The sequence below is a fragment of the Vibrio splendidus genome (assembly GCF_024347615.1).
GTDB classification, from domain to species: Bacteria; Pseudomonadota; Gammaproteobacteria; order Enterobacterales; family Vibrionaceae; genus Vibrio; species Vibrio splendidus.
In genome coordinates, this window is the sequence record NZ_AP025508.1 from 1,210,232 (window position 1) to 1,325,574 (window position 115,343).

The window sequence follows — 115,343 nt, forward strand, 5'->3', positions numbered from 1 at the left end:
TTTGTTCGTAAAGGACGTGGCGTTGTGCCTACATCGTATGCTCAAAGCTTGTATGAACAAATCAAAGCGCCGATCAATGAACTTAACGGTGTCTTTCAATCGATGGCTAGCTTTGATGAGCAAAGCTCTGAACGTAAGTTTGTTATCTCTTGTCCCGAACATCTTCAGTGGGTACTGCTCGATAGCTTTGCGGCGCTTCCTAATCAAAATTTGTCGCTAGAAGTGTTTGATCAACCAGACAGCGATGATCGCATCTATGAAGATCTTTTAACTCAAGAGTTCGATGCCATGATTGAGATAGTCGTTCCTGAACATCCAAGTATTGCGAGTGAAACCTTGTATCAGGGAGACTTTGCCATTGTGTGTCGTTCGGGGCATCCTCGTATTCAAGGAGAGATCAGTGAAGCACAGTTTATGAGTGAAAAGCATGCTGTATTAGACCGAACGCGACGTAAAGTACGCAGCTTGAGTCATTATACTTCTTTGGATTTAACTAAACGTAAAATCGCATTTCACGGACGATCGTTGTTTAGCAATATCTTGCTGTGTAGTCAGTCGGATTATATCACGGTAGTCCCACTCTCTATGGCTCTGCAGTTCCAAGAGAGGCTCGGTTTACAACTCTTTAAGCCTCCGTTTGATTATGAACAGATGTCTCACTACCTGATTTGGTTGAAGAAGCAGAACAGCGACCCCGCTCATAAATGGTTTCGAGAGCAAGTGATTAATACGTCTGATGCGATGTCTAAAACACTTAAAGATAGGCGTTTGCGGTTTTAATTGAGAGTTTAATTCTAGGGAAGCATTGGCTTCCCTTTTTTGTGTCGTTGAGTTCGTGCTAGTCATAAACTTCATAACAAAAAATTATCACATTGAGAATTTTTGATAATTTCCTTAATTCCTCGATGAATCGTATTATTTCACTCAGAGATTAGTGGATAACCTCCACTCAAAATAATAACGGCGCCATGCTTGTGGTGCTAATAAGGGTGAAATATGAAATTCCTACACACAATGATCCGAGTTACTGATTTAGACAAGTCCATCGAGTTCTACACCAAGGTATTGGGAATGAAGGAACTTGAACGCTACGAGAACAAAGACTACCGCTACACATTAGTTTTTGTTGGCTACGAACAAGGCGGCACGACTATCGAGCTAACGTACAACTGGGATACGAATGAGTACGAGATGGGCAGCGCGTTTGGTCATCTGGCATTGGGTGTAGAAGATATTTACGCAGCATGCGACAAGATCAAATCGCTAGGTGGCAACGTCACTCGCGAAGCGGGCCCAGTGAAAGGTGGATCAACACATATCGCTTTCATCACTGACCCAGACGGCTACCAAATCGAACTGATTCAACTAGGTTAATCGAGGATATAACAATGACAAACGCATTATTTCAACCAATTCAACTTGGTAATATCGAGCTTAAAAACCGTATTGTTATGCCACCGATGACGCGTTCTCGTGCAACGCAACCTGGTAATTCAGCAAACGACATGATGGCGGCTTACTACGCTCAACGCGCTTCTGCGGGTTTGATTATTGCGGAAGGCACACAAATTTCACCTATGGGCCAAGGTTACGCTTGGACTCCGGGTATCTATTCTGATGAGCAGATTGCGGGTTGGAAAAAAGTGACTGATGCAGTACATGAAAAAGAGGGTGTTATCTTCGCTCAACTTTGGCATGTAGGCCGTGTAACACACCCAGATAACATCGGCGGTGAACAGCCAATCTCGTCTTCTGCACTTAAAGCAGAAAACGTAAAAGTATTCATCGATAACGGCACTGATGAGCCGGGCTTTGTAGATGTGGTTGAACCTCGTGAGATGACGAAACAAGACATCAAACAAGTGGTTGAACAGTATCGCCAAGCGGCTTTGAACGCGATTGAAGCGGGCTTTGATGGTATCGAACTTCACGCCGCGAATGGTTACTTAATCAACCAATTCATCGATTCTGAAGCAAACAACCGCACCGACGAATACGGTGGTTCAATCGAAAACCGTTTACGTTTCCTAGGTGAAGTGGTTGAGGCTATGGTTGAAGCGATTGGTGCTGACCGTGTTGGTGTGCGTCTTGCTCCGTTCACATCGTTGAATGGTACCGTTGATGCTACGCCAGTCGAGACTTACACAGCGGCGGCAGCACTACTTAATCTATACAAAATTGTTTACCTACACATTGCAGAAGTTGATTGGGACGATGCACCTGAAACACCGAAAACCTTTAAATCAGCAGTACGTAATGCTTACCAAGGTGTCCTGATTTATGCGGGTAAATACGATAGCGAGCGTGGCGAAAAAGCGGTTGCTGAAGGCGTAACTGACATGGTTGGTTTTGGTCGTCCATTCGTTGCTAACCCAGATTTACCAGCTCGTATTCAAAATGGTTACCCACTTGCGGCGCACGATCCAAACACGTTGTTCGGCGGTGCTGAAAAAGGTTTAACGGATTACCCAGAATACGCAGGCTAAAAACAGCTGCCTGAAGCCGAGTATTGAGATAGTATCTTGATCCTGTTGAATGTTTATAAAAAGCAACCTTGCAGAGTCGGGTTGCTTTTTTTGTTATTGGACCAAGTAAAATGATGAAAGCGATGCGCGGAGAGCTTTACCTCCTATTTGCTACCCTGTTAGCTGGGATTGGATGGATTGCATCTAAGCTGGTGGTATTAGAAATGCCGGGGCCAGTGTTCATTGGTGTGCGATTCCTCGTCGCGAGTTTGATTCTTCTGCCGTTTTGTATTCATCACATTCGTAAGCTTTCGCTTAAGCAGGTTCTTTCTCTTTGCGGAGTGGGTTTGCTGCTGTCTGCCTCATTGCAGGTATGGGTATTTGCAGTTTCGGTGACTGAAAGCTTGTCGGAAGGGGCATTCATCATGAGCTTAGCCATGATCATTGCACCGTTTGTGTCTTGGATTTTTTTTCGAGTTAAGCCTAATCGTGCGTTTTGGATGTCTTTCCCTATCGCGATTATCGGCATGCTACTGCTGACTTTGGGCAACGGCTGGCATGTTGAGCAGAGTCTGGTTTACTTCTTGTTAGCATCGATGTTGTTGTCTGTTCACTTTGTGATGAACAAGCGTGTGATTACCAATATCAAGCCTATCGCATCAATTTGTATGCAGCTGTTTGTAGTGGGTGTGAGTGGTTTAGCCTTTGCTTCTATGACAGCTCAGCCGGAGTTCGAAATCACCAAAACCTTAGTCTTCTGGTTTATTGTCTCTGCGGTGATCGCAACATCTATTCGTTACTTGCTGCAAACGGTCGGTCAGCACTCCGTGAATATGGAAGTGGCGGCATTGATCATGATTCTTGAGCCTGTGTGGACGCTGCTGTTAAGTGTGAGTGTGCTTGGCGAAAGTGTAGAGATGCAGAAGCTGCTCGGTGGAGCGGTGATCATTGCTTCACTGTTTTGCTATATCAAATGGTCGAGACGAAAATAAAACACTCGGCGCAAGGCCGAGTGTTGGTTGTTTTTTAATACACGTTCAGAGTGTAACAAGCTTTGCTAAGCAGTGAGATTGGTAAGCAGCGAGCGCGGTAAGATCAGATTGCCGCGACTACTTTCTGAAGTAGCTTGAGCATTTGCTGCTGTTCTTCAGCATCTAACTCGTTCATCAACGCTTTGTTTAAACGAACTGGGATAGGAACGAGTTGTTCTTCAAGTGCTTTGCCTTTTTCCGTTAAGTAAATTCGGAAAGAACGGCGACTGTTTGGATCGGCTCTGCGTTCCACCAGTTCAAGTTTTTCTAACTTGTCTAATGTACGTGTCGTTGTTGAATTCTCGACTTTGGATTTCGCAGCAATATCACGCTGAGTCACACCTTCTTCTTCCCAAAGACACATCATGGTTGGCCATAGTGCAATGCTTAAGCCATGTTCCTTCAATTCCGTGTCGAAATCTTTGGTCGCTTTATTGGCGATCACATTGATCATCCAACCAAAGCTTTTTTGTCTATCAAACTCTTCTGGCATCTTTCGCTACCTAATTTTACTGTGATATTGCAACTATTGTCATCGTAACTAATACCGATGCAATTAGCACCAACAACGCTTTCCTATTTGATGAAAAAGCCAATTGACTGCCATTTCTGAAATAATCCGTTGACGCTGAATGGTTTTGTTTGCCTGTGATCATGGCAAGAACCAGCGGTTTTGAACGCAGTTTGTAGATGATAATAGCCACCAAGTGCAGTACCACAAATGCCACTAACATGCGTGCGGCAATGCCATGTACCGTACATAACACATCGAATACTGCATCAGTAATCACGCGTTCCGAGCCTGGTATAGCATCAAAGAATCCGGCAATAACAAGCCCAGTAATACATTGGATAAACAGAGTCGTGATCATTCCTATCACCATCCACGCACCTAACGGATTATGTCCCGGTTTTGGTCGTGCTTTTCCGCGGAAGTAATTCCAAGCCGATTTTGGGGAGCTAATAAATTGAGAAAAGCGACTGGTATCGCTGCCGACGATTCCCCAAACCAAGCGCCATAAAATCAGACAGAACAGTGCGAGGCCTAAGTAAACATGAGGGCCTTGTCCGTTAAACCCTGACGCAGCAAGACCAATAAAGAGTACGGCTTGAAGCCAGTGATAAAGTCGAGTTGGTAGATCCCAGATTTTCATAATGCTTTTCCTGTTTGCGAATTTGCTTGGTGGGAATAATTTACACAACAACAGTTGCATGCGCAACTATTGTTGTGTAAATTAAATGAATCTCATCGATTACGGCTGAACTATCAAGCCGTAATTTACTAAGAAACCAATCAGTAATTAACGAACAAATCACTCAGTCAATTAGCCACTCAGTCAATTAAGCACTCAATCAATTAATCACTAGGAATGACACTATGAAAAAATTCACTATCGCTTTAATCATCGCACTGCCTACGATTGCTCTACCTATGATCTCTATCGCTGCAGCGGATGTTGTAAATAATCGCCAGCACGCTTTTAGCTCTATTGAAGAGGTCAGCAAACAAGTTGATTCAGAATTGAACAACAGTGATGTGGATTGGCTGAAGGTGGGCGAGTTAAGTGAAATTTTGGTGGAACATGGTGATGTCTTGAATGCGAGTTTTGCTGAAGGTGATACTGGAGGTAAGGCAAAAAAGGAGATTTGGAGCAAGCCTGAGAAATTTAACCAACTGATGTTACAGATGAACCAAGGTTTTGCAGAGCTTTATCAAGCGAGTGTTGAGCAAGACTTGTCGAGCGCAGAACAAGGGTTAGATTCTGCGAACAATACTTGTAAAGGATGTCACCGTACTTACCGTTCTCGTTGGTAACGATTCTAATAACGAGCTTTGAATACAGGTGGTAAAGTCGAATCCTTACCACCATAATCCTAGCGCGCTGCCTTCTTTTCTTTGTGCAATCAATTCGAATGCACTAGGGGCAGGAAAGCACGTGGGTGAATTAGTCGCGAACAGTGACTTTAGTAATCACGATGTCTTCACACGGCACATCTTCATGTCCCCAGCGAGTGGTGGTTGGTGCAAGCGCAATCTTGTTTACCACATCCATACCTGCTGATACCTTGCCAAACACAGCGTAGCCCCAACCTGAGTTGCTGGTTGCTGTATGATCAAGGAAATCATTGTCGTCAAGGTTGATAAAGAACTGCGCCGTTGCTGAATGGGGTGCGTCAGTGCGAGCCATTGCGAGAGATCCAATCACGTTCTTTAAGCCGCGGTTAGCTTCATTCACAATAGGTGCACGAGTTGGCTTTTCTGTCATGTCGATAGTGTGTCCACCACCTTGAATCATGAAACCTTCAATAACACGGTGAAATGTTGTGCCTTCGTAGAAGCCATCTTGGCAGTATTTAAGGAAGTTTTTCGACGTTACCGGCGCTTTTTCAAGGTTCAGTTCAATTTCAATGTCGCCAAAGTTTGTGGTCAGAATGATCATAAAGGTCCCAATATTTGAGTGCTAATATTTTGAATGCTACAGCACAGTGGTTAGCTTATTTGAGTGCAGTATATGAAAAATTGTGGAGGATGCCAGTTAACAATGCTTCCCAAGCGGATTTATGGGAATGGTGAGTGGCTAGGGAGACTTCATATATAAGAAAGCCAGCGATGAAATCACTGGCTTTGAGATGAAAAACGGACTTAGAGCGTTAGCAGGTAGTTAACTAGTTGGTTGTACTCTTCGTAGCTCTTGATTTGATCCGGTTTCACGATGTATTTGTTGTTAACCAGAACTCCAGGAACACCTGTTAGTGTGCTTTGATCAAACTCTTTATCGAAACGTTTTTGCATCGAGTTCACTGCAAAGCCGTTGTATGCCGCATCAAACTTCTTCGCATCGATACCGTTATAAATGAAAAATTCACGCAGTTCTGCTTCATTTTTTGGTGTTTGTTGCTTCTCATGGATCTGAGCAAACATGGCAGGAACCATGCTTTCTTCAGCGTCTAGAGCAATCATGGTCGCGTAAGCCTTCGCCATTGGTACTGCCATGTTGTTACCCATAAAAGCGACGTGCACTTTTTGGAAGCTTGCTGACTTTGGCAAGTCTGCTTTTAGGTACTTAATGACCCCTTCAAACTTGTAACAATGTGGGCAGTAGAAAGAGAAAAATTCGGTAACGACAGGCTTGTCGGCCTTTGCTACATCAAGGATTTTGTAGTGCGTGCCTTCTTCAAATTGTGCGGCGTTTACTGAAGCGCTCAAGAGTAGAGCGGCAAAGAGGCTAAATAGTTTTTTCATGTGTTCATTTCCTAAATTCGGATGTCATTTGATACAGCAAAAATGCTGTTATAACTTGGTGGCAGATATTGCCAAACAGGGACAAACGATTAGGAAATAGGGGGGCGGTATGGCGCTTGTGGTGCAACAATCGCTTTGTGCGAAGGCTCTTTTTCTATCAGTGCCAGTGATTCAATCTGCGGTTCGAAAGATTCAGAAACGATCAGTGGTGGCATTTTCAGTAGACAGACCGATCCACAACAGTGGTGCTCAACGGTGGGTTGTGCGCTGGAAAAAGGTGTTGGGGTGCTCTCTACAGAACTGATGTTAGCAGCAGAGAAAGAGAAGCTATTGGCAGAAGTTGATTGAGCTTGGGGGGCTTGCAGAGCATTGCTGCTCGCGATGCTGTCCACACTAATGGTGGCCATTAGCATAGCGAAGAGCATGAAAGCGTGTACCCAAATTTTGTTAATCAACTTTGGCATGAATTCTTAGTCTTGGTAAACGAGTAAAGCAGGCGAATCATACCTCACTCGTTTGTGCATCTCTAATTAAACCCAATAAAACTTAGCCGAGCTCAACTTTTATTACGCTTGATACTGTTTCAGGAACATCTCGACACTGGATTGGATGATTACCTGTTTTTGTGCAGCATCCGGTGACGGCGTATGACCAATGATTTGTGGCCAAAATGCAAAAGACTTTAACAGTGCAATAAACTGGGTAGATGCAAATAGAGGGTCTAGTTCAATCAAGCGGTCATCTGCCTGTGCTGCTTTAATCCAGGTTGTGAGTCCACTTTCTGCTTGGGAATACTTTTCCATCGCTTGATGCGCCAGTTCGGCATTGTGGAAATACTCTGAGAACAGCACGCGAGATAAGTCGATAAAGCCTTCTGATTCTAAAAGCTCTAGTTCTTGATTAGCAATCGAAGTGAGTTGCTCATCAAGAGGCAGTTCTGCTTGATAAGGGAAATGCGTCGCGGCCAGAGTTTTGCTCCAAATGCTGTCTAGAATCTCATCTAAAAGCAGTTCTTTGCTGGCAAAGTGGTTGTATACCGTGCGCTTTGATACTTCCGCGCGGCTCGATATTTTATCCATGCTGGTGGCCTTGTAACCGTGCTCAGTAAACTCTGCGATAGCAGCGGCAACGATCGATTCACGTTTTCTTTGGCTCAGCGTTTTTTTTACAGTCATAGGGATACTACTCAATAGGTCGCGGTTAGCATTGCATACGCTAATTTTACACCAGTAAGTTTACTTTTAGAACACCAATCCGCGTATTGGTAATTCGATCGATAGCAACTGAATCGCTTTGCAATGCACTGTGGGTATCATAGAATCGAAAGCGTATTCGAATTTTATTGATATCAACGGAAGAGAATAAACAATCAATGAGTAGTATTTTAGAGTGTATTCGTACAGTTGGACGAGGAGAAAGAGGGCGTAAGCCTTTATCGTTCGAACAAGCCTACCGCATCATGGATGAGTATTTAAGCGGAGAGGTCGGTGACGACCAAATGGCTATGCTACTGATGTTGATTCGTGTGCAGAATGAAACCAATGAAGAGATCGCAGGCTTTGTAAAAGCGTTTCAATCTCGAGTACCAGACTTAGGCGCCGATATTGACTGGCCGTGCTACGCAGGTAAGCGTAACGATACCGCCAGTGGTAAGCCTTGGAATTTGTTGGCGGCAAAGATCTTAGCTGATAATGGCTATAAAGTCTTAATGCACGGCTACATGGACAAACCAAGTGGCCGCACGCACGTTGAGACCCATCTAGAGTGTGTTGGTGTTCGCCGAGCTCAAGACCCACAAGACGCCAAGCAGATCCTTGAAGCGGATGGTATCGCCTATTTGCCTTTGGCGAACTTCGCACCTGAAGCTCAAACTATGATTGGTTGGAAACACCGTTACGGGCTGAGAACGCCGATTAATACTGTAGTTCGAGCATTGAACCCAGGTGGTGGTCGTTTGGGCTTGCGTGGTAGTTTTCACCCGGGCTTTCCTCAGTTACACGCTGAAGTTGAGCATGTCATTGGTAATAAATCCCACTCGGTGATTTCATTTAAAGGCATGAATGGCGAATCAGAATACAACCCTAAAGTGAGTCAAACGGTCTGGATGAGTTCTCCTGAGAAGGTGGAATCTTTCTACTGGGAAGGCTCGATGAATGTTGAACTGCCTATGCCTTCTGAATGTGTACTGGGTACACCGGGAGATGAGATGGAGCTGATGGCGAACAGTGTTGTGGACAGTATGACTGCGATTTTATTCGCAGAAACGCACGATAAAACTGAGGCATACCAGAAAGCGGTGCGTCTGTGGCATGAGTATTGTGCGCGTTAGATGATGGTTTAACCAATGAGAGAAGGTCAGTGAGCGCTGGCCTTTTTTATGCTTAATTTTTAGCAAGGGCCTTTCGTGAATGCCTAAACAATAGAGCTACTTCACTCGCATCAATCGATGCATCTTGTCTTCGAATTGAATCTCAATCACTTGTGAAATTTTCATCTTCTCAACTCGTTCAAGCATTGCTGATTGATAGGCTCGTTTCTTCATCCACTCTAACGGCTCTTTAAAGCCATCTTCATTTATCACAAAGGACTGATCGGTGATGGAGTCTTCAAAGATATGAACCACCCAAATCCGCGATTGGAAATCTAACAATTCGCTAAAGTAGCTTTTTAGCTTAGGGATAAAGTGAGATAGAGCGGTTTGAGGTGAACGAAGCGAAGTCATAGTGAACCGTTTGGACAATGAAAAGCGGTGCGATGGATGTCTCCAATTCGAGCGCTTATCGGTTAAAGCAGGTAATCATCGTCAATGTGATTACCTACTCAAGAACTTGCCACAAAATACGGTATTCAGGTGCCGTTGACAATGCTTGTTGAGCTTGTCGGTCAAGACATGTGTGATGAGTCTGCTATTTAACGAACAAGCCGAAGTCGATCTCTTGTGCTCTTTGGTATTTGACCAACTTTACTTTCAAATTGTGTTTTGCCGCCAGATCAATCGCTAAGCTAGACATGTGTTTTATCTCATCGACGCAGCTAGAGATAAGGGGCTTTTCTTGGTTGTCGACAGTGGCGATGAGGGTGTTTTCTGTACCATCGACACCGGAATAAATGTACGCGTACATACTGTTGTTGTGTTGCATAAACGGCCTAATTGTAACGATATAATTATTTATGGCGTGAAGAGTACAAGGTTTATTCATTCAAGCCAGTGTCATAAAGTAAGGCTTTGTAAGGACTCTATTTTTTATTTTTTTGCTTGCGTAAAAATGCTCACAAGCCTTTTGTGACCTTGTTTTCTCGCCTTGGTAGGTTTTACCTATCAATAAAATTGTTGAAATCCATTTAGTAAAATCAAGATTTTAGACAACAATTAGGTTAACAAGATAGAAAAAGACATGACGAAAAGTATTTAGGGAGAACGCAATGCATTCAATAAAAGTGAAAGATTACATGACGCCGCAGGTTGTGACATTCACTCCTGACATGCCGTTAAGTCTCGCGTTAGATCGAGTAATGAGCAGCCATCACATGGGCGGTCCAGTAATTGATGATAATGAGCAGGTTATTGGTTTCCTTTCTGAGCAAGATTTATTAGAAAAATTGGTGAAGGTAAGCTATTTCTGCCAAGACACACACATTGTGGGTGATTGTATGTACCAAGAGGTGCTATCGGTATCACCAGACTTATCCATCATTGAATTGGCAGATATGATGCAAGTGGGTAAACCCAAAGCTTATCCAGTGCTCGATAACAAAAAGCTAGTGGGTATTATCACCAGAACCGATGTTTTGAGAGCAATCGGCAAGAACTTGGAAGAATGCTTCAAACATCAGGTATAGTAGCGTGTTAAGAACGATTATTTTTCTCAATACCCTCAATTGAAAAAAGGCGCACTAGCGCCTTTTTTCTGTATAGAGCCTTTCTTTGTCGATCCTTTCTTTGTCGCTCCCTAGCTTGTGGAACGCTTGCTTTGGATCACTAGTTTAGGGAGCTTGCTTGTGGGTGTCCCAGCTTTTGGAGGTTTCATGTCAAATCAAACGGCAAAGTTTGTAGAAGGTTCAACGATGCGCCACATCTTGGTGATGTCGGGGGCTGGCTCAGTCGGTTTGATGGCGTTATTCGTGGTCGATTTACTCGATATGTTGTTCATCAGTATGTTGGGACAAGTCGAATTGGCCGCTGCGGTGGGCTTTGCAGGCACGCTGACTTTTTTCTCTACCTCCGTTTCGATCGGTACTTCCATTGCTATGGGCGCGTTAGTTTCCAAAGCGATCGGTTCAAAGAATCAGGAACACGCTCGAAACCTCGCCACCAGTATTATGCTGACTGCTTTTGTCATCAGTTTGACGATTACCGCGGTGATGTTTGCTTATATCCCAGAACTGTTAGCCGCTATAGGGGCAAAAGGGGTTGCCGCGGAGCGTGCCCAAGCTTACCTACAGATTTTATTGCCAAGTGGTCCATTTTTGGCGTTGGCGATGGCGGCTGGTGCGGGTTTGAGGGCGGCAGGAGATGCCAAACGTTCGATGTGGGCGACTTTGTCGGGCGGTATCGTTAATGCGATTTTGGATCCTCTGTTTATTTTTGGTTTTGGTTGGAATATAGAAGGGGCGGCTATTGCTTCTGTTTTTGCCCGTTTTTCGGTGCTTCTTTTCTCGCTGTATCCTCTGATTCGTAGTCATCACTTGGTTGCACCTCCTTCACTGGTGCAGTGGCGCATTAATATTCGCCCTATATTGGCCATAGCGCTTCCCGCAATTATCACCAATACCGCAACACCTATCGGTAATGCGATTGTGACAACGGGTATCGCACAATACGGTGAGGATTTTGTCGCGGGCTTTGCCGTGATTGGTCGTCTAACGCCGGTTTGTTTTGCGGTTATTTTTGCCTTGTCCGGCGCTGTAGGCCCAATCATTGGGCAAAACTTTGGTGCAGAACGAATGGACAGAGTAAAAGAAACGCTCAACAACTCCTTGTTGGTTACTACGGCATACACCATCGCTGTCTGTATTCTGTTGTACTTTGTCCAAGACTATGTGATCCAAGGCTTTAGCCTGCAAGGTGATGCAGCAATTATTGTTGCGGCATTTTGTACTTATGTCGCCTTAACCTTTACTTTTAATGGCGCGCTGTTTGTTGCCAATACGTCTTTCAATAACCTAGGTAAACCGCTTTACTCGACCGCACTGAATCTGGGTAAAGCCACTCTTGGTACGTTGCCGTTCGTCTACTTAGGCTCGCAATGGTATGGCGCATTGGGTGTGTTGTATGGGCAAGCCTTGGGTAATGTTTTGTTCGGAATACTTGGTACCTTGGTGCTTCGCTATCATATTGCCGAGCTTATGCAAGGTTCCCAAGTTGATCCTGTAGAAGACGATGTATCGATAGTGAGCTTGAATACACAACCGTTTTGTTCACACGATGCGGTTCTTATTGATGATGTATCTGCGAACAGAGAAGAGTGTAAAGAGTTCAAGTCGCAATAACACCGGCATTCCAATACGAGATTGGTCGGTTTGCAAATTTCTTCTTGGCCTTGGACAATTTCTTCTTGACCTTGGAGTAGCCTCCAAGGTTTATACTTTTGATGAACTTAAGGTTTGGTTGCTGTGATTAGCCAGCAACAACCTCAAGGCTTTTGAGTATTAAGGAGATACATTATGTGCGCAAAACATGCAGCGTGCCGCTCAACAAAAGTGGACGTTCAACCTCAAACGGCAGGAGCAAGCTGTTCCAGTCCTAAAATTTCCAGCATCACGGCAGCGGGTACTTCATCATGCTGTAGTTCTACGACGGCTTCTGCAGCAGCAGATGATTGTTGTGGTTCAGACAGTGGAGAAGAAGACCGGCTGCCCTTAACTGAGTCTCTTAACGCCCAATTTTCCAAAAGTTGGCTGGTTGCCGGAATGGACTGCCCAGCTTGTGCAAGAAAAATAGAAAACGCGATCAGTAATATTGACGGTGTTATTCAAGCGAAGGTTCTCTTTGCTACCGAAAAACTGGTTGTTAAATTCGATAATGAAAGTCTTGCCGACACCATTGAACAGGTCTCTATCAAAACGGGCTTCCCTCTTTCGGAAGTCGGTTCTAAGAAAGAAAAACAACAACCTGAGACTTTTTGGCAAGCGTACATCCAACCTAATTTTCAGATTATCGCGATTGCAGCGGCAATGCTGTTCGCTGCGCTTCTGAAAAGTACATATCCTCTATTAAGTGAAGGCTTATTCACCGCAACCTGCCTACTCGGATTATATCCGGTGGCTAAGAAAGCGGTTCAGCTGGCACGTTCAGGAACACCTTTCGCAATAGAAACTCTAATGAGTGTTGCCGCGCTGGGTGCCTTGTATCTGGGCGAAACCGCGGAAGCGGCGATGGTTTTACTGTTGTTTTTGATTGGTGAGCGCTTAGAAGCGTTTGCTTCATCAAGAGCAAGAAGTGGCGTTCAAGCGCTAATGGCATTGGTGCCAGAAAATGCCACCAAGATTATTAACGGCGAACGTGTTGAAGTTGCAGTCAGTGAACTGGTTCCTGGTGATGTGATTGAAGTAGCGGCGGGCTCTCGTTTACCTGCTGATGGAAAACTGATTACCGACGCTGCAAGCTTCGATGAAAGTGCGTTAACCGGTGAATCTGTTCCTGTCGAACACATCGAAGGCAACAGCATCATGGCTGGCGCTGTGGTCGTGGATAAAGTGGTGCGTATTACCATCACTTCAAAACAGGGTGAGAACGCGATCGACCGAATTCTTCACCTGATTGAAGAAGCCGAATCTCGTAAAGCGCCGCTCGAGCGATTCCTCGATAAGTTCAGTCGCTGGTATACACCGTTAATGATGTTGGTGGCTCTTTTAGTCATCATCACACCACCATTGTTGTTCGCACAGCCTTGGGAAACGTGGGTCTATCGTGGTTTAGCGCTATTGTTGATTGCTTGTCCGTGTGCGTTGGTTATCTCAACTCCAGCCGCGATTACGTCTGGTTTAGCAGCAGCCGCGAAACGTGGTGCGCTAATTAAAGGCGGCGCAGCACTGGAGCAGCTTGGTAAAATTCAAACTATTGCCTTCGATAAGACGGGCACACTGACTGAAGGTAAACCTCAGGTTACGGACATTCAGCCTCTATCGGGTTGGCAACAAGATGCGATGCTTCGTGTGGTTGGAGCAATTGAAGTGGGTTCTACTCACCCATTGGCGCAGTCGCTAGTTGCTAAAGTGAAAGAACTGAATGTCGAAATTCCAGAGTCACACAACAAGACCGCGCTTATCGGTAGTGGTGTTGAAGGCGATGTCGAAGGAATTAAGTATCAGGTTCTATCGCCTTCTAAGGTGACGTTCGATCTTGGTGCCGATGTTGTTTCTCAGGTTGAGGCATTAGAAGGCGAGGGCAAGACGGTTGTGGTTGCTCTTGAGCTTAAAGATCAAGAAGAATCAACAGAGCAAGCTGCGACTGTGATTGGTCTGATTGCTTGGCAAGACACGTTACGTAGTGACGCTAAGCTTGCAATTGAACGACTCAATGACTTGGGTATTCAATCTATCATGCTGACTGGGGATAACCCGCGAAGCGCGGCAGCGATCAGCAGCAAGATTGGTATGCAGTATAAAGCAAGCCTATTGCCAAGCGACAAGGTGTCTTACGTTGAACAGTTATCTCAGCAGTCACACGTGGCCATGGTGGGCGATGGCATCAACGATGCGCCGGCTATGAAAACAGCAAATGTAGGTATCGCAATGGGCGGTGGTACGGATGTTGCCCTTGAAACTGCGGATTCAGCACTGACTCATAACCGTTTAACTGAGTTGCCAGCGATGATTGAACTGTCGCAAGCGACTATGAATAACATTCGCCAAAACGTAGCTCTTGCACTTGGTTTGAAGGGCGTATTCTTGGTCACAAGCTTGTTAGGTATTACTGGTTTGTGGGTGGCAGTTTTAGCGGATAGTGGTGCGACAGCTTTGGTGACACTCAACGCTCTTCGTTTACTTCGATTCAAATCAAAAGCGGATTAGTTTCAGGTTCCTGATGTAGGACGCTCTCAATTTAAAAGCACCTAATATAAAAAGCGCCTTTAGCGGTAATACGTTAAAGGCGTTTTTTGTCTCATTCGTATGCAACACATGTGTGTAGATTGCTTATTTTTGTGATGCCAATCGGTTTTTCGTGAAACTTGAAATCTTGTTGCGATCATTGGTGTGACACTCGTCACTTCATTTTGTAATGAGCTTGGTTAGAGTGTGTTCGTACCCCACGAATTTACTATGAGCTTAAATAAGGGTAAAAAGCCCAATAAGCCAAAAGGAGCGAACTATGTCTCAAGCTGTTTTCCATTTAGGTGTTACTGAAGCAGATCTTAACGGTGCTACTCTTGCGATCATTCCTGGTGATCCTGCTCGTGTGCAAAAAATTGCCGAAGAGATGGAGAATCCTGTATTTCTTGCTAGTCACCGTGAATACACGCTTTACCGCGCAGAGCTAGACGGCAAGCCAGTTGTTGTATGTTCAACAGGTATCGGTGGTCCATCTACTTCTATCGCAGTTGAAGAGCTTGCTCAACTTGGTGTTCGCACTTTCCTACGTGTTGGTACTACTGGTGCTATCCAACCACACGTAAACGTGGGTGACATGATTGTTTCTACAGGTTCTGTTCGTCTAGACGGTGCTAGCCTGCACTTTGCTCCTATGGAGTTCCCAGCAGTGGCTGACTTTGAAGTTGCAACAGCAATGAAAGCGGCAGTTGATGAATCAGGTGCAACAGTTCACATGGGCGTAACGGCATCAAGCGATACGTTCTACCCAGGTCAAGAGCGTTACGACACGTTCTCTGGTCGCGTTGTTAAGCGTTTCCAAGGCTCTATGCAAGAATGGCAAGACATGGGCGTTCTAAACTTCGAAATGGAATCTGCAACGCTTCTAACTATGTGTGCAAGTTCTGGTCTTAAAGCGGGTTGTGTTGCTGGTGTAATCATCAACCGTACTCAAAAAGAGACGCCTGATCACGAAACACTAAAAGTAACAGAAGCGCGTTCAATCAAAGTGGTTGTAGAAGCTGCTCGTAAAATGCTTTAAGTCTGTTTCCAAGATTTAAAAATGGCCGCATCGAATGATGCGGCCATTTTTTATGGGGCAAATAAATTAAAGATATAGAGAGTTGAAAGGTGGAAATAGAGCGGAACAGATAAATGGCTGGAGAACAAAAAAGGCGAGTGACCTAATCGTCATTCGCCTTTTTAGCTTTACTTAAGAGCGTTGAGCTCTCAAGAGTCTATTGGCTTTTAGCATTCTAAATCTTCATCACCACCGGCAGCGGTGAACCATGCCGCTAGGTGTGTTTTAAGATCTTTTAATTCGTCAGGGCCAATCAATGCAAGGCCAAGATCTTCTGCTCGTGTGATGTCGTTATGACGAAGAGGGCGGAAACTCACTAACATTGCACGTGCTTGTAGGCCACCCAGAAGGTCTCTGAGCGATTCCAGCTTGTACAAGGTATCATCGCCATCATCACGCATGCCTTTGGTCTTACACTCAATGATGTGCAGCTTATTGTTCACTACAGAAGCAACATCAAGCTCATTACGCACCTCGCGCTCACCGAGTTGACGATAAACCTGAACATTCAAAGAGCGATCTTGAATGGTCGGCATGTCATCTTGGATCTGCTTAACTGTGCTATGAACCAATGTTTCAAGCCATTCGCCGTTTGAGAAGCGTCGTGCGTCTTCATTGGCAAACGTCAAAATACCATTGTCATAAGTGGCGATCTTAGCTTCAACCAAATCGCTCAACAGCATGTTTAGCTCGCGATAACCTTGTTGTTTCTCTGACAAGCCCACATCAAGTCTCTGTTCTTTGCGGCAGGTCGTTGCAAGATAGTTCAATGTAGCAAGGCCTGGGCCGAGTTCTAGTGCATTACTTGCCCAGCGTTCACCCAGCTCATAAAGCTTTTGATCAAGTTGCGGAGAAAGCTGTACATCGCTGAATTCACCACGAGCGCCGAACACAGTCAGGTAGTCGTCGATAGTGATGCGGTCTTGAACTTGTGCGTCTTCTTTGCCATTCGGGTAAAGCCAGCACAGCTTGTCACTGTTTGGTTCAACAACAAAGATTGGCCAGTGGTAAGTACGAAATACTTCGTAGACAGAAAGTAGGCGGTGACGAAGGCCACAACTTGCGTTGAGTTTCACTTCTTCACCACGCGCTTTGAGGTCTTCGGCAAGGTTTTGGATAGACTCTTTAATCGCGGATGTATTTACGAGGGTTGGAATTTCGAAAAATTCACTCGTAATGTCGCGCTTCTGCAAAACGCTGTCTAAGCGTTGGTAAATACTGACTTGATTCTTGTCACCGATGAACACGATGTGAGTGCTGATCGTTCGGTTATCGAGTAGTGGGGTGATCAAGCGAATGGGATCTTGATCGATAATGCCAACATGAACAGCCATATAAATTCCTTAATAGCGGCTCGCTCATAAAGGTGAAAGAAAAAACGGGAAGCAGCAAGCCTTAATAATCATATAATGACAAAGATCATAAAAAACAAGGGCAACCCTTGATAAAAGTTGCCCTTGTTCAAATAGTTATCACTATTGGGTAAGAAGTCCCAATATTCTCACTAAATATCTATCAATTTCTCAGCTACCTATAGCTTGAACTGATGAACCAAATCACCTTGCTGGTTTGCGAGAATTGTTAGGTTTTGGCTCGCCTCAGCAATTGAAGACATCGCTTGGTAACTCTTATCTGCGATATGGTTGATGTCTTCTATATTCCGCGCAATATCACCAGAAGTTTCACTCTGCTCTGCGGCTGCTTGAGAGATGTGTGTACTCATGTGGCTGATCTCTAGAATCAAGGCTTGGATCTCTTCCATCGCACTGTTTGCACTTGAAGCTTGTTGAACCGACATGTCCATATCGCTCATGCAACTTTCAATCACGTTGCTTGCTGTTTTCGAGCTTGATTGCAGGTTGCTGATCATGGTCTCGATTTCAGACGTTGATTGAGTGGTCTTCTGTGCTAGCACGCGTACTTCATCGGCAACCACTGCAAAACCACGGCCTTGCTCACCGGCACGCGCCGCTTCGATTGCCGCGTTGAGTGCAAGTAGGTTGGTTTGTTCAGCAATACCACGGATAACATCGAGGATTGAGCCAATTTGGCTACTCATCTGTTGTAACTCACCTACAGCACCAACAGATTCAGTAAGGCGAACCTCGAGCTGGTTAATGGTACTGATGTTGGTGTTCATTATCTGACGACCAGACTCAGAAGCCGATTCTACTTGTTGAACCATGGTAAGTGAGCTTTGCGCGCTGTTCGCCACTTCTTGTACAGAATGAGACATTTCTGTCATTGCGGTCGCGACAGTTGCCGTTTGCTCACGTTGGCTGTTCAGTTGAGCTTGCGTCTCTGTAGAGGTTTTCTGGTTTACGCTTGCGGTCTTCGTTAAGTCGTCTGAAGCGTCATTCAGTTTCACCAGAATATTGCGTAGGTTGTCGGCTAAGGTGTTGATGTGACGACTCACACGGCTGAATTCGTTGTCATAACGAATATCGATACGCTGAGTCATATCGCCTTCAGTTAGGCCTTCTAATGTACCTAGAATGCGAGTTAATGGCTCTCTTACGCTATGTGCAATATGGTAACCAATTGCTGCAGCGAATACGGTGACAACAATACCAATTGCAATCGCATTGAACAGGCCTTTGTCGTAGATGCTGCTTGCGTCTTCAAGTGAAGCGTTCAGTTGCTCTTCCGCAGTCACGTTGAATGAGTCTAAAACAGCCATGGCTTGGTCTATTTCTACGGCTAAGTTAGCAATGTTGATGTACAGAGCTTGTTTCGCTTTCAAGTAGTTGTTGTGCTTGTCCAACACACCGCCTTTTTGACCAACGTCTTTGGTGAACTTCTGAACCGATTCATCAAAGACATTTTTAAGTGCTGGCAGTTGTGTGGATAGGCCGCGATAAGCGTAGTTAAGGTGAGTAACGGCCTTTTTGTTTTGGTTAACGGCTTTCTGAACGAAGGCAACATCAGAACTCGCGAGCGCATCAGAGGTAATCACTTCAGCATCTTGAAGTTTAATGAAGTAGCTTTTTGCCATCACTTTTACAGAGATGCTTTTTTGGTCGGCAACGTACTCTTTCATGCCGACAGTTAACTCTGAATGTAAGCGTTGGAAATCGCGAGATGCTTTCTGTACTTGCTCTTGAGCTTCAAACATCGCGACGTAGTTGTTCATCGCTTCGTCAGCTTCGGTGAAGTAGCGTTCTTCCATTGCTCTTAATTGGGCAATGCGTTCAGTGAGCGAAACATTGTTTTGGCTTGCCGCTTCTAAACTTCCGAGAACTTCTGAGAACGAGTTTTGTGACGCAGCAAACTCAGTACGCATTGCAGACATGCGTTCAGCGTTTTGTGTGGTTAAGTAATCTTTGAATGATTTATCAGCAGAAAGCAATTGAACACTTGTTTGATTTGAAAGCGCGACAAGTGGTAGTGAGGTTTCTGAGACACTCTCAAAATTGCTGTGTATCTGATTCATGCTGTTCATCATGATGGTTATCGTGACTGCGAACATGATGATGATCAGTGCGAAACCAGCGTACATACGCTTGATCACAGATCCCTTCATGGCTTTCTCCCTAAATAAAAATGCAGACCTAATGTCAGGTCAAAGTAAAACTAACAAAATTATCAGCATTCTATTGAGCTCCGTTTACGCATTTTATGACGCACACGTCAAAAATAGCCCTCAGTTATAACCAACATGCCATTCTTGAGAGCTAAGGCTCGTTTTCTTTGATTTGAACGGTGTTTTTTATTATGCTTTAAAGCAGATTTATTGTGGTTTGATGCGGCATAGCGCATACTCAAAGCATTAAAAAATAAATGTTTTATCGGAGAGAAACATGGCTGAAGAAACCATTTTTAGTAAGATCATCAATAAAGAAATCCCAGCAGATCTACTATACCAAGACGATTTAGTAACGGCATTTCGCGATATCAACCCTCGCGCGCCAAGCCATATCTTAATCATCCCAAACAAGCTGATTCCAACAACGAATGATGTTGAAGTCGAAGATGAAGCCATGATGGGGCGCATGTTTACCGTGGCTCGCAAGTTAGCAAAAGAAGAAGGCATCGCAGAAGATGGCTATCGTCTTATCGTGAACTGTAACTCTCACGGTGGCCAAGAGGTTTATCATATTCACATGCACTTGGTTGGTGGCCGTCCACTTGGTCCCCTCTTAATGAGCTAATAAAAAGTTAATGAGCTAATGCAAAGCTAACAAGTTAATGAAAGCTAATGAGCTAGTTTAAACGAACTCATTAGTGGGTTAACACAAGTAGTTAGTTGGAAAATTTGTAGTTTGTATGCCAACTTTAAGTTCTATCTGTTGTCTGAATGTCGGCATCGCCTAGGCAGAAGCTAAATCAGCAGGGTTTCAACTGGCTTGAGATCCTTTTTACAACACGTTTCGTTTTGATAATGAGACTAGGGTCTGTTGATCTTTCGAGCTGATTTTTGCAGCACTTTGTGGGAAATTTCTACAAGGCAGAGGCTTTGAAGTGTAGCTAGCCTACATGAGAAGCTGATAACGCAGTAGAAATGAACCACAAAGACTGCCCGAAGGGTTCGGCTAGAATCGTTTTATGCTTTGTTAAGAAGTATTAACTTAGAATGACTAGGCTACATATTCCTTGCCGCGCCTAAAACGATTCTATCTCGAACGAAATTTAACCACGAAAGGTCAGCAGACCCTAACAAAGTTGGCATTTTAAACATGCACGGAGACGATAAGTGAAGCAACAGTTTAGATTCGCTTCCATTGCCCTGTTATCGGCGTTGACTGTGGGCTGTGCAAGTATGTCTGCAGGAAACCTGTTCAGTCATTACAGCGCGCAAAACAAAGAGATCTACCAAGCCGTTAAATCTGGAGATTATTCAGAGGCTCAACAAGAGCTACCAGATTACGCTGCGGGTGACATCCTTGATAACTTTGAAAGAGGCAGAATTAACCTTTTGGATCAGCAATACCCAGAGAGTAAGTCTTCGTTTGAAGTGGCGGATCAGGCGGTAACTGAGCAGCAAAGAAAAGCCGTTATCTCGATTTCAGACAGTGCAACCAGCGTGGGTGCGTTGGCGGTGAATGATAATATTACTGAGTATGTGCCAGCCGATTATGAGCTGGGGTTTCTTCATCTGTATCTCGGTTTAAATTATCTCAAGAAAAACGATTTAGAAGGTGCGGTGATTGAAATGCGTCGCGCCAACCAAGTTCAAGAACAGGCAAAGAAGCAACGTGAAGCTGAGTTAGACCGTGCAGCCAGCGATGCGAAGAAGCAGGGGTTGTCTGCCAATGTGGGGAGCATTCTTGCTAATTACCCTGATGCGGGTAAAAAGCTGCAGTCAGTACAGAATGCGTATCTGATGTTCTTGTCTGGTCTGCTTTATGAAGCTTCAAATGATTTAAACAGTGCCTATGTTGACTATCGTCGTGCTTTGGCTGTGATGCCAGATAACCAAGAAATCATCGACAGAACGATGGCAACAGCTGCTCGTTTAGGGATGCGACAAGATTTAGCAACATTAGAAAAACGCTATAAGCAATCTTCTAAACTTAGTACAGGTGAAGGGCGAGTGATTGTGCTTCAAGAGCAAAGCGCTGTACAAGCAATGGACAGTTGGCGATTAGATTTACCTGTTTATGACAGTCGCGATCAGGGCGCAATATACTCTCTGGCACTGCCCTATTATCCGAGCCAAAACGTAGAGCGTTTTTCTGCTTTGCGAATCAGCGGGCAACCGTTACAAGAACACTTGATCACTGACGTAAACGCGATGGCTCAAAACGATTTATCTGAACGTATGACGAGCATTGTTATTCGTCAAGCGCTACGTGTAGTAGCTAAAGACCGTATCCGTAAAGAAGCGACCAAAGGCAACGATGTCGGCAATATCTTGTTCAATGTGTGGAATACATTCACCGAACAACCAGACACTCGCAGTTGGCAATCTCTACCTGCTGAAATTAAGAGCAGCACGTTCGTAGCAAACAGCGGTCAATATACGCTAGAAGCGGGCACTAAAACGTACGACTTTGATATCCGAGAAGGGCAGACCACTTTGGTGTGGATTTCTCGACAAGGTAACAATGCAACAATGTGGCATAAACAGCTAGGGAGGCTGTAATGAAAAAGTGGTTAGTGAGTTTAGCAGCGGTTATGGCTCTGGCTGGTTGTGCTGATAATACAGCTGGCGTAAGAGTTGATAGTCTGACTCAAAACGTTTTCTTTGGTGACAAGGTATTGGGCAGCCGTTTGTTGGTTGAAGATATCCGTACCGACCAAGTTGACGGTCACACTCGAGGAATTGTTCGTTTAAACAGTAACTATAAAGGCGATCAACATATCCTTTATCGTTTTTACTGGTACGACGATGCCGGGCTTGAGGTGAACCTAAAGCAAGGCCCTTGGAAGCAAGCGATTGTTCGTGGTTTTGAAAGTATTTCGTTGTCGGAAGTGTCGGTAAACCCGAAAGCGACTCAGTTCAGAGTCCAGTTCCGAGAGCAGTAAGTCTGATACAACGGGTCTAATGATTCGTAAATACAAGAATTTAAGAGTGTGGGTAACCCCGCTCAGTGATAAGTTGAGGAAACAAAATGAAAAAGAGTGTCGTTGCGCTACTAGGTTTAGCGGTTATTTTAGGCGGTTGTTCAAACAAGGTAAGCTACGGTGATGCACAAGCAGTAGAAACCACGACAATCGATTTCGGTTCAACTGACCTTCAAACGATTGCGGGTGAAATGGTCGATAGCATGATGGCGTCTGGTTCAGTGTCTTACATTACTCGTGAGCAACGTCCAATCGTGTTCGTAGAGCGAATCAAGAACAAGACAAGTGAGCACATCGATACTGAGTCAATCACTGACACTATCAGTACTAAAATGCTGAACTCTGGTAAGTTCCGTTTCGTTGATATGGACCGTGTAGAGTCTGTTCGTGACCAATTGAACTTCCAAAACAATGATGAGCTTGTAAATCAAAGCTCAGCAATTCAATTCGGTAAAATGGTCGGTGCTCAATACATGCTGTACGGCAACCTATCAAGCATCGTTAAGAAAGACGGTAGCGACGAAGACGTTTACTACAAAATGACTATGCGTCTAATGGATCTTGAGTCTGGCTTGATTGAATGGGCTGACGAGACTGAAATCCGTAAGCAACAATCTAAGAGCCTACTAGGCCTTTAATTTCGCTTACTTGCCAACTAAACGCAGCCAGTTTTGACAGCGTCTAGTCTTGGCAGCGCATAGCTTGGCCACACATAGCTTGGTCACACGCCAATGCAGTGCATGATGTGCTGTTTATGAAGAGACACTGGCTTTTGGTCAGTGTCTTTTTTGTGGGGAAATGAAGACGTTTATAGGGCAGTTAAGACGTTTATAGGGAGTAAATATGGCAATTTTTTCTTGGTCTGAGGCTAAGCTTCTTGATACCAGTTTGAGTTCGCTTGATGGTTACTTTTCTGAGCCACCTGTTAGAGCTCAAACGCTGACCGGCGGGTTGACCAATCGATGTTGGAAACTGGTTGATGCCGATGGTACTGCGTATGTTTGGCGGCCCACCACTCCCATCACCAAAGCGTTCTTCATCTCTCGTCATGAAGAGTACCAAGTGCTGTCTACGATTGAACGCCTTGGGCTAGGGCCAAGTCCAATAGTGGTCAATGAGCAAGGCTTATTGGTTGAATGGATTGCGGGTGAGACGCTTTACGAAGGCTTAGAGCTTGATGATTTGTTGAAGACTCTGATCTCAGTGCATTTGGTTAACACCGCGCGATTGCCGCTCCAACCGTTCAGTTTCACAGCGCGAGTCGATCATTACTGGCTCCAACTTGATTCGATTCATAAGACTGAAACCTGCACCAAGATTTATCAAGAGTGGCGCGTGGCTCCAAGTATCCCAAATGTTGACCTGTCTTTGTGCCATTTTGATTTAGGTGGTTATAACTTAGTGAGAAATAGCGATGGGATTAAGATTATTGATTGGGAATATGCAGCATTAGCAGACCCTAGACTTGATCTTACGTTGACCATTGCTGTTGCAGGATTACCAGTTGCTGAAGCCGTTAACAAGTACTGTCAGTTAAGAGGTATTCATGATGTTCAGCCTTGGCTTGATGGCGTAGAGGCTTGGTTGCCACGAAGTCGAATGATGGCCATGTTGTGGTATTTACTGGCACATCAGCTCTGGGGCGATGAAAGCTATCTGCGTGAAGCTGAGTTATTGAGTCACACTTTCTGTAGCTAGGATCACGTTTAGGAAGTGAAAAATATAATTTCGTTGGTGTTCCCTTTAAAACCTTATTTTTCATGTTAGATTAATTAAAACGTACCAATATTCAACAGGGAGGTACTAATGATTATTTATCTACACGGCTTCGACTCAACTAGCCCGGGCAATCACGAAAAAATACTGCAGTTGCAATTCATTGATGATGACGTTCGTTTCATCAACTACAGTACTTTGCATCCAAAGCACGATATGCAGCACCTTCTTAAAGAAGTGCATAAAGTGATAGAACAATCTGATGATCCGCACCCTATTATCTGTGGGGTAGGCTTAGGGGGTTTTTGGTCAGAGCGTATTGGTTTCTTATGCGGGATTAAGCAAGTGGTTTTCAACCCTAACCTGCAACCTGAGAACAATATGGTGGGTCGAATTGACCGTCCTGAAGAGTATGAAGATATTGCGACTAAGTGTGTCGCTCAGTATCGTATGAAAAACAAGGGACGCTGTTTGGTTGTGTTGTCTCGTGAAGATGAAATTCATGACAATACGCGAACAGAAGCTGAACTTGGGGATTACTACGAGGTAGTCTGGGATGAAAAAGAGAGTCATAAATTTAAAAAGATCTCTCAACACCTTCAAGCAATGAAAGCGTTTAAAAACGCCTAATTTACCCCTCTATTTTATAAAAGCAGCACTCATTTGAGTGCTGCTTTTTTACATCTGAATCCTAGAGACGGGCATTGATAAAACGCTTGTATATGTTTTATCAATGAGTTTGCGCATTTGTAGATAAGCTTGCGCAAACGTTAACTAATTCGCCCCGAATCCTCATTGTGGGTAAGGATTTTTGTTGCGGTCATCTTTTTGCTATATATAATGTTCCCAAGCAAAATATTTTGATAAATATCAAAAAAAAGTGAGAGCGAGTGATAAAACTTGCCCATTATTTGTGCTCTACCTCTCAGGTAGTCACCTTTTTTATCCACGTGAGCAAAGCGACAAGCCAATGTTTGTTGTTTGTAATCCCTCTAACTACTCGGTGAGCTGTCGTTATTCTTTTTCGCAGTTATCCAATTTGTAACAGCCTTCGCATTCAAGGCCGAGTAGATACATAGAATTTATCGGTTGGAGTAATCGAGCCGAACCCCATTTATTCATTTTGTAGAGGATTGTCATTGTGACAAAAATTATCGTAGTAGGCGGTGGAGCTGGTGGTTTAGAACTAGCAACTAAGCTAGGCCGCACTTTAGGTCGTAAAAAGCGTGCCCAGATTACTCTGGTAGATCGTAAAGCAAGCCACCTATGGAAACCATTACTTCATGAAGTAGCAACGGGTTCATTGGACGAGGGTGTTGATGCGTTAAGCTACCGCGCACACGCAAAAAACCATTACTTCGATTTCCAAATGGGCAGCCTGAACGACATCGATCGTAAACGTAAAGTGATCGCTCTGAGTGAACTGAAAGATGACCACGGTGAACTGCTTATGCCAAGCCGTGAACTTGAATACGATATTCTTGTGATGGCGCTAGGTTCAACGTCAAACGACTTCAACACACCAGGTGTTCGCGACAACTGTATTTTCCTTGATAGTCCAGAGCAAGCGCACCGTTTCCGTACAGAAATGAACAACCAGTTCTTAAAGCTTCACGCTAAGAACGGCCAAGGCACAGTAGATATTGCTATTGTTGGTGCTGGCGCGACAGGTGTTGAGCTTTCTGCGGAACTGCACAACGCGGTTAAAGAGCTTCGTACTTATGGCTTTGGCGATCTAGATTCAAGCAAGCTGAACGTTAACCTTGTTGAAGCAGGTGAGCGTATTCTTCCAGCCCTACCTCCTCGTATTTCGAGTGCAGCACACTCTGAGCTTACGAAGCTTGGTGTAACTGTGCGTACGACTACAATGGTTACACAAGCTGATGCTGACGGCCTAACGACTAAAGATGGTGAGAAGATCCCAGCACAAATCATGGTTTGGGCTGCAGGCATTAAAGCGCCAGATTTCATGAAAGATATCGGTGGTCTTGAGACGAACCGTATCAACCAGTTGGTTGTGAAAAATACGCTACAAACTACGCTTGATGACAATATCTTTGCTATTGGTGACTTAGCGCAATGTACGCAAGCAGATGGTTCATTCGTTCCACCACGTGCACAAGCGGCTCACCAGATGGCAAGTTGTGCGTTTAGCAATATCATTGCTAAGTTAAACGGCCGCGACCTGAAAGATTACATCTATAAAGATAAAGGCTCACTTGTTTCGCTAAGCCGATTTTCTACGGTAGGTAGCTTGATGGGTAACCTAACTAAAGGTTCGATGATGGTTGAGGGTCGTATTGCTCGTATCGTTTACATCTCTTTGTACCGTATGCATCAGATGGCGCTTCACGGACTAATTAAAACATCGCTGATGATGTTAGTTGGTCGTATTAACCGTGTACTTCGTCCAAACCTAAAGCTTCACTAATCAGGCAAGTCTGCTAAAGGCGTTACGCTGATAATAAAAAAGAGCTCTTCGGAGCTCTTTTTTTGATCGTGTCGACTGCGTGTTGTGACGGATTGTTACTCTATTAAGCTGTTAAGAGGTTGGAGGTAGCACGGAATAAACCACGCCGTCTTTCGGCTTGCCGTTAAAGATAAAGCGGTTCTTGGCAATGGTTTCACGCTCTGCGCCACACTTCTCAATCAGCCTTTGGCTTGGTAGGTTTTCTGTATCGCAAACAATCTCTAGGCGCGTTAGTTTGAGTTGAGCAAAGCAGAATTCAAATAAGGTCAGCATCGCTTCTTTGGCAATCCCTTTCCGTTGAAACTCGTCGCCAACCCAATAACCTAAACTTGCCATATTGAAGGTATGGTAAAGCTCATTAATTGCCACCATTCCAACCAGTTGATTGCTGTGGCGTTCAAAAATACCAAATCCAAATGCGTCTGCTTTTACCCAATTTAAGCGGGTAGCCAGAATGAATTTCTCGGCTTCTACAATAGAGAACGCATCGTGGCACCAGTCTACCCATGGAAATAGGCTAGGGGATGTTTGGATCAACCGAGAGAACTCAGGAGCGTCTGTAGCTTCAATAATTTTGAGGCTGAGGTGTTGAGTATTTATCTGAAAGTCAGGGCTCATAAGAAATACCGAATTACATGTAAGTACTGAACAAAGTGAGTCAATACAGAATAAAGATAGATAGCACTTAATAAAACGCCCTCACTAGGAGGGCGGATTGAATTATTTATACAATTATAGCCGAATCGGCAAGTAACTTACTGCGCTACACGTCGAACTTGAATCACCATGCCTAGAAGCGGGTGGTCAAGGTAGTGAGTTTCTGTACTACGCATACGACGCTTTTGATCCATGCGGTAGCTTTTAAGGAACTCTTCTACCTGCACTGTCGGTGAGATCTCAGTTAAGTTGCCCACTTGAACATTGCTGTCTGCACCGCTTACTGGTGTGTCTAACTCAATAGGCTGTTCTTTCAGAGTCACTTCACGAACGCTTGGTGCTTTTAAATCGAGCGTGGTTTCAGCGTATAGGTAATGCTGCACGTAGATCTGTAGCTTGCCGTCTAGTTCGTACAGTGGCTTATCAATGGTCTCTTCTTTGAATCCATCGGCACTGCCTGTGGTGATAGCACCTTTTTCAGAACCATCTGCATTGAAATCTTTAGAGAAGTCTTTACCTGCTTGAATATGGAAAACAGGTGCAGAGCTCTTTCCTTGGTCACCTTGACGCCAAGCAGTATGCATCAGAACTTCAAAGCCTGCATGTTTGCGCAGTTTGTCTTTCTGAGGCGTTAGCTTGTACTCTGAGTAAGGCAACATTTGTACGCCTTTCTTAGAGCGGTATTGGGTATCTTGAAATGAACCAACGCGCTCAAGTGAAATCTTCGGCTGAGTGTTCGGCCAAGATTCGTTGACTTTCTCTGCATCAACTGCGCGCTTGAAAATGATCACTTCTATATCAAATTGTCTCTGAGCCAAACTTGGCAGTGAGACGAACAATAGTAGCAGTGGGATCAGTCTTTTCATTTTTACTCCGTCTTCCAGCCGATCTATCGGCTGGATAATTTATATGTGCAAGTGGATTGGGTCTTATGCTGAAGGCAGCAAGTTCTGTCTGAATTCGCCCAATAAATCACTAACAAATTGAATTCGTTTCCGTCTGTCGACCAATGGTATCGTAAACTTGAACTTTGTTGGTCCTTCCATTGAAAACTTTTGCGGTTGAGATTGCAACAGTTTAACAAGGTAGGCCGGGTTTATGTCAGCATCTGGGTAGAATTCTAAGAATCCACCTTTATCGTGAGCTTCAATTTTCTTCGCTTTGATTGACGCCGCGGCTAATTTTAGCTCAGAAACTGACAACAAGTTCTTGGTAGCATCAGGCAGAAGGCCGAAGCGATCAATCAGCTCGACTTTCAACTCGGCCAATTCGTCGGTGTCACTCACACTCGCAATACGCTTGTAGGTAGACAAACGTGTATTGATGTCTGGGATGTAGTCATCAGGCAACAGTGCTGGCAGGCGCATCTCAATTTCAGTTTGTTCACGCAGTAGGTCATCAAGCGATGGCTCTCGTCCCTCTTTTAATGCCTCAACCGCTTGTTCAAGCATCTCCATGTAAAGCGTAAAGCCAACCGACTGGATTTGACCACTCTGTTCATCACCGAGTAGTTCACCTGCACCACGAATCTCTAAGTCATGGGTTGCTAGCGTAAAGCCTGCACCTAAGTCTTCAAGTGAAGCAATGGCGTCTAATCGCTTGACGGCATCTTTGGTCATTGCTTTCGGGGGAGGTGTTAGCAAGTAGGCATAAGCTTGGTGGTGAGATCGACCCACACGCCCACGTAATTGATGTAGTTGCGCTAAACCAAGGTTATCAGCTCTGTCCATTAAGATGGTATTTGCCGTTGGTACGTCGATACCCGTTTCTATGATGGTGGTACACACTAGCAAGTTAAAACGCTGGTGATAAAAGTCATTCATGATGCGTTCTAGCTCTCGCTCTCGCATCTGACCATGGGCAACGGTGACACGCGCTTCTGGAATCAGTTTTTGCAGTGACTCTGCCGTCTTTTCAATCGTGTCGACTTGGTTGTGCAGGAAGTAAACTTGACCACCACGCATGATTTCACGCAGTACCGCTTCTCTGACTATCGCGTCATCACTCTCACGGACAAAAGTCTTTATTGCTAAGCGTCGTGCAGGTGGTGTGGCGATGATCGACAAGTCACGCATACCGCTCATTGCCATATTCAACGTTCTTGGAATCGGTGTTGCGGTTAGCGTGAGGATATCGACATCCGCGCGCATCGCTTTCACTTTCTCTTTTTGGCGTACACCGAAACGGTGTTCTTCATCAACGACTAACAAGCCAAGGTCTTTAAACTTAAGGTCACTGGAAAGAAGCTTGTGAGTACCTACTAAGATGTCGACCTTACCGTCGGCAACATCTTGCATGATCAATTTTTGTTCTTTAGCTGATTTAAATCGCGACAGCACTTCGACACGTATCGGTTGGTTCGCGAAACGGTCTCGGAAGTTTTCAAAGTGTTGCTGAGCAAGTAGCGTCGTTGGAACTAACACGGCTACTTGTTTACTGTTGTCGGTACAAACGAATGCCGCGCGCATCGCGACTTCAGTTTTACCAAAACCAACGTCACCACACACTAAGCGATCCATGGCTTTTGCTTGGCACATATCCGACATAACGGCATTGATGGCCATTGCTTGATCATCCGTTTCTTCAAACGGGAAGCCAGACTTGAAGGTCGCGTATTGGCCACGATCGAGTACAAACTTGTAGCCAGGTTTTAGTTCACGCTTAGCGTAAACATCAAGCAGTTCGGCTGCAACGTCACGAACTTTCTCTGCGGCGCGCTTACGAGCTTTCTGCCATGCTTCGCCACCGAGTTTATGCAGTGGTGCAGAATCTTCAGCGCCGCCAGAGTAGCGCCCGATTAAGTTCAGAGAAGCAACAGGTACGTATAACTTGGCATCATTTTGATACTCAAGCGTTACGTATTCGGTTTTCATGCCACCCGCTTCAAGTGTTTGCAGGCCGATGTAACGACCAATACCGTGGTCAATGTGAACAACAGGTTGACCTGGTTTAAGTTCGGCTAAGTGACGAATTACAGTGTCGCTGTTAACGCTTTTCTTGTCTTTCTTACGGCGTTGTACAACGCGATCACCTAACAGGTCGCTCTCACAGACAAGGGCGATGTTTTGCTCTTCGTGGATAAAGCCATGCTCAGCAGAACCTAGGATCAGGGTGAACTTATCTTTACCTTTAATCGCCGCGTCGAGGTTTTCAACTTCACTTGGTCGTACTTTGATGCCTCGAAGCAATTCACTCAGTGCTTCACGGCGGCCTTCAGATTCAACCGAAAAGACTACTTTGCCGTCGAAGGCTTCAGTGAACTTTCTTAGGTTAGACAAAGGTTCTTTATTCTGATGTTGAACGCTGAGATCAGGCAGAGACACAACCGGAAGGTTGGTACGTCCGGCTTTTTCTTCAATTGAATCTAAGCTCAGATTGACCTGTGGCTTTTGTTTGAAATGTGCGAACAGTTCGTCTTTTTGTAGCCAAAGTTGTTCTGGTTTCAGCAGTGGTCGTAACGGGTCAACACCGCGTTGTTCGTATCGATGAGAAACGTCTGTTAGGAATGAATCTACCGCGGTCTCGACATCACCTAGAACGAGGATTTGCGCTTCATCGGCAACATAATCAAACAAGGTTTCAGTATGGTCGAAGAACAGCGGCTGCCAGTATTCAATACCTGCGGGCCAAGTGCCTTTTGAAACCTGCATATAAACCGATTCTGGTTCACGGCGCGCATCAAATTGTTGGCGCCAGCGAATGCGGAAATCTTCAATAGCACTTTCAGAGGTTGGGAATTCGTGAGCTGGCAGCAAACGGATCTCAGAGATGTCTTCAATAGAGCGCTGATTTTCAGGATCGAAAGTACGGATGGTGTCGATCTCGTCATCGAAGAAGTCGATACGATACGGGTCTTTGCTGCCCATTGGGAACAAGTCGAGAATTGAACCTCGACTTGCATACTCACCCGGGCCAAACACTTGGTCTACGTAACGATAGCCAGACTTTTCAAGTTGAAGACGCAGCTTCTCTAACGAGTACAGATCGCCCGTTTTCACCATTAAGGTGTGCTGCAACAAGAAGTCACGTGGCGACTGACGTTGTAGTAGCGTGCTGATTGGTACGATCGTGATGCCATCTTTTAACGTTGGCAATGCATAAAGGCGAGCGATACGGTCTGAAATGATCTCTTGGTGCGGTGAGAAGCTGTCGTATGGCAGTGTCTCCCAATCAGGGAATAGTGCCACTTCATGTGACGTAAACTGCTCAATTTCTGATTGAAGCTTGAGTGCGATTTGAGGGTCGGGCACTGCAAGTAAAGTATGGCTGTTATGCTGCTCCGCAAGTCTAGCGATAGCAAGCGCGAGAGATGAACCAACTAGGTTACCGATGTGTTTTTTATCACCGGCACCTTTGAGCTTAGGTAGTGTAAAAATGGATTGTTTTGTCATGTCTATTTACTTGTTATCTCGTTCTAGAGAGCGTTGACGTAAGAGTTTTTGTTGTTGATGAAGTGCAGCCTTGATCAGCAAGTCTTGGTCAGTATCACGAAGATGAGCGTATTTGAATTTGATTTCGAAACCTGAATCTTTAGGTTCACTAGCGAAGACTTCCGCGTAGCAATAAATAGCGGCGGCAGGGTGCTCGATAAAGAGCTTGGCTTTAACTAAGCGACCCGCTTCGATATCTGTTTTGGAAAAACAAGAGAACTGACTCGCGCCAAATGAATACGTGTGGGTACGAAATTGTTCATCATCTTGTTGCGATAACATAAAGCTCAACAAGAGGTTTAATTTAGAGTTCTGTGCATCCAATAAACTGATGACATTCTTCAAGTCGCTGTTTTTCAGTTCGTTGCGAGCACTGTCAGCTAATAGATCCAATTGGCTAAATTCACTTGCCACGACAAACGGGGCAGGGATCTCAGATTCGAATTGAATCTGAGAAGGTAAAGTGAAGCCACTGTCCATTGGTTCAATATTCGCGGTGAGGCTGTGGTGAACGGTGAAAAACTCTTGTTCTGTCATGCGTTAGTTCCTTGAAGTGATCTATTGATTATCGCTATGTGGCCGCAGTAATCAAGGTCAGTTAATTGAAAGTCTCAAATAGTTGTTTGAAAGTTGGCTATTTGACAAGGTTCTGTTTTTCAAGCCTAACTAATTGAGTTAATTCACTCTATATTTTCAATTAACCCCTACACAGTAACAGCAATACCCGTTACATTAACCCGCATCCCCTTTAGATGGTTCAAAGTATGTTTCATCCTATTTCGTTGTTTGTTGGCCTGCGCTATTTGAAAGGTCGTTCAGGTGATCGCTTTAGCCGTTTTGTTTCTTATATGTCGACGGCAGGTATCACCATTGGTGTGCTGTCTCTGGTTACTGTTTTGTCGGTAATGAATGGATTCGAAGCGCAGTTAAAAGACCGAATTCTTGGTGTACTTCCTCAAGCCGTTGTATACGAGCAAGGAGGCACAACGTCACTTTCTGCTCAAGCGCCTAGCTTTGCGGAGCAAATGTCGCTCAATGATCACGTAGAACCCATTGTTCGCAGTGAAGCGGTGATCCAAAGTCCTGCTCAGTTATCTGCGGGCTTGTTAATCGGTATTGAACCAAATTCAGATGACCCTCTTCAGAATCATTTAATTGCTGGCAGACTGTCTTCACTCAAGGCTGGTCAGTATCAGCTTTTCCTTGGTCATACCTTGGCAAGAAATTTGAAAGTGTCTATGGGCGATAAAGTTCGCCTGATGGTCACCAGTGCCAGCCAATACACACCGCTCGGACGTATTCCTAGCCAACGAAATTTCACTGTAGCCGGCATCTTCAATACAGGTTCTGATATTGATGCTCAACTGATGGTGACAGATATTAAAGATGCTGGGCGTTTGATGCGCTATAAATCAGATACCATTTCAGGCTGGCGCTTGTTCTTTGAAGACCCGTTCGAAGTGGCGAAACTATCAAATCAAAAGCTACCTGAAGGTTGGTTGTGGAGTGATTGGCGAGACCAACGTGGTGAGTTATTCCAGGCCGTTCGAATGGAAAAAAATATGATGGGCTTAATGCTTGGTCTGATCATCGGTGTTGCTGCTTTCAATATTATTTCGGCACTTATCATGGTGGTGATGGAGAAGCAGTCTGAAGTGGCTATTCTTAAAACCCAAGGCATGACTGATGGTCAAGTTATGGGGATATTCATGGTTCAAGGCGCAAGTAGTGGCGTGATTGGTGCGCTCTCTGGTGGCGTGTTAGGCGTTGCTCTAGCGATGAACCTCAATACTATTTTAGAGGCGATGGGTGTTGCTCTGTTTTCATTTGGTGGACAGTTGCCAATTTTAATTAACCCAATTCAAATCGCTGTTGTTGTGGTTCTGGCTATTGCACTTAGCTTGATTGCCACTGTATTCCCATCTTATCGTGCATCGTCTGTGAAACCTGCTGAGGCCCTTCGTTATGAGTAATTTCCTTCAATGTAATGATATCCGTAAAACGTACCGTGAAGGCTCGTTAGATACTGAGGTTCTCAAGGGAGTCAGCTTTGAAATCGATAAGGGTGAGCTAGTCGCTATCATTGGTACCTCTGGTTCCGGTAAAAGTACGTTATTGCATATTTTAGGGGCATTGGATGATGCGTCTGACGGCAGCGTGAGCTTTCTCGGACAAGACTTAGCATCTTTGAGCTCAAATAAGCAGGCGAAGCTTCGTAACCAGCATCTTGGCTTTGTTTATCAATTCCATCATCTTCTTTCGGACTTTTCAGCGTTAGAAAACGTAGCAATGCCGCTGCTGATTGGTGGTGAAAAGCCAGCTAAAGCAAAAGAAGAGGCGCAACGTCTGTTGGATAAAGTTGGATTGAGTCATCGTGTTGACCACCGACCTTCAGAGCTTTCTGGTGGTGAGAGGCAACGTGTGGCGATTGCTCGAGCTTTAGTGAATAAACCTGCTTTGGTGTTGGCGGATGAGCCTACCGGCAACCTTGACCACAACACCGCACTTTCTATTTACGACTTAATGCGTGAACTAAACCGCGAGTACGACACGGCCTTTTTGGTAGTAACTCATGATGGTGAACTTGCAGGTAAGATGGATCGCCAGCTTCACATGCAAGATGGTTTATTGGTCAACGTAGAAAAAGAGGAGAGCTAAGTGTTTTCTTCTTTATCTCTATTGATAGGTGGCCGATTTAGCCGAGCGAAACAGCGAGACAAAATGGTGTCGTTCATCTCTTTGTCTTCGACGATTGGTATTGCCGTTGGTGTGGCCGTGATCATTATCGGTTTGTCTGCAATGAATGGCTTTGAGCGAGAGCTAGAGTCGCGTGTACTTTCCGTTATTCCACATGGTGAATTCGAGGGTGTAAATGAACCAGTGACTCGCTGGGAGCACGTGATTGAGCAGTCGGTGAAAAATGATAAAGTTGTAGCTGCAGCACCCTATGTAAAAATTACTGCGCTTGCTGAAAAGGGCAAAGAACTCAAAGCAATTGAAGTTCGCGGTGTTGATCCACAACTTGAACAACAGGTATCAAGCCTATCGAAATTTATCGATAAACAAGCTTGGAGTGAGTTTAAAGCAGGGCAACAACAAATCATCTTAGGTTCTGGTGTGGCTAACGTGTTGGGGGCGAAAGTGGGTGACTATCTGACTTTGATGATTCCAACGGTTAACGGTTCTGTGAAAGTTCAGGCGCCAAAACGAGTTCGAGTGAAAGTGGTTGGCTTACTGACGCTTAATGGCCAGATCGACCACAGCTTGGCGCTAATCCCGATTGGCGATGCTCAAGTTTATGCAAACCTAGGCGAGGCAGTAACCGGAGTTTCTTTAAAAGTGACCGATGTGCTGAACGCGAACTCTATTGTGCGTGAAGTGGGTAACCAGCTTGATGTGTATGTGTATTTACGAAGCTGGCAACAGAAGTTTGGTTTCTTGTATCGAGATATTCAATTGGTTCGCACCATTATGTATCTGGTGATGGTACTGGTTATTGGTGTTGCTTGTTTCAATATTGTCTCGACCTTAATGATGGCAGTCAAAGACAGAGCATCGGAGATCGCGATCTTAAGAACCATGGGCGCATCAGACGGCCTTGTTAAACGCATCTTTGTTTGGCAGGGCGTATTCTCGGGTGTGCTAGGCAGCTTAGTCGGGAGTGCGATAGGTGTCTTGGTGGCGCTTAATCTCACTACGCTTATCAAAGGGCTCGAAACGTTGGTCGATCACCAATTCTTGTCCGGTGATATCTATTTTGTCGACTTCTTGCCATCACAACTTGATATGACGGATGTTGTTGTGGTTTCCGGTACCGCGATTGTGTTGAGCTTACTGGCTACATGGTATCCAGCCTCACGAGCGGCTAAGCTAAACCCGGCCTCGGTGCTTAGCTCGAAGTGATTTTCGAAGTAATACGCTAAGTAAACGTCACGTTGCGCGATAGACTAACGGCATAAACAAAAAAGGATCCCTGATGGGATCCTTTTTTATTGAATTCAATTCGTGTTATTTACGACTTTCGTTACATGTCAATCTTGCAGAGTTCAGTGGTTCATCTGACTTTAACTTATGTGCGTTTTAAGAGAAGCGCATACAAGGATAGATTGAATAACAAGGAACGGTCGTTCAGTACCTTGCTTGTCGCTTCTTCCAGCTTCTTACTACTGAGTAACGCCATAACCCGCGAATACCAAAGTAGCCAACCATTGCAGATACCACACCACAAATCAGACAACCCAGCAAGAACGGAGGTCCTATGGTGCTCATTTGCGCCAAGATGAAATCCCAAGACAGTTCGAAATGAAAGGCTTGAGGCGGCACATGCATCACAAATGCGCCTACTTTATAAGCAAAGTAGAACAGCACCGGCATAGTCACAGGATTACTGATCCAAACCAATGCGACAGACAGTGGTAGGTTAACACCACATGCGACCGCAAGACCTGCAGACATAATCATTTGACTTGGTAAAGGGACAAACGCCATGAATAACCCAACAGCGAACGCACCAGCCGCAGAGCGACGATTAAGGCACCATAAGTTGGGGTTGTACAAAACATTGCCAAAAACTTTCAATGCTTTCTGACGCTTGATTAGCTCATGGTCAGGCATAAATCGTTTGATAAACTTTCTTGGCATAGGAGGAAGCTACTCTCTTGTTTAACACTTGGTTCTTGATTTCATTTGCTGCGACAGTTGTGTCTGCCAGCTTCTGGCCTGTGATGCCACATTGGGTTTGGGCACCATTGATGCTGTTGTTACTGCTAGCATCAACAAAGTATAGCGTTTTCCGGAGTGCAAGAGGTCTAGCAACAGCATTGATACTAGTTATCTGCCTAGGGAATGTGATTGAAATACAAACGAGTCGCTTATTCCAATCAGGGCAGAATACTACCATAAATGCTTCGGTTGTTAGCCTTTTTAGTGAAAATAGCCACGGTTTTGAAAGCGTAATAGTAGCCAGATCAATTGGCGGCGAAAAATTAATCTTTCCCCAATTGATAAAATTGCGTTTGTTTACTCCTTTTAAGTTGACGCTCGGAGATGATGTCTATTTATCAGTCTCAATAAAACCAGTGTGGGGTAAACTCAATGAAGCAGGCTTTGATCTAGAAAAGTATTTGTTTAGCACCGGTGTGGTTGCCAATGCAACTTACAAAGCCGATACCCAATATCGAATTCACACCAATACCAACACGCGGTCTCATTGGTTTGAAAACCGTCTTGAAAGGTTAAGTGAGTTAGCAAATCAAGACCTCATTATGGCTTTGAGTTTTGGTTATCGAGACCTTATTCATCCTCAGCGTTGGGATTTGCTCAAAAGCAGTGGTTTGATTCACTTGATGGCTATCTCGGGGCTACATATTGGGATTGCCTTTGGTATCGGCTATCAGGTAGGAAAGATATTCAGGTTACTATCACCTTCATTTCTTTGGTTTCCCACAATATTCGGGCTCGGCTTAGCCTATTTCTATAGTTGGTTTGCTGGATTCACACTGCCAACCTTGAGAGCTTTAGTGATGTGTATTATCGCGAGCTATTTCTTGTGGCGTGGGCAAAATATCAGTGTGCTTCGGTATGTCGTCTTAAGCCTATGCGTGGTTCTGCTGATTTGGCCGTTTTCAGCATTGTCGAGCAGCTTTTGGCTATCCTTTGGTGCGTTGGGTGCCGTTATTTATATTGCCTTGAATAGTAGGCCATCATCTTCAAACGCCACTCTTATCGAACGAGGGCTGCAGCTCATCAAGATTCAACTGATGCTGACATTTCTTATTGCTCCCTTTTCGATACTGTTTTTCAAAGGGGTGAGTCTAGTCTCTGTTCTCTACAACTTGCTCCTTTTGCCTTGGGTATCAATGGTGACGATCCCGCTACTGTTTCTTGCGATGTTACTTAGCTTAATATTGGAGTCAGTGTCTGAAGTGATGAGTTTGACAGCGTTAAGCAATGGTTTTTCTGAACAGCTATGGATGTTGGTCGACTTGTCGCTTGATCCTCTCGTATTTAGCCTTCCTTTCTCTGAACGATTTTGGATTCAAGTTGATAATCACAGTATGGCGTTGACTGTATTCCTCATCTTATTTTTCGGGTTCGTCAGTCGATATCTCAAACGAACACTATCAATATTGGTCATTGCAGTGTTTGTACTGTGGTGGGAGTTCGGTAAGCAGCAAAACAAATTAACAATCGATATCTTGGATGTTGGGCATGGGTTGTCTTTAGTTTTGGAAAGGAACAATCAGGTCGTTATTTACGATCTCGGCAACGCGTGGCAGGGAGGTTCGATTGTTGAATCCTTGCTGATTCCCACCTTGAATCAGAGAGGAGTTCATGAGGTGGAAGGTGTGATAGTGAGTCATTTCGATTCTGACCATGCTGGTGGCTATCCGGCGTTACTTGAAAACTACAATCCTAAGTGGATAAGAGTCAGTCAGAACATCAATCAGCAAACACAATCGACGGTTCAAGTTCAGTCGAATATCCAAACATGTACTTTTGGAGAGGTGTGGAACTGGCAGGGTCTAGAGTTTGAGGTTTTATGGCCACCTCAAAGAGTAAAGAGGGCGTACAACCCACATTCGTGTGTGGTCAGGATTTTTGAGCCCAATTCTGAGTTCTCGATGTTGCTCACTGGGGATATTGAACGGGTAAGTGAGTGGCTACTTGCTCGTGAAGGTCAGCGGCTCAAGAGTGACGTGATGCTTGTCCCGCATCATGGTAGTAATTCGTCGTCGATTAAGCCGTTTATTGAGGCAGTTTCACCTCAGTTAGCAATTGCTTCTTTGGCCAAAGGTAATCAGTGGGGAATGCCCAGTAAATCTGTGATTGAACGTTATCATGAAACGGGTAGTGCTTGGCTTGATACCGGAGAAAGCGGACAAATAACCATCACAATCAGTCAGGAAGGTTGGAAATATCATACGATTAGAGAACAACAAGGCAGGCAGTGGTATAGGCAGATGCTTCGTAAGGGAGTAGAATAGATAGATTATTGTGAGAAAATTAAGCGATTCTATGTCAACACAAACAGATGAAACTACCTGGGTCACATTTAAAAGACTTTGGACTTATATTCGACTGTATAAGGCCGGCCTTGGTGTTGCGGTTATTGCGCTTATTATAAATGCCGTCTCTGATACCTATATGATTTCTTTACTGAAGCCTCTGCTTGATGAAGGTTTTGGTAACGCTGAGTCAGACTTCCTACGTACACTTCCAATTATCATATTTGTTATGATGTTTGTTCGTGGCGTCAGTGGTTTTGTTTCAACCTATTGCCTCAGTTGGGTTTCTGGCAATGTGGTCATGGAAATTCGTCGTAAGATCTTTAGCCACTTTATGCACATGCCTGTTTCTTTCTTTGATAAAGAGCAGACGGGCGCACTGCTATCTCGAATTACTTACGATTCAGAACAAGTGTCAGCTGCGACCAGTAAAGCTTTGGTGAGTATCGTGCGTGAAGGTGCCAGCATCATTGGCTTGCTGACGCTAATGTTCTGGAATAGCTGGCAGTTGTCTTTAGTTCTATTTGCTGTCGCTCCTTTTGTTGCTTGGGCAATTAGTATTGTATCAAAGCGATTCAGAAAAATTTCTAAGAACATGCAAACCAGCATGGGACATGTTGCTTCTTCAGCAGAACAAATGCTGAAAGGTCATAAAGTGGTTCTAACTTACGGTGGTCAAGAGCTAGAAAGAGGCCGTTTTGATACCGTTAGCAACCAGATGCGCCAACAAAGCATGAAGCTGGTAACGGCTCAAGCTGCCGCTAACCCAATTATTCAGATGATTGCCTCAATTGCGATTGTTGTTGTTCTTTATCTCGCGAGTGTTGATTCAATTAAAGCTGAGCTAACAGCAGGTACGTTTACAGTTGTGTTCTCCGCGATGTTTGGCTTACTACGCCCCCTGAAAGCCTTAACCAATGTAACGTCTGAATTCCAACGCGGTATGGCAGCGAGTACGACCCTATTTGGTTTGATGGATCTAGATACGGAACAAAATAAAGGTACGTTGAAGCCTGAAACCGTAGCGGGTGAAGTCGAAGTAAAAGATGTGACATTTACTTACCAAGGTGCTGAGAAACCAGCGCTTGATAAGGTCAGTTTTAATATACCGAAAGGTAAGACCGTTGCTCTTGTCGGCCGATCAGGTTCGGGCAAGAGTACCATTGCGAACCTGTTTACTCGTTTTTATGATGTAGACTCAGGCTCTATCGAACTTGATGGCCACGACATTCGTGATTACGAATTGAGAAACCTACGTGAGCACTTTGCGCTTGTTTCTCAAAATGTACACCTGTTTAACGATACGGTAGCCAACAACATTGCTTACGCAGCAGAAGCTAAATATTCTCGCGAACAAATCGAACACGCGGCTAAGCTTGCTCATGCTACTGAATTTATCGAAGGCATGGAAAACGGCATTGATACGATTGTTGGGGAGAATGGGGCAAGCCTATCTGGCGGCCAAAGACAACGTATCGCTATTGCAAGAGCGTTGTTAAGAGAGGCTCCAGTATTGATTCTTGATGAAGCTACATCGGCTTTGGATACTGAATCAGAGAGAGCGATCCAATCTGCGTTAGAAGAGCTGCAAAAGGACAAGACAGTATTAGTTATCGCACACCGACTCTCTACTATCGAACAAGCCGATGAGATCTTAGTGGTTGATGATGGTCGTATTGTAGAAAGAGGTGCACACGCGGAGCTAATCGCGCATGATGGCGCTTATGCACAACTCCACCGAATTCAGTTCAGCGGATAAGATTAGGTCTTGTTGTGATCGAAAAGATTTGGTTTAACAATCATCCGTTAAAATACCTTCTTTGGCCGCTACTGTGGCCATTGAGTCTGCTGTTCAAAATGATCAGCGGTCAAAGACGTGACGCCTATCTGTCCGGTAAAAAAGAGACCTACCGTCCGCCCTTACCAGTAATTATTGTTGGTAATATTACCGCTGGTGGCAATGGTAAAACACCGGTTGTGATTTGGTTAGTTGAGGTGCTTCAAGCTAACGGCTTTAAGCCTGGAGTGGTTTCTCGAGGTTATGGGGCAAAAGCGCCAAGCTACCCGTTAGTATTGGATGAAAACACGCCTGCTGAACACTCTGGCGATGAACCTCGTTTAATTCGAAAGCGAACTGGTGCGCCTGTCGCAGTCGATCCTGTGCGTGCAAACGCGGTAAAGGCTTTGTTGAGCGAAGGAGTTGATGTCATCATCACGGATGATGGCCTTCAGCATTATGCACTTGAACGTGATATTGAATTTGCGGTTATCGACGGTGCTAGACGCTTTGGTAGCGAATGCCTAATTCCTTTAGGTCCGTTAAGAGAGCCTATATCTCGTTTAGATGACGTAGACTTTTTGGTTAACAATGGCGGTAAAGTGCAAGGACGAGAGTTCTCTATGTCTTTGCTACCAAGCCAAGCCGTTAACCTAAAGACAGGTCAGAAAAGGTCTGTGGCAAAATTACAGAAGCTGGTGGCTTTTGCTGGTATTGGCCACCCACCACGCTTTTTTAAAACATTAGAAGATCTTGATGGTGATGTGGTTTTCACACAGGGCTTCGCCGACCATCAAGATTTTGATAAAGATGAACTTCATGCCTTAGCTAAGAAAGGTATGAATCTGATTATGACAGAAAAAGACGCTGTAAAATGCGAAGAATATGCTCAAGATAACTGGTGGTATCTTCCAGTTTCTGCGCAGTTTGATGAAGATTCGCAACAGCAAATTTTAAAAAGAATAAAAGAGGTTATGGAATACTATGGATCACCGTCTACTTGAGATCGTTGCTTGCCCTGTATGTAAAGGTAAACTAACTTTTGACAAGGATAAGCAAGAGCTTGTTTGTAAAATTGATCGCCTTGCTTACCCAATTAAAGAGGGTATTCCTGTTCTTTTAGAACCTGAAGCTCGCACCGTTTCAATGGATGAGGGTAAGTAATGTCTTATACGGTTGTTATACCTGCGAGATACCAATCGAGCCGTTTACCTGGGAAGCCGCTTGCTGACATTGGTGGAAAGCCGATGATTCAATGGGTATACGAACAGTCAATGAAAGCGGGTGCTGATAACGTTATTATCGCTACCGACGACGCTCGAGTTGAAAAAGCGGCTAAAGCATTTGGCGCGACCGTTTGTATGACATCACCGAATCATGAGTCAGGTACTGAACGCCTAGCTGAAGTGATTGAAGTTATGAAGATTCCTGATGATCATATTATCGTGAATGTTCAAGGTGATGAGCCACTTATCCCACCAGCGATCATTAATCAGGTTGCTAACAATCTTGCGAACAGTACAGCTCCGATGGCAACACTCGGTGTGGAAATTACTCATGCTGATGAAGTGTTTAATCCTAACGCCGTAAAAGTTGTGACTGACAAAGATGGGTATGCCCTGTATTTTAGCCGAGCTACTATTCCTTGGGATCGCGATGCTTACGCGAACAACGGTACAGCAGCGGAATCTCCACTGCTTCGTCACATTGGCATCTACGCTTACCGTGCGGGTTTTATCAATACCTATATTAATTGGGAACCTAGTACTCTTGAGCGTATTGAGTGCCTAGAGCAATTACGAGTGCTTTGGTATGGTGAAAAAATCCATGTAGACGTTGCGGTTGAAGCGCCAGCTGCTGGTGTCGATACGCCTGAAGATCTAGAAGCGGTTCGAGCTATTATTGGCTAAGCTTCTTTGAGCTGTTTACAGAACACCGCTGAGCCTTGCTTATTGCGAGGCTTTTTTATGTCTATAGAAAATTGCGAACGTGTCTTATGGATCTAAGCTCGCGCATTGACCTAAGCAAACGGATATTGGGCTGGTTGCATTGGTTTATGCATCATCAACTCGGAATTATCTGAGATTTACCTCGCTCGACTTCCAATTTTTCTCTATAATATGCCGCCTATAAAGTAGTGGCGAATCGCTAGTACAGAATAAAACTTACGACAAAACGTGGAGTAAAAGATGCCTTCTCAAAGCCCAGTGATTACGGTTGATGGACCAAGTGGTGCAGGTAAAGGTACCCTGTGTATGTTGCTAGCAGATAAGCTAGGCTTTCATCTTCTAGATTCAGGCGCGATTTATCGCGTATTGGCTTTAGCGGCAATTCACCATGGTGTGGATACTGAATCAGAAGATGCTTTAGTACCGCTTGCGACACACTTAGACGTGCAGTTTATTGCTGAAGGCGACTTAGTTAAGGTTATCCTAGAAGGTGAAGATGTGTCTGGTGAACTTCGTAAAGAAGAAACCGGCATGGCAGCTTCAAAAGTGGCCGCTTTACCTCGCGTTCGTGAAGCTCTGCTTCGTCGTCAACGCGCATTCAGCGCGGCACCTGGTTTGGTTGCTGATGGCCGTGACATGGGAACGGTTGTGTTCCCTGAAGCTGAAGCGAAAATATTTTTAGATGCAAGTGCTGAAGAGCGTGCGAGTCGCCGCCTTAAACAGTTGCAACAGAAGGGGTTAGATGTTAAATTTGACGACCTTTTGAGCGAGATCCAAGAGCGAGACGACCGAGATCGTAATCGCCCAGTGGCGCCACTTCGCCCTGCAGAGGATGCTCTAGTGCTTGATTCCACCTCAATGAATATTGAGCAGGTAGTAGAAAAAGCACTACACTATATTGAATCGAAACTGGCTGGGTAATTTCGCCGAGCTAGTACGAACGTTGGTCGCAAGGATGATGACCGGCGAATTTATCAACCCCATGCGGTAGGATACCCATGGACGTTTAATTATTGAAGATTAAATAATGACTGAATCTTTTGCTCAACTCTTTGAAGAGTTTCTATCTGAAACTGAATTCCAACAAGGCAGCATCGTTAAAGGTACTGTAGTAGCTATCGAGAACGGTTTCGTTCTTGTAGATGCTGGTCTTAAGTCTGAATCTGCTATCCCTGCTGAACAATTCAAGAACGCTGCTGGCGAACTTGAAGTTGAAGTTGGTGCTGAAGTAGACGTAGCTCTAGACGCTGTTGAAGATGGTTTCGGTGAAACTCAACTTTCTCGTGAGAAAGCTAAGCGTCACGAAGCTTGGATCGTACTTGAGAAAGCTTGTGAAGAAGCTGAAACTGTTGTTGGTATCATCAACGGTAAAGTTAAAGGCGGTTTCACTGTTGAACTTAACGGTATCCGTGCTTTCCTTCCAGGTTCTCTAGTAGACGTACGTCCTATCCGTGACACTGCTCACCTAGAAAACAAAGAGCTAGAGTTCAAAGTAATCAAGCTAGACCAGAAGCGTAACAACGTTGTTGTTTCTCGTCGTGCTGTTATCGAATCTGAAAACAGTGTTGAGCGTGACGAACTTCTTGAAACTCTACAAGAAGGTACTGAAGTTAAAGGTATCGTTAAGAACCTTACTGACTACGGTGCATTCGTTGATCTTGGCGGTGTTGACGGTCTTCTACATATCACAGATATGGCTTGGAAGCGCGTTAAGCACCCATCAGAGATCGTTAACGTTGGTGACGAAATCCTAGTTAAAGTTCTTAAGTTCGATCGTGAGCGCACTCGTGTTTCACTAGGTCTTAAGCAACTAGGCGAAGATCCATGGGTAGCAATCGCTAAGCGTTACCCTGAAGGTCACAAGCTTTCTGGTCGTGTTACAAACCTAACTGACTACGGCTGCTTCGTTGAAATCGAAGAAGGCGTTGAAGGTCTAGTACACGTTTCTGAAATGGATTGGACTAACAAGAACATCCACCCTTCTAAAGTTGTTAATGTTGGCGACGAAGTTGAGGTTATGGTTCTTGATATCGACGAAGAACGTCGTCGTATCTCTCTAGGTCTGAAACAGTGTAAAGCTAACCCATGGCAGTCATTTGCAGAAATGCAAGCTAAGGGCGACAAAGTTACTGGTAAGATCAAGTCTATCACTGACTTTGGTATCTTCATCGGTCTAGAAGGCGGTATCGACGGTCTTGTACACCTATCTGACATTTCTTGGAACGCTGCCGGCGAAGAAGCTGTACGTGAATACAAGAAAGGCGACGAAATCTCTGCTGTTGTTCTAGCAGTAGATGCAGAGCGTGAGCGTATTTCTCTTGGCGTTAAGCAAATGGAAAACGACCCGTTCAACGCATACGTTGCTGACAACAAGAAAGGTGTTCTTGTAAACGGTACTGTAACTGCAGTTGACGCGAAAGGCGCTACTATCGAGCTAATCGAAGGCGTTGAGGGTTACCTACGCGCTTCTGAAGTTTCTCGTGACCGTATCGAAGATGCATCTCTAATCCTAAGCGTTGGCGACAGCGTTGAAGCGAAGTTCACTGGTGTAGACCGTAAGAACCGCGTAATCAACCTATCTATCAAAGCTAAAGATGAAGCTGATGAGCAAGAAGCAATGGCTTCACTGAACAAGTCTGATGAAGGCGCGTTCGGTAACGCAATGGCAGACGCATTCAAAGCTGCTAAAGGCGAATAATAGCTTCTCGTTAAGAGAATTATAGCTATATAGCCAAGAAAGGAGCCGTAAGGCTCCTTTTTTTTTGCTTATTTTTCCGATAGGTCTATAATTTCTAAAAAGAAAACCAACGAGGGTAACTATGACTAAGTCTGAATTGATTGAAAGACTGTGCGCTGAGCAAACGCACCTTTCTGCAAAAGAAATTGAAGACGCTGTAAAAGACATTTTAGAGCACATGGCTTCAACACTAGAAAGTGGTGATCGAATCGAAATTCGCGGATTTGGCAGTTTTTCTCTGCATTACCGTGAACCTCGTGTTGGACGTAATCCTAAAACTGGTGACAAGGTTGAGTTGGAAGGCAAATACGTTCCTCACTTTAAACCAGGTAAAGAGCTACGCGAACGAGTAAACTCAGGACTGTAGACTACTTATCGGAATTAAGAAAAGCGGCATACTATAATGTATGCCGCTTTTTTATGACCATAATATGGTGGTCTGATTAGTAATTTTCCTGCATAATCGTACAGCTAACTAACCAATGAGTGATGAACTATGAAAATTATAAAAATAGTCGCCGTTATCGCACTTTTCCTAATTGCACTGGCTTTAGGCTCTCAAAACCAAACAAGTGTGAATTTCAACTATCTGCTAGCGCAAGGTGACTTCCACCTATCAAGCTTATTAGGTGTTGTCTTCGTTTCAGGTTTTGGTCTTGCTTGGTTAGTCTTCGGCAATATGCACATGCGATCTCAACTGAGAATTCATCGTTTGAAGAAACAACTCAATAAGCAATCAAAGCAGGTAGCTGCTGATACCAAAGCTTAAAGGTCTTATTTGATGTTAGAGTTACTGTTCTTGCTCTTACCTATTGCCGCCGCCTACGGTTGGTATATGGGTAATCGTAATGCTCAGCAAGAAAAACAGAAACAATCACACCAGATTTCCCGTCAATACGTGACGGGTTTGAACCTATTACTGTCAGATCAGTCTGACAAAGCGGTTGATCACTTCATTGAACTCCTTCAAGTCGACAATGAAACCATCGATACTCACTTAGCTTTGGGCAATTTGTTCCGCTCTAGAGGTGAAGTCGACCGTGCTATTCGTATCCACCAAAATCTTATCTCTCGTTCGGGGCTTACTCTCGATCAGAAAAACCTCGCACTACAACAATTAGCTAAAGATTATATGGTCTCTGGCTTTCTTGATCGCGCCGAAAAAATCTTTGAACAACTTGTAGAAGAACCCGATCACAAAGAGGGTGCTCTACAGCAGTTGGTTGCTATTTATCAGCAAACTCGAGAGTGGAACAAGGCTATTCATTACGGAAATATCCTAGTTAAGCTCGGTAAGAAGAAAATGAAGATGCGGGCGACAGTTGCACATTTCTGGTGTGAACTTGCGATGCAAGAGCAAGCCGATGGTAATCGTTCTAAAGCGCTTCAGCATTTCAAAAAGGCACTTTCTGAAGACCCTAAATGTGTCCGTGCTAGCATTGCTCTAGGCAAGTTCCACTTAGCGAACGAAGACTACCAAAAGACAATCGATTGTTTGGAATCGGTACTCGAGCAAGATATCGACTTTATTAGTGAGGTTTTGCCAACCCTTGCTGAGTGTTACCACAAGCTTGGGCAAGAGGCTCAATTGGTCGAGTTCCTTAAAGCTTGTATTCAGAATAAAGCTGGTGTGTCCGCTGAACTGATGCTCGCTCAATTGGTTGCTCACCATGAAGATGTTGGTTCTGCTCAAGAGCTACTAACAAAGCAGCTAGTCAAAAATCCAACCATGAAGGGTTTTTATCGATTAATCGATTATCACCTAGCGGAAGCAGAAGAAGGTCGTGCGAAAGACAGCTTAACCACACTTCAATCTATGGTTGGTGAACAACTTAAGGTTAAGCCTCATTATCGTTGTCGTCAGTGTGGTTTCTCAACACACTCAATGTATTGGCACTGCCCTTCATGTAAGGGGTGGGGAACGATCAAGCCTATTCGTGGGCTTGATGGTGAATAGATTTGTGGTCATTTTAAGACCAAATTATTAATTGCAGCTTTCGGGCTGCATTTTTATGACTGTTATTTATGGCCTGATTGGTATAAATATTTTGTAGAAAGTTAACTGCGTTAGGAGATGAAATGAACGACCAAAAAATCATTGTAGCATTGGATTATGATAACCAAGCGGATGCGTTAGCCTTTGTTGATCGTATTGACCCAGCATCTTGCCGTCTAAAAGTGGGCAAAGAGATGTTTACCTTGTTTGGTCCTGAATTTGTTCGTGAATTGCATAAACGTGGTTTCTCAGTATTTTTGGATCTTAAATTCCACGACATCCCGAACACATGTTCAAAAGCTGTGCGAGCTGCCGCGGAACTAGGCGTTTGGATGGTGAACGTACATGCTAGTGGCGGTGAGCGCATGATGACGGCGTCTCGCGAAATTTTGGAACCGTATGGTAAAGATCGTCCGTTGCTGATTGGCGTGACAGTACTGACTAGTATGGAGCAATCTGACTTGGCGGGTATTGGTTTGGATCTTGAGCCACAGCAGCAGGTGATGCGCTTGGCATCTCTGACTAAAAACTCAGGCTTAGATGGCGTTGTATGTTCGGCACAAGAGGCTTCTTTGCTAAAAGGTGCACTTGGCCAAGAATTCAAGCTAGTAACTCCTGGTATTCGTCCTGTAGGTGCTGATGTTGGTGACCAGAAGAGAATCATGACGCCTTCTAAAGCGATTGAGTCAGGTTCTGACTACCTTGTTATCGGTCGCCCTATCACTCAAGCGATAGATCCTGCCGCTGTACTTGCAGAGATCAACGGTACGCTAGCTTAGGTTTGCATCAGAAAGCTATTCGAATAAGAAGGAAGGCCAGCAAATTGCTGGCCTTCTTATTTGTGTACGAAGCCTTTTCATTTGTGTACGAGGCATTGAATTGATCTGGACTTGAGTTATCTTGCCTAGCCTAAACCGGAGCGCCGCTATGGAACTTAAAATCGCTGTCTTCTGAAGTGATAAGATCCGCTTCTACTTGCGCGAAATGAGCAATACGCTCTGAGATATCTTTCCCTGCGATCTGCTCTGCTAACTCAAGGTAATCTTGGTAATGTCGAGCCTCTGAGCGAAGCAGAGACACGTAAAACTTCTCCATATCTTCTTCCAAGAATGGAGCTAATTTAGCGAAACGCTCACAAGAGCGAGCTTCGATAAACGCACCGATGATGAGCTTATCAACTAGAGCATCGGGTTCGTAAGTTTTGACTTGCTTGATTAAACCCTTAGCGTAGCGACCCGCTTCAATCGGTTGGTAAGTGACGCCTTTCTTTACCATCAATTCCATGACTTGGTAGAAATGATGCAGCTCTTCTTTGATCAGCAATACCATTTTATCGATCAGGTCAGCGCCGTAATTGCAGCCTTCTTTCGCTGTAATTTGCTTTGATACGTTGCTTTTACCACGCAGAGACTCTAAGTCTCCGATACGACGGTAAGCAAATTGCTCGTAGGGCAAAATCCATTCATTCAGTTGCTTTGCGCTTTCTTTATCAACTGCGTACTTGCGGATAAGGAACAAAGCACTCTGTGCCGCCTTAAGCTCACAAAGCATGTGATCGCGTAGAATGATGTGAAGGTTTTCAGGCTTTTTGGCTTCATCGATCCATGAATCTGGCGTTTCAGCTTTAAGAAAAGAGTGGATTGGAGCTAATAATTCTTGATACATGGTCAGGGCAAGTTTGTTGATAATGCGGGATTTTATCACAGCTCAAGAGATCTCCCTATACAGAGAAAGGAAATTCAACAGGTACAAAAAAGGCCGCTAATTTAATGTAAATAAGCGGCCTTTAAGTATTGCGTTAGACAGTTACCATTTCTTCTTCTGACCGAAGAGGGCGTCCATGTCTTCGTCACGCTCTTTAGATTCGATCTGTTGTAAATCTTGCGCGTTTTTATCTTGGCGCTTCTGATCAAGATCGTTAAGCATCTGCTGAAGCTTTTCTTTCGCTTGAGTAGAGTATGAATCGTTCTTAGTTGCTAATGCGTCGATACCTTTACGCAGTAACTGAATTGCTGTGCCTGGCTGTCCGCGAGAAATCGAGTCGTTTGCACGCTTGATAACATTTTCGATGTTGATGCGAATTTGAATCGTCTCTAAACGAGCGTTTTCAACCACATAAGCTTGAGTCTCGAAGCGGCCTTTATTGTGCTCGTTACGGACCGTATCACGTAGGCGCTTAACTAACTTCAGCATCATGATCGCTTGTTTGTCACTGCTTGGAACGCGGAAGGTAGTACTTTCACCACCTTGGTAGTTCTCTTTAAGCTGGGTGATTTGTTGTTTTACGCTTTCAATGCGTTGGGCAAGCTGCTTGTTTTTGGGATCGAGCTGATACATGTTTTCTAACGCATCAAGAATTCGATTGTTTAAGCATATAAGAAGATCTTGGCTAAACGGCATGTGATGAGCATTGCCAATCAACTCTTCTGTTCCGTCAATAATGGTTAGATAACGAGAAGCTTCCTGTTTCTTCGCTGTTTCTACCTTAACTTTGTATTGAAGCATGATGTTGTAGCCTAAAACCAACACCAAAAGAACGGCGACTAAGGCGATTATTAAACCAATATTCATATATTTGTGTCTGCTTGTTGTTTTCTATAGCTAACTTGAGAGGATACACGATTCCATTGTGTATCGGCACTCGTAAATTGCAATTTCTGATTATCTCTTGTTGAGCACAATCGGCAATCAAAACTTACCAACTAATGTATGAGAATGAGGTGTGGGTTGCAAAGCGTTAGTGATGTTTTTGTTTGTTAAGCTAGAAAAACTCATTATTTCTGTCATTTTGGTTCTCGAAGCGTTATAACTATTAATTATATTATACGAGACTATAAAGCTCTATTTGCAAATAAGTTAGCGCAGAAATGAGTAAAGGATTACGAGGTTAGATATGAAGTTACAGCAACTGAAGTACATTGTTGAGGTTCTAAACCATAACCTAAATGTTTCAGCGACAGCAGAGAGTTTGTATACATCTCAGCCCGGCATTAGTAAGCAAGTTAGGTTACTTGAAGACGAGCTAGGCATTCAGATTTTTGAACGTAGCGGTAAGCATTTAACTCAGGTTACACAAGCCGGTGAGGATATTATTCGTATCTCTCAAGAGATTTTGGCACGTGTAGAGAGTATTAAAGCAGTCGCGGGTGAGCACACTCATCCTGAGATGGGCACATTGAATATTTCAACCACTCATACTCAAGCTCGTTATGCGCTCCCTGATGTGATTAAAGGTTTCACGGCACGTTATCCAAAAGTGTCGCTTCACATGCACCAAGGTACACCAAGCCAGATGTCAGAAGCGGTCGCTAAAGGGACTGCGAACTTTGCGATTGCAACGGAAGCGCTGCACCTTTATCAAGATGCAATTATGCTGCCTTGTTATCACTGGAACCGTTCAATCGTCGTAACTAAAGATCATCCTCTTGCGCAAAAACGAACTATCTCGATTGAAGATCTTGCTGCTTATTCTCTCGTGACTTATGTATTTGGTTTTACTGGCCGTTCTGAGCTTGATACTGCATTCAACAAAGTAGGATTAACACCGCGAGTTGTGTTTACCGCGACGGATGCAGACGTAATTAAAACTTATGTTCGTATGGGGATCGGAGTTGGTGTAATCGCGAGTATGGCGATTGACCACGAGCAAGATACAGATTTGGTTGCTATTGATGCGAGCCACCTATTTGGTGCTAGCACCACAAGCATTGGCTTTAGAAAAGGCACTTTCCTGCGTTCTTACATGTTTGATTTTATGGAGCGTTTTGCACCGCACTTAACTCGTCCTGTGGTTGAACAAGCTATTTCTTTGAAATCGAATGAAGAAATCGAAGAGATGTTTAAAGACATCGACCTGCCAGTTCGCTAAGGGGCACAGTCTTTAACTCGATTCCTATTCGGCCTGTTTACAGGCCGTTTTCATTTGAACTCGGTTTTTGTTTCTACCAATCGTAGTAAATAACGGGTTACCCTAGCTTGTTAAAACGCTCGATAACGTTGTTAGAACTTTTGATTGCAGAATAAGTACTTATCGAAACGACTTGTCGAACAGAGCTGCCTTGTTCTCAAGCCTTTACCTGCGCTACTTCTGTTCACTGACTTTCCGTGATTGGTATGACTTACTGATAGCCTGTCCCTATAGCCTCGATTTGTATCCTTCCTTTCCATTTCGGCCTCTTACCCCTACAATCCACGCACCATAGGGGGAAGCATGCATTCACGATTTACAATACTCGACTCATTCTTGTTAGAGCACCAAGTCTATTGGCGTTCGGAGCCTTTTCATCTATGCCAAACTCACCATCAACCATGGAAAGATGTGAATCGTCCACTTGTCGATTGGTTAGAAAGCTTGAGTATTGAGCGCATTCAAACGTTAAAAGCGCAGCCTCAGCTTTTGGTCGAGGAACTGACTCGCTTCCTCCCTCGATTAGATGCTGCTAACCAAAATATCCAGTTTGATAATACGGCTTTGGTTGGATTAGACCTCCCACGTGGTACTGCTGATGGTATTCCCGGCAGAAAGCTGCAACAAATCGTGGCGATGGGGGAGGCTGCACTTGAACACCATCATGGTAAAGAGTGGCTAGAGTGGTGTTCTGGCAAAGGTTTTCTGGGCCGAATTTTATCTCAACAATCAGATCAAAAGGTCACTAGCTTTGAATGGCAACAATCGTTATGTGAAAGCGGACAAAAGGTAGCAGACGATCAGAAATTAGAAATGCACTTTGTCCAAGGTGACGCGTTTTCAGAGGAAGCAGATGGCGTATTTAACTCTGATCAACACGCTGTTGCGCTCCATGCTTGTGGTGATCTGCATGTTGAACTGGTGAAAAAGTCTGTTTCACATGGGCTATCGGCGGTAACAATTTCCCCTTGTTGCTATCACCTTATTCGAGGCGATGTGTATCAAGCTATGTCTACCGTGGCCAAAGGTTCAGCACTAACGTTGAGCAAAAGCGACTTAAGAATCCCGCTTCAAGAAACCGTCACTGGTGGTGAAAGAGTAAAGAGACATCGCCAACTAGAGATGAGTTATCGTTTGGGCTTCAGTAAACTGCTCAAAGCTGAACGTCATATCGACGAATACATTCCAGTGCCAAGCATTAAAAAGTCAGAGTTATCTAAGGGTTTTGAATCATTCTGCCGCTGGGCATCTGAAGTTAAAAAAGTATCGCTTGGTTCAGACGTCGATTTTGATTTCTACTTAGCCCAAGGCGAGGCGCTTTTCTGGGAAATGGAGAGGTTGAGCTTAGTACAACAAGTCTTTAGACGACCATTGGAGATATGGTTGGCCTTAGATCGTGCCATCTATCTGCAAGAACAAGGCTATGAAGCTTTGATTGAAGAGTTCTGTGAACGTAGTATTACGCCAAGAAATCTATTGATTCATGGGGTTAAAGTTGAGCGTTATCAGTAGACAGAACTGTTGCGTGTTTTACGAGCTAAACTCATAAATGAAAAATGAAGCTATGAATACAAGACAAAGCTATAAATGTAAAAAAGCCAGCGCGACATAATGTCGTACTGGCTTTTTGTTTAATGTGTATGAGTTAACTGAACGCTTCAACGAGAAGATTATTGCGCTCAGTTAGCTATTACAGCATTAGTTAAACATTGCGATTGCTTCAGCTGGATCTACGTATTCAAGGTCAAAGCTCTCTGCAACTTCTTTGCAAGTTACTTTACCGTGAATAACGTTAAGACCTTCTAGGAAGCCTTCATCAGATAGAAGTGCTTCGCGGTAGCCTTTGTTCGCTAGCTTAACAATGTAAGGAAGTGTTGCATTGTTTAGTGCGTAAGTAGAAGTACGAGCAACGGCACCTGGCATGTTAGCAACACAGTAGTGAACTACGTCATCAACAATGTAAGTTGGATCGGCGTGAGTCGTTGCATGTGAAGTTTCAAAACAACCACCTTGGTCGATTGCAACATCAACAACTGCTGAACCTGGCTTCATCTTAGCGATGTGATCTTTTGTAACCAGTTTAGGAGCGGCTGCGCCTGGGATTAGTACTGCACCAATCACTAGGTCTGCTTCTAGAACATGCTTCTCAATAGCGTCTTCAGTAGAATAAACCACTTTTGCGCGACCTTGGAATTCTTCATCAAGACGACGAAGCGTATCTACGTTGCGATCAAGAATGGTTACGTCTGCGCGAAGGCCAACAGCCATACGTGCTGCGTTAGCACCCACAACACCGCCGCCAACAACTACAACTTTCGCTGGTTCAACACCAGGAACGCCGCCAAGAAGAAGACCACAACCACCGTTAGATTTTTCTAGTGTTTGTGCACCTGCTTGAATAGACATGCGACCAGCGACTTCAGACATTGGTGCTAATAGTGGCAAGCGACCCATATTATCTGTTACAGTCTCATAGGCTACGCAGACAGCTTTGCTCTTGATTAGCTCTTCCGTTTGTGGAAAATCTGGTGCAAGGTGTAAATAGGTAAATAATATTTGCCCTTCACGAAGCATAGCTCGCTCGACAGCTTGAGGTTCTTTAACCTTTACAATCATCTCTGCTTTCGCGAAAACGTCAGCAGCAGTAGGAAGAATGGATGCGCCTACAGCGATGTAATCATCGTCTGAAAAACCGATACCAGTACCGGCATTGGTTTCAACAAAAACTTGGTGGCTATGTGAGATTAGTTCTCTCACGCTAGCTGGGGTCATACCAACGCGGTATTCGTGGTTCTTGATTTCCTTCGGTACGCCAATGATCATCCTGACTCCTCATTATATTATGGTTGTTTTATCTATGTGTAGGGTAATTCTGTCGAATTAATATCTAGTATAGATAGGTTTAGATAGAATTTGATACCGAATATTAAAAAGTTGTAGTATATTTTTTTGCAAGGAAGTAATAAGGTGGAATAAAAAATGGCAGACAATTATAAGAAGCCGTCCAAGGAACTAGATCGTATTGACCGCAACATTCTTAATGAGTTGCAAAAAGACGGTCGTATCTCAAACGTTGAACTCTCAAAACGAGTAGGACTTTCTCCAACTCCATGTCTTGAGCGTGTTCGTCGTTTAGAACGTCAAGGTTACATTACTGGGTACACAGCGTTGCTGAACCCACAGTATCTTGATGCTTCACTTTTAGTGTTTGTTGAAATTACGTTGAACCGTGGTGCTCCAGATGTGTTCGAACAATTCAACACCGCTGTGCAGAAACTGGATGACATCCAAGAGTGTCATTTAGTGTCGGGTGATTTTGACTATCTTCTAAAAACACGTGTATCGGATATGGGTGCTTACCGTAAGCTACTGGGTGATACGTTACTTCGTCTACCGGGCGTAAACGACACTCGAACTTACGTTGTAATGGAAGAAGTGAAACAAACCAATCAACTTGTGATTAAAACTCGTTAGTCACAATTGGTGAAATGAAAGAAAGCGGACATTTGTTCCGCTTTCTTGCTTTCTGGAATTGGGTTTTTCTGTTTGATATGGTTAAATCAACAGTAGTTTCATTGAAACGGGCGGCTTTGGTCGCTCGAGATGTTTTATTCCGTTTAATTATTAAGTTGGTTTATGTTCAAGCAGAGCAGTAATAAAGTAGAAACAATCATTAAAACGAGTGAAGAGCCTCAGTCTCCTCGTTTGAATGGTTCTCAACGTCTAAAAGAGTGCAGCCTGATTATGGGTGTTCTCTTCTCTATTCTACTTGCCGTTGCGTTATTAACTTTTAGTCCTGCAGACCCATCATGGTCGCAAACGGCGTGGGGTGGTGACATTCAAAATGCGGGTGGCTACTTAGGTGCATGGTTGGCGGATACGCTTTTCTTTGTGTTTGGTTCTCTGGCTTACCCTTTACCTATCTTGGTAACGGTTGCAGCGTGGGTATTATTCCGTAAACGTAATGAAGACGAGCAGATCGATTTCATGCTGTGGGGTACTCGCTTACTTGGCCTTACTGTCCTTATTCTTACTAGTTGCGGTCTAGCCGATATCAACTTTGACGACATTTGGTACTTTTCGTCAGGTGGCGTCGTGGGTGATGTACTAACAAGCCTTGCGCTTCCCACGTTAAATGTTCTCGGTAGTACGCTGGTTCTTCTTTTCTTATGGGGAGCTGGCTTGACGCTATTAACTGGAATTTCTTGGTTAAGTATTGTGGAATGGCTAGGCGAATGTGCCATTAAATTTTTTACATCTGCTGTTAATAAGGCGCGTGGCCAAGATCAAGAGCTACTTGAGCCTGAATTGAAAGAATCGACAGACAGAGATTCTCTAACAGAACGTCATCAAAAGCCGACTTTCCGTGATGTCCCTGCGTTAGAAGACAATCTTATCGAAGGTAAGGCTATAGAAGGGTATAAAGAAGCAGAACAAGATCAGCTCGACCCTGCGATGAGCTTCTCTGCGACCAACGACTCTTCAGACACTGGCGTAAATGCGTTGGACAACAGTGCAACGTCGAAGCGTCATTACAATATTCATATGCCAGTAGAGGCTCCAGCTAAGTCAGAGGTTTCTACTTATGAGGCACCGCAAGTTCAACCTGAAATTCAACCAGAGCAACCTATCTCTGTCGCTCCTGTTTACCACGCGCCAGAAGAACCTTTCGAAGAAGGTATTGAGCGCTCGAAGCAGTTGAATGCGACGATAGAGCAGCTAGAAAATGCCGCTATGTATGAAGATGATCTCGCTGAGCAAGATCAGACGGATGCTCACGAATCTCAGGCTGCGTACCAACAATACATGCAGAACGACCAACCAGAAGTTGTCCCTACTGACATTGGCCTTGAAAGTGCTGAGTCAGCAGTCGATAGCACTTCAGAAGTTGATCGCACTCCAGAAGTTGAGAGTGAATTCGATACGGAAGATGTTCAACCTGAATCGTTATACGCTTCGCCAATGGGTGAACCAGAAGAACCAAGCGAAGACGATTTCTCAGTACAAGCATCACCGTTTGATGTGGCTGAAGAACAAAGTTATGAACAGTCTACAACGTTCGAGTCTGTATCGACTGAAGAAGATAATGCAGAGCAATCTGAGTCTTTAGTTAACCAACAAAATAATTCAGAATTTGAGCAATCAAACGAACAAACTCAAGAGCCAACGGTTGATCTTCCTTGGGAACAGGTAACAGAAGAAGAGCCTCTTCACCAAGATCAAGATGTTGCAGCCTTCCAAAGCCTTGTCTCTGAGGCACAAGCGAACATGGCGGCGACACAAAACCCGTTCCTGGTACAGCAAGATGTTAACTTACCGAAACCGGCCGAACCATTGCCAACGCTTGAGTTGTTGTTCCACCCTGAAAAACGTGAAACCTTTATTGACCGCGATGCACTAGAGGCGATCGCTCGTCTTGTTGAATCGAAGCTAGCGGACTACAAGATTAAAGCTGATGTGGTTGATATTTTCCCAGGTCCTGTCATCACTCGATTCGAACTCGATCTGGCTCCTGGCGTCAAAGTAAGCCGTATTTCTGGCCTTTCTATGGACTTAGCTCGTTCGCTTTCTGCATTGGCAGTACGTGTCGTCGAGGTAATACCGGGTAAACCTTATGTTGGTTTGGAATTGCCGAACATGAGCCGTCAAACCGTATTCTTCTCCGATGTGGTGGGCAGCCCTCAGTTCCAAGAAGCGAAGTCACCAACGACCGTTGTTCTCGGACAAGACATTGCTGGTGAAGCGGTTATTGCTGACCTATCGAAGATGCCACATGTTCTGGTTGCTGGTACAACCGGTTCTGGTAAGTCGGTCGGTGTAAACGTGATGATCTTGAGTATGCTTTACAAGGCATCACCGGAAGATGTTCGCTTCATCATGATCGACCCGAAAATGTTGGAATTATCTATCTATGAAGGTATTCCACATCTGTTGTCTGAAGTTGTGACTGACATGAAAGATGCATCTAACGCCCTTCGTTGGTGTGTAGGTGAAATGGAACGTCGTTATAAATTGATGTCGGCTCTCGGTGTTCGTAACATTAAAGGCTACAACGACAAATTGAAGATGGCCGCGGAAGCGGGTCACCCAATTCATGACCCACTGTGGAAGCCGGGCGACAGCATGGACCCTGAAGCACCATTGTTGGAAAAACTGCCTTATATTGTGGTTGTCGTCGATGAATTCGCTGATTTAATCATGGTAGTCGGTAAGAAAGTGGAAGAACTGATTGCACGTTTGGCGCAGAAAGCGCGTGCGGCTGGTGTTCACTTGATCTTAGCCACTCAACGTCCTTCGGTGGATGTTATTACTGGTCTTATTAAAGCAAACATCCCAACTCGTGTTGCCTTTACGGTATCAACCAAAACGGATTCAAGAACTATTCTTGACCAAGGTGGTGCAGAATCATTATTGGGTATGGGTGATATGTTGTACTTACCACCGGGTTCAAGCCACACAACTCGTGTACACGGTGCGTTTGCATCTGATGATGATGTACACGCGGTAGTGAACAACTGGAAAGCACGCGGTAAGCCAAACTATATTGAAGAGATTACGAACGGGGACCAAACCCCGGAAACACTGTTACCGGGTGAGAAGATGGAAGGCGATGAAGAAGTCGATCCTCTGTTTGATCAAGTGGTAGAACACGTTGTCCATTCACGTCGTGGTTCAGTTTCTGGCGTACAACGTCGATTCAAGATTGGCTACAACCGTGCAGCACGAATTGTTGAGCAGCTTGAAGCTCAAGGCATTGTGAGTGCTCCAGGCCATAACGGTAACCGTGAAGTCTTAGCGCCAGCGCCACCAAAAGATTAGTTCCGCTCGGAACTCATAACTATTCAGTCGGTCAAATCGAAAATATGACCGACGTATGTTCTAACAGGATTATTGATGAAAAAAGTATTCGCACTTTTATTTATGAGCTTTTCAGTATTGGCTTCTCCGAAAGAAGAACTGAGTAGCCGCTTGTCATTGAATGCAGGTTTTAGCGCCGACTTTAAACAAGTCGTGACTAGCCCTGATGGTGATGTTGTTATGGAAGGCGAGGGCACGGTTGAGATTGCACGCCCAAGCTTATTCCGTTGGGAAACGACTTTCCCTGATGAAAACGTGTTGGTATCTGATGGTCAAAGCTTGTGGTACTACAGCCCGTTCATTGAGCAGGTTAGTATTTACTGGCAAGAGCAAGCAACATCACAAACACCTTTTGTCTTGCTGACTCGTAATCAAGAAAGCGATTGGGACAACTACAATGTCGCACAAACGGGTAACCAATTTACGCTAACGCCGACAGCCGTGGATTCTAATCAGGGCGACTTCCAGATTAAGATCACTGAAAAGGGTATTGTTCAGGGCTTTAACGTAATTGAACAAGACGGTCAGAAAGGTGAGTTTACCTTTAGCAATGTTGACTTGGGTAAACCTGCAGCAGACCGCTTTACTTTTGTGGCACCGGAAGGTGTCGAGGTCGACGACCAAAGAAACTGATCTAATGAAGCAGATCATTTGGTAGTACGTCGATAGGCACAGATGCCATCAACGAATCAAGAGATTGCAATTGAGTAATTACAGCTTAGATTTTGCAGGGGACGAAGATTTTCGTCCCCTTGCTGCTCGTATGAGACCTGAAACTGTCGAACAGTACATCGGTCAGCAGCATATATTAGGCCCAGGTAAACCACTTCGTAGAGCGTTGGAAGCGGGCCATATTCACTCGATGATTTTATGGGGGCCTCCTGGCACCGGTAAAACCACGCTGGCGGAAGTGGCAGCAAACTATGCGAATGCTGAAGTTGAGCGCGTATCAGCGGTAACCTCGGGTGTTAAAGACATTCGTATTGCGATTGAAAAAGCGCGTGAAAATAAACAAGCAGGGCGCAGAACGATCCTGTTTGTGGACGAAGTCCATCGCTTTAACAAAAGTCAGCAAGATGCCTTTTTGCCACACATTGAAGATGGCACCGTGACCTTTATTGGCGCGACCACAGAAAACCCATCCTTTGAACTGAACAACGCTTTGTTGTCACGTGCGCGTGTTTACAAGCTGACTTCGCTTCATACCGATGATATTTCTCTCGTTATTCGCCAAGCTATTGAAGATAAACAGCGCGGTCTGGGTGATGTAACGGCTGATTTTGCTGATAACGTCTTAGATCGCCTCGCTGAACTGGTCAACGGTGACGCACGTATGTCGCTCAACTATCTTGAGCTGCTGTATGACATGGCGGAAGACAACGACAAAGGCGAGAAAGCGATAACGTTGCAGTTGCTGGCTGAGGTAGCAGGGGAGAAAGTCGCTCGCTTTGATAATAAGGGTGATATTTGGTACGACTTGATCTCCGCTGTTCATAAATCGATTCGCGGTTCAAACCCTGATGCGGCGTTGTATTGGTCAGCAAGAATGATTGCTGCGGGTTGTGATCCTTTGTATATCGTAAGACGTTTGCTGGCGATTGCTTCTGAAGATATTGGTAACGCTGACCCAAGAGCAATGCAGGTCGCAATGTCCGCTTGGGACTGCTTCACTCGAATTGGTCCTGCCGAAGGTGAGCGTGCTATTGCACAGGCGGTTGTTTATCTCGCGTGTGCACCAAAGAGTAACGCCGTTTACACCGCTTGGAAGCAAGCGTTAACGGATGCACACAATCTGCCTGAGTATGAAGTTCCTCATCATTTACGAAATGCACCTACAACTTTGATGAAGGACATGGGCTACGGGCAAGAATACCGTTATGCTCATGACGAACCTGGTGCCTACGCAGCTGGCGAAAAGTATTTGCCGCCTGAAATGGGCGAAACACAATACTATTTCCCAACAAAACGAGGCTTAGAGACCAAAATTGGCGAGAAGCTAGATTATCTGGTGGATTTGGACGCAAAAAGCCCACAAAAACGCTATGAAAAGTAGTCTTTTTTGGATATCGTTACCTAGTCATAAAAATTCAATTAAATCGTTTGAAATTGGTCGAATTAGCACCGGTTTTAGGGGTTTAGCAGTGATTCAGTAGCAATCTACTGAATATTCAAATAACTAAAGCATAGGATTAGCAATGCTGGATTCTAAATTACTTCGAGCTGAGCTGGATGAAACAGCGGCAAAATTAGCACGTCGAGGCTTCACCCTTGATGTAGAGACAATTCGTGAACTTGAAGAAAAACGTAAGTCCCTTCAGATGAAAACTGAAGAGCTGCAAGCGTTACGTAACTCTCGATCGAAGTCCATTGGTCAAGCGAAAGCAAAAGGCGACCATGAAGAAGCTGAGCGTATCCTTGCAGAAGTAGGCAACTTAGGCGCAGAACTAGACCAAGCTAAAGTAACATTGGCTGAGCTTCAATCTGAGCTAGAAACGATCACCATGTCAATTCCTAACCTACCTGATGCAGAAGTGCCAGACGGTAAAGATGAAGACGACAACGTAGAAGTTTCTCGTTGGGGTCAACCTAAGACTTACGACTTCGAAGTGAAAGATCACGTAGATCTAGGCGAAATGTCTGGCGGTCTTGATTTTGCTAGCGCAGTTAAAATCTCAGGTTCTCGTTTCATCGTGATGAAAGGCAAATTTGCACGTCTACACCGTGCTATTGCTCAGTTCATGCTGGATCTTCACACTGATGAGCACGGCTACACAGAAATGTACGTGCCGTACCTAGTGAACCACGATAGCCTATACGGTACTGGTCAACTTCCTAAGTTCGGCGAAGACTTGTTCCACACAAGCCCGCTAACTGAACAAGTAAGTGACGTACCTCTTAAGACTCTATCGCTTATCCCTACGGCAGAAGTACCGGTAACGAACATGGTTCGTGACACGATTACTGATGAAGCTGAACTGCCACTTAAGATGACAGCTCACACGCCATGTTTCCGCTCTGAAGCGGGTTCTTACGGTCGTGACACTCGTGGTCTTATCCGTATGCACCAATTCGACAAAGTTGAACTAGTACAAATCACTAAGCCAGAAGACTCAATGGCAGCGCTTGAAGAGCTAACAGGTCATGCTGAGAAAGTACTTCAACTTCTAGAGCTTCCTTACCGTAAAGTGATTCTATGTACAGGTGACATGGGCTTCGGTTCTGCGAAAACTTACGACTTAGAAGTATGGGTACCAGCACAAGAGACTTACCGTGAAATCTCTTCTTGTTCAAACATGTGGGATTTCCAAGCGCGTCGTATGCAAGCTCGTTTCCGTCGTAAAGGCGAGAAGAAACCTGAACTTGTACACACTCTAAACGGTTCTGGTCTTGCTGTTGGTCGTACTATGGTTGCTATTCTTGAGAACAACCAAGAAGCTGACGGCCGTATTGCTATCCCAACAGTACTTCAACCATACATGGGCGGCGTAACGCACATTGGTTAATCAGTAAAACTGTTATACGAAAACCCAGTCAATCGGCTGGGTTTTTTATTATCTGTTACACCGGAAAGCAGTAAGTCGAGGGCCAGTTTCATTACTTATTTGTAATAGTGTTTCTCTAATTCTGGTTATTATTACATCACTCAGAAATGGTTATAATGCGCTCTTACCGCGGTAGGTACAAATTTTCTCATGCAAATACAGAGGAGGACTTATGGCAGTAGGATGGGCAGGTGACGATAGCGTCAGTCAGCAAATTCAAAATACCATTGATGATGAGATCTCTCGTGTAAGAGGGAACATTCAAAGTGGGGAAAGCTTGCATTATTGTGACGAGTGCGGTGATGAGATATCAGAAAAGAGACGGCTAGCGATTAAAGGCGTGCGTTTCTGTATTGGATGCCAGTCCATGTTTGAACACGTTGCGCATCGTCACTCATTGTTCAATCGCAGAGCAAGTAAAGACAGCCAACTTCGTTAGAAGGCGGTCGTTCTCTATTGTCGATAATAATGAACTCACCTCTCCTTAACTTCAATATTGCAGATAGCAAATGAACCAGTAAGGAGAGGTAATAGCTTTGTCTTCTATTTAAAGCAGTGGCGATCTTTTAATGCGCAATAAATGGCGGAAACAAGTTTCTCGATGTGCTCAGGCTTGCTAATGAACGGAGGCATCATATAAATCAACTTACCAAATGGGCGGATCCAAACACCTTGCTCTACAAAGTGCGCTTGGATGGTTTCCATATCGACAGCCGTGTGAGTTTCGACAACGCCAATAGCACCAAGCCAACGAACGTCTTTAACCAGTTCATGCTCGAGTAGAGGCGGTAGCAATTCAGAAAAGAGTTGTTCAATCTGTTGAGTCTGATTTTTCCAATGGCCTTGCTCGATGATGGATAAACTTGCTGCACCCACAGCACAAGCTAAAGGGTTGCCCATAAAGGTAGGCCCGTGCATAAAGCAACCGGCTTCACCGCCACATACGGTGTCTGCGACTTCTTTGCTCGCAAGCGTCGCTGACAGCGTCATATAGCCGCCAGTTAAAGCCTTGCCTACGCATAAGATATCGGGTTGAACATCGGCATGCTCACAGGCGAACAGTTTGCCTGTTCGGCCAAATCCGGTCGCAATCTCATCCAAAATAAGTAATACGTTGAATTCATCACACAGTAATCGAACTTGTTTTAGGAACTCAGGGTGGTAGATGCGCATGCCGCCAGCGCCTTGAACGATAGGCTCTAAGATTACGGCGGCAACTTCTGCATGATGGGCTGTGAGTTTCTCTCGAAAGCTATTGATGTCACTTGAATTCCACTCATCCCAAAAGCCAGTCTTTGGTGAATCAGCAAAAATATGTTCAGGTAGAAAGCCTTTGTAAAGGCTATGCATCGAGTTATCCGGATCGGTCACTGACATCGCCGCAAAGGTATCTCCGTGGTAACCATCTCTTAGCGTTAGGAACTTTGAACGAGGTTGCCCTTTAGCATGCCAGTACTGCAGTGCCATCTTAAGGCTAACTTCCACGGCCACTGAACCTGAATCGGCCAAGAATACGTGCTCTAGATTACTTGGCGCTAGTTTCAACAACTTCTTACATAAATCGATAGCGGGCTGGTGGGTGATACCGCCAAACATAACGTGTGAAACCTTATCGACTTGGCTGTGAGCCGCAGCATTGAGCTCTGGATGATTGTAGCCGTGGATGGTTGACCACCAAGATGACATACCATCAATAATTCGTTTTCCGCCTTCTAATTCTAGATAAACACCGTCTGCGTTGGTGACTGGGTAGCAGGTCAGAGGTGTTAACGTTGATGTGTAAGGATGCCAGATATGCTGGCGATCAAAGGCGAGATCCATAGTAACTTCCATTTTTTGTGTGGTTAAAAAATAACCATATGTAAACTTTTGATATTATCAATGTGTTGACAGTCTAAAGCTTGTCGGTAGACTAGCCAAGCATAAATGCAATCTCTATTAATAGAGATGCAACATCAAATAATAAAAAAGGATCGACACGTGGAAGTTCGTCATGACTGGACAGTTGCTGAAGTAACAGCACTGCTTGAAAAACCGTTTATGGATTTAATGTTTGAAGCTCAAGTCGTTCATAGACGGTACCAAGAGCACAACCACGTGCAAGTGAGTACGCTTCTATCGATAAAGACGGGTGCTTGTCCTGAAGATTGTAAGTACTGCCCTCAAAGTGCTCACTACCGAACGGATGTCGACAAAGAACGCTTAATGGAAGTCGAGCGTGTTTTGGATGCTGCGCTAAAAGCTAAGAATGCGGGCTCAACTCGCTTTTGTATGGGCGCTGCATGGAAAAACCCGAAAGAGCGCGATATGCCTCACCTTACCGACATGATCAAAGGTGTGAAAGGCATGGGTTTGGAAACCTGTATGACACTGGGCATGTTAACGCCCGATCAAGCGGGTGAGTTAGCGGATGCGGGTTTGGATTACTACAACCATAACCTTGATACGTCTCCTGAGTTCTACGGCAGCATCATTACTACTCGTACTTACCAAGACCGTTTAGATACATTATCTCACGTGCGTGATGCCGGTATGAAAATCTGCTCTGGTGGTATTATTGGTATGGGCGAAAGCACCAATGACCGTGCCGGCTTACTTGTTGAACTTGCTAACCTTCCTGTACACCCTGAAAGTGTGCCAATCAACATGCTCGTAAAAGTGAAAGGCACACCGATGGAAAACGTCGACGATGTTGAGTCTTTCGATTTTATCAAACTGATTGCCATTGCTCGTATCATGATGCCAATGTCTGCGGTTCGTCTATCAGCGGGTCGTGAGAATATGAATGAACAGATGCAAGCGATGTGCTTCATGGCTGGCGCGAACTCTATCTTCTACGGTTGTATGCTACTGACTACACCAAACCCAGATGAAGACACGGATATGCAGCTGTTTAAGAAGTTAGGTATTAACAGCCAACAAGTGGCTCAGAAGCCTGATGAAATTCAAGAAAACGAACTGTTAGATCAAGTGGTGGAGCGCGTTGCTGCTCGTCCAACGAAAGATGACATGTTCTACGATGCCACTGTTTAAATCTCGCATCAAAAGTGCTCTTGCTCATCGCCGTGAGCAAGGGTTAACTCGTCAACTTAAGGTGTTAGAAAACAGTAATGGTCCTTTGCTTACGAGCGAAGGTTCTAGCTTCATTAATTTTTCGAGTAATGACTATTTAGGATTGGCAAACGATCCTGAGTTGGTGAATGCGTGGCAAACTGGACTTTCCCAATATGGTGCTGGCAGTGCAGCATCGCCATTGGTCACGGGTTTTAGCCCTGCTCATCGAAATTTAGAGGCTCAGTTGTGTGAATGGCTCGGCTTTGAACGCGCCATTCTCTTCAACTCTGGTTTCAGCGCTAACCAAGCCTTGTTGTTTTCTCTGCTCGATAAAGACGATTATCTACTGCAAGATAAGCTTAACCACGCATCTCTAATGGAAGCGGGGATGCTTTCTCCTGCGACAATGAAACGTTTCAAGCACAACGATACTCAGCACCTCGAGTCTTTACTAAGCCGCTCTCCACAATCGTTAGTCGTGACTGAAGGTGTGTTTAGCATGGATGGCGACAAAGCGCCTCTTAGCCAGATATTTAACCTGACTAATCGATACGACAGTTGGTTGGCGGTTGATGATGCCCACGGTATTGGCGTATTAGGTGATAAAGGGGCTGGGAGCTGCAGTGCGGCACAAATCTCACCTGATATCTTGGTGGTGACTTTTGGTAAAGCATTTGGCCTTTCTGGTGCTGCGATTCTTTGTTCGTCAGAGGTGGGTGACTACTTAACTCAGTTTGCTCGTCATCATGTGTATTCGACAGCGATGCCCCCTTCACAAGCGGTGGCTTTGTCTCATGCTTGTAAGATGATCCAGACGCAAGAGTGGCGTCGTGAGAAGTTGACAGAATTTGGCGCCCTTTATGCTGAGCAGATGAGTGGCGTGAAAGGCTTTATTGATACTCAGACGCCGATCAAGCCATTTTTAATCGGCGAAGCCCAAGCTGCACTATCTATTGCTGAAGAGTTAAAGCGCAATCAAGTTTGGGTAACGGCAATAAGGCCACCAACGGTGCCTATTGGGACTGCTCGTTTACGAATTACGTTAACGGCCAATCACAGTCAGGAACAGATTCTTCAGTTAACTGACTCGTTGCTTCAAGCAATAGAGCGAAGCAACGACTCTGAAAGCCAACCAAGCATAGAATCAAGCTTTGAATTAAAGAAAGAGGCTCAGTAAATGTCACAAGAAGCAGTAGTGCATAATTACGTAGGCCAAGATAAGAGTGCTATTGCCGAAGCCTTCGGTAAAGCAGCGACAACGTATGACAAACACGCTGAATTTCAGCGCGATGTCGGCCACCGACTACTGGATAAGCTACCGAGAGACCTCTCTGGCTTAAAGGTGCTCGATTTAGGTTGTGGTACTGGCTACTTCTCTGAGCAGATGATAAAGCGTGGTGCTGAAGTGGTGTGTGCTGACCTTTCTGTTGGAATGTTAGAAAGGGCAGAGCAGCGCTGTGGTGCATCGGTTTATTTATATCAACAAGCCGATGCTGAACAATTGCCGTTTGAAGATGGGTGTTTTGACATCGTTTTTTCAAGCTTAGCGTTGCAATGGTGTGATGATTTATCCTCACCTTTACAAGAGATGAAGCGCGTTGTAGCGGTTGGTGGACGTGTTATTTTCTCAACTTTGCTTGATGGATCACTGTTTGAACTGAAAAAGTCGTGGTCCAAAATTGACGCACATCAACACGTTAACCATTTTATTACAATCAATCAGGTAAAAATTGCGTTAGCGCAATCTAGCTGTACGGCTCATCAACTAGACTTGCCCACCATCACCGTTTGGTACGACACTGCGTTTGAACTGATGCGCGACCTTAAAGGTATCGGCGCTAATCACGTAAGTGGTCGCTCACAAGGTTTAACAAGCCGCCGCATGTTGCAGCTTGTTGAACGGGAATATCGAGAGTTTAAAAACCATCAAGGTTTCTTGCCAGCAACATATCAAGTTTGTTTAGGGGTTATTCAATTATGATTGATGCATTATTCATTGCAGGTACGGATACCGAAGTGGGAAAAACTGTGGTTTCAAAAGCGATTCTTCAAGCTTTGGCCGCACAAGATTTATCAACAATTGGTTATAAGCCAGTTGCAGCTGGGTGTGAACAATACCCTGAAGGGTTACGTAACAGTGATGCATTGCACCTTCAAGAAGCTGCGACGCAAGATGTTGCTTACGAAGACGTTAACCCGTATGCATTGTTGCTACCATCATCACCTCATATCGCAGCTAAGCATGACGGTGTCGTGGTTGATGAAGCGGTATTATCAGCAAAGTTAGAACAGCATAAACAGAATTCAGACATCGTTTTAGTTGAAGGTGCTGGTGGCTGGCGTGTTCCGGTTTCAGACGATGAATACTTGTCTAGTTGGGTTAAGAAAGAGCAGCTTCCAGTCGTACTGACGGTGGGGATTAAGCTTGGCTGTTTGAGCCACGCTTTGTTAACCGCAGAAGCGATTCGTGCAGATGGTCTAAACCTAGTAGGTTGGGTTGCTAACCGCATTAATCCAGGCACTGAACATTACGCTGATATTATTGCGATGTTGGAAGACAAGCTAGGTGCGCCAAAGTTAGGTGAAATCCCTTATGTGCCAAAAGCCAAGTCTAAGAACATTGGTAAGTACATTAATGTACAGCCATTGCTTGATCTCTAAGTTTCAAGTTATGCGTTAAACAAGAAAAGGGCTGCGATTGCAGCCCTTTTGCTATGTTAAGCCTTTGACCATAAGTTGATAAACAACCGGTCTTTTAATCCAGCAAGCTTGGGATTAATGTTCTTTTGTAAGTCCCATTAGTGCTTGCTGTGTTTCTGTGATTTTTGTCTGTGCCGTTTGCGGTGTTAGGATTCCAATCTGCTTTTTCGCTTCTTCTTCAGTAATCCCTAGGTGACAGCACAGTAAATCGATAGCCATTTGAGTGTTAGTACCTTCAACCATGATCGTTCCCTTTTTGTACATGGACTAGCCAATAAATCATCTGAGGTCACTGTAAACGGATTGTTATATCGACACCATACGACTTAGGTCTAATAGACCGCGATTAACTCAGCTACAATCTCGTAATCAAATGTTGCAATTTAATGCTTAACCTTGTTTTCTTAATCTAAGACTATATGTATAAGTAAGTATAAGTCTTCAAGGTTGGAATAAATTGCTGTCTGCCTTGTCTATAACAATAAGTTTTATAAAAACAGCTTTCATGCGGAGATAAGTAATGAAGCGAGTAATGTTGTTCCTTGCAACCAACCTTGCGGTTGTATTGGTACTAAGTGTTGTTCTTAATATTGTATATGCAGTCACAGGTATGCAACCAGGAAGCCTCTCAGGCTTGCTGTTAATGGCTGCGGTATTTGGCTTTGGTGGCTCATTCATCTCATTAATGATGTCAAAGAAAATGGCGCTACGCTCTGTAGGCGGCATGGTCATTGAGAGCCCACGTAACGAAACAGAACATTGGTTGATGGAGACGGTAAGCCGTCAATCTCAACAAGTTGGTATTGGTATGCCAACAGTGGCGATCTACGACTCACCAGACATCAACGCCTTCGCGACAGGTGCTAAGCGTGACGATTCATTGGTAGCGGTATCAACAGGTCTGCTACACAACATGACGCGTGACGAAGCTGAAGCGGTATTAGCGCATGAAGTGAGCCACATCGCGAATGGCGATATGGTGACCATGACGTTAATGCAAGGTGTCGTGAACACGTTCGTTATCTTCCTATCTCGTTTCATCGCCAACATTGTTGCGTCGAATGACAACGAAGAAGAGGGTGGCAGCAACATGATGGTGTACTTCGGTGTGTCTATGGTGTTGGAATTGGTATTTGGTTTCTTAGCAAGCTTCATTACGATGTGGTACAGCCGTCATCGTGAATTCCATGCTGATGCAGGTGCAGCAAACCTAGTGGGTAAAGAGAAGATGATTGCAGCGCTAGAGCGTTTAAAGGTGAGCCACGAGCCACAACTAGAAGGTTCTATGATGGCATTTGGTATCAACGGCAAGAAATCGCTTACTGAGCTTCTGATGAGCCACCCACCACTAGACAAGCGTATTGCGTCTTTACGTAACATGTAATTTCTAACACAAGCTGCTGTCGTTAAGTGGCAATATGTATTCTAAAGGCTTCCTTCGGGAGGCCTTTTTTGATCTTGTCATTCAAGAAAGTAAGTCTCAGGGGGATATGTGTCCAAGAGATATGATAGAGGGTTACTGGTGATGAAGCGTTACGATATTCATTGGTTGATATCGCACGGGCTGATATGAGCAGGGCAATTAGGCGGGATGGCTTTGTATTATTTTGCTAACGACTCTTGTGCTCAATACACTTTGTTCCGCTCAACAAAAAGGCTTCCACATGGGAAGCCTTAGTCTATTCTGTGATTCGAACTTCGAACCTTACAGCTTGTCAGTTAGCTCGATTGCTTGACCGATGTAGTTCGCTGGCGTCATCTCTTTTAGACGTACTTTCTCGTCTGCAGGGATTTCAAGACCATCGATGAATGCGCGCATGCCTTCGCCATCTACACGTTTACCACGAGTTAGCTCTTTTAGCTTTTCGTATGGCTTCTCGATGCCGTAACGACGCATTACTGTTTGTACTGGTTCAGCCAATACTTCCCAGTTTTTGTCTAGTTCAGCAAGTAGCGCAGCACGGTTAACTTCAAGCTTGCTAATACCTTTCAGAGTCGAAGTGTATGCAATGATTGCGTAGCCAACACCAACACCTAGGTTACGAAGAACCGTAGAGTCAGTAAGGTCACGCTGCCAGCGAGAAACTGGAAGTTTTTGTGCTAGGTGGCTAAATACTGCGTTCGCTAGACCAAGGTTGCCTTCAGAGTTTTCGAAGTCAATTGGGTTAACTTTATGCGGCATTGTAGAAGAGCCGATTTCGCCAGCAATAGTCTTCTGCTTGAAGTGACCAAGAGCGATGTAGCCCCAAACGTCACGGTCGAAGTCCAGAAGGATTGTGTTGAAACGAGCAACAGCATCAAACAGCTCAGCGATGTAATCGTGAGGTTCGATTTGAGTTGTGTACGGGTTCCAAGTTACGCCAAGAGATTCAGTGATGAACTCTTCGCTGAACTGGTGCCATTCAACTTCTGGGTATGCAGAAAGGTGTGCGTTGTAGTTACCTACAGCACCGTTGATTTTCGCTAGGATCTCAACGTTTTCGATTTGCTTGTATTGACGTTCCATACGGTACGCAACGTTAGCCATCTCTTTACCCATAGTAGAAGGAGAAGCTGGCTGACCGTGTGTGCGAGACAGTAATGGAATATCACGGTACTCGTTCGCAAGTGCTTTGATAGCATCAATTACGTTGCGGATTTCTGGAAGAATCACGGTATCACGAGCTTCTTTAAGCATAAGCGCGTGAGAGGTGTTGTTGATGTCTTCAGAAGTACATGCAAAGTGAATAAATTCGTTTACAGCGTGAAGTTCAGGAACGCCAGCAACTTTCTCTTTCAAGAAGTACTCAACCGCTTTAACGTCGTGGTTAGTCGTGCGCTCGATCTCTTTGATACGTAGAGCATCTTCTTCACTGAAGTTAGCAGCTAGTTCATCAAGAAACTGGTTAGCTTCTGCACTAAACGCTGGCACTTCTTTGATTGCATCTGTAGCTGCAAGCTTTTGTAACCAACGAACTTCAACGATAGAGCGGTACTTTAGTAGGCCAAACTCACTAAAGATGCTGCGTAATGCAACAGTCTTGCTTCCGTAACGGCCGTCTACTGGTGAAACAGCAGTCAATGCTGACAGTTCCATGGTGTTCTCCTGAATTGAGTTTTCTAAATTTTGAGAGGTTTATACCAGCAACAATCTCAATTGTCACGCATATTGCGCAATCGTTTGCGTTGAAATTGTGTTGGTACAACAAACAAGCTCGCGACGAGGCGCGAGCTAATAAATTACATGCGAGCTAGCAGGATTTGAGCCTGCTCGATCATCTTCTTGCGACCGAAGATAAGGTGGCGACGTTTACCGCCAACTTGACGCCATAACACAGCGCTTCGAATTCCTGATAGCAGCAGAGCACGAACCTTATGCTGGCTCGATGTCTGTTGAAGTACTGCTGGCGTACCAGAAACCTGAATACGAGGGCCAATAGGGCTCACTACATCTAAGTAGATGCTCGCAAGGTTGCTGATCATTTGCTCGTCAAACAGATCGAAGTGCTCAGTTTGACGCTCTGCAGTTTGAATACGATCGCCAAGCTGTGACATAGAGTCATTGCGAGCAGATAGTTTACGTTCAAGCGCCATCAGGCTGATGATGTAGCGAGTAATGTCGCTACCAGCAGGAGTACTGTCGATACCTTTTACTAAGCATTCAAGGCCTAGCTTTAGGTTCGCCTCACGGCCAAATACACCCACAGTGTTCGCTGGGTTAGTATTTAAAATGGCATTGAGTGAAGCTTCGAAGGCATCTTTATCACAACGGCCGTCTTTCGCTACTTGTTGAACCAAAGCTACAGCTTGGCAAATTCCAGCGAAAGCAATAGTACGGTCATAAAGTGTATTAGCCACGTAGTAACTCCTAGTTGTTTTCTATCGTTTTGTTTGATTAGTTAGATGCGTTTTTCGATGATACCACCACCAAGACAGACTTCATCTTGGTAGAACACAGCCGACTGGCCTGGCGTTACAGCGATTTGCGGCTCATCGAAGATAACCTTAATGTTATCATCGTCAATTGGGATGATTGTACAAGGAATATCGGTTTGACGGTAACGTGTTTTTACCGTGCATGTCATAACTTCAGTAATTGGTGTGCGATTAACCCAATGAAGCTGAGAAGCGATCAAACCTTCTGATTTTAAAAGAGGGTGGTCTTTACCTTGTACCGCGATCAGAACATTACGTTTAAGGTCTTTTTCACCAACAAACCATGGGTCTTCATTACCGCCGCCGCCTTTGGTGCCACCGATATGCAGGCCTTTACGTTGACCTAGCGTGTGGTACATCAAACCTTGGTGTTGACCAATAACTTGGCCTTCAGGTGTCTCGATGTTACCTGGTTGAGCCGGTAGATATTTGCCAAGGAATTCTGTGAACTTACGCTCACCAATAAAGCAGATACCTGTTGAGTCTTTTTTCTTCGCTGTGATCAAGTCTTGCTCTTCAGCAATGCGTCGCACTTCAGGCTTCTCTAATTCACCAACTGGGAATAGGCTGCGTGCCACTTGATCTGAACTTAGCGTATATAGGAAATAGCTTTGGTCTTTGTTGCCGTCTAAGCCACGCAGCATTTCTGGTTTTACGCCAGCATCGAGCTCTTCTTGTGTTGGGAAAGTACGACGAACATAGTGACCCATCGCGATGTAGTCTGCGTCTAATACTTCATCCGCAAACTCTAAGAATGCTTTGAATTTGATTTCTTTGTTACAAAGGATATCTGGGTTCGGTGTACGACCCGCTTTGTATTCTTCAAGAAAGTACTCGAATACATTATCCCAGTACTCTGCTGCAAAGTTGATAGTGTGAAGGTGGATACCTAGTTTGTCACATACCGCTTGAGCATCAGCAAGGTCTTCAGCTGCCGTGCAGTATTCTTCGTTATCGTCTTCTTCCCAGTTTTTCATGAAAAGGCCTTCTACCTGATAGCCTTGTTGCTGAAGAAGATACGCCGATACTGACGAATCTACACCGCCGGACATACCGACAATTACTTTCTTTTCGCTGTTTCCAGAGCTGATATCTGACATGTCTAAACACCGTTACTATTACTTGGTCGCAGATTCTAACAGAAAGAGAAACACCGCGACAGATCCGAGACCGGAATCACAGTTTCATTTGCACAAATATTGCGCTGAATTCGTTAGAGAATCGCATGAACGCGAGGAGACTCGCTAGGATGTCAGATCTATATGTGGCATAGTCGCTCGAAATCCAAGACCTGAGATAAAAAATGTCTGAACAAAATGAGTTTATGCAAGAAGAACAGTTGATCGAGATTATCGAAAACCAACTTGAAGATGGCCAACCTGTGAAAGTGAAAGAGACGCTGATGCGTTTAATGATGACAGGTACTCCTCGTGAAGAGGCGATTGCGGCTATGGCATGTGCATTGGCTATTGAAGTATTTGATGTAATGAAAAACGGCGCTGAGTTTAATCAAAAACGTTACGCCGAGCATTTGGGTATGCTACCTGACTTAAGCTTTATGGAAGGCGAATAAAAAAATAGCCTAGCAAACGTTTGCTATAGTTTGAAAGATTGCCGCGTTAAATATAGCGCGGTAGAATCCGCCACCTATTTCCCCTTGACTTAGACTAGCCTTATGAAATTCCCTGGACAACGTAAATCAAAGCACTATTTTCCGGTTCACGCTCGTGACCCTTTAGTAAGCCAAGCTCAAACTAGCAAAAGAATGTCACGTACTCATATTATCGGTATTGACCAAACTTTGGTGGATATTGAAGCGAAAGTGAGTTCTGAGCTAATCGAAAAATATGGCCTAAGTAAGGGACACTCACTGGTTATTGGTGATGAAGCTGCTGAATCCTTGTATCAAGAATTAAAAGAACAGTGCCTGATTACCAATGAATACGCTGGTGGCACAATTGGTAATACATTACACAACTATTCAGTACTTGCGGATGACCGTTCAACGCTATTGGGTGTAATGAGCCAAGATATTAAGATTGGTAGCTACGGTTACCGCTATTTATGTAATACATCAAGCAGAATGGATCTGAACCATTTACAAGGGGTAGATGGCGCAATTGGTCGCTGCTTTGCATTAATTACAGAAGATGGTGAACGTACTTTCGCAATTAGCGAAGGACAAATGAACCAATTAAAACCAGAAAGCATCCCTGAGAAAATTTTCAAAAGTGCTTCTGCTTTAGTGTTAACGGCGTATTTAGTTCGTTGTAAACCAGGTGACCCTATGCCTGAAGCAACAATGAAAGCGATCGAATACGCGAAGAAATACGATGTGCCTGTTGTTTTAACTCTTGGTACTAAGTTCGTTATTCAAGATGATCCAGAGTTCTGGAAAGATTTCCTTGAACAGCACGTCACCGTTGTTGCAATGAATGAAGACGAAGCTGAAGCCTTAACAGGAGAAAGCGATCCGCTTGCTGCTTCAGACAAAGCACTAGAGTGGGTAGACTTAGTTCTATGTACGGCAGGCCCTGTTGGCTTATTCATGGCGGGTTATACTGAAGACGCGGTCAAGCGTGAAACTTCATTGCCGTTGTTACCAGGCTCGATTGCAGAATTTAACCGCTATGAGTTTAGCCGCCCTGCACATAAAGAGTTATGTGACAACCCAACGAAAATCTATTCGCATATCGCACCTTACATGGGTGGTCCAGAAAAGATCAAGAATACCAATGGTGCAGGGGATGCGGCGCTGTCGGCTTTATTACATGATATGGCAGCAAATAAATATCATAAAGAAAATGTACCGAATTCTAGCAAGCACCAACATGCATTTTTAACGTATTCATCTTTCTCACAAGTTTGTAAATATTCAAACCGTGCAAGTTATGAAGTGTTGGTTCAGCACTCTCCTCGCTTGTCTCGTGGCCTTCCTGAAAGAGAAGACAGTCTAGAAGAAGCATACTGGGAAAGATAAGATATTTTTATCTTTTTCATTTATATTTCTAATAGTGAAATATAAAAAAGGCTCCGAAAGGAGCCTTTTTTGTTTCTGAATATATTGAAGCCGTAAATAATACTTTAGTCGACTTAATATTAATTCTATTGCTTAGTGTTTTATTGATTATTCACTTAGCAAACACGATGCCTTAAAGAGCAAACTCTTCTAGAGATTTACCAGCATCTAGTTGTTCTTGGATAGCTGAAGGCGTACGGCCTTGACCTGTCCAAGTTTTCTCGTCGCCGTTTGCGTCTACGTATTTGTATTTCGCTGGGCGAGGAGCGCGTTTAGCTTTAGTTGTTTTAGATTTTGCTTCACCAGAAAGTGCAGCAATAAGATCTGCAACATCAATTCCGTCTTTTGCAATTTGTTCAGCAATAGCAGAAAGCTTAGCTTCTTGCTCTGCTTTAGCTGCACGTTCTTCAGCTTCAGACTCTTGACGCTCTTGTACAACAATAGTCAGCTTGTCTAGCGCTTCTTCAAGTTGCTCAAGAGTTAATTCACGTGAGAACGCACGAAGGCTGCGGATATTTAATAGTGTTTTTGTTAATTCAGACATGATATTTCCCATCAAGGTAAACTAAATAATCCTCCTAATAATAAACAGAGCCTAGGAATAAAACAAATAGTATTTCTTGTATTGGTTATTTAAATATAAAAGTGAGATGAATAGTTGAAAAAGAAACGACTCACTTTTGATGAATTTATAATAATTATTAAGATTATCTTAAAAATCGATATGTGACTGGTGGAGTAATTGTTATATGTAGACTATTTTTTTATTGATTAGTTCATTAACAAAAAGACATTTTTGTCGGAATGATATGTTGCATTGTTGCTCTTGATGGGTACAATTGCGGCTACCTGATGCGATGCTTTGGTTAATTTGTTGTTAAACTCTGGTTTACACAGTTAATAATGTTATCGCACGTAGAGGCGCAATTATAAAAAGTAGTTTTCGTTGGGGTGATGCCAATGAGCGGGAATGAAAGGTCTAATTGCCGAAGTAAATTGTATATCTAAGCAATTTGCTGGGGTTGTGCTCAATAGGTACAACACTGCCATAGTCTTAATTTTAAACTATGGAGCGCTACTGTAGGGTTGGGTGAAGTGTTCACTTCCCTTTCGCTTAGTTCAACATGAGCTTGATAAGTCGTATCAAGTTTGTCTGCAGTAGATCTCTAGCCAAATAAAAAACTGGTTTTTGAAGATCATGAATTTAATAGATTTTGCAACATCGCCTTTATCGCTGCTTCCTCCTTTGGTTGCATTGACTCTAGCAATTGTTACCCGCCGTGTATTGGTTTCCTTAGGTGTTGGTATTTTTATGGGTGCGATTCTACTTGCTGACTACTCAGTAGGTAACGCAGCTAGTTACGTGTTTACTAAAGCATCTGGTGTTTTCATCGAAGATGGTGGCATTAACACTTGGAACATGAGCATCATCGCATTCCTAATTATTCTCGGAATGACAACTGCATTACTCACACTATCTGGTGGTACTCGCGCATTCGCTGAGTGGGCACAGTCTCGTGTGAAGAGCAAACGTGGTTCAAAACTACTTGCTGCCTTCTTAGGCGTATTCATCTTTGTCGATGATTACTTCAACAGCTTAGCGGTAGGTGCTATCTCTCGTCCTGTAACAGACCGCTTCTACGTATCTCGCGCTAAGCTAGCTTATATTCTAGATTCTACCGCTGCTCCAATGTGTGTGATTATGCCGGCTTCTAGCTGGGGTGCTTACATCATCACTATTATTGGTGGCATCCTAGTGACACACGGTGTGACAGAGTATTCTGCACTGGGTGCTTACGTTCGTCTTATCCCAATGAACTTCTACGCTGTGTTCGCACTATTAATGGTATTTGCCGTTGCATGGTTCGGTCTAGACGTTGGTAAGATGCGTGAACATGAGATCGAAGCATCTCAAGGCCGTGGCTTTGAAGGCGACAACGATCAAAAGCAAGCTCACGATCTAAACGAAGAGCTAGACATTCAAGAGAGCGAAAACGGTTCTGTTTCTGATCTCGTTATGCCAATCGTATCGTTAATCGTAGCAACAGTTGCCGCTATGCTTTACACGGGTGGCCAAGCGCTGGCTGCTGACGGTCAAGCATTCAACCTGCTTGGTGCGTTCGAAAATACAGATGTAGGCAAGTCTCTTGTTTACGGTGGTGTTTTAGGTCTGCTTGTTGCCCTAGCGACAGTGTTTAAGCAAAAGCTACCAATGTCTGATATCGCAAGAACAATGTGGATCGGTGCTAGCTCTATGTTTGGCGCTATCCTGATTCTTGTGTTCGCTTGGACTATCGGTTCTGTCATCGGTGACATGAAAACAGGTTCGTACCTATCATCTCTAGCAACTGGCAACATTGATTACCACTGGCTACCGGTTATTTTGTTCCTTCTTGCTGGCCTAATGGCATTCTCGACAGGTACATCTTGGGGTACGTTCGGTATCATGCTTCCTATCGCGGGTGACATGGCTGCAGCTTCTGACATCGCGCTGATTCTACCGATGTTAAGTGCGGTTCTTGCTGGTTCTGTATTTGGTGACCACTGTTCTCCAATCTCAGACACAACGATTCTGTCTTCTACAGGTGCTCGTTGTAACCACATTGACCACGTATCGACTCAGCTTCCTTATGCGCTGTCTGTGGCGTTCGTATCGTGTATCGGCTTCATCACTCTAGGTATGACATCATCAACTGGCATCGCATTCGGGGCAGCGTCTCTAACGTTTGTGGCAGTATGTTTTGCATTGGCTTATTTCTCACGTTGTAAAATGTCGACGTGCAAAAGCTAATCATCACTTGATTGAATAATGAAAAGGGAGGCGTTGCCTCCCTTTTTTTGTGCTCGTTAATTTAATTTTAAATTTCGTGAAAAAAGTTCGAATAAATGGTTGAAAAAGGGTGTCAGCTTAGTTAGTGTGGAGACAAGACAGCAAACAACCTAAGAGCTGATAAGTATGCGTAAATTAGTAATGAACATTCATCACCATCATCACCCTATCTAGTCTTTCGGGGAGATTTACGTATACCCGGGAGCAAGAATTCTCCCGGAGGTTAAGTCAAAGAATTTAGATTTAAACCCTCGGGACGACAAAGTCTTCCGAGGGTTTTTTAGTTTTAGCACTTTTAAATAATCAATAAATTCAAATATTTGCACAGGGATACAGCAATGCAGACACAACGCCTAAGAATCGCAATTCAAAAGAAAGGTCGCTTAAGTAAAGAGTGCCAAGATCTACTTAAAAAATGTGGTGTTAAATTTAACATCATGGGTGAGCGCTTAGTTGTTCATTCACTAAATATGCCAATCGACTTGTTATTAGTTCGTGATGACGACATCCCAGGGCTTATCATGGATGGTGTGGTTGACCTTGGTTTCATCGGTGAAAACGAACTAGAAGAAGTTCGCCTAGACCGTGTTGCTCTTAAAGAGCCTTCAGAGTTCCACACACTACGTCGTTTAGACTTCGGTGGTTGCCGCCTTTCTATCGCTATCAACAAAGACGAAGAATACAACGGCCCACAAGATCTAGCGGGCAAACGTATTGCGACCACTTACCCACAACTACTAAAAGCCTACATGGACGAGCAGGGTGTTGAATTCAGCACTTGTATGCTAACAGGCTCGGTTGAAGTGGCTCCTCGCGCAGGCCTAGCAGACGCTATCGCCGATTTAGTTTCTACAGGTGCGACGCTAGAAGCAAACGGCCTAAAAGAAGCAGAAGCTATCTTCCAATCTAAAGCAACACTGATTCAACGTGTTGGTGAGTTCGACGCTGATAAGACTGCATTGATTGAAAAACTACTGACTCGTATGCAGGGTGTTCAACAAGCGAAAGAGTCGAAGTACATCATGCTTCACGCTCCAACTTCTCAGCTAGAGCAAATCAAAGCACTACTGCCTGGTGCTGAAGATCCAACGGTTCTTCCTCTATCAACAGACAAAGACAAAGTTGCCGTTCACCTTGTAAGTACCGAGAACTTGTTCTGGGAAACAATGGAACAGCTGAAAGAGTTGGGTGCAAGCTCGATTCTAGTATTACCAATCGAAAAAATGATGGGGTAGTGACGATGAGAACCGTTGTTTGGCAATCTTTAAGTGAATCACAGCAAGACTCGGTACTAGAGCGTCCAGCTATTACTGAAGGTGCAAACATCACAGCGACTGTTTCTGATGTTATTGCAAAAGTACGAAATGAAGGCGATGCCGCACTTAAAGAACTGACTGAAAAGTTCGATCGTGTGACTCCAGAATCCATTCGAGTCAGCTCGACTGAGATTGAAGAGGCATGTGCTCGTTTAACACCAGAAATGAAGCAAGCGTTAGAGCAAGCTTATAGCAATATTGCTAAGTTTCACGAAGCTCAGAAGCCGCAGCCAATTAAGGTTGAAACACAGCCAGGCGTTGTGTGTGAGCAAGTGACACGCGCTATTAATACTGTTGGCCTTTATATTCCGGGTGGCAGCGCGCCACTTCCGTCAACGGTTCTTATGTTAGGTGTACCCGCTCAAATCGCGGGTTGCCGCAAGGTTGTGCTTTGTTCACCTCCGCCAATCGCGGATGAAATCTTGTATGTCGCTAATCTTTGTAAAATCGATGAGGTTTACAATGTAGGTGGTGCTCAAGCTGTTGCGGCGATGGCTTACGGTACGGAGAGTGTCTCTAAAGTAGATAAAATTTTCGGTCCTGGTAATGCGTACGTAACGGAAGCTAAGCGCCAAGTAAGCAATGACTTCCGTGGTTCTGCGATTGATATGCCGGCAGGCCCATCGGAGGTGATGGTGATTGCAGACGAAACTGCGGATGCTGACTTCATTGCTGCTGATCTACTGAGCCAAGCTGAACATGGCCCAGATTCACAGGTTGTATTAGTAACACCATCGCCAGTTATTGCCGACCAAGTAACCGATGCGGTTCAGAAGCAACTGAAAGAACTGTCTCGTGCGAACATCGCTCAGCAAGCATTGGCTTCAAGCCTAATCATCATTGCTGAATCGATCACTCAAGCGATTGCGATTTCTAACTTCTACGGTCCAGAGCACTTGATTGTTCAGACCAAGAATCCACGTGAATTGCTGCCGTTACTAGACAATGCAGGTTCAATCTTCCTTGGTGACTGGTCTCCAGAGTCTGCAGGTGACTACGCATCAGGTACAAATCACGTTCTTCCTACTTACGGCTATACCAAAACCTATTCAAGTCTAGGTTTGGCTGATTTCTCTAAGCGTATGACGGTACAAGAGTTAACGGCTGATGGCTTGAAAGGCCTAGCGCCAACGGTAGTCACAATGGCGGAAGCCGAAGGTTTGGATGCGCACAAACGTGCTGTGACCATCCGAATTGAAAAGTTAAATAAAGCGAAATAAGGGTAGGGCATGGAAAAGTTAGCAAGAAAACAAGTTCAGGCTCTTACACCTTACTTGTCTGCAAGACGCATTGGTGGCAGCGGAGATGTGTGGCTAAACGCTAACGAGTCTCCGTTTGATAACGAGTACAACCTAAACTTGTCTCGTCTTAATCGCTACAGCGAGTGCCAGCCTAAAGAGCTGATCGATGCTTACGCTCAATATGCAGGCGTGAAATCAGAGCAAACGCTGACCACTCGTGGCGCTGACGAAGGTATCGAACTTTTGATTCGAGCTTTCTGCGAGCCGAACGAAGATTCGATTCTGTACTGCCCTCCGACTTACGGTATGTACGCCATCAGTGCCGAGACGATTGGTGTTGAGCGCAAGGTTGTGCCTTTGACGGCTGAATGGCAATTGGATCTTCCTGCTATTGAAGCTCAACTAGACAACGTGAAAGTAGTGTTTGTTTGTAGCCCAAACAATCCAACGGGTAACTTGGTTGATCGCAAAGACATCATCAAACTGCTTGAAATGACGCAAGACAAAGCGATTGTGGTGATGGATGAAGCGTATATCGATTTTTGTCCAGAAGCGTCAACGGTCGACTTGCTTGAGCAATACCCGAACCTTGCGATTCTGCGTACCTTGTCGAAAGCTTTTGCTCTGGCGGGTTTACGTTGTGGCTTTACGCTGGCGAACAAAGCGCTTATCGATGTACTGTTGAAAGTGATTGCGCCTTACCCGGTTCCAATTCCAGTTGCTGACATTGCCGTTCAAGCGCTTTCTGAACAAGGGCTTGCGCGAGCGAAGTTCCAAGTTCTGGATTTAAGTGCTAACCGAGCGTATTTGCAAGCTGGTTTGTTGGGTATGCCTCAAGTGACGGTATTTGATGGTTGGGGTAACTACCTGCTGGTTAAATTCCCGAACGGCGATGAGTTGTTCAAAGCGGCATGGGATACGGGTATTATTTTGCGTAATTCACCTATTGAAGACTGTGTTCGTATTAGTATTGGTAACCGAGAAGAGTGCGAAAAGACACTTGGATTCATTCGTAACTTTTTTCAGTAACGAAAGGCTTACCATTAATAACATTTGTCAGTCTGAGTTGATTAAAAACAGACTGGCAAATGAAACCAATATTTTGGGTTAGCGTTTGATTTTAGCTAGGCCAGCAGATTTAAAATTAAAAGGAAGTTCAAGTGAGTAAACAACAGAAAATACTTTTTATAGACCGTGATGGCACCTTAATTGTTGAGCCGCCAGTCGACTTTCAAGTAGACCGTTTAGACAAACTAAAATTCGAACCGCTAGTGATCCCTAGCCTACTGGCATTGCAAGATGCGGGTTACCGCTTAGTGATGGTCACTAACCAAGATGGCCTAGGTACCGACAGCTACCCACAAGAAGATTTCGATGCGCCACACAATATGATGATGGAGTTCTTCGAATCTCAAGGCGTTAAGTTTGACGATGTACTTATTTGCCCTCACTTTGACGAAGACAACTGCTCTTGCCGTAAGCCTAAACTGGGTATGGTTAAAGAATACCTACAAGGCGGCAAAGTCGACTTCCAACACTCTGTTGTCATTGGCGATCGAATGACGGATCTTCAACTTGCTGAGAACATGGCAATTAGTGGTATCCAATACGGCCCGGATGCAGAAACGGAAGGCACACTCAACTGGCCACAGATCGTTAAAGATTTAACGGTTAATGCTCGTGTTGCCGAAGTGGTTCGTACAACGAAAGAAACTGACATTAAGGTAGCCGTAAACCTTGATGAAACCGGTGGTAACAAGATCGATACTGGCATGGGTTTCTTCGATCACATGCTTGATCAAATCGCGACACATGGCGGTTTCCAGATGAACCTGACTGTGAAGGGCGACCTACACATTGATGATCACCACACAATCGAAGACACCGCTCTTGCTTTAGGCCAAGCACTTAAAGATGCATTAGGTGACAAACGTGGTATCGGCCGTTTCGGTTTCAGCTTGCCTATGGATGAGTGTTTAGCTCAGTGTGCTTTAGACCTTTCTGGTCGTCCGTACCTAAAATTTGATGCTAAGTTTAGCCGCGAGCAAGTGGGTGACCTTTCAACAGAGATGGTGGTTCACTTCTTCCGCTCTCTAACCGATACATTGGCTTGTACATTGCACCTTTCTTCAGCTGGTAATAATGATCACCACATTATTGAGAGTCTGTTCAAAGCGTTTGGCCGTACTCTCCGCCAAGCAATCAAAGTTGAAGGTAACGAGTTACCAAGCAGCAAAGGCGTTCTGTAAGGCTAACGTTAGCAAGGAAAAACAATGAAAGATCAAAAAGTCGTTATTATTGATACTGGTTGTGCCAACGTTTCCTCAGTGAAGTTTGCTATTGAACGCCTGGGCTATGCCGTTGAAATTTCAAAAGAACCAAAAGTTGTTCTTGCTGCGGACAAGCTGTTCCTACCCGGTGTAGGTACAGCAAGTGAGGCAATGAAGAACTTGCAAGAGCGTGACCTTGTTAGCCTTGTGAAACAAGTAGAGAAGCCTCTGCTGGGTATCTGTTTAGGTATGCAACTGTTAGGCAAACTGTCTCAAGAGAAAGGCCAAAAGGCTGACGCACTGGTTGAATGCCTAGGATTATGTGATGGCGAAGTTCGTTTACTTGAAACGGGTGATTTGCCATTACCACACATGGGTTGGAACACAGTAACCGCGACACCTAACCACCCTCTATTCAAAGATATTGAAGAGGGCGAGTACTTCTACTTTGTACACAGCTTCGCAATGCCAGTGGGTGACTACACAATCGCACAATGTGATTACGGTAATCCGTTTACTGCCGCAGTGCAAAGTGGCAACTATTATGGTGTTCAGTTCCACCCAGAACGTTCGTCAAAAGCTGGCTCTAAGCTGATTCAGAACTTCTTGGAATTGTAATAAGGATTAGGCAGCGGCTACCGTTGCCAGATAAGGAATGTAAATGATTATTCCCGCGTTAGATTTAATTGAAGGCCAAGTTGTTCGCTTATTTCAAGGGGACTACGGGCAAGTAACAGAATACAAAGTCGATCCAGCAGAGCAGTTCAACCTGTATCACCAAGCTGGCGCTGGCTGGCTTCACCTTGTTGACTTAACAGGTGCAAAAGATACCACTGCTCGTCAGTTAGACTTGATTGCTAAGCTACTTGCTAGCACGCCTGCGAACATCCAGATTGGTGGTGGCGTTCGCAATGAACAAGATGTCGTTGATCTGCTAGAAGCGGGCGCACAGCGCGTTGTGGTTGGTTCTACAGCAGTTAAGCAACCTGAGTTGGTTAAAGGTTGGATGGAAAAGTACGGCGCGGAAAAAATCGTGCTGGCTCTGGACATCAACATTGACGAAAGCGGCACACGTAAAGTGGCGATTTCAGGTTGGCAAGAAGATTCAGGCGTGACCATTGAAGCGCTAATTGAAGATTACCTCACGGTTGGCCTTAAACACGTTCTGTGTACAGATATTTCACGTGATGGCACGCTAGAAGGGTCAAACGTAGAGCTCTATGTTGATCTCTGTAAACAGTACCCACAAGTGCAATTCCAATCATCGGGTGGCATTGGCAGCCTAGCTGATATCGAAGCACTGAAAGGCAGCGGCGTTGCGGGTGTGATTGTTGGTCGTGCACTGCTTGATGGCAAGTTCACCGCAGAGGAGGCATTTGCATGTTGGCAAAGCGAATAATCCCTTGTTTGGATGTCCGTGATGGGCAAGTGGTTAAGGGCGTTCAATTCCGTAATCACGAAATTATTGGTGACATCGTTCCGCTAGCACAACGCTACGCAGAAGAGGGCGCTGATGAATTAGTATTTTATGACATCACCGCATCAAGTGATGGCCGTGTGGTCGATAAAAGCTGGGTGAAACGTGTAGCAGAAGTGATTGATATTCCTTTCTGTGTGGCTGGTGGTATTAAGTCCGCGGAAGATGCAGCACGCATTCTCGAGTTTGGTGCAGATAAAGTATCCATTAACTCGCCTGCATTGGCTAACCCACAGCTGATCACTGACCTAGCTGATAAGTTCGGCGTGCAGTGTATCGTTGTCGGTATCGATTCATACTTCGATAAAGAGACGGGTAAATATCAGGTTTACCAATTCACAGGCGATGAAGCGCGTACCAAAGCAACCAAGTGGGAAACCAAAGATTGGGTGCAGGAAGTACAGAAGCGTGGCGCTGGTGAGATCGTGTTAAACATGATGAACCAAGATGGCGTTCGCAACGGCTATGATATCGACCAGTTAAACATGGTACGTTCAGTGTGTAATGTACCCCTGATTGCATCAGGTGGCGCAGGCGCAATGGAGCACTTTGCTGAAGCCTATAAAAAAACCAACGTGGACGGAGCACTTGCGGCTTCGGTATTCCACAAGCAAGTCATCAATATTGGTGAACTTAAACAGTATTTGAAACAACAAGATGTAGAGGTGCGACTATGAGTTTTGAACCCGTAAGCTTATCAAAAACAGAAGTAGGCGCATTGTCAGAGCGTATTGATTGGGAAAAAGTAGATGGCTTAGTGCCAGCTATTGTTCAAGATTACCAATCGAGCCAAGTGCTGATGATGGGATACATGAACCCAGCAGCGCTCGAGAAAACAGGTGAAACTGGCCAAGTGACGTTTTTCTCTCGCACTAAAGAGCGCCTTTGGACCAAAGGTGAAACGTCGGGTAACGTATTGCAACTGCAAAACATGTCATTGGATTGTGACAACGATACCTTGCTGGTTAAGGTTAATCCCATTGGCCCAACGTGCCACACAGGTACAACAACGTGTTGGGATGGAGACAAGCAAGAAGAAACACAGATGGTGTGGCTTCATCAGCTTGAGCAGCTACTGGCTGCCCGTAAGGACGCAGACCCTGAGTCTTCTTATACTGCCAGTTTATATGCCCGTGGCACCAAGCGTATTTCGCAAAAAGTGGGCGAAGAAGGCGTTGAAGTCGCGCTTGCGGCGACGTCGGGCGATAAGGCGGAATTAGTGTGTGAATCAGCAGACTTGATTTATCACTTGATGGTTCTTTTACAAGACCAAGGCTTATCGATGAACGATGTGGTGAACAAATTAAAAGAGCGCCATAAGTAAGCTCTCTTTAGATTAATCGAACTACGTAACAGATAGATAAAAGCCCCGTAAACAATTATGTTTATGGGGCTTTTTAGCTTTTAAATTTTCAAGATTTCAAGATTTCAAGATTTCAAGATTTCAAGATTTCCAAGCCCTACGTCACTTTGCTAAACTCTGACTTTACGTCATTCCGAGGAGCCTAAGCGACATCAGGAATCTCTTTACTTAATCAAACATTCTAATTTTTTGACTTACCCGCAGCACTTCTTATATTTCTTTCCGCTACCACAGATACATGGGTCATTGCGGCCGATTTTAAAACTTTCAACCGTTTGGTTTAGACGCGGGTCAATTTCTGGCTCTTCTTGTTCTTTTTGTTCATCTTCTTGCTCAGGGAAGGTGCCATCAATGTAATACCAAATACCGTCTTCACGAACAAAGCGAGAACGTTCTTGCATACAGAACTGCTCAGCCCCGTCGTTGAAGTAAGCTTTAAACTCAACAAAGCCTTCGTTCTCATGTGAACCTGCGGCAGTATCGATGACTTCTAAACCCGCCCAATCACTATCTATGGATTCAGCAATACCTTCTCTCTGTGCTTCTGCATTACAAGTCGGGTGGTAAGTAGCAACCACATAATCAACCAAACCAAGTACATGTGCAGAATAACGTGAGCGCATTAATTGCTCGGGTGTTTCAACTGCACTGTGGTTAAGGTGTGCTGATTCGCAACATTGTTGGTAAGTATTTTTGCTACCGCATGGGCATAAAGACATAGTCAGATCCTGTAAAAATGGCCTCTATTAAGAGGCCATATATGAATGCGTTGGAGTTTACCAAGAAACGATTGCTCACCAAAGCTTAGTTTCTATTGAAGCAGCAATGTGAGGTGTACTATTTCAACGAAGGTGATAACAGCTCTTGAGCCCAAGTAGTCGCTTCATCATAAGCTTGACCGAGTTCCGCTTCACTTAGCTTGAGAAGTTTGCGAATGCGCGTTGCTTCGTCCCAGCGAGCTTGCTCATAAGCGATAACCATCGCCAAAATTGCACCCAGCACACCTTTTCGTTGAATCAGAGCTTGCTTGATCTCTTCATCGATTGGTACTGAGTCCAAGACTTGCTGTAACGGTTGGTCAAAGAGTGAATCAAGTAGAGAGAACATACCGGTCAAAAAGGCTTGTCCGGGCTCTACCTTTACATTCATTTTTTCTACTAAGAGTTCACACTCACGTGCTCGTAACACGGCTAAACCATAGAGTGAGTCCGGCTTATCTTCTTTCGCTGAGGCAATCGCTACCAGTGAAACGAACTTACGCAGCTTTTGTTCGCCAAGGAAAATAAGTGCTTGGCGGAATGAACGAATGGTCGTTGCTGAGCCGCCTGCGGAGTTCACGTAGGCAAGTAACTTGTAAGACAGCGTGACATCTAGCGTAATTAAACGTTCTACTTCGCTAAAGTCGATAGGGTCGTGCGCAATCTCTTTTAACAGCTGAACAATCGTCAAAAACGCAGGGTTGAGAGCGCGAGTTTGAATCATTTCCGGCTTGCTGAAGAAATAACCTTGGAAGTAGGTGAAGCCTGCTCGATTTGCTTCTTGATATTCATCGTAAGTCTCGACCTTTTCTGCGAGGAACTTAATATCCAACCCTTTGAGAGAGTTCATGAACATCGAAGCTTTCGCGATTGAGATTAAACGGATATCAAACTTGATAATTGAAACGTACGGTAAAAAGCGCTTCCATGCTTTGCTTGGTACAAAGTCGTCTAACGCGATAGTGTAACCTGCGTCATAGATAGCTTTTATTGCTTCAAGTAGTTCGTCTGTTGGTTCGCAGTCTTCAAGAACCTCAACAACGAGGCTTTCTTTGGGGAACAGAGTCGGGACTAAGTTGATTAGGCTTGCATAAGGGAAGTTCACGAACCCCAATTTATCACCCAACGTATTATAGTGAGTTGATAAAAAGTGATCGGAAAGCAAACGGCTAGTAGCGAGCTCCGGCTCTACTTCAGGGAAAGTGTTCTTAGGACCATCCCTGAATAGCAACTCGTAACCTATGGTTTTCTTGTCTGTATCGAGTATTGGTTGACGCGCTACGTATGAATATTTCAACTTGGTACTGTGTTCGGTTTATTTCTGGTAGAGAGATAATAGCTAATTCAGTAGAAATTACCATACACTTTCTATGAAAGTCTGACCGATAATAATAATCAAAGTGAAAGTTTAAGAGTGATGTTAAAAGCGGTTGCTAAACTCTCGATTCTGTAGTTCAAAACTTTGCGGAGTGAACACCAGCACTGAACCTTGCGTATACCAATCACCCAATACGATACGAGTTTTAGTGCAATCATTGACGTTAAAAGTGTGGATGTCAGGGCGATGAGTATGGCCGTGGATCATAAGATCGACGCTGTTTCGTTCCATCACATCTTCCACTTCTTGTTGTGTCACATCCATGATGTCGAGAGATTTGGTCTGCTTGTCATCTTTGATGTCAGATTGAACCTTCGAGACAATTTTCTTCTTGATGAAAAATGGAATTCTGTTGAAGACCCATTGCAGCCATGGTTGATGCACTTTTTCGCGGAAGGCGAGGTATTTTACATCTTCGGTACACAGGGTATCACCATGCAACACCACCGCTTTTTGCCCGTAGACATCGATTGTTGATACTTCATCTAGAAGTTGCACACCCGTTTGCTTGGCAAATTTTTTACCAACTAAAAAGTCACGGTTACCTTGTGTGAAGTAGCAAGGTACGCCCGTTTTCACTAAGTCGATAAACGCTTGGCGGATAGAAGTCGCGAACTCACTCTTATCGTCGTCACCAATCCAGAATTCGAAAAGGTCGCCTAATACGTAAAGTGCATCCGCTTCTACGGCTTCTTTCTTCATAAAGGTTAAGAAGCAGTCAGTGATATCTTGTCGTGACGGAGTAAGGTGCAGGTCTGATATAAAATATGTTTTCATAGGTCTAAAAAAAGGGAGCGATTCGCTCCCTATATCCTGATTTTATCGGCTCATCAATTATTAATACTAATCGAAAGCGATGAATTAAGCTTCGATTGTAGTACCAGTGATGATCACTTCTTCTAGAGGTACATCTTGGTGCATACCCATAGAACCAGTGCTAACACCTTTGATCTTGTTTACGATGTCCATGCCTTCAACAACTTCTGCGAATACACAGTAGCCCCAGCCGTCTAGGCTTTCGCTACGGAAGTTTAGGAAAGAGTTGTCGTTAACGTTGATGAAGAACTGAGAGCTCGCTGAATGCGGTTCCATAGTACGAGCCATTGCTAGCGTACCAACTTTGTTCGCTAGGCCGTTGTTTGCTTCGTTCTTGATAGTTGCACGAGTTGTTTTTTCTTTAAGGCCAGAAGTCATACCGCCGCCTTGAACCATGAAACCATCGATAACACGGTGGAATAGCGTGTTGTCGTAAAAACCGTCACGGCAATACTGTAGGAAGTTTGCGCTTGTTTCTGGTGCTTTTTCTTCGTTAAGTTGAACTTTGATGTCACCAAAATTTGTGTGAAGGATGATCATGATTGTTACCTTACTGTCTTTTTAATATGAAGTTCGAATTCTAGCGCATGTTGGCGGACTTTCAAATCACCAAATCATTAACTTAACTTGGTTGTTTGAGGTAATTACTGCTTTGGGGGATTACCTAATAACGCATGAATTGATATACTTGACCTCTTATTTTGATTAATACACAAATATAGATAGAGATCATGCTGAAAATTTATAACACACTCACAAGACAGAAAGAGGAATTCAAACCAATTACAGCTGGCAAAGTCGGCATGTATGTCTGTGGGGTAACCATATACGATCTCTGTCACATTGGTCATGGCCGCACGTTTGTTTCTTTCGATGTAGTAACTCGTTACCTTCGTTACCTTGGTTACGATTTGAACTTCGTTCGTAACATCACTGATATCGATGATAAAATCATCAAGCGCGCTAATGAAAACGGTGAGTCTTGTGATTCTCTGACTGAGCGCCTGATCGGGGAAATGCACGCGGACTTCGATGCATTGAACATGAAGCGCCCTGATGTTGAGCCTCGTGCGACTGAATTCATCACTGAAATCGTTGAGCTTGTTGAAAAGTTAATTGAGCGTGGTTTTGCTTATGTTGCAAGCAATGGCGACGTGATGTTCGAAGTTAAGAAATTTGACGAATACGGTAAGCTTTCAAAGCAAGACCTTGATCAGCTTCAAGCGGGTGCTCGTGTTGATGTTGATTCTGCAAAACGCAGCCCGTTAGATTTCGTTCTTTGGAAGATGTCTAAGCCAGGTGAACCTACGTGGGAATCACCATGGGGTCCAGGTCGTCCGGGTTGGCACATCGAGTGTTCAGCAATGAACTCTTCTATTCTCGGCAATCACTTCGATATCCACGGTGGCGGTTCAGATCTACAGTTCCCGCACCACGAGAACGAAATCGCACAATCTTGCTGCGCACACGGCACCCAGTATGTGAATACTTGGATGCACAGTGGCATGGTGATGGTAGACAGAGAAAAAATGTCTAAGTCACTGGGTAACTTCTTCACTATACGTGACGTACTTCAGCATTACGATGCAGAAACAGTACGTTACTTCCTAATGTCTGGTCACTACCGTAGCCAACTGAACTACAGCGAAGATAACCTAACCCAAGCTCGTGCATCACTTGAGCGTCTCTACACATCACTTCGTGGCCTAGACGTTACAGCAGCTCCGGCTGGTGGTGAAGAGTACGTGACTCGTTTCTCTACGGCGATGAACGATGATTTCAACACTCCAGAAGCTTATTCAGTACTGTTTGAAATGGCTCGTGAAATCAACCGCATCAAAACTGAAAGCGTCGAAAAAGCAAGTGCACTAGGTGCATTGATGCGTGAACTGGCAGACATCATCGGTATTCTTCATCAAGATCCAGAGGCTTTCTTGCAAGGTGATGCGGCAGGCAACGATGACGAAGTAGCTGAAATCGAAGCGTTGATCAAACTGCGCAACGACTCTCGTGCTTCGAAAGATTGGGCGAATGCCGACCTTGCACGTGACAAGCTAAACGAGTTGGGTATTGTTCTGGAAGATGGTCCAGAAGGTACGACTTGGCGTCGTAAGTAAATATTATAAAAAGGGCTGATTTTCAGCCCTTTTTTCTAGCAAAAATTCTCTAATTTCACCTTTTATCTTCAACTTTTAATTAACAGGAATATTTCTGTGGCTCAGATGTATTTTTATTACTCGGCAATGAATGCGGGTAAATCAACAACGCTTCTTCAGTCTTCATTCAATTACCAAGAGCGCGGCATGACGCCAGTGATCTTTACGGCTGCATTGGATGATCGTTATGGTATCGGTAAAGTTAGCTCTCGAATTGGTTTGCAATCTGAAGCTCAACTTTTTAAAAATGACACTAATATGTTTGACGCAATCCAAAAACTCAATGAAGAAGAAAAGCGTCATTGTGTTTTGATTGACGAGTGTCAGTTCTTGTCGAAAGAGCAGGTGTACCAGTTAACAGAAGTGGTCGATAAACTGCATATCCCTGTACTTTGCTACGGTTTACGTACTGATTTCTTGGGTGAACTGTTTGAAGGTAGCCGTTACTTATTATCTTGGGCAGATAAACTGGTTGAGCTTAAAACCATTTGTCACTGCGGCCGTAAAGCTAATATGGTAATCCGTACCGACGAGCACGGTGTGGCGATTGCTGAAGGTGACCAAGTGGCTATTGGCGGTAATGATCAGTATGTTTCAGCTTGCCGTCTGCACTATAAAGAAGCATTAGGTAAATAAGCCGATCTCAGAGTTCAGCTTGCTAAAACGAAAAACGGTGACCAAGTGTCACCGTTTTTGTTTATTGAGCCTGTGCTTTTGATTTATTCGAAGCCGAGCTGCTTCAATGCTTGATAGGCATGATCAACGTCATCGGAGATTGGCATCTCAATTTGAAAGCCTTGGGCTGGGTAGAATTTGATTCGTTCATAATCAGCAATCAATGCGCCCAACACCATGTCTAACGGCAACTCTTCGTTAAAGTAATCATCCCAATTTTTCCATTGCGAAGTCACGGTTATTTCTACACTCTCTTCAGGCCATTGTTTACTAAACGTGGCGTAGGTACGTTTCTCCATAAAGGGCTTCTGTACTAAGGTCAGTCTTTTCGGTGACAGCCCACGCTCAAGAAGCAATTTGTGGGTGAATCTTACATTCTCCCCAGTATTGGTTGCGTGTTTCTCTATGATAATTGCAGAACCTGGCACACCACAATCTCGTGCGATAGAAGCGAAAGTTTCCGCTTCTGAGCGCTCAAAGCTTCCTTCTGTAAAGCGCCCCACACCGCCAGAAAATACGATATAAGGTGCCACACCTTGGTGATAGAGCTCGGCTGCGTATTCAGCGACACGAATATCATTACTGCACAACACAAAGATGCAATCTGAAGGCGTAACCTTGTGACCCATAGACATGAAGTTCCAAAGGGTGTCGATCGAACGATGTAGCTTAATCCTTGAGTTATTTGCAGATTGCTTAGCTATGTCTTGGTTAGCTATGGATTGATTAGTCATAAAGAGCGTCCAATGTGGAATCGAATTTAAACGAGTAACCTAAGTCGAGAATCTTTTTCGAAGAGATCAGCTTGTCTGGTGTATCGACCACGAGGGGCAGTGGCTCACTGCTGTTGGCGCTTTTCAGTGCAGCGGCATAAAATTCCGCCTTACTCACCGTGTTTGGGGTCGTAACATTAACCACTTCGTTGTGCAGTTGGTTGATAGCGAAGTTGACCGCGCCAATCGCGTCGTCAAGATGAAGCATGTTGGCAGGAGCTTGAGTGCTGACCTGCTTCAATTTACTTGCAAACCTTGATGGGTGGCGGCTTGGGCCGATTAACCCACTGAAACGAAGAATGGTGTAATCGATGCCGGAATCCATCACCAGTTGTTCAGCCTTCAGCATCACGCGTGCATTGTCCGAAAATGCGGATGCTTGCTCGTTTTCTGAGGTAGAAAGAGTGAGTGAGGCGTCTTGCTCGTACAGAACTCCGGGCTTGGTTGGGTATACGGTCGTCGAACTGACCATAATGAGCTTTTTCACGTTAGCCTTCTGGCAAGCATTGGTCAGTTGTTGCCAATAGTCGGCGTACTCGACACCAGCACCTTTTCTAAAGCCGGGAGGGAAGCTACCAATGACGATCTCTGCATTATTTTCGAGTAACAGCGAATAGAGTTGGCCGATAGTATGCTCAGGCTCCGATGAGTCAAAGCTGAAAACTTCACATGGGATACGTTTGTTACCAATGGCGTCTGCACCCGCTCGGGTCGTTTTTGTGACCACCACTTGGTTACCATGTTTTTCTAGATGTTTAGATAAAGGTGCACCGACCCATCCTGCACCAACAATAAATATAGAAGCCATGTGTTCCTCACAACTGCAACTTATGGATTTATAGTAAGCCTAACAAACCTTTACCCAAAAATGAAAAAACTCCACGGCCGAGGCGAGTGGAGTTTTTACTAGAACAATGGAGCTTTAGTTTAGTACGCGAAGTAGTTTGTCTGCGCGCTCTGCCATCTGTATACCTTCATCTGTTAGGTAACCGCCGTCTGGCTGAGTACAAAGGTTCTTTTCGAATAGACGCTTAACAGCGTCTTGAGTTTCTTGAGCTGCCTCTTGATGAACTTTAATTCCAGTAGCGGCACTACTTACATCAAATTGAAGAAGGAGGTTTAAATCAGCAATGTTTTCAGCGTTGTACTTCATAATTAACCTATATATTCATAACGTTCTCTACCTTCACCTTAGTGCGCATTCACGGCTCAGGCAATAGCAAATAAAGAGAATTGATAAGTGATACCAAATTGATTGATTAATCATCGAGTGATGGGTTTATTTTAGTTATATTGGGTGATTTGCACCCACTTAAATCATCAGTGATGTTTATTGCTAAGTGGTTGTAATATATTGTGACTAGAAATAATTTGCATTGAGCGAATATTGTATAAAAAGGATATGCATAAGTGAGAGCGAACAAAGTAGCATTAATGATCAGTATGCTATTTGCTATCGCAGGGTGTCAGAGTACACCTTCAGAGCAGACAGACGCGAACCAAACCACAAACAACAATAACGAATCTATAATCGAGGTCCGTTCATTTCAGTCTGTCCAAAGCGTTTACTCCGAATGGGAGGCTAAGCTTGAAGACCACGCTCAGTTGTCTCTCTATGCTCCAGAGAATTACAATGAACTATTAGACGCTTGGGACGACGCTGAAAGCATTTATGCGGATTTACTGAAAGACGAAACTCGGCTCACCAAGAGTTATTCAATTTTTTCGAGCCTGACTTACGCTGAAGCTTTTGATGAAAAAATTGCGTTGATCAAATCAAATTATGACTCGATATTAGTGCTAAAGAAGAAGGCTGACCGAGTACTAGCGGATTCGATTGTGCAAATGGATTACCTCAAGTTCCTTGGCGCAGATACCATGTTTACCTCTAGCTACAAACGCTTGTATTCAGAATACAGCGAGTTGTTTGAGTATGTTCTGGTCGATGAGCTTGAAGACGCTCAAGAAGCACAGGTGGAGTTTCTTAATAATGCTCGCTTATTAGAAGTTAAAGTGGCACATAAGAAATACATCGAACCATTGAAGGACGAGTTAGAGTTCTTGGAAGATGAAGATTTTGATGACGTTGCTCCACTGACGTTTGCTAAAGCAGCATCTCAAATTGCTTTGGCAGAAAGCCAAGTGAAAGCCAGTCCCCGTGAAAAGTCGATCATTGAAGATGCGGTGCACGCTGCGGAGTTTGAGTTGAACCACGTGCGCAGTGTCGCTCATGAAGTAAAAGTGCTCGCGAGTGTAAAAGGCGACAAGTTCGAACAATCGGTTTTGAATGCAGAGAATCAGTTGCTGAGCATTTCACAAGTGGTTAATGATGAAGATTACCGAGATGTTGGGTTGCGTCAGCAATCTCAGAAGATTATAGCGAGTGTGAAAGCGTTAAAAAGCTTAGATATGACAGCGTCATTAAAGTCAGAAATTGAAACTTTGACTGAACAACTCGCTAAGCTAGAGAGTGATAATCAGAAGCAGGCGCAACAATTGTCTGAGGCGACTAAGCATAGCAATCTTCTAGATGAGCAGATTACCAAGAGTGATGCGCATATTAAGAGTTTAGAAGAGCTAGTGGACAGCTTGAGAAACCTAGGTGGTAAAGTTGCCAATGAAAGTGATTCTGATGTAATCCCTTTGAGTCCAGAGTCGAATCTAGAGGGCTCTGCTTTAGAACAATCATCAGAAGAAGTGATTGAACCTTCGGTTTAGCATCACTAATTTCTGTATTTGTGATTCAGTTAAAAGCGCCTAAGGGCGCTTTTTTACGTTCTGTTGATCTATATCAAAATCTAGAGGCAACAGCGATCTGTGAGTCATTATAGTGTACGTTATTCCTTTGCTTTCTTTCGTAACTTATTGATATTTATAAGTGTGCCATTTTTTAAGTTGATAACCTTTCATTCAGCATAGTTTTCTTTTTACTACTAAAGTTGTATGAATTTTGAATAACTTGGGCTATTTCCTTTCCACAAGGTTGTGGGAGGTATTTTGAGTCCCAAATAGCTCTTGAATTCAGAAATGAAAGAGAGGATTATCTCGCTCCCGACAACATGTTTCAAAATGTAAATCATCATGAATCTGAACCAATTTGACTCATTATTACCGCCACAAATGGCTGAGCGCGCTGCAGATATTGGCGTAGGTAAAGCAACCAAAGATCCAACCAAATCTTTTCTCCTAGCGATTTCAGCTGGCATACATATCGGTATTGCGTTTGTGTTCTACACAATTGTAACCACTGGCGCTGGTGATTTACCTTGGGGTATTACTCGCGTCCTAGGTGGCCTTGCATTTAGCTTGGGCTTAATCCTCGTTGTTGTTACTGGCGGTGAACTGTTTACCAGTTCGGTGCTTACTCTTGTTGCTCGCGCAAGTGGCAAGATTACCTGGGGAACCCTAGTAAAGAACTGGGCGACCGTTTATATCGGTAACCTTATTGGTGCTTTATTGCTAGTGGCATGCATGCTTCTGACTAAACAGTACATGTTCGACCATGGGCAAGTGGGTTTGAATGCGATGGCCATTTCTCAGCACAAAATGCACCATGGTTTTATCCAAGCTATCGCGCTTGGCATCATGTGTAACGTATTGGTTTGTATCGCGGTATGGATGACGTTTAGTGGACGAACACTGACTGACAAAATTGCAGTACTGATTTTACCTGTCGCGATGTTTGTATCATCGGGCTTTGAGCACTGTATTGCGAATATGTTCCAAGTTCCTTTAGCTATCGGTATCAAAACATTTGCTCCAGCTGAATTCTGGACAATGACAGGGGCTAATCCGGCAGACTATGTTGACCTAAACATGATGGACTTTCTGATGAACAACTTGCTGCCCGTTACTATCGGTAACATCATCGGCGGCGGTATCTTTGTTGGCATGTGGTATTGGTTGATTTATTTACGCGATTGATAAAGATGGCGGATCAACAAAGCTTGCGTGACGAGCTCAGTGACAAGATTAGTTAAAGCTCAGTGAAAACATTGAACTGACTTATGACATTTACAAGACGGCCTGCATTGCAGGCCGTTTTTTATTTGTGGAAAACTTACTCGTTGATTTCTTAAATTATCATCTGAACGCTTAACAACGCAGTTCTGCACGTGTGTATATGTCTTTGAAATCACCCAAGGATCAATGGTAATGATCTTTGCTCGAGCCGAAATGGACAAAAAAGGATCTATATTGATTTGGTTATCCACAATTTCTGTGGATAACCTGTATCAAATTCAGTGAGTAACCAGATCTAAGAGGAGTCTGGAGGTTATTTTGAAGGCTGTATTTGAGCGAGAACTCGCCCTTCTTTGGTCAAGGAAGTCTTTAACGATAGGTGAAGTGCAAGCGCTAAGGAGCAGCTCATCATCACGAAAATAGCCAACATGATCATCAGCTGATACTTAATTGCGATCATTGGTGAAGCACCCCCTAAGATTTGTCCTGTCATCATTCCTGGTAGCGTTACCAAGCCTGTGGTTGCCATTGAGGCCATAATAGGAGACATCGCTTTCTGTATCGCATTACGCACAAAAGGCGCTGCAGCATAGGAAGGAGAGGCACCTAAAGCGATAGCCGCTTCGTACTCTGATTTCTGCGTTTCAAAAGCACCGAACAAGTTCTGCAATGCCACGATGTTACTGCTTAAGCTATTACCTAACAGCATCCCTGCAATAGGGATCAAGTACTGCGCGTTAAAAACCGGTGTTGGTTTAATGATGAATAAGCAGATAAACAAGACAATGGGTACACAGGTTACCGCTAGGCTGACAGCGACAGGGACTAACAAGAGGTTTCGCGGTAACTTGGATTTTTCAACAATCGAGCTTGCCCCAACGATAATCATCGTAAATAACCACAGTAAATTGACCCACAAGCTATTCAAAGTGAACAGGTATTCTAGGTAGAGGCCAACCAGAAATAGCTGAACAGTCATGCGAATGATGCTGATAGAAGCCTCTTTGCCAAGGCCAAGTTTTAGCTTGTGGTTGATTACAATTGGCAGCAAGAGAAGTGAACTGAAAAACAATAATTGCCACCAAGATATATCAATAACGTCTTGCATAATGCTTCCTTTTAATAAGGCTTCTATCATATCTGAAAGTGCCAAATGATGCATTTCAACTGCAAAGTCATCGATTCGAAAAACGATCAATTATTTAACAAACAAAACACAAAATAGTGGTTGTTTGAGGCTTTTTTGGCTACTACTTAGTAGGTAAAAAGTTAAAATCGGTTGTCAAATAGTTGCGCGAGTGTTGGTTTTTAACATTTGTGAAATATACTTAATTCTTCACATTTGTTAATACTTTTTAATAAGTTTGTTTAACTGAAAACAAGTTTGGATGACCTCAAAAAAGTATTGATTAGCAAGGGTTATAACAAGAGATTTGATTGAACCCTACTTTGTGTATGGTCTAAAATTTGTTGTTAGATACTCAAGAACTTTAGCTCCTTAGAATGAGCTACTCGAAATTACTAAATACAAAATAGGCAAAATGTATGAGTGATGTTAATAAAATTGAAACTGGCGAAAAACGCTCGTTGGAGTGGAAGTCATTCCTCTTCATTGCAGTGGTTCTCTTTCCAATATTAAGTGTGGCTTTTGTAGGAGGCTACGGCTTTCTAGTTTGGGCACTGCAAGTGTTTGTATTAGGTCCTCCAGGTGCACACGGCGGCATGTAATGCCCTCTTGCTATCACATTTTTATTAGAACTAATTTTTAAGAGAGCTAAACATGAAATCATTTTTAGTTAAATTATGGCGCACAATGACTCGCCCAGCAGTACACATCAGTCTTGGTGTACTAACTATGGGTGGCTTTATCGCCGGTGTTATTTTCTGGGGCGGTTTTAATACAGCGCTAGAACATACAAATACAGAAGAGTTCTGTGTAAGCTGTCACACCATGCGTGACAACGTATACGTAGAACTACAAGAAACGGTTCACTGGAAAAACACTTCTGGTGTACGTGCTACTTGTCCTGACTGTCACGTTCCACATGAATGGACAGCAAAAATTGCTCGTAAGATGCAAGCATCTAAAGAAGTATTCGCTCAAGTATTTGGTGACCTAGATACGCCTGAGAAATTCGAAGCTCGTCGTATCGAACTGGCTAAACACGAATGGGATCGTTTCTCTTCGAACAAATCTCTAGAGTGTAAAAACTGTCACAACTACGATTCAATGGACTTCGAGAACATGCGCCCAACAGCGCGTATCCAGATGAAGAACGCAGCAGAACGTGATCAAAGCTGTGTTGACTGTCACAAAGGTATTGCTCACAACCTTCCATTAGATATGGCATCAGCGAGCGGTATTGTTGGCGAGCTAGAAAATGTAGCAAGCAGCACATCTTACGCAAATGGTTCAGACGTGATCTCTATTCGTCACCTACCAATGTACACAGATGAAACAGCAACAGTTGAAGCGGGTCTACTAAGCCCTGCAAGTAAAGTTGCGGTTATCGACGAAAAAGGCGACATGATCAAGATTCAAATCGACGGTTGGCGTAAAGCGAAAGGCTTCGGACGTGTAATCCAAGAAGACTTCGGTATGAACATCTCGACTGCAATCTTGACGAAAGAAGTATCTCAAAGTGACGTTATCACTGTTGGTGAGAAGAAAGAAGATGAGCTTACTGGCCTTCCATGGGAAGAAGTTAACCTAGCACTTTGGATGAAGAAAGAGTCTATGGTTGATAACTTCGATCCAATCTGGAACGCAGCAGGTCAAGCGTACCAATCTAACTGTTCAACGTGTCACTCACAGCCAGATGAAGGTCACTTCAGCGCTAACGGTTGGGTAGGCATGCTAGATGGTATGATTGCGTTCGTTAACTTCGATACAGATACAGAAGCACTTGTTCTTAAGTATCTACAGAAGCACTCATCAGATTTTTCTGAAGGCCATCACTAATAAGACGTCAATTGGAGTAACACAATGGCAATTACAAGAAGAAGTTTTCTGAAAGGTGTCGCTACTACAAGTGCGGCATCGGTTATCGGTCCAAGCTTATTGGCGTCGGCATCAGCGTCTGCTGCAGAAACAGACGGCGCGTGGAAAGTCTCTGGTTCTCACTGGGGTGCATTCCGAGCTCGCGTTTACGCGGGTAAAGTACAAGAAATTAAACCTCTAGAAATCGATCAACACCCAACTGAGATGTTGAAAGGTATTAAAGGTATTATCTACAGCCCATCACGTGTGCGTTACCCTATGGTTCGCCTTGATTGGTTGAAGAAGCATAAATACAGCGCAGACACGCGTGGTAACAACCGCTTTATTCGTGTGACTTGGGATGAGGCACTAGACCTTGTTTACCGCGAACTCGAGCGCGTACAGAAAGATTACGGTCCATGGGCACTTCACACAGGTCAAACTGGTTGGAGACAAACGGGTCAGTTCCACAGCTGTACTAACCACATGCAACGTGCAATGGCACTTCACGGTTACTCTGTGAAGAAAATCGGTGACTACTCAACAGGTGCTGGTCAAACGATCATGCCTTACGTGCTAGGTTCGACTGAAGTTTACGCACAAGGTACATCTTGGGAACTTATCCTAGAAAACAGTGACAACATTGTTCTTTGGGGTAACGATCCAGTTAAAAACCTTCAAGTAGGTTGGACATGTGAGACTCACGAGTCGTTCGCATACCTAGAACAGCTTAAAGAGAAAGTTGCTAAGAAAGAGATCAACGTTGTTTCTGTTGACCCTGTTCAAAACAAAACAGGCCGTTACCTAGAAAACGAGCAGATGTACATCAACCCACAAACTGATGTGGCGTTCATGCTTGGTGTTGCTCACGTTCTTTACAACGAAGGCCTATACGACAAGAAGTTCATCGAAACTTACTGTCTAGGTTTTGAAGACTTCATCAAGTACGTTCAAGGTGAAACGAAAGATAAAGTTGAGAAGACACCAGAGTGGGCTTCGGCTATCTGTGGCGCAAGCGCGGACTCTATCCGTGAATTCGCTAAGATGCTGGTTAACGGTCGCACGCAGATTCTTGTTGGTTGGAGTATCCAACGTCAGGAGCACGGTGAACAGCCGTACTGGATGTGTGCAGTTATCGCAGCAATGGTTGGCCAAATTGGTCTTCCGGGCGGTGGTATCTCTTACGGTCACCACTACTCAGGTATCGGTGTATCTTCAACTGGTTTCGCTGCTCCGGGTTCTTTCCCGTTGAACATCGACCAAGGTCAATCACCTAAACACACGAATACAGATTACAACGGTTACAGCCGCGTAATTCCAGTAGCTCGTTGGGTTGATAGCTTGCTTGAACCAGGTAAGAAGATCAAAGCGAACGGTTCTACTGTAACGCTACCAGACATTAAGATGATGGTATTTAGTGGTAACAACCCGTGGCACCACCACCAAGATCGCAACAAGATGCGTAAAGCATTCAAGAGTCTACAAACTGTAGTGGCTGTTGATTTCGCTTGGACTGCAACTTGTCGTCACTCTGATATCGTGCTTCCAGCATGTACTCAGTGGGAACGTAACGATATTGATGGTTACGGCGCGTACTCTGGCCGTGGTTTGATCGCGATGCACAAGCTAGTGGATCCTCTGTTCCAGTCTAAAACTGACTTCGAGATCATGTCTAGCCTAACTAAGCGTTGGGGCCGTTACGACGATTACACGCGTGGTATGGATGAAATGCAGTGGGTTAAATCTCTGTATGACGAATGTCGCGCGGAAAACGAAGGCAAGTTCGAAATGCCTGAGTTTGCTGAGTTCTGGGAAAAAGGTTTCCTAGACTTCGGTAAAGGTAAGCCATGGACTCGTCACGCTTCATTCCGTGAAGATCCAGAGATCAACGCACTAGGTACTCCTTCTGGTTTCATCGAAATCACAAGCCGTACTGTTGGCAACATGGGTTACGAGCACTGTCAAGAACACCCAATGTGGTTCGAGAAATCTGAACGTTCACATGGTGGTCCAGGCTCTGACAAACACCCGTACTGGCTACAATCTTGTCACCCAGACAAGCGTCTTCACTCTCAGATGTGTGAATCTGAAGAGTGGCGTGCGACTTACGCGGTACAAGGCCGTGAGCCTATCTACATCAACCCAGTCGATGCTAAGAAGAAAGGCATCAAAGATGGCGATGTAGTACGTGTGTTCAACGACCGTGGTCAACTACTAGCAGGTGCTGTTCTAATGGATAGCTACGCTCCTGGTGTTGTTCGTATCGAAGAAGGTGCTTGGTACGGCCCGATCAACGAGAAAGTGGGTGCGCTAGATACATACGGCGATCCAAACACACTCACTCAAGACATCGGTACGTCTGAACTTGCTCAAGCAACGTCAGCAAACACATGTTTGGTTAACTTCGAGAAGTTCCAAGGCAAACTGCCTCCAGTAACTTCATTCGGTGGTCCAATCGAAGTTTCTTAAGTCTTGTACTTAAGAACCAAGACTAAAGCTTGAATTAAAGCCCCTGTAAGTACTCTTACAGGGGCTTTTTGTTTTTCTAGTGTACGTGTTGGGATTTCTAACTAAGCATTGTAACAGCGCCAGAGGGGCGTTTTTGAGACCAGCTGTAACGTGCTGTTTGAGGTAGGCTGTAGAAACATAAAGCATTAGCATGAAGCCGGAAGGGAATGCACAAAGAACCTGTTGTAAGGGCTTAGGCAGATGGAAACAAAAAGGCCGATACAAAGTGCCGACCTAATAGAAACCTATGGAGTTAAGCGCAAACCTTGAAGATAAACCTGAGCCTTGAATAAAAGCTCAAGCCTCGGGTATAAACTTAAGCTTCAATTGTAAACCTAAGCTTCATTTATAAACCTAAGCTTCGAACGTAAGCCTAAAGTTCGAACATAAACCAGTAACCGTATGCACAAATCAAAGCGGGCACACTGGAATATAAGGTCGCGACAAGAGCGGCTTTCGGTGCCATCGCAATCGCAGGGAATAGCGCATCACCGTCATTCGAAATTGCGTTACCTACCTGAGCTGACAGTGGCAGAGCACCAGAAAGGTACAGGCTAGTGACCAGCAATTGCGGACCACACCCCGGTAGCAAGCCCATCAACACTCCCGCCAGGGGGAGCATCATGCCCCAGCTTGAGAATAGCGTCGCAAAATCGACATTTGCTATCACAGAGCCAAACTCGAAGAAAAGAAAAGCAACCACCACCCATGCAGTAACGAAGTTAGTATCTTGAGCCGTTTTTTGTAGTGGATGAGAGCCTATACATTTCTCGTCTTCACTGACGGCTGATTTGTAATCTTCAATTTCACGGGTGAGACCCCATAGAAACATCGAGCTAATCAGCAAAATAGTGCCTGCCCATTCCATCGACATTTCGGGCAAAGCGAGCAACTCATTCACATCCACTTGAAAAGAGCCAAGTAGGGCAACCGCAGCACCTGGAATAATGAGTACAGACCATAGATAGCCTTGCAGGTTGATCGCTTTTTTCGATACTGCTTCTTTGTCTTGAGATTGAGAAGCACAGCTGCTCACTGCTTCATTTTTCTCTGTTTTTTTTGGGCGTAAGAAGTCGTCTGCGTGAAACAAGTTAATGATTCGACCTGACGCAGTTCCGACAATCACGCCCATCGCCATCATGGCTAAACCAGTCTTGGGTTCGCTCGCAATGAGCAGGAAGGCCGCATCACCCATGGTTGAGACGAGCACAGCAACAACTGCGCCGAAGCCGAGTTTGCCTGAGATAAATTGTGTGGTCACCACGATCGCTCCGCCACAGCCGGGTAGTGCCCCCATAAGTGCAGCGAATACAACTTGGTTTGAACGGGATTGATGGACGAGCTTGTTGAAGACGTTATCTTTGTTGATATACAGGCTTAACCCGTGGTAAATCGCTAAGGTCAAAGCAACATAACAAGACACGGCCCAAAAGGCGTCTGACAAGGTAGTGACCGTCAATTCTCGCGTGGCAGGCGCCATAACTAAAGCTGCAAGTGAGATAGGTAAAAGCAGGCGCTTAAATGACAGTGAAAACTGAGTTGTTTTCGCAGCGCTACTGCTTGGCAAAAAAGAGATTAGTCGATCCATAGGTGTTACTCAAAATTAGTGGCTTAAGATAAATATATACGAATGATAATAATTATCAATTGCATTTGTTGTTTTTTTATCTATTGTTACCATTGGCTAAACCTACGAAACATGACCAACCTGAAAAAATGAGGTAAAGTATGGCTAATAAAGAGAGGCTCTAAAGGTAGAGTCATAATTGTTAGTGTAATAGGAAGAAACATGATTTTAGTTGTTGGTCACAAAAACCCTGATAGTGACAGTATTTGTAGTGCGTTAGTTGCAACAGAGCTTCTTAAAGCTCGTGGCGAGGAAGCGACACCAATTCGCCAAGGCGAGATCAACCGCGAAACTCAACACATTCTAGAAGTCGCTGGTGCTGAAAAACCAGAACTTCGTACTTCTGTTGCTGGTGAAAAAATCTGGTTAGTAGACTACTCAGATCTAGCACAAGCACCGGACGATGTTGCTGAAGCTGAGATCGTAGGTATTGTCGATCACCACCGTTTAGGTGACGCGATGACAGTTAACCCTATGGAAGCTTGGATCTGGCCTGTTGGTTGTACAAATACTGTACTTTTCAACATGTTCAAGATTGAAGGTCACTCTATCTCTCAACAAATCGCTAAACTGATGATGTCTGCAATTCTTTCAGACACGGTTGGTTTTGCTTCTCCAACATGTACTCAAAAAGACAAAGACGCGGTTGCTGAGCTTGCTGAAATCGCTGGCGTGACTGACATTGATGCATTCATCAAAGCGCTTCTAATCGCTAAGACAAACATCGAAGGCCTATCTGCTGCACAACTAGTAGAAAAAGACCTTAAAGGCTACCCATTCAACGGTCGTGATGTTGTTGTTGGTCAAGTTGAGCTTGCGACTCTTGAGCAAGTAGATGGCATGATTGAAGCGCTAGAAGCGGATCTTGAAGAACGTTGTGAGAAAGACGGTCTAGCATTTGCTGCGGTAATGCTAACAGACATCACTACTGCGCAAACTCACCTTCTATACAAAGGCGAGTGGGCTGATAAACTGGTTAAGCACGAGAAAGACGGCGTATTAATGATGGAAAATACATTAAGCCGTAAGAAGCAAGGCTGGCCTTGGTTACAGGGTGAGCTTGTTTAATCAAGTCGCTTAATTATAAACGCCTGCTAATTTAGCAGGCGTTTTTCTTTGAAGTAGATTTTCTTCTTCATCGAAAATGTTTGAAGTTAAAAGCTCTCGGCATAAAATAGCTTTAAGAGCAAAGTTACTGACTAAAGTAGGAAATTAAGATGACTACACAGCTAGACGATAAAAAAATCGCTGAAATCAATAAGTATACGGGTGAGCAACGCCTAAAGTACTGTGTGAAAGAAATCGTAGCGAACCGTGAAGTATGGATCTTAACCGATGAACACGGTTGTGTAATGCTTAACACAGAAGATGAAGACTGTGTTCCAGTATGGCCAAATCAAGAGTTTGCTGAATCTTGGGCTACGGGTGATTGGTCTGAGTGTAAAGCTGAGTCTATCTCGTTGAACAAATGGCATAGCCGTTGGACGAACGGTCTAGAAGACGATGAGCTTGCAGTGGTTGTGTTCCCGAACGAACAGGAAGAAGGTGTTATCTTGTTCCCAGATGAGTTCGACTTCGAATTGAAAAAGCAGGCTGCTAAGCGCTAGTGCTTTCGTAACACGGTTACACGGTTACATGGTAAGTCAGCGTTGTCTTTTCTTAGGCAGCGCTATCATTCTATTTTCCCATCTAAGCTGTTCAGAAAAACAAAGTAACGTCCCTGCCTATTTCCGCTAGTACTCAATTCTTCCGTTAGCCCTCAATATTCCTGTTCGTGGTTAGTTATTCCGTTAGTACTCGATCATTCCGTTAGTATTCAATATTTCTGTGTGCAGTTAGTTATTCCATTAGTACCCAATTAACTGATACAACGGTGCTTGCTGCGCGGCTTTTGAAGCTTGTTGGAGCACGCCAGTTTTGCTGTATTGCTTTAGTATCTTTCGAACAATTGGTTTTACTTCAGATTTTGTCATTCCAGCTTTCAATTCCGGCTCATACAGTAGCTTTAGTAGCACCACATCTAAGGGTGATAATAAGTCTTCTGGCGTATGGTCATTGAAAATAGAAGGGTAGGCTTTATCTGAATCATTCGGCAGGCCTAAAACCTGTGTGATTTCTTCCACGATACAGGCGACGAGCTTACCTCGAGATCTTGCTTGATCAACGGGAATAACAATCCCAGCGTAAACAATCTCACCTTTAGAATTTGTTCGATAACCCGCCGTGCAAATAGCGTTGTTTAAGTGCTCAGTTGATTTGAGTTTGAGCACCAATTTCGCCTCAGATACCCACTGACTTTGCCTCGTGTATATCCATTTTACGTTCGCTTCAGACTCTTTGTTGACGATTGTTATCGGGTGCTGAGTAACTTCGGATAAGTGTCGGATATGAAGCTCTGTGAGCTCTTGATGCAGTTCCTCATCACCCACTCGATGATCGATCCAAATCTTGATCGGTTGTTTCCATTTGGCGAGTGGTTTGTTGCCTTGGGAATATTCGTGTTGAAGTGCGACGTTATAAAAGGCAGTTTCGACGAAGCTTCTATCTAGCCAGGTGAGGGGTGTGCTTGTTGCGTTAAAGGAAAACAGCGCCAACAAAAGGGGAAGCATTGAAGCTCTTAATAACATACCTTTCCCCTTTGTTGAACGTAGCGTGATTCGAGATTAGTGGTTCGGCGCTTTGGAGAAATGGCTCTCAACCAATCTTTGGGTGATTTGGTGAGTTGGATTGGTTAACACTTGATCCGTTTCCCCACTCTCAACCACATTACCTTCGTGCATGACGATGATTTTGTCGGTAATGTGTTTAACAATACCAAGGTGTTGAGATACGTAGACGAACGATACGCCCATCTCTTCTTGTAGCTCTAAGAACAAATTGATGATTTGAGAGCGCATTGCCATGTCCAAACCATTCAACGCTTCGTCTGCAACAATGATTGATGGTTGAAGGATTAACGCACGAGCCAAACAAACCCTTTGTTTTTGGCCTGCAGCCAGCATCTGCGGGTAGAAGTAAGCATGTTCCGGTAGAAGGCCCACACGTAACAGGGTGTCTTTCACACGACGCATACGGGCTTCTGGTGGCATATTGGTGTTTCGCTTTAATGGACCTTCAAGAATTCGACCAATCTGAATGCGCGGGTTAAGCGAGGTGTTCGGATCTTGGAAGATCATTCGAATCAGCTTACAGCGAGTCGAGTAGTCCTTGTGCTCTAGCTTTTCACCGTTCACACGAATCTCGCCCGCAGTTGGCTCTACCATGCCAGCTAGCATTCTTGCTAATGTCGACTTTCCTGAACCATTCTGACCGATAAAACCAATCGTCTGTCCCGCCTCAAGCGAAAAGCTTACTGGTTTCACTGCCTGATGAATCTTTTTACGGAAAAGACCAGAGCGAGTCGTAAAGTCTTTAGATAAATCAATGACTTCTAATAATGCACTCATGATTTCTTTTTCTTCTCCATATTAAGAGGGAAGTGACAATTGAACTTATGGTTTTTGATTCGTTTGGTATAAGGAATCTCAACACATTGCCTTTGCGCATACGGGCAACGTGGTCCTAGTCGACAACCAATAGGAAGGTGCTGCAACGGAGGGATTGAACCTGGCAAAGACTGTAGCTTCTCTTTATGAGGAATCCAGTCGTTAAAGTCAGGCATCGCTTTCAGTAGAGCGACGGTATATGGGTGTTTAGGTGCATCCAACAGCTTCTGCGTATCCGCGGATTCCACAGACTGACCGCAGTACATAACGGTAATGCGAGTTGCCCATTGGGTAATGGTGGTTAAGTCATGGCCGATCAGCACGATGGTCGTGTTATTGATCTGATTCATACGACTCAACAGACGCAATATTTGAGACTGTGTAATCGGATCTAGATCGTTGGTTGGTTCATCAGCGATCAAGACTTTTGGTTTGGCTGCGATCGCCATGGCGATCATGACTTTTTGACACTCACCATCGGTCAACTCATAAGAGTAACTGTCCATAAGACGAGAGTGATCTTTAATACCGACTTTGTGCAGTAGAGCGATGGCCTGCTTCTTACGCCATTTGAATCTCTGCCACCACCGACCTTCAAACGAATAGGAAGGAATCGCTTCAATCAGTTGATGGCCCACTTTTTCAGATGGATCAAGACAGGAGGATGGCTCTTGAAAGATCATCGCGATATCACGAGCAATAACTCGGCGTCGTTCTTTGGGTGTCAGTTGCAGGAGGTCGATATTGCCAAGGCGCATTCGGTCGGCAGATACTTTCCAGTTTTCTTTACAAACCCCAACGATTGCTTTCGCAACCAAGCTCTTGCCTGAGCCTGATTCACCTACTAAGCCGCGAATTTCCCCTTCATTGAGGGTAAGACTCATTCTATCAACGGCTTTAACCATCCCTTGAGGGGTCTCAATCTCGATGGTTAGATGTCGAATATCAAGTAAAGGCATTATTCGATTCCTGCATTTAGCGCTTGGCGAACACCTTCACCGACGAGGTTAATCACGATCACTGTAAACATAATGGCTAAACCGGGTAGGGTTACTGTCCATGGTGCGAGGTAAATCAGCTCTACAGAGTCACCCAAGATTGAGCCCCACTCGGTACTTGGTGCTTGAGCGCCAAGCCCTAAGAAACCCAAAGCCGTGATATCAAGAATGGCGACTGACAATGCCAGTGTAATTTCAAGAGCCACCACGGTAAGAATATTAGGAAGGATTGAATTCCATAACAGGTAGAAGTCGTTCGCACCATCGAGGCGAGAAGCCAAAATATAGTCTTTTTCTACCTCAGCGTGCACGGCAATGTATACCGAACGAATAAAGCGTGGAATCAATGCTAAACATAAGGCAAGCAAGATATTAAACTCGCCAAAACCAAGAAACGCCACGAAGATAATTGCCAGTAACAGAGACGGAATCGACATAACGGTATCAAGCAGGTGGTTTAGCGTGCTTGATAGTAATCCACGAGTCATCCCCGCAAGTACGCCAATCAGGCAACCAATGACTGCTGCGATAAAGGTAATCACAACCGCGGCACCAAACGTCAGCTGAGAGCCGATAATCAGACGAGAAAGAATATCTCGGCCTAAGTCATCGGTACCTAAGAAATACTCAACTGTTCCTGAGGGATCCCAAGAGGGTGGGGTTAACAGGTGTCCCGTTTGTTCTTGAGCATCATGCGGAGCTAGCCATGGTGAAGTGACGGTGATTAGAATGATTAAGGCCAAACACCACAGTCCAAACATAGCGAGATTATTGCCACGGAAGCTGCGCCAGAAACGCTCGAACTGGGTTGGAATCTGCTCTTCTTGGTAGACGTTATTTGTTAGCATACCATTCCTTCCTTACCAGTGGATTGACCATCGCGCCTAATAGATCGGACAGAATGTTTGCGGTTAAAACCAAGGTTGCTACGACTATTACGCCAGCTTGAATTGAAACGTAATCTTGATTAGATAAAGCATCCAATAACCAGCGGCCAATACCCGGCCAGTTAAAGATAGACTCGGTAATAATAGCGAGCGTTAACATACTTGATAGTTGAACGCCGACCTTAGGAATAATCGGTGGTATCGCATTTCTTAACACGTGCTGCGTGACGATCTCTCTTGTTGAAAGACCTTTAATTCGTGCGGCGCGGATGTAGTTTTGAGTCATCACTTCAGCCACTGACGCTCTCATCAGTCGAATTACCTGAGTCGTTGGGGCGAGTGCCAATACAAGACAAGGTAACGCCATATGTTCGATAACACTTTGCAGTGCGTGTGCTCGATAACGACCTTCAGCAAAAAAGGCATCAATTATAGCGAAGCCAGTGACGTGTTCAATTTCGTAAAGCAGGTCGTATCGCCCACCAACTGGGAACATCTCAAAGTGCAACGAAAACACCATGATCATCAGTAGTGCGACCCAAAATATAGGTGCAGAGTAACCGGCCATTGAAGTAAACGATATGGTGGTATCGACAAACTTGCCCTGTCTCATGCCAGCAATAGTGCCGAAAGGGATGCCGATAAACAGCGCAAGCACAAAAGCAAAGAAACACAGTTCTAACGTTGCAGGGAACACCACGACAAGCTCATCGATGATAGGCGCTCCGTGCTTGCTCAAGCCAAAGTTCAGTGTCGATAATTCTGTGATATAGCTAAGCCAACCGGGCCAAAAGTCTTGAATCGCCCAAGGTGAGGTTTGGTCTAGTCGAAGCAGAGCGAACCCCACTAACGTTAGGATCCCCAATGTGATAATGAATAAGTTTACACGTCTTAATGTATACCAAAACATCACTGCACCTCTCTTCTGACTTGATCAAAAGGTTGAGCATTGAACGGGCTCTGCTTAAAGCCACTTAGCGAACGATCGTGCACGCGGAATTGCACGCCATGAGCGAGAGGAATCACAGGAACTTCTTCATTGAGAATGTTTTGGGCTTGTCGATACAAGTTCACACGGTGCCTTTGTTGATTGATCTCTAATGCTAAGTCGAGAAGGAAATCAAAGTCAGAGTTACACCACATAGAGACGTTTAATCCTGCGCGCTCTGAGCTACATGAAAGAAGCGGACGCAAGAAGTTGTCTGGGTCGCCCGTATTGCCGATCCAACCTGTGAGCAACAAGTCTGTTGAGGAAATGGATGATAGCTGTGTACGATCAAATCGGTCGTCGGTATAGAGCTTAAGTTCGATACCAATATCAGCTAAATTTGCTTGGATTAATTCTGCCGTTTTCCTTGGGCTCGGATTGTAAGCTCTTGGCTCTAATGGCACCCACATTGAAAGCTCTAATCCCGGTTCGACGCCAGCCTCTTTTAAAAGAGCGACCGCGTAGTTTCGGTCATAGCGAACTTGAACACTGTCTTTTTGATAAGCCCAAGAAGTAGGGGGAAGCAAGGTGTAGGCTTTTGTACCTGTACCGTAGTACACAGAATCAAGAATGTTCTGACGATTGATAGCCAAGTTCAGCGCTTTGCGCACTCGTGAGTCTCGCAGTGCAGGGTGCTCGGTGTTCAGGGCGATGAAAGAGACATTAACCGCAGGCGTGGCGGAAATCTTCAACTCTTCATGAGCTTGAATAATAGGAATCTGACTAGAAATCGGTGAGTTCAATACATCACACTCACTACGAAGTAGCTTGGCAAGAGTCCCTGTCCCACGTTGTGAAGTATCAAACACAACTTGGTCCATTTCTACGTCACCCTTCCAATAGTGCTTGTTCTTTTTCAAGCGAACTAGATCATTGATTTGGTATTCATCCAAGTAGAAAGGACCTGTGCCAACGGGCTTGGAGTCTATTTCATTCTTTTCATCCGTAGCAATGAGTTTATTGGCATATTCTTTAGAGTGAATGACCGCATAGCTGGTGGCGATATTGTTGAGAAATGAATTGTCTGGGCGACTTAATTGGAATTTCACCGTCAGGTCATCAACCGCAGTGATATCGACGATCAGGTTTTGGAAATCGATACCAGCAAACCATGGGTATAGGCCGCCGCCTACATAATGAAATGGGTTTGAACTGTCAATGATTCGCTCAAAACTAAAGACCACATCTTGTGCATTCATACTGCGAGTTGGGGTAAACCAGTCTGTGGTTTGAAACGCAACATTAGGGCGCAGTTTGAACGTGTACTCTGTACCCGATTCATCGACAGACCAGCTTGTTGCCAAGTTCTGTTTTGGTCGATAAGTCATTGGATCAAGAGTGAGCAGTGTATCGAAAATTTGAGGGCTCAGCGATTCTGAGGTAATACCACTATCAACCAGTTGTGGGTTGAAAGTACTAGGATTACCTTGGCCGCAATAAATGAAGCCTTTTTCACGGATTTGCTCGTGATTCACACTCTCACCACATCCAGCTAAAAAGCTCAGCGTGCAGATGCTCAGTGATAGTCTTATTAGTGCTTTCATAAAAAGAAATACTTTTCGAAACGAGGCGTTAGAGGAGCCTCAAGATCCGGATAATTTAACATTTTATTTATTCGGCTCCAAATAATAATCAAGTGCTGACAGCTATTTATCGTTAGCTTGTCCGACAATCGCGTACTTCCTCACCATTCCACGTAATTGGTTGTAGGTTAATCCAAGTAATTCTGCTGCTTGTTTCTGGTTGTACTTGCTCTGTTTTAGGGCTTGATTGAGCAGCTTGATGTCTTGTTGTTCTTGCCATGCTTTGTAATCAAGTGGCAAAGAAAACGAGCTCTCTGATGAAGTATGGCTGTTGGACGGCGCATTGCCAATTTCATGCGTGGAATCTTGATCTATTTTCCATGCGGGTTTGAATGGGTTAAACACCAAAGATTCAATAGGATATGGGTCTTTACCATGCTGGTAGACTGCCCGCTCAATAACGTTCTTGAGTTCTCGCACATTCCCTGGCCATGAATAATCCAGCAGCGCCTCAACGGCAGACGGAGCAAAGCCAACAAACAACTCCAATTCTAATTCACGGCACATCTTAATGGCGTAGTATTCTGCCAGCAGCGTGATGTCTTCTTTTCGCTCTCGAAGAGGGGGGATAGTAATCACGTCAAACGCGAGCCTGTCCAATAAGTCGGCTCTGAATTCGCCCCTTAATGCCATGTCTGGCAAGTCAGCGTTGGTCGCGCAAACCAGTCTTACGTTGGCACTTAAAGCTTTTTGTCCGCCGACACGTTCATATTGCCCGTATTCAATAACACGCAATAGCTTCTCTTGAACGGCTAAGGGCGTGGTCGCGAGCTCATCAAGAAACAGTGTTCCACCTTCCGCTCTTTCAAATCGACCCTGATGACGACCTTTTGAACCAGTAAAGGAACCAGACTCATGACCAAACAACTCAGAATCAATCAAACCCTCACTGAGCGTTGAGCAATTAAGTGAGATCAACGGCTGATCCCATCGCCTTGAAAGGTAATGCAGTCTTTGTGCGATCAACTCTTTACCCGTACCACGCTCGCCAATGATCAGAATCGGTCTTTCTATTGGTGCGAGTTGGGATACTTTATCTAAAACGGAGAGAAAGCTAGGTGATTCACCAATGAGGTTCTGCTGCATAGCGGGTCCTTGTGTGATTTGAGCGCCGATGGATGTGATTTAGAAAGCCTTATTTAAACCACGTCATGTAAATAGCTTAAGTATAAGAGTCGTAGTGGTGAAAAATACCAATACTTGGCTAAATTCATCATAGCATGGTTCGGGTTAATCACCATTTTATTGTAAGTGTCTGATAATAAATGGCTTAAAAGTTGGCACGCTACTTGGATTACTTATGGTAGGTTTAACAACAAACGTAAATTTTTGAGCAAGTGGATTGAGAAATCGAATAACGCTTTAAAGCACATTTGCCATCATTGTAATTAAGGAGTTCCTCATGGGTATTTTTTCTCGCTTTGCAGACATTGTAAATTCGAACATCAGTGCACTTTTAGACAAGGCTGAAGATCCTGAAAAGATGATTCGCCTGATTATCCAAGAAATGGAAGATACGCTGGTTGAGGTTCGCACTAACTCCGCTAAAGCTATCGCAGATAAAAAAGAGTTAGCACGTAAAGTTGAAGCTATCGAAACTCAGATTCTAGATTGGCAAAACAAAGCGACACTAGCACTGACTAAACAACGTGAAGACTTAGCTAGAGCGGCGCTAATCGAAAAGCAAAAACTTGAAGATATAATCAAAAGCCTTCACACAGAGCAAACCTTGGTTCACGAAACCATCGAAAAGCTGACCAGTGAAATTGGTAAGCTCGAAACCAAAATCGTAGAAACTCGCGCAAAGCAGCAAGCATTGATGATTCGTAATAATGCTGCGAGCAATCGTCGTGATGTTCAAAAACATCTGCATTCAAGCAAAACCAACGAAGCTATGGCGAAGTTTGAGCAATTCTCGCGTAAAGTGGATGAATTAGAAGCCGAAGCGGACGTTTACGCGAAAACAGGTAACGCAAAATCGTTAGACCAAGAATTTGCAGATCTACAAGCTCAAGATGAAATTGAAAAAGAGCTGGCGAAACTGAAGCAACAAGTTGAAAACCGCGATAAATAATTTAGGAGTTGTCTATGTCAACATTTCTAATTGCAGGCCCACTGATTGTCTTTTTAATCTTCGTGGCACCGCTATGGTTGTTCTTACATTACCGCAGCAAGAAGAAATCCAGTAATGGTCTTTCGGAAACGGATCTTCAGCGTTTGCACAAGCTTTCTGCTCAAGCTGAATCGATGCAAGACCGAGTGAAAACACTAGAAAAAATACTGGATGCGGAGTCACCTAACTGGAGACGAAACTATGAGTAGAGAACTGTATCGCGATCCTATTAACGGTAAGCTGTCCGGTGTGTGTGCAGGGTTAGCGAACTACTTTGGCCTTGAAGTGTGGTTGGTTCGTATCTTGGTTATCTCGGCGGCACTGCTTGGTGGTAGCTTTTTGGTGTTATTAGCGTATGTAGCTTTGACATTTATGCTTGAAAAACAACCACCTCAGTATGTCGATCAAATGAAGGCTAAACAGGAGCACACGCTCAAGCAAAAACCTTGGGAAAAAGGGCAAACCGCAGAGTCGTTACTGGGCACTTTAGAGGGTGATTTCCAGAAATTAGAGACCAGTGTCCGCAATATGGAAGCTTATGTGACTTCGGATACTTTCAAAGTCGATCGCGCATTTAAGAACATGTAGTGGTAAACCTGAAAAACATTAGATAACGGTTTAGGAAAATTTATTCCAAGCCGTTATTTTTTTTAATAATTTTGTCTAAATAAATCTTACGATAACTGGTAAGTTACATGTGATTAATCTATGTTATAAAAATATTTATAGTTATGGATGATCACTAATGTATAGAGCCTCCGTTGTCCTATTGACAGCCTTAGCTGGGTTGTCTGGGTGTGGTAAGGAGCTTCCTCCCGTACCTGAACCTGATTCTAGACCCGCCAAACTCTTCACTGTCTCCGTCGGTAGTAATGCCTTTGAACGTAGCTTTCCAGCCACCACAGAAGCGGGTGACAAAGCAGTACTGGCATTTCGTGTTCCAGGGCTACTTCAGACTATCGATGTCACATCTGGTCAACAGGTTACCAAAGGTGATGGGCTTGCAACGCTTAATCCTGACGAATATCAGTTGTTAGAGAAGCAAGCGAGAGCCAACTTTAAGCTTGCCGATGTTCAATACCAACGTTCCATTAAGTTGCGTAAAGATCGCGTCGTATCTGAGCAAGACTTCGACCAAGCGAAAGCTAATCATAATTCTGCTAAAGCGGTGCTTAACCAAGCAAAAGCCAACCTACGTTATACCACTTTGGTTGCGCCTTACGATGGTACTATCTCCATAATTCCTGCTGAAAACCATGAATATATCGCTGCCAAACAAGGCGTGATGAATATTCAAACGAATCAAATCCTCAAAGTCGTATTCTTATTACCCGACCAACTTATCACGCGCTTTTCTTCAGGGTTTGAGACGGATGCAACCATGGTTTTTGATGCTTTCCCTGGTAGCTCCTACGCTTTAGCATTCCAAGAAGTTGATACTGAAGCGGATCCCAAAACCGGGTCGTACAAAGTCACCATGGTAATGGAAAGACCCACCGATGTTGGTATTTTGCCGGGTATGTCAGGCACAGTTCATTTAGTTTCAGCGTTAGCGGCCGCCACAAAAATTCCCACATCAGCAATGATGACTGATGGCGATGATGTCTCTGTGTGGCGCGTGAATAGCGACGGTATTGTTGAAAATGTCGCAATCATCATCGATGAAAAGCGCCATATTGTTTCAGGGTTGAACGATGGTGATCGCATCGTAACTTCTGGTGTTAATGGTCTTGAACCGGGCGTTAAAGTTCGAGAGTGGATCAAGGAAAGGGGGCTATAACATGAAAACACTTAAAGTGGCCGCTGGACTGTCGTGTTTGGCTTTACTTACGGCTTGTGAAGATAAACAAGTTGTAGAAGTGAATAACACGCCCTTGGTTAAAGCTATCGAGATTTCAGTCATCGACTTTAGCGACAAACTCTATTTCCCTGCGGTTGCAAACGCTGCCGAGAAGGCTCATCTCAGCTTTCGAGTCGCTGGTGAAATCAATAAGCTTGATGTGAAAGAAGGTGAGCGTGTTTCACAAGGAGACATCATTGCAGAGCTTGACCCTACCGATTATCAACTGGATGTCGACAATGCTCAGGCGCGTTACACGGTAATTAACAGTCAATACAGACGTTCAAGTCCGCTAGTGAAGAAAGGTTTATTGGCGAAGTCACAGTTTGATGAAATTGCTGCTCAACGCCAGATCGCTTATGCCGAGCTGGAACTCGCAAAACTGCGCTTGTCGTTCACTAAGCTTCGTGCCCCTGTTGATGGGATCATTTCTCGTGTCAGTGTCGATCAATATGAAAATATTCAGGTAGGCCAGCAGGTGGTGAACATTCACAGTGTCGAAGATGTTGAGGTTGTTATCCAACTGCCTGACCAGATTTACGTGAATCAGCCTAGCGAACAGCTGTTATCGAATGTTGAGGCTGTGGTAAGAGTGCCCAGTGGCAATGAATACACGGCGGCTATTAAGGAGTTTACCACTGAACCTGACCCAAGCACGGGCACGTTCACGGTGACGCTTGCTCTACCTATGCCGGAAGATGATTTGATTCTGGATGGTATGGCCGTTGAGGTGACGTCAAATGGGCGAGATATCGGCTTGGAGTTAAAAGCTGGGGTACTTATCCCAATCGAAGCTGTGTTTAATGCGGATGGCGATGATTTAACGCGCCAGAACTCTTATGTATGGGTGCTTAATGACGACAGTACCGTCTCAAAACAGCAAGTCGTAATAGGAAAAGCCAATCAGAAAACATTGCAGATCATGAAAGGATTAGAAATGGGGCAGCATGTCGTTGTTGCAGGCGTATCGCGATTGCGAGATGGGATGACAGTGGAAGTATTGTCTCAGGAGACGAACAATGAGTGAAGTAAATAACAAGCCCCAAAATGACGATCAACAGGGTGATGATCAGATCACAGGTGTTGCTTCTTACTTTATACGTAACAAAGTCATTAGCTGGATGCTATCTCTGATCTTTCTTATTGGTGGTGTCTCTGCCTTTTTCGGCTTGGGTCGTTTAGAAGATCCTGCCTTTACTATCAAAGATGCGATGGTTGTGACCTCTTA

Annotated in this window: 110 protein-coding genes, 1 riboswitch and 1 other annotated feature (2 of these 112 running past the window's edge); of the genes, 70 read left to right on the forward strand and 40 right to left on the reverse strand. The window is 44.4% G+C overall.

The window, feature by feature from the left end; translation table 11 throughout:
* The 4 genes from OCU90_RS05425 to OCU90_RS05440 form a co-directional block, all read left to right on the forward strand.
* Window positions 1-780, forward strand: partial view of a LysR family transcriptional regulator gene (locus OCU90_RS05425; protein ID WP_061018926.1) — the 3' portion only. The gene continues 156 nt to the left of window position 1, outside the view; the window shows 780 of its 936 coding nt (coding positions 157-936); the start codon falls outside the window, past its left edge; the stop codon is at window positions 778-780.
* Window positions 781-996: 216 nt separating this feature from the next.
* Complete coding sequence (gene gloA, locus OCU90_RS05430; protein WP_061022697.1) at window positions 997-1,374, forward strand: lactoylglutathione lyase; 378 nt, start codon at window positions 997-999, stop codon at window positions 1,372-1,374.
* Between the two features lie 14 nt (window positions 1,375-1,388).
* A complete protein-coding gene (locus tag OCU90_RS05435; protein ID WP_004736292.1) occupies window positions 1,389-2,486 on the forward strand; it encodes an alkene reductase in 1,098 nt (365 codons plus the stop codon).
* 110 nt (window positions 2,487-2,596) lie between these two features.
* On the forward strand, window positions 2,597-3,457 hold the full coding sequence (locus OCU90_RS05440) for a DMT family transporter (protein ID WP_061022695.1): 861 nt from the start codon (window positions 2,597-2,599) through the stop codon (window positions 3,455-3,457).
* 103 nt (window positions 3,458-3,560) lie between these two features.
* On the opposite strand, the gene OCU90_RS05445 is transcribed toward OCU90_RS05440, so the two are convergent.
* Both OCU90_RS05445 and OCU90_RS05450 read right to left on the reverse strand, forming a co-directional pair.
* The gene (locus OCU90_RS05445; protein ID WP_017086111.1) at window positions 3,561-3,989 is read right to left on the reverse strand and encodes a MarR family winged helix-turn-helix transcriptional regulator; all 429 of its coding nucleotides are present in this window, start codon (window positions 3,987-3,989) and stop codon (window positions 3,561-3,563) included.
* A gap of 16 nt (window positions 3,990-4,005) precedes the next feature.
* Entirely contained in the window at window positions 4,006-4,650 is a 645-nt protein-coding gene (locus OCU90_RS05450; protein WP_061022693.1) for a cytochrome b/b6 domain-containing protein, read from the reverse strand.
* A gap of 224 nt (window positions 4,651-4,874) precedes the next feature.
* On the opposite strand from OCU90_RS05450, the gene OCU90_RS05455 reads away from it, so the two are divergent.
* Window positions 4,875-5,312, forward strand: coding sequence for a c-type cytochrome (locus OCU90_RS05455; RefSeq protein WP_061022691.1), 438 nt, complete (start codon window positions 4,875-4,877; stop codon window positions 5,310-5,312).
* A gap of 130 nt (window positions 5,313-5,442) precedes the next feature.
* Here OCU90_RS05455 and OCU90_RS05460 read toward each other — a convergent pair whose 3' ends face one another.
* The 4 genes from OCU90_RS05460 to OCU90_RS05475 all read right to left on the reverse strand — a co-directional run bounded on the left by OCU90_RS05460 (window position 5,443) and on the right by OCU90_RS05475 (window position 7,915).
* Window positions 5,443-5,937 carry a peptidylprolyl isomerase gene (locus tag OCU90_RS05460; protein WP_004736286.1) on the reverse strand — a complete coding sequence of 165 codons (495 nt, stop codon included), beginning with the start codon at window positions 5,935-5,937 and terminating at the stop codon, window positions 5,443-5,445.
* 203 nt (window positions 5,938-6,140) lie between these two features.
* Window positions 6,141-6,740, reverse strand: coding sequence for a thiol:disulfide interchange protein DsbA/DsbL (locus OCU90_RS05465; RefSeq protein ID WP_061022689.1), 600 nt, complete (start codon window positions 6,738-6,740; stop codon window positions 6,141-6,143).
* A gap of 89 nt (window positions 6,741-6,829) precedes the next feature.
* A complete protein-coding gene (locus OCU90_RS05470; protein ID WP_061022687.1) occupies window positions 6,830-7,204 on the reverse strand; it encodes a hypothetical protein in 375 nt (124 codons plus the stop codon).
* Window positions 7,205-7,306: 102 nt separating this feature from the next.
* Entirely contained in the window at window positions 7,307-7,915 is a 609-nt protein-coding gene (locus OCU90_RS05475; RefSeq protein ID WP_017091364.1) for a TetR/AcrR family transcriptional regulator, read from the reverse strand.
* 197 nt (window positions 7,916-8,112) lie between these two features.
* Here OCU90_RS05475 and OCU90_RS05480 point away from each other — a divergent pair, with 197 nt between their 5' ends.
* Window positions 8,113-9,069, forward strand: coding sequence for a glycosyl transferase family protein (locus OCU90_RS05480; protein ID WP_061022685.1), 957 nt, complete (start codon window positions 8,113-8,115; stop codon window positions 9,067-9,069).
* Window positions 9,070-9,165: 96 nt separating this feature from the next.
* Here OCU90_RS05480 and OCU90_RS05485 read toward each other — a convergent pair whose 3' ends face one another.
* Both OCU90_RS05485 and OCU90_RS05490 read right to left on the reverse strand, forming a co-directional pair.
* Window positions 9,166-9,462 (reverse strand): hypothetical protein, encoded by a 297-nt coding sequence (locus OCU90_RS05485; protein ID WP_017078936.1) that lies wholly within the window; start codon window positions 9,460-9,462, stop codon window positions 9,166-9,168.
* A 184-nt stretch (window positions 9,463-9,646) separates the two neighbouring features.
* Complete coding sequence (locus tag OCU90_RS05490; protein ID WP_017078937.1) at window positions 9,647-9,880, reverse strand: hypothetical protein; 234 nt, start codon at window positions 9,878-9,880, stop codon at window positions 9,647-9,649.
* A 283-nt stretch (window positions 9,881-10,163) separates the two neighbouring features.
* Here OCU90_RS05490 and OCU90_RS05495 point away from each other — a divergent pair, with 283 nt between their 5' ends.
* From OCU90_RS05495 to udp, 4 genes are all read left to right on the forward strand, one after another.
* Window positions 10,164-10,580 (forward strand): CBS domain-containing protein, encoded by a 417-nt coding sequence (locus OCU90_RS05495; protein ID WP_017078938.1) that lies wholly within the window; start codon window positions 10,164-10,166, stop codon window positions 10,578-10,580.
* Window positions 10,581-10,766: 186 nt separating this feature from the next.
* A complete protein-coding gene (locus OCU90_RS05500) occupies window positions 10,767-12,230 on the forward strand; it encodes an MATE family efflux transporter (RefSeq protein ID WP_017086104.1) in 1,464 nt (487 codons plus the stop codon).
* A gap of 174 nt (window positions 12,231-12,404) precedes the next feature.
* Entirely contained in the window at window positions 12,405-14,753 is a 2,349-nt protein-coding gene (locus tag OCU90_RS05505) for a zinc/cadmium/mercury/lead-transporting ATPase (protein WP_061022682.1), read from the forward strand.
* Between the two features lie 298 nt (window positions 14,754-15,051).
* Window positions 15,052-15,810: a uridine phosphorylase gene (udp, locus tag OCU90_RS05510; protein WP_004736272.1), complete on the forward strand. Its 759-nt coding sequence runs from the start codon at window positions 15,052-15,054 to the stop codon at window positions 15,808-15,810.
* A 206-nt stretch (window positions 15,811-16,016) separates the two neighbouring features.
* On the opposite strand, the gene OCU90_RS05515 is transcribed toward udp, so the two are convergent.
* Both OCU90_RS05515 and OCU90_RS05520 read right to left on the reverse strand, forming a co-directional pair.
* The gene (locus tag OCU90_RS05515; protein WP_004736271.1) at window positions 16,017-17,183 is read right to left on the reverse strand and encodes a DUF1887 family protein; all 1,167 of its coding nucleotides are present in this window, start codon (window positions 17,181-17,183) and stop codon (window positions 16,017-16,019) included.
* A 197-nt stretch (window positions 17,184-17,380) separates the two neighbouring features.
* On the reverse strand, window positions 17,381-19,372 hold the full coding sequence (locus OCU90_RS05520) for a methyl-accepting chemotaxis protein (protein WP_061022680.1): 1,992 nt from the start codon (window positions 19,370-19,372) through the stop codon (window positions 17,381-17,383).
* Between the two features lie 277 nt (window positions 19,373-19,649).
* Between OCU90_RS05520 and hinT the strand changes: the two genes are divergently transcribed.
* The 7 genes from hinT (at window position 19,650) to OCU90_RS05555 (ending at window position 26,503) form a co-directional block, all read left to right on the forward strand.
* Entirely contained in the window at window positions 19,650-20,000 is a 351-nt protein-coding gene (gene hinT, locus OCU90_RS05525) for a purine nucleoside phosphoramidase (protein ID WP_004736268.1), read from the forward strand.
* Window positions 20,001-20,542: 542 nt separating this feature from the next.
* Window positions 20,543-21,934: a COG3014 family protein gene (locus OCU90_RS05530; RefSeq protein ID WP_061022678.1), complete on the forward strand. Its 1,392-nt coding sequence runs from the start codon at window positions 20,543-20,545 to the stop codon at window positions 21,932-21,934.
* Window positions 21,934-22,317, forward strand: a complete 384-nt coding sequence (locus tag OCU90_RS05535; protein ID WP_004736265.1) for a YcfL family protein — start codon at window positions 21,934-21,936, stop codon at window positions 22,315-22,317. Before OCU90_RS05530 ends, OCU90_RS05535 begins: the two co-directional genes overlap by 1 nt.
* A gap of 86 nt (window positions 22,318-22,403) precedes the next feature.
* Window positions 22,404-22,994 carry a penicillin-binding protein activator LpoB gene (gene lpoB, locus OCU90_RS05540; protein WP_004736264.1) on the forward strand — a complete coding sequence of 197 codons (591 nt, stop codon included), beginning with the start codon at window positions 22,404-22,406 and terminating at the stop codon, window positions 22,992-22,994.
* Between the two features lie 205 nt (window positions 22,995-23,199).
* Window positions 23,200-24,054: a phosphotransferase gene (locus OCU90_RS05545; RefSeq protein WP_061022676.1), complete on the forward strand. Its 855-nt coding sequence runs from the start codon at window positions 23,200-23,202 to the stop codon at window positions 24,052-24,054.
* 108 nt (window positions 24,055-24,162) lie between these two features.
* The gene (gene ycfP / locus OCU90_RS05550) at window positions 24,163-24,702 is read left to right on the forward strand and encodes an alpha/beta hydrolase YcfP (protein ID WP_061022674.1); all 540 of its coding nucleotides are present in this window, start codon (window positions 24,163-24,165) and stop codon (window positions 24,700-24,702) included.
* A gap of 511 nt (window positions 24,703-25,213) precedes the next feature.
* The gene (locus tag OCU90_RS05555) at window positions 25,214-26,503 is read left to right on the forward strand and encodes an NAD(P)/FAD-dependent oxidoreductase (RefSeq protein WP_061022672.1); all 1,290 of its coding nucleotides are present in this window, start codon (window positions 25,214-25,216) and stop codon (window positions 26,501-26,503) included.
* Window positions 26,504-26,614: 111 nt separating this feature from the next.
* Here the strand turns inward: OCU90_RS05555 and OCU90_RS05560 are convergent, their stop codons facing one another.
* The 4 genes from OCU90_RS05560 to OCU90_RS05575 form a co-directional block, all read right to left on the reverse strand.
* The gene (locus OCU90_RS05560; protein ID WP_017107634.1) at window positions 26,615-27,160 is read right to left on the reverse strand and encodes a GNAT family N-acetyltransferase; all 546 of its coding nucleotides are present in this window, start codon (window positions 27,158-27,160) and stop codon (window positions 26,615-26,617) included.
* A 137-nt stretch (window positions 27,161-27,297) separates the two neighbouring features.
* Window positions 27,298-28,065 (reverse strand): peptidoglycan binding protein CsiV, encoded by a 768-nt coding sequence (locus OCU90_RS05565; protein ID WP_061022670.1) that lies wholly within the window; start codon window positions 28,063-28,065, stop codon window positions 27,298-27,300.
* Between the two features lie 63 nt (window positions 28,066-28,128).
* Window positions 28,129-31,590, reverse strand: a complete 3,462-nt coding sequence (gene mfd / locus OCU90_RS05570) for a transcription-repair coupling factor (protein WP_017078944.1) — start codon at window positions 31,588-31,590, stop codon at window positions 28,129-28,131.
* A gap of 6 nt (window positions 31,591-31,596) precedes the next feature.
* Window positions 31,597-32,166: a hypothetical protein gene (locus tag OCU90_RS05575; protein ID WP_004736257.1), complete on the reverse strand. Its 570-nt coding sequence runs from the start codon at window positions 32,164-32,166 to the stop codon at window positions 31,597-31,599.
* Window positions 32,167-32,393: 227 nt separating this feature from the next.
* Here OCU90_RS05575 and lolC point away from each other — a divergent pair, with 227 nt between their 5' ends.
* From lolC to lolE, 3 genes are read left to right on the forward strand one after another with little or no spacing between them, the layout of a single operon-like run.
* Window positions 32,394-33,602 carry a lipoprotein-releasing ABC transporter permease subunit LolC gene (lolC, locus tag OCU90_RS05580; RefSeq protein WP_061022668.1) on the forward strand — a complete coding sequence of 403 codons (1,209 nt, stop codon included), beginning with the start codon at window positions 32,394-32,396 and terminating at the stop codon, window positions 33,600-33,602.
* Complete coding sequence (gene lolD, locus OCU90_RS05585; RefSeq protein ID WP_017095640.1) at window positions 33,595-34,287, forward strand: lipoprotein-releasing ABC transporter ATP-binding protein LolD; 693 nt, start codon at window positions 33,595-33,597, stop codon at window positions 34,285-34,287. Before lolC ends, lolD begins: the two co-directional genes overlap by 8 nt.
* A complete protein-coding gene (gene lolE / locus OCU90_RS05590; RefSeq protein WP_017083247.1) occupies window positions 34,288-35,532 on the forward strand; it encodes a lipoprotein-releasing ABC transporter permease subunit LolE in 1,245 nt (414 codons plus the stop codon).
* Window positions 35,533-35,757: 225 nt separating this feature from the next.
* Here lolE and OCU90_RS05595 read toward each other — a convergent pair whose 3' ends face one another.
* Complete coding sequence (locus OCU90_RS05595) at window positions 35,758-36,270, reverse strand: DUF2062 domain-containing protein (protein WP_017078948.1); 513 nt, start codon at window positions 36,268-36,270, stop codon at window positions 35,758-35,760.
* 17 nt (window positions 36,271-36,287) lie between these two features.
* Here OCU90_RS05595 and OCU90_RS05600 point away from each other — a divergent pair, with 17 nt between their 5' ends.
* From OCU90_RS05600 to pyrF, 11 genes are all read left to right on the forward strand, one after another.
* The gene (locus tag OCU90_RS05600; RefSeq protein ID WP_061022666.1) at window positions 36,288-38,615 is read left to right on the forward strand and encodes a DNA internalization-related competence protein ComEC/Rec2; all 2,328 of its coding nucleotides are present in this window, start codon (window positions 36,288-36,290) and stop codon (window positions 38,613-38,615) included.
* Between the two features lie 31 nt (window positions 38,616-38,646).
* A complete protein-coding gene (msbA, locus tag OCU90_RS05605) occupies window positions 38,647-40,395 on the forward strand; it encodes a lipid A ABC transporter ATP-binding protein/permease MsbA (RefSeq protein ID WP_004736248.1) in 1,749 nt (582 codons plus the stop codon).
* Window positions 40,396-40,409: 14 nt separating this feature from the next.
* Window positions 40,410-41,417: a tetraacyldisaccharide 4'-kinase gene (lpxK, locus tag OCU90_RS05610; RefSeq protein WP_061022664.1), complete on the forward strand. Its 1,008-nt coding sequence runs from the start codon at window positions 40,410-40,412 to the stop codon at window positions 41,415-41,417.
* Window positions 41,398-41,577: a Trm112 family protein gene (locus tag OCU90_RS05615; protein WP_004736429.1), complete on the forward strand. Its 180-nt coding sequence runs from the start codon at window positions 41,398-41,400 to the stop codon at window positions 41,575-41,577. The genes lpxK and OCU90_RS05615 overlap by 20 nt, the downstream gene beginning before the upstream one ends.
* A complete protein-coding gene (gene kdsB / locus OCU90_RS05620; RefSeq protein ID WP_017086094.1) occupies window positions 41,577-42,323 on the forward strand; it encodes a 3-deoxy-manno-octulosonate cytidylyltransferase in 747 nt (248 codons plus the stop codon). Before OCU90_RS05615 ends, kdsB begins: the two co-directional genes overlap by 1 nt.
* A 279-nt stretch (window positions 42,324-42,602) precedes the next feature.
* Window positions 42,603-43,283, forward strand: coding sequence for a (d)CMP kinase (cmk, locus tag OCU90_RS05625; RefSeq protein ID WP_017060237.1), 681 nt, complete (start codon window positions 42,603-42,605; stop codon window positions 43,281-43,283).
* A 106-nt stretch (window positions 43,284-43,389) separates the two neighbouring features.
* Window positions 43,390-45,060, forward strand: a complete 1,671-nt coding sequence (rpsA, locus tag OCU90_RS05630; RefSeq protein WP_017057038.1) for a 30S ribosomal protein S1 — start codon at window positions 43,390-43,392, stop codon at window positions 45,058-45,060.
* Between the two features lie 121 nt (window positions 45,061-45,181).
* Window positions 45,182-45,466: an integration host factor subunit beta gene (gene ihfB / locus OCU90_RS05635; RefSeq protein ID WP_010439923.1), complete on the forward strand. Its 285-nt coding sequence runs from the start codon at window positions 45,182-45,184 to the stop codon at window positions 45,464-45,466.
* A gap of 129 nt (window positions 45,467-45,595) precedes the next feature.
* Window positions 45,596-45,868, forward strand: a complete 273-nt coding sequence (locus OCU90_RS05640; RefSeq protein WP_004734544.1) for a LapA family protein — start codon at window positions 45,596-45,598, stop codon at window positions 45,866-45,868.
* A 12-nt stretch (window positions 45,869-45,880) separates the two neighbouring features.
* Window positions 45,881-47,056, forward strand: a complete 1,176-nt coding sequence (gene lapB / locus OCU90_RS05645) for a lipopolysaccharide assembly protein LapB (protein WP_004734543.1) — start codon at window positions 45,881-45,883, stop codon at window positions 47,054-47,056.
* Window positions 47,057-47,178: 122 nt separating this feature from the next.
* Window positions 47,179-47,874, forward strand: coding sequence for an orotidine-5'-phosphate decarboxylase (gene pyrF, locus OCU90_RS05650; protein WP_017078954.1), 696 nt, complete (start codon window positions 47,179-47,181; stop codon window positions 47,872-47,874).
* A 130-nt stretch (window positions 47,875-48,004) separates the two neighbouring features.
* Here the strand turns inward: pyrF and miaE are convergent, their stop codons facing one another.
* Both miaE and OCU90_RS05660 read right to left on the reverse strand, forming a co-directional pair.
* The gene (gene miaE / locus OCU90_RS05655) at window positions 48,005-48,799 is read right to left on the reverse strand and encodes a tRNA isopentenyl-2-thiomethyl-A-37 hydroxylase MiaE (RefSeq protein ID WP_017080436.1); all 795 of its coding nucleotides are present in this window, start codon (window positions 48,797-48,799) and stop codon (window positions 48,005-48,007) included.
* A gap of 102 nt (window positions 48,800-48,901) precedes the next feature.
* Window positions 48,902-49,666, reverse strand: a complete 765-nt coding sequence (locus OCU90_RS05660) for a hypothetical protein (RefSeq protein ID WP_004734562.1) — start codon at window positions 49,664-49,666, stop codon at window positions 48,902-48,904.
* A 322-nt stretch (window positions 49,667-49,988) separates the two neighbouring features.
* Here OCU90_RS05660 and cysB point away from each other — a divergent pair, with 322 nt between their 5' ends.
* Complete coding sequence (cysB, locus tag OCU90_RS05665) at window positions 49,989-50,963, forward strand: HTH-type transcriptional regulator CysB (RefSeq protein ID WP_004734561.1); 975 nt, start codon at window positions 49,989-49,991, stop codon at window positions 50,961-50,963.
* 342 nt (window positions 50,964-51,305) lie between these two features.
* Window positions 51,306-52,514, forward strand: coding sequence for a methyltransferase (locus OCU90_RS05670; protein WP_061022662.1), 1,209 nt, complete (start codon window positions 51,306-51,308; stop codon window positions 52,512-52,514).
* Window positions 52,515-52,700: 186 nt separating this feature from the next.
* On the opposite strand, the gene ald is transcribed toward OCU90_RS05670, so the two are convergent.
* Complete coding sequence (gene ald / locus OCU90_RS05675) at window positions 52,701-53,825, reverse strand: alanine dehydrogenase (RefSeq protein WP_004734559.1); 1,125 nt, start codon at window positions 53,823-53,825, stop codon at window positions 52,701-52,703.
* A 156-nt stretch (window positions 53,826-53,981) separates the two neighbouring features.
* Here ald and lrp point away from each other — a divergent pair, with 156 nt between their 5' ends.
* The 6 genes from lrp to OCU90_RS05705 all read left to right on the forward strand — a co-directional run bounded on the left by lrp (window position 53,982) and on the right by OCU90_RS05705 (window position 61,841).
* On the forward strand, window positions 53,982-54,476 hold the full coding sequence (gene lrp / locus OCU90_RS05680; RefSeq protein WP_004734558.1) for a leucine-responsive transcriptional regulator Lrp: 495 nt from the start codon (window positions 53,982-53,984) through the stop codon (window positions 54,474-54,476).
* A gap of 162 nt (window positions 54,477-54,638) precedes the next feature.
* Entirely contained in the window at window positions 54,639-57,821 is a 3,183-nt protein-coding gene (locus tag OCU90_RS05685) for a DNA translocase FtsK (RefSeq protein WP_061022660.1), read from the forward strand.
* A gap of 75 nt (window positions 57,822-57,896) precedes the next feature.
* Entirely contained in the window at window positions 57,897-58,493 is a 597-nt protein-coding gene (gene lolA, locus OCU90_RS05690) for an outer membrane lipoprotein chaperone LolA (RefSeq protein ID WP_004734556.1), read from the forward strand.
* Between the two features lie 64 nt (window positions 58,494-58,557).
* Window positions 58,558-59,913: a replication-associated recombination protein A gene (locus tag OCU90_RS05695; RefSeq protein ID WP_240513387.1), complete on the forward strand. Its 1,356-nt coding sequence runs from the start codon at window positions 58,558-58,560 to the stop codon at window positions 59,911-59,913.
* Window positions 59,914-60,055: 142 nt separating this feature from the next.
* On the forward strand, window positions 60,056-61,363 hold the full coding sequence (gene serS, locus OCU90_RS05700; RefSeq protein ID WP_004734554.1) for a serine--tRNA ligase: 1,308 nt from the start codon (window positions 60,056-60,058) through the stop codon (window positions 61,361-61,363).
* 211 nt (window positions 61,364-61,574) lie between these two features.
* A complete protein-coding gene (locus OCU90_RS05705; RefSeq protein ID WP_004734553.1) occupies window positions 61,575-61,841 on the forward strand; it encodes a DksA/TraR family C4-type zinc finger protein in 267 nt (88 codons plus the stop codon).
* Window positions 61,842-61,945: 104 nt separating this feature from the next.
* Here the strand turns inward: OCU90_RS05705 and bioA are convergent, their stop codons facing one another.
* Entirely contained in the window at window positions 61,946-63,223 is a 1,278-nt protein-coding gene (gene bioA, locus OCU90_RS05710) for an adenosylmethionine--8-amino-7-oxononanoate transaminase (RefSeq protein ID WP_061022658.1), read from the reverse strand.
* 159 nt (window positions 63,224-63,382) lie between these two features.
* Between bioA and bioB the strand changes: the two genes are divergently transcribed.
* Genes bioB through bioD form a run of 4 tightly spaced genes read left to right on the forward strand, consistent with a single transcriptional unit; the run spans window position 63,383 to window position 67,117 of the window.
* A complete protein-coding gene (gene bioB / locus OCU90_RS05715) occupies window positions 63,383-64,435 on the forward strand; it encodes a biotin synthase BioB (protein ID WP_061022657.1) in 1,053 nt (350 codons plus the stop codon).
* The gene (gene bioF, locus OCU90_RS05720) at window positions 64,422-65,633 is read left to right on the forward strand and encodes an 8-amino-7-oxononanoate synthase (RefSeq protein WP_061022656.1); all 1,212 of its coding nucleotides are present in this window, start codon (window positions 64,422-64,424) and stop codon (window positions 65,631-65,633) included. The genes bioB and bioF overlap by 14 nt, the downstream gene beginning before the upstream one ends.
* The gene (gene bioC, locus OCU90_RS05725) at window positions 65,634-66,437 is read left to right on the forward strand and encodes a malonyl-ACP O-methyltransferase BioC (protein ID WP_061022654.1); all 804 of its coding nucleotides are present in this window, start codon (window positions 65,634-65,636) and stop codon (window positions 66,435-66,437) included.
* On the forward strand, window positions 66,434-67,117 hold the full coding sequence (gene bioD / locus OCU90_RS05730; RefSeq protein ID WP_061022653.1) for a dethiobiotin synthase: 684 nt from the start codon (window positions 66,434-66,436) through the stop codon (window positions 67,115-67,117). The genes bioC and bioD overlap by 4 nt, the downstream gene beginning before the upstream one ends.
* A 114-nt stretch (window positions 67,118-67,231) precedes the next feature.
* On the opposite strand, the gene OCU90_RS05735 is transcribed toward bioD, so the two are convergent.
* Window positions 67,232-67,399 (reverse strand): hypothetical protein, encoded by a 168-nt coding sequence (locus OCU90_RS05735; RefSeq protein WP_017078977.1) that lies wholly within the window; start codon window positions 67,397-67,399, stop codon window positions 67,232-67,234.
* Window positions 67,400-67,676: 277 nt separating this feature from the next.
* Here OCU90_RS05735 and htpX point away from each other — a divergent pair, with 277 nt between their 5' ends.
* Complete coding sequence (gene htpX, locus OCU90_RS05740; RefSeq protein ID WP_010439977.1) at window positions 67,677-68,540, forward strand: protease HtpX; 864 nt, start codon at window positions 67,677-67,679, stop codon at window positions 68,538-68,540.
* 321 nt (window positions 68,541-68,861) lie between these two features.
* Here the strand turns inward: htpX and purB are convergent, their stop codons facing one another.
* The 3 genes from purB to mnmA all read right to left on the reverse strand — a co-directional run bounded on the left by purB (window position 68,862) and on the right by mnmA (window position 72,171).
* The gene (gene purB, locus OCU90_RS05745) at window positions 68,862-70,232 is read right to left on the reverse strand and encodes an adenylosuccinate lyase (RefSeq protein WP_017083261.1); all 1,371 of its coding nucleotides are present in this window, start codon (window positions 70,230-70,232) and stop codon (window positions 68,862-68,864) included.
* A 143-nt stretch (window positions 70,233-70,375) separates the two neighbouring features.
* Window positions 70,376-70,993, reverse strand: coding sequence for a high frequency lysogenization protein HflD (gene hflD, locus OCU90_RS05750; protein WP_004734565.1), 618 nt, complete (start codon window positions 70,991-70,993; stop codon window positions 70,376-70,378).
* Between the two features lie 41 nt (window positions 70,994-71,034).
* The gene (gene mnmA / locus OCU90_RS05755; protein ID WP_004734566.1) at window positions 71,035-72,171 is read right to left on the reverse strand and encodes a tRNA 2-thiouridine(34) synthase MnmA; all 1,137 of its coding nucleotides are present in this window, start codon (window positions 72,169-72,171) and stop codon (window positions 71,035-71,037) included.
* 203 nt (window positions 72,172-72,374) lie between these two features.
* Here mnmA and OCU90_RS05760 point away from each other — a divergent pair, with 203 nt between their 5' ends.
* Both OCU90_RS05760 and OCU90_RS05765 read left to right on the forward strand, forming a co-directional pair.
* Entirely contained in the window at window positions 72,375-72,644 is a 270-nt protein-coding gene (locus tag OCU90_RS05760; protein ID WP_004734567.1) for a hypothetical protein, read from the forward strand.
* Between the two features lie 102 nt (window positions 72,645-72,746).
* Entirely contained in the window at window positions 72,747-74,051 is a 1,305-nt protein-coding gene (locus tag OCU90_RS05765) for an inosine/guanosine kinase (protein WP_004734568.1), read from the forward strand.
* Between the two features lie 172 nt (window positions 74,052-74,223).
* On the opposite strand, the gene OCU90_RS05770 is transcribed toward OCU90_RS05765, so the two are convergent.
* Window positions 74,224-74,634 (reverse strand): H-NS family histone-like protein, encoded by a 411-nt coding sequence (locus OCU90_RS05770; RefSeq protein ID WP_004734569.1) that lies wholly within the window; start codon window positions 74,632-74,634, stop codon window positions 74,224-74,226.
* 364 nt (window positions 74,635-74,998) lie between these two features.
* Window positions 74,999-75,176, forward strand: a riboswitch (Lysine riboswitch).
* A 112-nt stretch (window positions 75,177-75,288) separates the two neighbouring features.
* Between OCU90_RS05770 and OCU90_RS05775 the strand changes: the two genes are divergently transcribed.
* The 9 genes from OCU90_RS05775 to hisIE all read left to right on the forward strand — a co-directional run bounded on the left by OCU90_RS05775 (window position 75,289) and on the right by hisIE (window position 84,548).
* Entirely contained in the window at window positions 75,289-76,881 is a 1,593-nt protein-coding gene (locus OCU90_RS05775; protein WP_026012259.1) for a Na+/H+ antiporter NhaC family protein, read from the forward strand.
* A gap of 188 nt (window positions 76,882-77,069) precedes the next feature.
* Window positions 77,070-77,205 (forward strand) — a sequence feature (His leader region).
* A 53-nt stretch (window positions 77,206-77,258) separates the two neighbouring features.
* On the forward strand, window positions 77,259-78,155 hold the full coding sequence (gene hisG / locus OCU90_RS05780; protein ID WP_061022651.1) for an ATP phosphoribosyltransferase: 897 nt from the start codon (window positions 77,259-77,261) through the stop codon (window positions 78,153-78,155).
* On the forward strand, window positions 78,155-79,456 hold the full coding sequence (gene hisD, locus OCU90_RS05785; RefSeq protein WP_017078982.1) for a histidinol dehydrogenase: 1,302 nt from the start codon (window positions 78,155-78,157) through the stop codon (window positions 79,454-79,456). The genes hisG and hisD overlap by 1 nt, the downstream gene beginning before the upstream one ends.
* A 9-nt stretch (window positions 79,457-79,465) precedes the next feature.
* Complete coding sequence (gene hisC / locus OCU90_RS05790; RefSeq protein ID WP_017086080.1) at window positions 79,466-80,506, forward strand: histidinol-phosphate transaminase; 1,041 nt, start codon at window positions 79,466-79,468, stop codon at window positions 80,504-80,506.
* A 131-nt stretch (window positions 80,507-80,637) separates the two neighbouring features.
* Window positions 80,638-81,726 (forward strand): bifunctional histidinol-phosphatase/imidazoleglycerol-phosphate dehydratase HisB, encoded by a 1,089-nt coding sequence (gene hisB / locus OCU90_RS05795; RefSeq protein WP_061022648.1) that lies wholly within the window; start codon window positions 80,638-80,640, stop codon window positions 81,724-81,726.
* A 24-nt stretch (window positions 81,727-81,750) separates the two neighbouring features.
* Window positions 81,751-82,365, forward strand: a complete 615-nt coding sequence (gene hisH / locus OCU90_RS05800; protein WP_016794414.1) for an imidazole glycerol phosphate synthase subunit HisH — start codon at window positions 81,751-81,753, stop codon at window positions 82,363-82,365.
* Between the two features lie 43 nt (window positions 82,366-82,408).
* Window positions 82,409-83,146 carry a 1-(5-phosphoribosyl)-5-[(5-phosphoribosylamino)methylideneamino]imidazole-4-carboxamide isomerase gene (gene hisA, locus OCU90_RS05805; protein ID WP_012604374.1) on the forward strand — a complete coding sequence of 246 codons (738 nt, stop codon included), beginning with the start codon at window positions 82,409-82,411 and terminating at the stop codon, window positions 83,144-83,146.
* Entirely contained in the window at window positions 83,128-83,901 is a 774-nt protein-coding gene (gene hisF, locus OCU90_RS05810; RefSeq protein WP_004734577.1) for an imidazole glycerol phosphate synthase subunit HisF, read from the forward strand. The genes hisA and hisF overlap by 19 nt, the downstream gene beginning before the upstream one ends.
* Window positions 83,898-84,548 carry a bifunctional phosphoribosyl-AMP cyclohydrolase/phosphoribosyl-ATP diphosphatase HisIE gene (gene hisIE / locus OCU90_RS05815; protein WP_004734578.1) on the forward strand — a complete coding sequence of 217 codons (651 nt, stop codon included), beginning with the start codon at window positions 83,898-83,900 and terminating at the stop codon, window positions 84,546-84,548. The genes hisF and hisIE overlap by 4 nt, the downstream gene beginning before the upstream one ends.
* Window positions 84,549-84,781: 233 nt before the next feature.
* Here the strand turns inward: hisIE and OCU90_RS05820 are convergent, their stop codons facing one another.
* The 4 genes from OCU90_RS05820 to OCU90_RS05835 all read right to left on the reverse strand — a co-directional run bounded on the left by OCU90_RS05820 (window position 84,782) and on the right by OCU90_RS05835 (window position 88,079).
* The gene (locus tag OCU90_RS05820) at window positions 84,782-85,306 is read right to left on the reverse strand and encodes a YchJ family protein (protein ID WP_061022646.1); all 525 of its coding nucleotides are present in this window, start codon (window positions 85,304-85,306) and stop codon (window positions 84,782-84,784) included.
* Window positions 85,307-85,424: 118 nt separating this feature from the next.
* On the reverse strand, window positions 85,425-86,642 hold the full coding sequence (locus tag OCU90_RS05825) for an EAL and HDOD domain-containing protein (protein WP_054541044.1): 1,218 nt from the start codon (window positions 86,640-86,642) through the stop codon (window positions 85,425-85,427).
* Between the two features lie 123 nt (window positions 86,643-86,765).
* Window positions 86,766-87,500 carry a UDP-2,3-diacylglucosamine diphosphatase gene (lpxH, locus tag OCU90_RS05830; protein ID WP_061022644.1) on the reverse strand — a complete coding sequence of 245 codons (735 nt, stop codon included), beginning with the start codon at window positions 87,498-87,500 and terminating at the stop codon, window positions 86,766-86,768.
* A gap of 84 nt (window positions 87,501-87,584) precedes the next feature.
* On the reverse strand, window positions 87,585-88,079 hold the full coding sequence (locus OCU90_RS05835) for a peptidylprolyl isomerase (RefSeq protein ID WP_004734582.1): 495 nt from the start codon (window positions 88,077-88,079) through the stop codon (window positions 87,585-87,587).
* 191 nt (window positions 88,080-88,270) lie between these two features.
* Between OCU90_RS05835 and cysS the strand changes: the two genes are divergently transcribed.
* Together cysS and OCU90_RS05845 are read left to right on the forward strand one after the other, a co-directional pair.
* Window positions 88,271-89,656, forward strand: a complete 1,386-nt coding sequence (gene cysS / locus OCU90_RS05840; protein ID WP_017078988.1) for a cysteine--tRNA ligase — start codon at window positions 88,271-88,273, stop codon at window positions 89,654-89,656.
* 96 nt (window positions 89,657-89,752) lie between these two features.
* Window positions 89,753-90,331 (forward strand): thymidine kinase, encoded by a 579-nt coding sequence (locus OCU90_RS05845; protein WP_004734584.1) that lies wholly within the window; start codon window positions 89,753-89,755, stop codon window positions 90,329-90,331.
* Between the two features lie 83 nt (window positions 90,332-90,414).
* On the opposite strand, the gene OCU90_RS05850 is transcribed toward OCU90_RS05845, so the two are convergent.
* The 3 genes from OCU90_RS05850 to OCU90_RS05860 all read right to left on the reverse strand — a co-directional run bounded on the left by OCU90_RS05850 (window position 90,415) and on the right by OCU90_RS05860 (window position 92,296).
* Window positions 90,415-91,104 (reverse strand): YdcF family protein, encoded by a 690-nt coding sequence (locus tag OCU90_RS05850; protein ID WP_061022643.1) that lies wholly within the window; start codon window positions 91,102-91,104, stop codon window positions 90,415-90,417.
* Window positions 91,097-91,951, reverse strand: a complete 855-nt coding sequence (locus OCU90_RS05855) for an NAD(P)H-binding protein (RefSeq protein WP_061022641.1) — start codon at window positions 91,949-91,951, stop codon at window positions 91,097-91,099. The genes OCU90_RS05850 and OCU90_RS05855 overlap by 8 nt, the downstream gene beginning before the upstream one ends.
* Window positions 91,952-92,065: 114 nt before the next feature.
* Entirely contained in the window at window positions 92,066-92,296 is a 231-nt protein-coding gene (locus OCU90_RS05860; protein WP_004734587.1) for a TIGR02647 family protein, read from the reverse strand.
* A gap of 257 nt (window positions 92,297-92,553) precedes the next feature.
* On the opposite strand from OCU90_RS05860, the gene OCU90_RS05865 reads away from it, so the two are divergent.
* Entirely contained in the window at window positions 92,554-93,861 is a 1,308-nt protein-coding gene (locus tag OCU90_RS05865; RefSeq protein WP_061022640.1) for a hypothetical protein, read from the forward strand.
* A gap of 363 nt (window positions 93,862-94,224) precedes the next feature.
* Complete coding sequence (focA, locus tag OCU90_RS05870; RefSeq protein WP_017078992.1) at window positions 94,225-95,067, forward strand: formate transporter FocA; 843 nt, start codon at window positions 94,225-94,227, stop codon at window positions 95,065-95,067.
* A gap of 352 nt (window positions 95,068-95,419) precedes the next feature.
* Here focA and OCU90_RS05875 read toward each other — a convergent pair whose 3' ends face one another.
* Window positions 95,420-96,214: an ABC transporter permease gene (locus tag OCU90_RS05875; protein WP_004734590.1), complete on the reverse strand. Its 795-nt coding sequence runs from the start codon at window positions 96,212-96,214 to the stop codon at window positions 95,420-95,422.
* Window positions 96,215-96,651: 437 nt separating this feature from the next.
* Here OCU90_RS05875 and torE point away from each other — a divergent pair, with 437 nt between their 5' ends.
* Genes torE through torA form a run of 3 tightly spaced genes read left to right on the forward strand, consistent with a single transcriptional unit; the run spans window position 96,652 to window position 100,555 of the window.
* Window positions 96,652-96,834 carry a trimethylamine N-oxide reductase system protein TorE gene (gene torE, locus OCU90_RS05880; RefSeq protein WP_004734591.1) on the forward strand — a complete coding sequence of 61 codons (183 nt, stop codon included), beginning with the start codon at window positions 96,652-96,654 and terminating at the stop codon, window positions 96,832-96,834.
* A gap of 52 nt (window positions 96,835-96,886) precedes the next feature.
* The gene (gene torC / locus OCU90_RS05885) at window positions 96,887-98,068 is read left to right on the forward strand and encodes a pentaheme c-type cytochrome TorC (RefSeq protein WP_061022636.1); all 1,182 of its coding nucleotides are present in this window, start codon (window positions 96,887-96,889) and stop codon (window positions 98,066-98,068) included.
* Between the two features lie 24 nt (window positions 98,069-98,092).
* Entirely contained in the window at window positions 98,093-100,555 is a 2,463-nt protein-coding gene (gene torA, locus OCU90_RS05890) for a trimethylamine-N-oxide reductase TorA (protein WP_004734593.1), read from the forward strand.
* A 412-nt stretch (window positions 100,556-100,967) separates the two neighbouring features.
* On the opposite strand, the gene OCU90_RS05895 is transcribed toward torA, so the two are convergent.
* Window positions 100,968-102,182, reverse strand: coding sequence for a putative manganese transporter (locus OCU90_RS05895; protein ID WP_061022632.1), 1,215 nt, complete (start codon window positions 102,180-102,182; stop codon window positions 100,968-100,970).
* A gap of 201 nt (window positions 102,183-102,383) precedes the next feature.
* Between OCU90_RS05895 and OCU90_RS05900 the strand changes: the two genes are divergently transcribed.
* The gene (locus OCU90_RS05900; protein WP_017086200.1) at window positions 102,384-103,289 is read left to right on the forward strand and encodes a manganese-dependent inorganic pyrophosphatase; all 906 of its coding nucleotides are present in this window, start codon (window positions 102,384-102,386) and stop codon (window positions 103,287-103,289) included.
* Window positions 103,290-103,438: 149 nt separating this feature from the next.
* Entirely contained in the window at window positions 103,439-103,828 is a 390-nt protein-coding gene (locus OCU90_RS05905) for a DUF2750 domain-containing protein (protein ID WP_004734596.1), read from the forward strand.
* A 240-nt stretch (window positions 103,829-104,068) separates the two neighbouring features.
* Here OCU90_RS05905 and OCU90_RS05910 read toward each other — a convergent pair whose 3' ends face one another.
* The 7 genes from OCU90_RS05910 to pspF all read right to left on the reverse strand — a co-directional run bounded on the left by OCU90_RS05910 (window position 104,069) and on the right by pspF (window position 111,248).
* Window positions 104,069-104,848: a DUF2927 domain-containing protein gene (locus tag OCU90_RS05910; RefSeq protein ID WP_061022629.1), complete on the reverse strand. Its 780-nt coding sequence runs from the start codon at window positions 104,846-104,848 to the stop codon at window positions 104,069-104,071.
* 36 nt (window positions 104,849-104,884) lie between these two features.
* Window positions 104,885-105,667: a peptide ABC transporter ATP-binding protein gene (locus OCU90_RS05915; RefSeq protein WP_004734598.1), complete on the reverse strand. Its 783-nt coding sequence runs from the start codon at window positions 105,665-105,667 to the stop codon at window positions 104,885-104,887.
* Window positions 105,664-106,665, reverse strand: a complete 1,002-nt coding sequence (locus OCU90_RS05920; protein WP_017078997.1) for a peptide ABC transporter ATP-binding protein — start codon at window positions 106,663-106,665, stop codon at window positions 105,664-105,666. Before OCU90_RS05920 ends, OCU90_RS05915 begins: the two co-directional genes overlap by 4 nt.
* On the reverse strand, window positions 106,665-107,552 hold the full coding sequence (gene sapC, locus OCU90_RS05925) for a putrescine export ABC transporter permease SapC (protein ID WP_017078998.1): 888 nt from the start codon (window positions 107,550-107,552) through the stop codon (window positions 106,665-106,667). The genes OCU90_RS05920 and sapC overlap by 1 nt, the downstream gene beginning before the upstream one ends.
* Window positions 107,539-108,501, reverse strand: coding sequence for an ABC transporter permease (locus OCU90_RS05930; protein ID WP_004734601.1), 963 nt, complete (start codon window positions 108,499-108,501; stop codon window positions 107,539-107,541). The genes sapC and OCU90_RS05930 overlap by 14 nt, the downstream gene beginning before the upstream one ends.
* Entirely contained in the window at window positions 108,501-110,123 is a 1,623-nt protein-coding gene (gene sapA / locus OCU90_RS05935; RefSeq protein WP_061022627.1) for an ABC transporter substrate-binding protein SapA, read from the reverse strand. The genes OCU90_RS05930 and sapA overlap by 1 nt, the downstream gene beginning before the upstream one ends.
* A 102-nt stretch (window positions 110,124-110,225) precedes the next feature.
* Entirely contained in the window at window positions 110,226-111,248 is a 1,023-nt protein-coding gene (gene pspF / locus OCU90_RS05940; RefSeq protein ID WP_004734603.1) for a phage shock protein operon transcriptional activator, read from the reverse strand.
* 316 nt (window positions 111,249-111,564) lie between these two features.
* Between pspF and pspA the strand changes: the two genes are divergently transcribed.
* The 6 genes from pspA to OCU90_RS05970 form a co-directional block, all read left to right on the forward strand.
* Window positions 111,565-112,236, forward strand: a complete 672-nt coding sequence (pspA, locus tag OCU90_RS05945) for a phage shock protein PspA (RefSeq protein WP_017079001.1) — start codon at window positions 111,565-111,567, stop codon at window positions 112,234-112,236.
* Window positions 112,237-112,250: 14 nt separating this feature from the next.
* On the forward strand, window positions 112,251-112,484 hold the full coding sequence (gene pspB, locus OCU90_RS05950) for an envelope stress response membrane protein PspB (protein ID WP_004734605.1): 234 nt from the start codon (window positions 112,251-112,253) through the stop codon (window positions 112,482-112,484).
* Window positions 112,477-112,863 carry an envelope stress response membrane protein PspC gene (gene pspC / locus OCU90_RS05955; protein ID WP_029222097.1) on the forward strand — a complete coding sequence of 129 codons (387 nt, stop codon included), beginning with the start codon at window positions 112,477-112,479 and terminating at the stop codon, window positions 112,861-112,863. The genes pspB and pspC overlap by 8 nt, the downstream gene beginning before the upstream one ends.
* 157 nt (window positions 112,864-113,020) lie before the next feature.
* Window positions 113,021-114,055 carry an efflux RND transporter periplasmic adaptor subunit gene (locus OCU90_RS05960; RefSeq protein WP_017086192.1) on the forward strand — a complete coding sequence of 345 codons (1,035 nt, stop codon included), beginning with the start codon at window positions 113,021-113,023 and terminating at the stop codon, window positions 114,053-114,055.
* Between the two features lies 1 nt (window position 114,056).
* Complete coding sequence (locus tag OCU90_RS05965) at window positions 114,057-115,142, forward strand: efflux RND transporter periplasmic adaptor subunit (protein WP_029222096.1); 1,086 nt, start codon at window positions 114,057-114,059, stop codon at window positions 115,140-115,142.
* Window positions 115,135-115,343: the start of an efflux RND transporter permease subunit gene (locus tag OCU90_RS05970; RefSeq protein WP_017079006.1), read on the forward strand. It continues 2,902 nt past the right edge of the window; the window shows 209 of its 3,111 coding nt (coding positions 1-209); its start codon is at window positions 115,135-115,137; its stop codon lies off the right edge, out of view. The genes OCU90_RS05965 and OCU90_RS05970 overlap by 8 nt, the downstream gene beginning before the upstream one ends.

Excerpts from the sequence above, each read along its gene's own strand:
- gloA (WP_061022697.1), top strand. The coding sequence starts at position 997 with ATGAAATTCCTACACACAATGATCCGAGTTACTGATTTAGACAAGTCC.
- OCU90_RS05435 (WP_004736292.1), top strand. The coding sequence starts at position 1,389 with ATGACAAACGCATTATTTCAACCAATTCAACTTGGTAATATCGAGCTT.
- OCU90_RS05440 (WP_061022695.1), top strand. The coding sequence starts at position 2,597 with ATGATGAAAGCGATGCGCGGAGAGCTTTACCTCCTATTTGCTACCCTG.
- OCU90_RS05445 (WP_017086111.1), bottom strand. The coding sequence starts at position 3,989 with ATGCCAGAAGAGTTTGATAGACAAAAAAGCTTTGGTTGGATGATCAAT.
- OCU90_RS05450 (WP_061022693.1), bottom strand. The coding sequence starts at position 4,650 with ATGAAAATCTGGGATCTACCAACTCGACTTTATCACTGGCTTCAAGCC.
- OCU90_RS05455 (WP_061022691.1), top strand. The coding sequence starts at position 4,875 with ATGAAAAAATTCACTATCGCTTTAATCATCGCACTGCCTACGATTGCT.
- OCU90_RS05460 (WP_004736286.1), bottom strand. The coding sequence starts at position 5,937 with ATGATCATTCTGACCACAAACTTTGGCGACATTGAAATTGAACTGAAC.
- OCU90_RS05465 (WP_061022689.1), bottom strand. The coding sequence starts at position 6,740 with ATGAAAAAACTATTTAGCCTCTTTGCCGCTCTACTCTTGAGCGCTTCA.
- OCU90_RS05470 (WP_061022687.1), bottom strand. The coding sequence starts at position 7,204 with ATGCCAAAGTTGATTAACAAAATTTGGGTACACGCTTTCATGCTCTTC.
- OCU90_RS05475 (WP_017091364.1), bottom strand. The coding sequence starts at position 7,915 with ATGACTGTAAAAAAAACGCTGAGCCAAAGAAAACGTGAATCGATCGTT.
- OCU90_RS05480 (WP_061022685.1), top strand. The coding sequence starts at position 8,113 with ATGAGTAGTATTTTAGAGTGTATTCGTACAGTTGGACGAGGAGAAAGA.
- OCU90_RS05485 (WP_017078936.1), bottom strand. The coding sequence starts at position 9,462 with ATGACTTCGCTTCGTTCACCTCAAACCGCTCTATCTCACTTTATCCCT.
- OCU90_RS05490 (WP_017078937.1), bottom strand. The coding sequence starts at position 9,880 with ATGCAACACAACAACAGTATGTACGCGTACATTTATTCCGGTGTCGAT.
- OCU90_RS05495 (WP_017078938.1), top strand. The coding sequence starts at position 10,164 with ATGCATTCAATAAAAGTGAAAGATTACATGACGCCGCAGGTTGTGACA.
- OCU90_RS05500 (WP_017086104.1), top strand. The coding sequence starts at position 10,767 with ATGTCAAATCAAACGGCAAAGTTTGTAGAAGGTTCAACGATGCGCCAC.
- OCU90_RS05505 (WP_061022682.1), top strand. The coding sequence starts at position 12,405 with ATGTGCGCAAAACATGCAGCGTGCCGCTCAACAAAAGTGGACGTTCAA.
- udp (WP_004736272.1), top strand. The coding sequence starts at position 15,052 with ATGTCTCAAGCTGTTTTCCATTTAGGTGTTACTGAAGCAGATCTTAAC.
- OCU90_RS05515 (WP_004736271.1), bottom strand. The coding sequence starts at position 17,183 with ATGGCTGTTCATGTTGGCATTATCGATCAAGATCCCATTCGCTTGATC.
- OCU90_RS05520 (WP_061022680.1), bottom strand. The coding sequence starts at position 19,372 with ATGAAGGGATCTGTGATCAAGCGTATGTACGCTGGTTTCGCACTGATC.
- hinT (WP_004736268.1), top strand. The coding sequence starts at position 19,650 with ATGGCTGAAGAAACCATTTTTAGTAAGATCATCAATAAAGAAATCCCA.
- OCU90_RS05535 (WP_004736265.1), top strand. The coding sequence starts at position 21,934 with ATGAAAAAGTGGTTAGTGAGTTTAGCAGCGGTTATGGCTCTGGCTGGT.
- lpoB (WP_004736264.1), top strand. The coding sequence starts at position 22,404 with ATGAAAAAGAGTGTCGTTGCGCTACTAGGTTTAGCGGTTATTTTAGGC.
- OCU90_RS05545 (WP_061022676.1), top strand. The coding sequence starts at position 23,200 with ATGGCAATTTTTTCTTGGTCTGAGGCTAAGCTTCTTGATACCAGTTTG.
- ycfP (WP_061022674.1), top strand. The coding sequence starts at position 24,163 with ATGATTATTTATCTACACGGCTTCGACTCAACTAGCCCGGGCAATCAC.
- OCU90_RS05560 (WP_017107634.1), bottom strand. The coding sequence starts at position 27,160 with ATGAGCCCTGACTTTCAGATAAATACTCAACACCTCAGCCTCAAAATT.
- OCU90_RS05565 (WP_061022670.1), bottom strand. The coding sequence starts at position 28,065 with ATGAAAAGACTGATCCCACTGCTACTATTGTTCGTCTCACTGCCAAGT.
- mfd (WP_017078944.1), bottom strand. The coding sequence starts at position 31,590 with ATGACAAAACAATCCATTTTTACACTACCTAAGCTCAAAGGTGCCGGT.
- OCU90_RS05575 (WP_004736257.1), bottom strand. The coding sequence starts at position 32,166 with ATGACAGAACAAGAGTTTTTCACCGTTCACCACAGCCTCACCGCGAAT.
- lolC (WP_061022668.1), top strand. The coding sequence starts at position 32,394 with ATGTTTCATCCTATTTCGTTGTTTGTTGGCCTGCGCTATTTGAAAGGT.
- lolD (WP_017095640.1), top strand. The coding sequence starts at position 33,595 with ATGAGTAATTTCCTTCAATGTAATGATATCCGTAAAACGTACCGTGAA.
- OCU90_RS05595 (WP_017078948.1), bottom strand. The coding sequence starts at position 36,270 with ATGCCAAGAAAGTTTATCAAACGATTTATGCCTGACCATGAGCTAATC.
- msbA (WP_004736248.1), top strand. The coding sequence starts at position 38,647 with ATGTCAACACAAACAGATGAAACTACCTGGGTCACATTTAAAAGACTT.
- OCU90_RS05615 (WP_004736429.1), top strand. The coding sequence starts at position 41,398 with ATGGATCACCGTCTACTTGAGATCGTTGCTTGCCCTGTATGTAAAGGT.
- kdsB (WP_017086094.1), top strand. The coding sequence starts at position 41,577 with ATGTCTTATACGGTTGTTATACCTGCGAGATACCAATCGAGCCGTTTA.
- cmk (WP_017060237.1), top strand. The coding sequence starts at position 42,603 with ATGCCTTCTCAAAGCCCAGTGATTACGGTTGATGGACCAAGTGGTGCA.
- rpsA (WP_017057038.1), top strand. The coding sequence starts at position 43,390 with ATGACTGAATCTTTTGCTCAACTCTTTGAAGAGTTTCTATCTGAAACT.
- ihfB (WP_010439923.1), top strand. The coding sequence starts at position 45,182 with ATGACTAAGTCTGAATTGATTGAAAGACTGTGCGCTGAGCAAACGCAC.
- OCU90_RS05640 (WP_004734544.1), top strand. The coding sequence starts at position 45,596 with ATGAAAATTATAAAAATAGTCGCCGTTATCGCACTTTTCCTAATTGCA.
- lapB (WP_004734543.1), top strand. The coding sequence starts at position 45,881 with ATGTTAGAGTTACTGTTCTTGCTCTTACCTATTGCCGCCGCCTACGGT.
- pyrF (WP_017078954.1), top strand. The coding sequence starts at position 47,179 with ATGAACGACCAAAAAATCATTGTAGCATTGGATTATGATAACCAAGCG.
- OCU90_RS05660 (WP_004734562.1), bottom strand. The coding sequence starts at position 49,666 with ATGAATATTGGTTTAATAATCGCCTTAGTCGCCGTTCTTTTGGTGTTG.
- cysB (WP_004734561.1), top strand. The coding sequence starts at position 49,989 with ATGAAGTTACAGCAACTGAAGTACATTGTTGAGGTTCTAAACCATAAC.
- OCU90_RS05670 (WP_061022662.1), top strand. The coding sequence starts at position 51,306 with ATGCATTCACGATTTACAATACTCGACTCATTCTTGTTAGAGCACCAA.
- ald (WP_004734559.1), bottom strand. The coding sequence starts at position 53,825 with ATGATCATTGGCGTACCGAAGGAAATCAAGAACCACGAATACCGCGTT.
- lrp (WP_004734558.1), top strand. The coding sequence starts at position 53,982 with ATGGCAGACAATTATAAGAAGCCGTCCAAGGAACTAGATCGTATTGAC.
- OCU90_RS05685 (WP_061022660.1), top strand. The coding sequence starts at position 54,639 with ATGTTCAAGCAGAGCAGTAATAAAGTAGAAACAATCATTAAAACGAGT.
- lolA (WP_004734556.1), top strand. The coding sequence starts at position 57,897 with ATGAAAAAAGTATTCGCACTTTTATTTATGAGCTTTTCAGTATTGGCT.
- serS (WP_004734554.1), top strand. The coding sequence starts at position 60,056 with ATGCTGGATTCTAAATTACTTCGAGCTGAGCTGGATGAAACAGCGGCA.
- OCU90_RS05705 (WP_004734553.1), top strand. The coding sequence starts at position 61,575 with ATGGCAGTAGGATGGGCAGGTGACGATAGCGTCAGTCAGCAAATTCAA.
- bioA (WP_061022658.1), bottom strand. The coding sequence starts at position 63,223 with ATGGATCTCGCCTTTGATCGCCAGCATATCTGGCATCCTTACACATCA.
- bioF (WP_061022656.1), top strand. The coding sequence starts at position 64,422 with ATGCCACTGTTTAAATCTCGCATCAAAAGTGCTCTTGCTCATCGCCGT.
- bioC (WP_061022654.1), top strand. The coding sequence starts at position 65,634 with ATGTCACAAGAAGCAGTAGTGCATAATTACGTAGGCCAAGATAAGAGT.
- bioD (WP_061022653.1), top strand. The coding sequence starts at position 66,434 with ATGATTGATGCATTATTCATTGCAGGTACGGATACCGAAGTGGGAAAA.
- OCU90_RS05735 (WP_017078977.1), bottom strand. The coding sequence starts at position 67,399 with ATGGTTGAAGGTACTAACACTCAAATGGCTATCGATTTACTGTGCTGT.
- htpX (WP_010439977.1), top strand. The coding sequence starts at position 67,677 with ATGAAGCGAGTAATGTTGTTCCTTGCAACCAACCTTGCGGTTGTATTG.
- purB (WP_017083261.1), bottom strand. The coding sequence starts at position 70,232 with ATGGAACTGTCAGCATTGACTGCTGTTTCACCAGTAGACGGCCGTTAC.
- mnmA (WP_004734566.1), bottom strand. The coding sequence starts at position 72,171 with ATGTCAGATATCAGCTCTGGAAACAGCGAAAAGAAAGTAATTGTCGGT.
- OCU90_RS05760 (WP_004734567.1), top strand. The coding sequence starts at position 72,375 with ATGTCTGAACAAAATGAGTTTATGCAAGAAGAACAGTTGATCGAGATT.
- OCU90_RS05765 (WP_004734568.1), top strand. The coding sequence starts at position 72,747 with ATGAAATTCCCTGGACAACGTAAATCAAAGCACTATTTTCCGGTTCAC.
- OCU90_RS05770 (WP_004734569.1), bottom strand. The coding sequence starts at position 74,634 with ATGTCTGAATTAACAAAAACACTATTAAATATCCGCAGCCTTCGTGCG.
- OCU90_RS05775 (WP_026012259.1), top strand. The coding sequence starts at position 75,289 with ATGAATTTAATAGATTTTGCAACATCGCCTTTATCGCTGCTTCCTCCT.
- hisG (WP_061022651.1), top strand. The coding sequence starts at position 77,259 with ATGCAGACACAACGCCTAAGAATCGCAATTCAAAAGAAAGGTCGCTTA.
- hisC (WP_017086080.1), top strand. The coding sequence starts at position 79,466 with ATGGAAAAGTTAGCAAGAAAACAAGTTCAGGCTCTTACACCTTACTTG.
- hisH (WP_016794414.1), top strand. The coding sequence starts at position 81,751 with ATGAAAGATCAAAAAGTCGTTATTATTGATACTGGTTGTGCCAACGTT.
- hisA (WP_012604374.1), top strand. The coding sequence starts at position 82,409 with ATGATTATTCCCGCGTTAGATTTAATTGAAGGCCAAGTTGTTCGCTTA.
- hisF (WP_004734577.1), top strand. The coding sequence starts at position 83,128 with ATGTTGGCAAAGCGAATAATCCCTTGTTTGGATGTCCGTGATGGGCAA.
- hisIE (WP_004734578.1), top strand. The coding sequence starts at position 83,898 with ATGAGTTTTGAACCCGTAAGCTTATCAAAAACAGAAGTAGGCGCATTG.
- OCU90_RS05820 (WP_061022646.1), bottom strand. The coding sequence starts at position 85,306 with ATGTCTTTATGCCCATGCGGTAGCAAAAATACTTACCAACAATGTTGC.
- lpxH (WP_061022644.1), bottom strand. The coding sequence starts at position 87,500 with ATGAAAACATATTTTATATCAGACCTGCACCTTACTCCGTCACGACAA.
- OCU90_RS05835 (WP_004734582.1), bottom strand. The coding sequence starts at position 88,079 with ATGATCATCCTTCACACAAATTTTGGTGACATCAAAGTTCAACTTAAC.
- cysS (WP_017078988.1), top strand. The coding sequence starts at position 88,271 with ATGCTGAAAATTTATAACACACTCACAAGACAGAAAGAGGAATTCAAA.
- OCU90_RS05850 (WP_061022643.1), bottom strand. The coding sequence starts at position 91,104 with ATGACTAATCAATCCATAGCTAACCAAGACATAGCTAAGCAATCTGCA.
- OCU90_RS05855 (WP_061022641.1), bottom strand. The coding sequence starts at position 91,951 with ATGGCTTCTATATTTATTGTTGGTGCAGGATGGGTCGGTGCACCTTTA.
- OCU90_RS05860 (WP_004734587.1), bottom strand. The coding sequence starts at position 92,296 with ATGAAGTACAACGCTGAAAACATTGCTGATTTAAACCTCCTTCTTCAA.
- focA (WP_017078992.1), top strand. The coding sequence starts at position 94,225 with ATGAATCTGAACCAATTTGACTCATTATTACCGCCACAAATGGCTGAG.
- OCU90_RS05875 (WP_004734590.1), bottom strand. The coding sequence starts at position 96,214 with ATGCAAGACGTTATTGATATATCTTGGTGGCAATTATTGTTTTTCAGT.
- torE (WP_004734591.1), top strand. The coding sequence starts at position 96,652 with ATGAGTGATGTTAATAAAATTGAAACTGGCGAAAAACGCTCGTTGGAG.
- torC (WP_061022636.1), top strand. The coding sequence starts at position 96,887 with ATGAAATCATTTTTAGTTAAATTATGGCGCACAATGACTCGCCCAGCA.
- torA (WP_004734593.1), top strand. The coding sequence starts at position 98,093 with ATGGCAATTACAAGAAGAAGTTTTCTGAAAGGTGTCGCTACTACAAGT.
- OCU90_RS05895 (WP_061022632.1), bottom strand. The coding sequence starts at position 102,182 with ATGGATCGACTAATCTCTTTTTTGCCAAGCAGTAGCGCTGCGAAAACA.
- OCU90_RS05900 (WP_017086200.1), top strand. The coding sequence starts at position 102,384 with ATGATTTTAGTTGTTGGTCACAAAAACCCTGATAGTGACAGTATTTGT.
- OCU90_RS05905 (WP_004734596.1), top strand. The coding sequence starts at position 103,439 with ATGACTACACAGCTAGACGATAAAAAAATCGCTGAAATCAATAAGTAT.
- OCU90_RS05910 (WP_061022629.1), bottom strand. The coding sequence starts at position 104,848 with ATGTTATTAAGAGCTTCAATGCTTCCCCTTTTGTTGGCGCTGTTTTCC.
- OCU90_RS05915 (WP_004734598.1), bottom strand. The coding sequence starts at position 105,667 with ATGAGTGCATTATTAGAAGTCATTGATTTATCTAAAGACTTTACGACT.
- OCU90_RS05920 (WP_017078997.1), bottom strand. The coding sequence starts at position 106,665 with ATGCCTTTACTTGATATTCGACATCTAACCATCGAGATTGAGACCCCT.
- sapC (WP_017078998.1), bottom strand. The coding sequence starts at position 107,552 with ATGCTAACAAATAACGTCTACCAAGAAGAGCAGATTCCAACCCAGTTC.
- OCU90_RS05930 (WP_004734601.1), bottom strand. The coding sequence starts at position 108,501 with ATGTTTTGGTATACATTAAGACGTGTAAACTTATTCATTATCACATTG.
- sapA (WP_061022627.1), bottom strand. The coding sequence starts at position 110,123 with ATGAAAGCACTAATAAGACTATCACTGAGCATCTGCACGCTGAGCTTT.
- pspF (WP_004734603.1), bottom strand. The coding sequence starts at position 111,248 with ATGCAGCAGAACCTCATTGGTGAATCACCTAGCTTTCTCTCCGTTTTA.
- pspA (WP_017079001.1), top strand. The coding sequence starts at position 111,565 with ATGGGTATTTTTTCTCGCTTTGCAGACATTGTAAATTCGAACATCAGT.
- pspB (WP_004734605.1), top strand. The coding sequence starts at position 112,251 with ATGTCAACATTTCTAATTGCAGGCCCACTGATTGTCTTTTTAATCTTC.
- pspC (WP_029222097.1), top strand. The coding sequence starts at position 112,477 with ATGAGTAGAGAACTGTATCGCGATCCTATTAACGGTAAGCTGTCCGGT.
- OCU90_RS05960 (WP_017086192.1), top strand. The coding sequence starts at position 113,021 with ATGTATAGAGCCTCCGTTGTCCTATTGACAGCCTTAGCTGGGTTGTCT.
- OCU90_RS05965 (WP_029222096.1), top strand. The coding sequence starts at position 114,057 with ATGAAAACACTTAAAGTGGCCGCTGGACTGTCGTGTTTGGCTTTACTT.